The organism is Photorhabdus khanii NC19 (genome assembly GCF_000517265.1).
GTDB classification, from domain to species: Bacteria; Pseudomonadota; Gammaproteobacteria; order Enterobacterales; family Enterobacteriaceae; genus Photorhabdus; species Photorhabdus khanii.
This window is the reverse complement of sequence record NZ_AYSJ01000013.1, coordinates 315,429-418,239: the sequence shown is the minus strand read 5'-3', so window position 1 is coordinate 418,239 and position 102,811 is coordinate 315,429. Positions and strand designations below refer to the sequence as shown.

Annotated in this window: 98 protein-coding genes and 8 pseudogenes (1 of these 106 running past the window's edge); 63 read left to right on the top strand and 43 right to left on the bottom strand. The window is 42.0% G+C overall.

Annotated features, from left to right (window positions below):
• Both PTE_RS13880 and PTE_RS13875 read left to right on the top strand, forming a co-directional pair.
• Positions 1-530 (top strand): cytochrome b (locus tag PTE_RS13880; RefSeq protein ID WP_036847551.1); only part of this gene is annotated, 530 nt, incomplete at its 5' end.
• A gap of 24 nt (positions 531-554) precedes the next feature.
• On the top strand, positions 555-1,133 hold the full coding sequence (locus PTE_RS13875; protein WP_036847548.1) for a YceI family protein: 579 nt from the start codon (positions 555-557) through the stop codon (positions 1,131-1,133).
• A gap of 798 nt (positions 1,134-1,931) precedes the next feature.
• Here the strand turns inward: PTE_RS13875 and PTE_RS26555 are convergent.
• Positions 1,932-2,048, bottom strand: a pseudogene (locus PTE_RS26555) (helix-turn-helix domain-containing protein); the annotation flags it as partial.
• Positions 2,049-2,117: 69 nt separating this feature from the next.
• Here PTE_RS26555 and PTE_RS13865 point away from each other — a divergent pair.
• Together PTE_RS13865 and cutC are read left to right on the top strand one after the other, a co-directional pair.
• The gene (locus PTE_RS13865; RefSeq protein ID WP_036848368.1) at positions 2,118-2,720 is read left to right on the top strand and encodes a VOC family protein; all 603 of its coding nucleotides are present in this window, start codon (positions 2,118-2,120) and stop codon (positions 2,718-2,720) included.
• Positions 2,721-2,857: 137 nt separating this feature from the next.
• A complete protein-coding gene (cutC, locus tag PTE_RS13860) occupies positions 2,858-3,604 on the top strand; it encodes a copper homeostasis protein CutC (protein ID WP_036847542.1) in 747 nt (248 codons plus the stop codon).
• Positions 3,605-3,658: 54 nt separating this feature from the next.
• Here the strand turns inward: cutC and cmoB are convergent, their stop codons facing one another.
• Together cmoB and cmoA are read right to left on the bottom strand one after the other, a co-directional pair.
• Positions 3,659-4,630, bottom strand: a complete 972-nt coding sequence (cmoB, locus tag PTE_RS13855; protein ID WP_036847539.1) for a tRNA 5-methoxyuridine(34)/uridine 5-oxyacetic acid(34) synthase CmoB — start codon at positions 4,628-4,630, stop codon at positions 3,659-3,661.
• Entirely contained in the window at positions 4,627-5,385 is a 759-nt protein-coding gene (cmoA, locus tag PTE_RS13850) for a carboxy-S-adenosyl-L-methionine synthase CmoA (RefSeq protein WP_036848367.1), read from the bottom strand. The genes cmoB and cmoA overlap by 4 nt, the downstream gene beginning before the upstream one ends.
• A 137-nt stretch (positions 5,386-5,522) precedes the next feature.
• Here cmoA and PTE_RS13845 point away from each other — a divergent pair.
• Both PTE_RS13845 and PTE_RS23815 read left to right on the top strand, forming a co-directional pair.
• Positions 5,523-5,774, top strand: a pseudogene (locus PTE_RS13845) (type II toxin-antitoxin system Phd/YefM family antitoxin).
• A pseudogene (locus PTE_RS23815) lies at positions 5,764-5,952 on the top strand (type II toxin-antitoxin system RelE family toxin); the annotation flags it as partial. The pseudogenes PTE_RS13845 and PTE_RS23815, both read left to right, overlap by 11 nt.
• 117 nt (positions 5,953-6,069) lie before the next feature.
• Here PTE_RS23815 and PTE_RS13840 read toward each other — a convergent pair.
• Positions 6,070-6,468, bottom strand: a complete 399-nt coding sequence (locus tag PTE_RS13840) for an MAPEG family protein (protein ID WP_036847536.1) — start codon at positions 6,466-6,468, stop codon at positions 6,070-6,072.
• Between the two features lie 285 nt (positions 6,469-6,753).
• Here PTE_RS13840 and aspS point away from each other — a divergent pair, with 285 nt between their 5' ends.
• The 6 genes from aspS to ruvB all read left to right on the top strand — a co-directional run bounded on the left by aspS (position 6,754) and on the right by ruvB (position 12,080).
• Positions 6,754-8,526 carry an aspartate--tRNA ligase gene (gene aspS, locus PTE_RS13835; protein WP_036847535.1) on the top strand — a complete coding sequence of 591 codons (1,773 nt, stop codon included), beginning with the start codon at positions 6,754-6,756 and terminating at the stop codon, positions 8,524-8,526.
• Positions 8,526-8,963, top strand: coding sequence for a dihydroneopterin triphosphate diphosphatase (gene nudB / locus PTE_RS13830; protein ID WP_036847532.1), 438 nt, complete (start codon positions 8,526-8,528; stop codon positions 8,961-8,963). The genes aspS and nudB overlap by 1 nt, the downstream gene beginning before the upstream one ends.
• Positions 8,964-8,992: 29 nt before the next feature.
• Positions 8,993-9,736 (top strand): YebC/PmpR family DNA-binding transcriptional regulator, encoded by a 744-nt coding sequence (locus tag PTE_RS13825; RefSeq protein WP_036847529.1) that lies wholly within the window; start codon positions 8,993-8,995, stop codon positions 9,734-9,736.
• 109 nt (positions 9,737-9,845) lie between these two features.
• The gene (gene ruvC / locus PTE_RS13820) at positions 9,846-10,367 is read left to right on the top strand and encodes a crossover junction endodeoxyribonuclease RuvC (protein WP_036847527.1); all 522 of its coding nucleotides are present in this window, start codon (positions 9,846-9,848) and stop codon (positions 10,365-10,367) included.
• 78 nt (positions 10,368-10,445) lie between these two features.
• Positions 10,446-11,063 carry a Holliday junction branch migration protein RuvA gene (ruvA, locus tag PTE_RS13815; protein WP_036847524.1) on the top strand — a complete coding sequence of 206 codons (618 nt, stop codon included), beginning with the start codon at positions 10,446-10,448 and terminating at the stop codon, positions 11,061-11,063.
• 15 nt (positions 11,064-11,078) lie between these two features.
• Positions 11,079-12,080 (top strand): Holliday junction branch migration DNA helicase RuvB, encoded by a 1,002-nt coding sequence (ruvB, locus tag PTE_RS13810; protein WP_036847521.1) that lies wholly within the window; start codon positions 11,079-11,081, stop codon positions 12,078-12,080.
• A 102-nt stretch (positions 12,081-12,182) separates the two neighbouring features.
• Here ruvB and znuB read toward each other — a convergent pair whose 3' ends face one another.
• Both znuB and znuC read right to left on the bottom strand, forming a co-directional pair.
• Positions 12,183-12,968, bottom strand: coding sequence for a zinc ABC transporter permease subunit ZnuB (gene znuB, locus PTE_RS13805; RefSeq protein ID WP_036847518.1), 786 nt, complete (start codon positions 12,966-12,968; stop codon positions 12,183-12,185).
• A complete protein-coding gene (gene znuC / locus PTE_RS13800) occupies positions 12,968-13,723 on the bottom strand; it encodes a zinc ABC transporter ATP-binding protein ZnuC (RefSeq protein ID WP_036847515.1) in 756 nt (251 codons plus the stop codon). The genes znuB and znuC overlap by 1 nt, the downstream gene beginning before the upstream one ends.
• 76 nt (positions 13,724-13,799) lie before the next feature.
• Between znuC and znuA the strand changes: the two genes are divergently transcribed.
• The 3 genes from znuA (at position 13,800) to lpxM (ending at position 17,195) form a co-directional block, all read left to right on the top strand.
• Positions 13,800-14,747, top strand: a complete 948-nt coding sequence (gene znuA, locus PTE_RS13795) for a zinc ABC transporter substrate-binding protein ZnuA (RefSeq protein WP_036847512.1) — start codon at positions 13,800-13,802, stop codon at positions 14,745-14,747.
• Positions 14,748-14,767: 20 nt separating this feature from the next.
• Positions 14,768-16,075, top strand: a complete 1,308-nt coding sequence (gene mepM / locus PTE_RS13790; protein WP_036847510.1) for a murein DD-endopeptidase MepM — start codon at positions 14,768-14,770, stop codon at positions 16,073-16,075.
• 151 nt (positions 16,076-16,226) lie between these two features.
• Entirely contained in the window at positions 16,227-17,195 is a 969-nt protein-coding gene (gene lpxM, locus PTE_RS13785) for a lauroyl-Kdo(2)-lipid IV(A) myristoyltransferase (protein ID WP_036847508.1), read from the top strand.
• Positions 17,196-17,444: 249 nt separating this feature from the next.
• Here the strand turns inward: lpxM and darE are convergent, their stop codons facing one another.
• The 8 genes from darE to PTE_RS13750 all read right to left on the bottom strand — a co-directional run bounded on the left by darE (position 17,445) and on the right by PTE_RS13750 (position 28,514).
• On the bottom strand, positions 17,445-18,734 hold the full coding sequence (darE, locus tag PTE_RS13780; RefSeq protein ID WP_036847505.1) for a darobactin maturation radical SAM/SPASM protein DarE: 1,290 nt from the start codon (positions 18,732-18,734) through the stop codon (positions 17,445-17,447).
• 29 nt (positions 18,735-18,763) lie between these two features.
• A complete protein-coding gene (locus tag PTE_RS13775) occupies positions 18,764-19,426 on the bottom strand; it encodes an ATP-binding cassette domain-containing protein (RefSeq protein WP_036847503.1) in 663 nt (220 codons plus the stop codon).
• Position 19,427: 1 nt separating this feature from the next.
• Entirely contained in the window at positions 19,428-20,681 is a 1,254-nt protein-coding gene (gene darC, locus PTE_RS13770) for a darobactin export ABC transporter periplasmic adaptor subunit (protein ID WP_036847500.1), read from the bottom strand.
• Positions 20,682-20,689: 8 nt separating this feature from the next.
• A complete protein-coding gene (gene darB / locus PTE_RS13765) occupies positions 20,690-23,059 on the bottom strand; it encodes a darobactin export ABC transporter permease subunit (RefSeq protein WP_036847498.1) in 2,370 nt (789 codons plus the stop codon).
• Between the two features lie 533 nt (positions 23,060-23,592).
• A complete protein-coding gene (gene darA-a / locus PTE_RS25760) occupies positions 23,593-23,769 on the bottom strand; it encodes a peptide antibiotic darobactin A (protein WP_152962143.1) in 177 nt (58 codons plus the stop codon).
• 605 nt (positions 23,770-24,374) lie between these two features.
• A complete protein-coding gene (pyk, locus tag PTE_RS13760) occupies positions 24,375-25,817 on the bottom strand; it encodes a pyruvate kinase (RefSeq protein ID WP_036847495.1) in 1,443 nt (480 codons plus the stop codon).
• Between the two features lie 417 nt (positions 25,818-26,234).
• Positions 26,235-27,248, bottom strand: a complete 1,014-nt coding sequence (locus PTE_RS13755; RefSeq protein WP_036847492.1) for a tail fiber protein — start codon at positions 27,246-27,248, stop codon at positions 26,235-26,237.
• Between the two features lie 405 nt (positions 27,249-27,653).
• Positions 27,654-28,514 (bottom strand): MurR/RpiR family transcriptional regulator, encoded by an 861-nt coding sequence (locus PTE_RS13750; protein WP_036847490.1) that lies wholly within the window; start codon positions 28,512-28,514, stop codon positions 27,654-27,656.
• A gap of 346 nt (positions 28,515-28,860) precedes the next feature.
• On the opposite strand from PTE_RS13750, the gene zwf reads away from it, so the two are divergent.
• The 4 genes from zwf to PTE_RS13730 all read left to right on the top strand — a co-directional run bounded on the left by zwf (position 28,861) and on the right by PTE_RS13730 (position 32,254).
• The gene (zwf, locus tag PTE_RS13745; RefSeq protein ID WP_036847487.1) at positions 28,861-30,336 is read left to right on the top strand and encodes a glucose-6-phosphate dehydrogenase; all 1,476 of its coding nucleotides are present in this window, start codon (positions 28,861-28,863) and stop codon (positions 30,334-30,336) included.
• Positions 30,337-30,842: 506 nt separating this feature from the next.
• A complete protein-coding gene (gene mdtJ / locus PTE_RS13740) occupies positions 30,843-31,259 on the top strand; it encodes a multidrug/spermidine efflux SMR transporter subunit MdtJ (protein ID WP_036847484.1) in 417 nt (138 codons plus the stop codon).
• A 1-nt stretch (position 31,260) separates the two neighbouring features.
• Entirely contained in the window at positions 31,261-31,593 is a 333-nt protein-coding gene (gene mdtI / locus PTE_RS13735; protein ID WP_036847482.1) for a multidrug/spermidine efflux SMR transporter subunit MdtI, read from the top strand.
• Positions 31,594-31,867: 274 nt separating this feature from the next.
• Positions 31,868-32,254 carry an aspartate-semialdehyde dehydrogenase family protein gene (locus tag PTE_RS13730; protein ID WP_036847480.1) on the top strand — a complete coding sequence of 129 codons (387 nt, stop codon included), beginning with the start codon at positions 31,868-31,870 and terminating at the stop codon, positions 32,252-32,254.
• A 117-nt stretch (positions 32,255-32,371) separates the two neighbouring features.
• Here the strand turns inward: PTE_RS13730 and PTE_RS27290 are convergent, their stop codons facing one another.
• The gene (locus PTE_RS27290) at positions 32,372-32,443 is read right to left on the bottom strand and encodes a hypothetical protein (RefSeq protein WP_071992993.1); all 72 of its coding nucleotides are present in this window, start codon (positions 32,441-32,443) and stop codon (positions 32,372-32,374) included.
• A 153-nt stretch (positions 32,444-32,596) separates the two neighbouring features.
• Positions 32,597-34,528 carry a DNA repair helicase YoaA gene (gene yoaA / locus PTE_RS13720; protein WP_036847477.1) on the bottom strand — a complete coding sequence of 644 codons (1,932 nt, stop codon included), beginning with the start codon at positions 34,526-34,528 and terminating at the stop codon, positions 32,597-32,599.
• A 100-nt stretch (positions 34,529-34,628) separates the two neighbouring features.
• Here yoaA and PTE_RS13715 point away from each other — a divergent pair, with 100 nt between their 5' ends.
• The 3 genes and pseudogenes from PTE_RS13715 to PTE_RS13710 form a co-directional block, all read left to right on the top strand.
• The gene (locus PTE_RS13715; RefSeq protein ID WP_036847475.1) at positions 34,629-34,973 is read left to right on the top strand and encodes a RidA family protein; all 345 of its coding nucleotides are present in this window, start codon (positions 34,629-34,631) and stop codon (positions 34,971-34,973) included.
• A 178-nt stretch (positions 34,974-35,151) separates the two neighbouring features.
• Entirely contained in the window at positions 35,152-35,286 is a 135-nt protein-coding gene (locus PTE_RS26855) for a hypothetical protein (protein WP_269149737.1), read from the top strand.
• A gap of 135 nt (positions 35,287-35,421) precedes the next feature.
• A pseudogene (locus PTE_RS13710) lies at positions 35,422-35,661 on the top strand (transposase); the annotation flags it as partial.
• A 168-nt stretch (positions 35,662-35,829) separates the two neighbouring features.
• Here PTE_RS13710 and PTE_RS13705 read toward each other — a convergent pair.
• Genes PTE_RS13705 through PTE_RS13695 form a run of 3 tightly spaced genes read right to left on the bottom strand, consistent with a single transcriptional unit; the run spans position 35,830 to position 37,148 of the window.
• Positions 35,830-36,630: an aspartate/ornithine carbamoyltransferase family protein gene (locus tag PTE_RS13705; protein ID WP_245219057.1), complete on the bottom strand. Its 801-nt coding sequence runs from the start codon at positions 36,628-36,630 to the stop codon at positions 35,830-35,832.
• Positions 36,540-36,776 (bottom strand): hypothetical protein, encoded by a 237-nt coding sequence (locus PTE_RS13700; RefSeq protein ID WP_036847470.1) that lies wholly within the window; start codon positions 36,774-36,776, stop codon positions 36,540-36,542. The genes PTE_RS13705 and PTE_RS13700 overlap by 91 nt, the downstream gene beginning before the upstream one ends.
• A 3-nt stretch (positions 36,777-36,779) precedes the next feature.
• Entirely contained in the window at positions 36,780-37,148 is a 369-nt protein-coding gene (locus tag PTE_RS13695; RefSeq protein ID WP_036847467.1) for a hypothetical protein, read from the bottom strand.
• Positions 37,149-37,238: 90 nt separating this feature from the next.
• On the opposite strand from PTE_RS13695, the pseudogene PTE_RS26550 reads away from it, so the two are divergent.
• The 3 genes and pseudogenes from PTE_RS26550 to PTE_RS13685 all read left to right on the top strand — a co-directional run.
• A pseudogene (locus PTE_RS26550) lies at positions 37,239-37,455 on the top strand (Tn3 family transposase); the annotation flags it as partial.
• A gap of 289 nt (positions 37,456-37,744) precedes the next feature.
• Positions 37,745-38,440 carry a tRNA (adenosine(37)-N6)-threonylcarbamoyltransferase complex dimerization subunit type 1 TsaB gene (tsaB, locus tag PTE_RS13690; RefSeq protein ID WP_036847464.1) on the top strand — a complete coding sequence of 232 codons (696 nt, stop codon included), beginning with the start codon at positions 37,745-37,747 and terminating at the stop codon, positions 38,438-38,440.
• A gap of 112 nt (positions 38,441-38,552) precedes the next feature.
• Positions 38,553-39,134 (top strand): Slp family lipoprotein, encoded by a 582-nt coding sequence (locus PTE_RS13685; protein ID WP_036847462.1) that lies wholly within the window; start codon positions 38,553-38,555, stop codon positions 39,132-39,134.
• Positions 39,135-39,219: 85 nt separating this feature from the next.
• Here PTE_RS13685 and PTE_RS13680 read toward each other — a convergent pair whose 3' ends face one another.
• Positions 39,220-39,525: a hypothetical protein gene (locus PTE_RS13680; protein WP_036847460.1), complete on the bottom strand. Its 306-nt coding sequence runs from the start codon at positions 39,523-39,525 to the stop codon at positions 39,220-39,222.
• Positions 39,526-39,879: 354 nt separating this feature from the next.
• Between PTE_RS13680 and fadD the strand changes: the two genes are divergently transcribed.
• Positions 39,880-41,568, top strand: a complete 1,689-nt coding sequence (gene fadD / locus PTE_RS13675; protein WP_036847457.1) for a long-chain-fatty-acid--CoA ligase FadD — start codon at positions 39,880-39,882, stop codon at positions 41,566-41,568.
• Positions 41,569-41,657: 89 nt separating this feature from the next.
• Positions 41,658-42,785: a ribonuclease D gene (gene rnd / locus PTE_RS13670; RefSeq protein ID WP_036847454.1), complete on the top strand. Its 1,128-nt coding sequence runs from the start codon at positions 41,658-41,660 to the stop codon at positions 42,783-42,785.
• 158 nt (positions 42,786-42,943) lie between these two features.
• On the opposite strand, the gene minE is transcribed toward rnd, so the two are convergent.
• Genes minE through minC form a run of 3 tightly spaced genes read right to left on the bottom strand, consistent with a single transcriptional unit; the run spans position 42,944 to position 44,736 of the window.
• The gene (gene minE, locus PTE_RS13665) at positions 42,944-43,213 is read right to left on the bottom strand and encodes a cell division topological specificity factor MinE (protein ID WP_023045613.1); all 270 of its coding nucleotides are present in this window, start codon (positions 43,211-43,213) and stop codon (positions 42,944-42,946) included.
• A 3-nt stretch (positions 43,214-43,216) separates the two neighbouring features.
• Positions 43,217-44,029: a septum site-determining protein MinD gene (minD, locus tag PTE_RS13660; RefSeq protein WP_036847452.1), complete on the bottom strand. Its 813-nt coding sequence runs from the start codon at positions 44,027-44,029 to the stop codon at positions 43,217-43,219.
• A 23-nt stretch (positions 44,030-44,052) separates the two neighbouring features.
• Complete coding sequence (gene minC / locus PTE_RS13655) at positions 44,053-44,736, bottom strand: septum site-determining protein MinC (RefSeq protein ID WP_036847449.1); 684 nt, start codon at positions 44,734-44,736, stop codon at positions 44,053-44,055.
• 139 nt (positions 44,737-44,875) lie between these two features.
• Between minC and PTE_RS13650 the strand changes: the two genes are divergently transcribed.
• From PTE_RS13650 to PTE_RS13635, 4 genes are all read left to right on the top strand, one after another.
• Entirely contained in the window at positions 44,876-45,148 is a 273-nt protein-coding gene (locus tag PTE_RS13650; RefSeq protein ID WP_036847446.1) for a YcgL domain-containing protein, read from the top strand.
• 174 nt (positions 45,149-45,322) lie between these two features.
• Positions 45,323-45,979: a fumarylacetoacetate hydrolase family protein gene (locus tag PTE_RS13645; RefSeq protein WP_036847443.1), complete on the top strand. Its 657-nt coding sequence runs from the start codon at positions 45,323-45,325 to the stop codon at positions 45,977-45,979.
• Positions 45,980-46,000: 21 nt separating this feature from the next.
• Positions 46,001-46,435 (top strand): YcgN family cysteine cluster protein, encoded by a 435-nt coding sequence (locus tag PTE_RS13640; protein ID WP_036847441.1) that lies wholly within the window; start codon positions 46,001-46,003, stop codon positions 46,433-46,435.
• A gap of 201 nt (positions 46,436-46,636) precedes the next feature.
• Positions 46,637-47,275: a hypothetical protein gene (locus tag PTE_RS13635; protein ID WP_036847440.1), complete on the top strand. Its 639-nt coding sequence runs from the start codon at positions 46,637-46,639 to the stop codon at positions 47,273-47,275.
• A 184-nt stretch (positions 47,276-47,459) separates the two neighbouring features.
• Here PTE_RS13635 and hslJ read toward each other — a convergent pair whose 3' ends face one another.
• Positions 47,460-47,885 (bottom strand): heat shock protein HslJ, encoded by a 426-nt coding sequence (gene hslJ, locus PTE_RS13630; protein WP_036847438.1) that lies wholly within the window; start codon positions 47,883-47,885, stop codon positions 47,460-47,462.
• Positions 47,886-47,907: 22 nt separating this feature from the next.
• Positions 47,908-48,912 carry a 2-hydroxyacid dehydrogenase gene (locus tag PTE_RS13625; protein ID WP_036847436.1) on the bottom strand — a complete coding sequence of 335 codons (1,005 nt, stop codon included), beginning with the start codon at positions 48,910-48,912 and terminating at the stop codon, positions 47,908-47,910.
• A gap of 241 nt (positions 48,913-49,153) precedes the next feature.
• On the opposite strand from PTE_RS13625, the gene PTE_RS25755 reads away from it, so the two are divergent.
• Positions 49,154-49,315, top strand: coding sequence for a hypothetical protein (locus PTE_RS25755; protein WP_152962137.1), 162 nt, complete (start codon positions 49,154-49,156; stop codon positions 49,313-49,315).
• Positions 49,316-49,340: 25 nt separating this feature from the next.
• Here the strand turns inward: PTE_RS25755 and PTE_RS13620 are convergent, their stop codons facing one another.
• Positions 49,341-49,943, bottom strand: coding sequence for an FMN-dependent NADH-azoreductase (locus tag PTE_RS13620; RefSeq protein ID WP_036847435.1), 603 nt, complete (start codon positions 49,941-49,943; stop codon positions 49,341-49,343).
• Positions 49,944-50,208: 265 nt separating this feature from the next.
• Between PTE_RS13620 and hrpA the strand changes: the two are divergent.
• Positions 50,209-53,940: pseudogene (gene hrpA, locus PTE_RS13615) on the top strand (ATP-dependent RNA helicase HrpA); the annotation flags it as partial.
• A gap of 162 nt (positions 53,941-54,102) precedes the next feature.
• Here hrpA and PTE_RS13610 read toward each other — a convergent pair.
• Positions 54,103-54,300, bottom strand: coding sequence for a nucleotidyltransferase family protein (locus tag PTE_RS13610; protein WP_425339431.1), 198 nt, complete (start codon positions 54,298-54,300; stop codon positions 54,103-54,105).
• 416 nt (positions 54,301-54,716) lie between these two features.
• Between PTE_RS13610 and PTE_RS27285 the strand changes: the two are divergent.
• Positions 54,717-54,803, top strand: a pseudogene (locus PTE_RS27285) (hypothetical protein); the annotation flags it as partial.
• A 59-nt stretch (positions 54,804-54,862) separates the two neighbouring features.
• Here PTE_RS27285 and PTE_RS13605 read toward each other — a convergent pair.
• The 4 genes from PTE_RS13605 to PTE_RS13590 form a co-directional block, all read right to left on the bottom strand.
• A complete protein-coding gene (locus PTE_RS13605; RefSeq protein WP_036847432.1) occupies positions 54,863-55,855 on the bottom strand; it encodes a fimbrial protein in 993 nt (330 codons plus the stop codon).
• Positions 55,856-55,874: 19 nt separating this feature from the next.
• Positions 55,875-58,415 (bottom strand): fimbria/pilus outer membrane usher protein, encoded by a 2,541-nt coding sequence (locus PTE_RS13600; RefSeq protein WP_036847430.1) that lies wholly within the window; start codon positions 58,413-58,415, stop codon positions 55,875-55,877.
• A 42-nt stretch (positions 58,416-58,457) separates the two neighbouring features.
• A complete protein-coding gene (locus PTE_RS13595; protein ID WP_051477405.1) occupies positions 58,458-59,132 on the bottom strand; it encodes a fimbrial biogenesis chaperone in 675 nt (224 codons plus the stop codon).
• A gap of 123 nt (positions 59,133-59,255) precedes the next feature.
• On the bottom strand, positions 59,256-59,786 hold the full coding sequence (locus PTE_RS13590) for a fimbrial protein (RefSeq protein WP_036847424.1): 531 nt from the start codon (positions 59,784-59,786) through the stop codon (positions 59,256-59,258).
• A 571-nt stretch (positions 59,787-60,357) separates the two neighbouring features.
• On the opposite strand from PTE_RS13590, the gene PTE_RS13585 reads away from it, so the two are divergent.
• Complete coding sequence (locus tag PTE_RS13585; protein WP_036847421.1) at positions 60,358-61,197, top strand: alpha/beta fold hydrolase; 840 nt, start codon at positions 60,358-60,360, stop codon at positions 61,195-61,197.
• Positions 61,198-61,427: 230 nt separating this feature from the next.
• Here the strand turns inward: PTE_RS13585 and PTE_RS13580 are convergent, their stop codons facing one another.
• Complete coding sequence (locus tag PTE_RS13580) at positions 61,428-62,819, bottom strand: amino acid permease (protein ID WP_036847418.1); 1,392 nt, start codon at positions 62,817-62,819, stop codon at positions 61,428-61,430.
• Positions 62,820-63,759: 940 nt separating this feature from the next.
• On the opposite strand from PTE_RS13580, the pseudogene stlC reads away from it, so the two are divergent.
• From stlC to stlE, 3 genes and pseudogenes are all read left to right on the top strand, one after another.
• Positions 63,760-64,708: pseudogene (gene stlC, locus PTE_RS13575) on the top strand (stilbene biosynthesis aromatase StlC).
• A complete protein-coding gene (stlD, locus tag PTE_RS13570; protein WP_036847412.1) occupies positions 64,709-65,857 on the top strand; it encodes a beta-ketosynthase StlD in 1,149 nt (382 codons plus the stop codon).
• A 76-nt stretch (positions 65,858-65,933) separates the two neighbouring features.
• Positions 65,934-66,176 (top strand): stilbene biosynthesis acyl carrier protein StlE, encoded by a 243-nt coding sequence (gene stlE / locus PTE_RS13565; RefSeq protein WP_036847409.1) that lies wholly within the window; start codon positions 65,934-65,936, stop codon positions 66,174-66,176.
• 78 nt (positions 66,177-66,254) lie between these two features.
• On the opposite strand, the gene ydgH is transcribed toward stlE, so the two are convergent.
• The gene (gene ydgH, locus PTE_RS13560) at positions 66,255-67,208 is read right to left on the bottom strand and encodes a DUF1471 family protein YdgH (RefSeq protein ID WP_036847406.1); all 954 of its coding nucleotides are present in this window, start codon (positions 67,206-67,208) and stop codon (positions 66,255-66,257) included.
• Between the two features lie 415 nt (positions 67,209-67,623).
• Here ydgH and pntA point away from each other — a divergent pair, with 415 nt between their 5' ends.
• Positions 67,624-69,153 carry a Re/Si-specific NAD(P)(+) transhydrogenase subunit alpha gene (gene pntA / locus PTE_RS13555; RefSeq protein ID WP_036847402.1) on the top strand — a complete coding sequence of 510 codons (1,530 nt, stop codon included), beginning with the start codon at positions 67,624-67,626 and terminating at the stop codon, positions 69,151-69,153.
• Between the two features lie 10 nt (positions 69,154-69,163).
• Entirely contained in the window at positions 69,164-70,552 is a 1,389-nt protein-coding gene (gene pntB / locus PTE_RS13550) for a Re/Si-specific NAD(P)(+) transhydrogenase subunit beta (RefSeq protein ID WP_036847399.1), read from the top strand.
• Between the two features lie 145 nt (positions 70,553-70,697).
• Here the strand turns inward: pntB and PTE_RS13545 are convergent, their stop codons facing one another.
• The 3 genes from PTE_RS13545 to PTE_RS13535 all read right to left on the bottom strand — a co-directional run bounded on the left by PTE_RS13545 (position 70,698) and on the right by PTE_RS13535 (position 72,379).
• Positions 70,698-70,994, bottom strand: coding sequence for a type II toxin-antitoxin system RelE/ParE family toxin (locus PTE_RS13545; protein WP_036847396.1), 297 nt, complete (start codon positions 70,992-70,994; stop codon positions 70,698-70,700).
• On the bottom strand, positions 70,982-71,266 hold the full coding sequence (locus PTE_RS13540) for a hypothetical protein (protein ID WP_036847393.1): 285 nt from the start codon (positions 71,264-71,266) through the stop codon (positions 70,982-70,984). Before PTE_RS13540 ends, PTE_RS13545 begins: the two co-directional genes overlap by 13 nt.
• A 99-nt stretch (positions 71,267-71,365) precedes the next feature.
• Positions 71,366-72,379: a HoxN/HupN/NixA family nickel/cobalt transporter gene (locus PTE_RS13535; protein ID WP_036847390.1), complete on the bottom strand. Its 1,014-nt coding sequence runs from the start codon at positions 72,377-72,379 to the stop codon at positions 71,366-71,368.
• A gap of 362 nt (positions 72,380-72,741) precedes the next feature.
• Between PTE_RS13535 and PTE_RS13530 the strand changes: the two genes are divergently transcribed.
• The 7 genes from PTE_RS13530 (at position 72,742) to PTE_RS13500 (ending at position 78,311) form a co-directional block, all read left to right on the top strand.
• Positions 72,742-73,044, top strand: a complete 303-nt coding sequence (locus tag PTE_RS13530) for an urease subunit gamma (RefSeq protein WP_011146425.1) — start codon at positions 72,742-72,744, stop codon at positions 73,042-73,044.
• Positions 73,045-73,136: 92 nt separating this feature from the next.
• A complete protein-coding gene (locus tag PTE_RS13525; RefSeq protein WP_036847387.1) occupies positions 73,137-73,526 on the top strand; it encodes an urease subunit beta in 390 nt (129 codons plus the stop codon).
• Positions 73,527-73,610: 84 nt separating this feature from the next.
• Positions 73,611-75,326 carry an urease subunit alpha gene (locus PTE_RS13520; protein WP_036847384.1) on the top strand — a complete coding sequence of 572 codons (1,716 nt, stop codon included), beginning with the start codon at positions 73,611-73,613 and terminating at the stop codon, positions 75,324-75,326.
• A 75-nt stretch (positions 75,327-75,401) separates the two neighbouring features.
• Positions 75,402-75,998, top strand: a complete 597-nt coding sequence (locus tag PTE_RS13515; RefSeq protein ID WP_036847382.1) for an urease accessory protein UreE — start codon at positions 75,402-75,404, stop codon at positions 75,996-75,998.
• A complete protein-coding gene (locus PTE_RS13510; protein WP_036847379.1) occupies positions 75,995-76,681 on the top strand; it encodes an urease accessory protein UreF in 687 nt (228 codons plus the stop codon). Before PTE_RS13515 ends, PTE_RS13510 begins: the two co-directional genes overlap by 4 nt.
• A 32-nt stretch (positions 76,682-76,713) precedes the next feature.
• Entirely contained in the window at positions 76,714-77,349 is a 636-nt protein-coding gene (ureG, locus tag PTE_RS13505) for an urease accessory protein UreG (RefSeq protein WP_036847376.1), read from the top strand.
• Complete coding sequence (locus tag PTE_RS13500) at positions 77,346-78,311, top strand: urease accessory protein UreD (RefSeq protein ID WP_036847373.1); 966 nt, start codon at positions 77,346-77,348, stop codon at positions 78,309-78,311. Before ureG ends, PTE_RS13500 begins: the two co-directional genes overlap by 4 nt.
• A 78-nt stretch (positions 78,312-78,389) precedes the next feature.
• On the opposite strand, the gene uspE is transcribed toward PTE_RS13500, so the two are convergent.
• Both uspE and PTE_RS24580 read right to left on the bottom strand, forming a co-directional pair.
• On the bottom strand, positions 78,390-79,334 hold the full coding sequence (gene uspE / locus PTE_RS13495; RefSeq protein WP_036847369.1) for a universal stress protein UspE: 945 nt from the start codon (positions 79,332-79,334) through the stop codon (positions 78,390-78,392).
• 327 nt (positions 79,335-79,661) lie between these two features.
• Complete coding sequence (locus PTE_RS24580) at positions 79,662-80,330, bottom strand: KilA-N domain-containing protein (RefSeq protein WP_110742908.1); 669 nt, start codon at positions 80,328-80,330, stop codon at positions 79,662-79,664.
• A gap of 183 nt (positions 80,331-80,513) precedes the next feature.
• Between PTE_RS24580 and PTE_RS13485 the strand changes: the two genes are divergently transcribed.
• Together PTE_RS13485 and PTE_RS13480 are read left to right on the top strand one after the other, a co-directional pair.
• Entirely contained in the window at positions 80,514-80,879 is a 366-nt protein-coding gene (locus PTE_RS13485; protein ID WP_036847366.1) for a DUF4158 domain-containing protein, read from the top strand.
• 123 nt (positions 80,880-81,002) lie between these two features.
• Positions 81,003-82,961 (top strand): Tn3 family transposase, encoded by a 1,959-nt coding sequence (locus tag PTE_RS13480; RefSeq protein WP_051477404.1) that lies wholly within the window; start codon positions 81,003-81,005, stop codon positions 82,959-82,961.
• A 206-nt stretch (positions 82,962-83,167) separates the two neighbouring features.
• Here the strand turns inward: PTE_RS13480 and PTE_RS13475 are convergent, their stop codons facing one another.
• Positions 83,168-83,923, bottom strand: coding sequence for a fumarate/nitrate reduction transcriptional regulator Fnr (locus tag PTE_RS13475; protein ID WP_036847363.1), 756 nt, complete (start codon positions 83,921-83,923; stop codon positions 83,168-83,170).
• Positions 83,924-84,536: 613 nt separating this feature from the next.
• On the opposite strand from PTE_RS13475, the gene upp reads away from it, so the two are divergent.
• The 8 genes from upp (at position 84,537) to PTE_RS13435 (ending at position 93,839) form a co-directional block, all read left to right on the top strand.
• A complete protein-coding gene (gene upp, locus PTE_RS13470; RefSeq protein WP_036847360.1) occupies positions 84,537-85,193 on the top strand; it encodes a uracil phosphoribosyltransferase in 657 nt (218 codons plus the stop codon).
• A 53-nt stretch (positions 85,194-85,246) separates the two neighbouring features.
• Entirely contained in the window at positions 85,247-85,471 is a 225-nt protein-coding gene (gene pptA, locus PTE_RS13465; protein WP_036847357.1) for a tautomerase PptA, read from the top strand.
• Positions 85,472-85,510: 39 nt separating this feature from the next.
• Positions 85,511-86,179, top strand: coding sequence for an HAD family hydrolase (locus PTE_RS13460; RefSeq protein WP_036847354.1), 669 nt, complete (start codon positions 85,511-85,513; stop codon positions 86,177-86,179).
• Positions 86,176-86,652 carry a DMT family transporter gene (locus tag PTE_RS13455; RefSeq protein ID WP_036847350.1) on the top strand — a complete coding sequence of 159 codons (477 nt, stop codon included), beginning with the start codon at positions 86,176-86,178 and terminating at the stop codon, positions 86,650-86,652. The genes PTE_RS13460 and PTE_RS13455 overlap by 4 nt, the downstream gene beginning before the upstream one ends.
• The gene (locus PTE_RS13450; protein WP_036847347.1) at positions 86,652-87,089 is read left to right on the top strand and encodes a DMT family transporter; all 438 of its coding nucleotides are present in this window, start codon (positions 86,652-86,654) and stop codon (positions 87,087-87,089) included. Before PTE_RS13455 ends, PTE_RS13450 begins: the two co-directional genes overlap by 1 nt.
• 27 nt (positions 87,090-87,116) lie before the next feature.
• On the top strand, positions 87,117-88,295 hold the full coding sequence (locus tag PTE_RS13445) for a questin oxidase family protein (RefSeq protein ID WP_036847344.1): 1,179 nt from the start codon (positions 87,117-87,119) through the stop codon (positions 88,293-88,295).
• A gap of 604 nt (positions 88,296-88,899) precedes the next feature.
• Positions 88,900-92,772: an amino acid adenylation domain-containing protein gene (locus PTE_RS13440; RefSeq protein WP_036847341.1), complete on the top strand. Its 3,873-nt coding sequence runs from the start codon at positions 88,900-88,902 to the stop codon at positions 92,770-92,772.
• A 101-nt stretch (positions 92,773-92,873) separates the two neighbouring features.
• Positions 92,874-93,839, top strand: coding sequence for a pseudouridine-5'-phosphate glycosidase (locus PTE_RS13435; RefSeq protein ID WP_036847339.1), 966 nt, complete (start codon positions 92,874-92,876; stop codon positions 93,837-93,839).
• Here PTE_RS13435 and PTE_RS13430 read toward each other — a convergent pair.
• The 3 genes from PTE_RS13430 to hcaR all read right to left on the bottom strand — a co-directional run bounded on the left by PTE_RS13430 (position 93,801) and on the right by hcaR (position 96,548).
• Positions 93,801-94,583 (bottom strand): fumarylacetoacetate hydrolase family protein, encoded by a 783-nt coding sequence (locus PTE_RS13430; RefSeq protein ID WP_036847336.1) that lies wholly within the window; start codon positions 94,581-94,583, stop codon positions 93,801-93,803. The genes PTE_RS13435 and PTE_RS13430 overlap by 39 nt on opposite strands.
• A gap of 69 nt (positions 94,584-94,652) precedes the next feature.
• Positions 94,653-95,552, bottom strand: a complete 900-nt coding sequence (locus PTE_RS13425) for an alpha/beta fold hydrolase (protein ID WP_036847333.1) — start codon at positions 95,550-95,552, stop codon at positions 94,653-94,655.
• A 117-nt stretch (positions 95,553-95,669) separates the two neighbouring features.
• Positions 95,670-96,548: a DNA-binding transcriptional regulator HcaR gene (hcaR, locus tag PTE_RS13420; RefSeq protein ID WP_036847330.1), complete on the bottom strand. Its 879-nt coding sequence runs from the start codon at positions 96,546-96,548 to the stop codon at positions 95,670-95,672.
• A gap of 136 nt (positions 96,549-96,684) precedes the next feature.
• Here hcaR and hcaE point away from each other — a divergent pair, with 136 nt between their 5' ends.
• From hcaE to hcaD, 6 genes are read left to right on the top strand one after another with little or no spacing between them, the layout of a single operon-like run.
• The gene (hcaE, locus tag PTE_RS13415; RefSeq protein WP_036847326.1) at positions 96,685-98,046 is read left to right on the top strand and encodes a 3-phenylpropionate/cinnamic acid dioxygenase subunit alpha; all 1,362 of its coding nucleotides are present in this window, start codon (positions 96,685-96,687) and stop codon (positions 98,044-98,046) included.
• Entirely contained in the window at positions 98,043-98,585 is a 543-nt protein-coding gene (gene hcaF / locus PTE_RS13410) for a 3-phenylpropionate/cinnamic acid dioxygenase subunit beta (RefSeq protein WP_036847323.1), read from the top strand. The genes hcaE and hcaF overlap by 4 nt, the downstream gene beginning before the upstream one ends.
• On the top strand, positions 98,585-98,902 hold the full coding sequence (gene hcaC, locus PTE_RS13405; protein WP_036847320.1) for a 3-phenylpropionate/cinnamic acid dioxygenase ferredoxin subunit: 318 nt from the start codon (positions 98,585-98,587) through the stop codon (positions 98,900-98,902). Before hcaF ends, hcaC begins: the two co-directional genes overlap by 1 nt.
• Positions 98,902-99,744: a 3-phenylpropionate-dihydrodiol/cinnamic acid-dihydrodiol dehydrogenase gene (gene hcaB, locus PTE_RS13400; RefSeq protein ID WP_036847317.1), complete on the top strand. Its 843-nt coding sequence runs from the start codon at positions 98,902-98,904 to the stop codon at positions 99,742-99,744. The genes hcaC and hcaB overlap by 1 nt, the downstream gene beginning before the upstream one ends.
• On the top strand, positions 99,734-100,675 hold the full coding sequence (locus tag PTE_RS13395; protein WP_036847314.1) for a 3-carboxyethylcatechol 2,3-dioxygenase: 942 nt from the start codon (positions 99,734-99,736) through the stop codon (positions 100,673-100,675). The genes hcaB and PTE_RS13395 overlap by 11 nt, the downstream gene beginning before the upstream one ends.
• Before the next feature lie 13 nt (positions 100,676-100,688).
• Positions 100,689-101,858: a phenylpropionate dioxygenase ferredoxin reductase subunit gene (gene hcaD / locus PTE_RS13390; RefSeq protein WP_036847311.1), complete on the top strand. Its 1,170-nt coding sequence runs from the start codon at positions 100,689-100,691 to the stop codon at positions 101,856-101,858.
• A gap of 346 nt (positions 101,859-102,204) precedes the next feature.
• Here hcaD and PTE_RS13385 read toward each other — a convergent pair whose 3' ends face one another.
• Positions 102,205-102,811, bottom strand: partial view of an ABC transporter substrate-binding protein gene (locus PTE_RS13385; RefSeq protein WP_081738227.1) — the 3' end only. Its footprint extends 1,001 nt past the window's final position; only the last 607 of its 1,608 coding nucleotides appear in the window; its start codon lies beyond the right edge, outside the window — the gene reads right to left on this strand; the stop codon is at positions 102,205-102,207.

Here is a 102,811-nt window from a genome sequence, read left to right as displayed (position 1 = left end):
AATTTGGGCATTTATCTGTCCTTTTACACTGGCTGGTTGCACTGACCGTGTATGGCATGTTTGCACTGGGGCTGTGGATGGTGACGTTGGGGTATTATGATACGTGGTATCACGGTGCACCTGAAATTCATAAAAGTATCGGGATCATACTGCTGATAGCGATGGTGGTACGAGTTATCTGGCGCTTTGTTTCTCCACCACCAAAACCCTTAGCCAGTTATAGTCGCCTGACCAAAATCAGCGCTGTTTTAGTGCATATTCTGTTGTATATTTTACTGTTTAGCATTCTGATTAGTGGTTATTTAATTTCGACTGCTGATGGGCAGCCAATTTCTGTCTTTGACTGGTTTACTGTGCCAGCCACATTAACCGGTCAGGGGAAACAGGCAGATACTGCTGGAATGATCCATCTTTACCTTGCCTGGACAGTGGTGATTTTATCGTTATTACATGCTGTTGCTGCGTTAAAACACCATTTTATTGACCGTGATGCAACCCTGAAGCGTATGCTGGGTTTCCGTCCTGAATAATACAAAACGATTATGGAGAATAATATGTTGAAGAAGACGTTACTTGGCCTGACTGCGGGTGCATTGTTACTGAATGCAAGTTCTGCATTAGCAGCCAATTATAAAATTGATATACCGGGTCAGCATGCCTTTATTGAATTCCGTATTCAGCATTTGGGTTATAGCTGGTTATATGGATCATTTAAAGATTTTGATGGTTCTTTCACCTTTGATGAGAAAAACCCGGCGGCGGATAAAGTTGATGTCACAATTAAAATAGCCAGTTTGGATACTAACCATGCCGAACGTGATAAACACTTGCGCAGTAAAGATTACTTTAATACAGAGAAATACCCTGAAGCAAAATTCGCTTCAACCGATGTGAAAAAAGAGGGGAGTAAATATACTATTACAGGTGATCTGACTTTAAATGGTGTGACAAAGCCCGTGGTATTGAATGCAGTATTGATGGGAGAAGGTAAAGACCCATGGGGTGGTTACCGCGCAGGTTTTGAAGCTTACAGTAAAATCAACCTGAAAGACTTTAATTTCAAAGCAGATTTAGGCCCTAAATCACAGGAAGCGGATTTACTGATTTCTGTCGAAGGTGTTAGGGAAAAGTAATATCCTGATTACTTAACGTAAACTGAATAAATAAAAACCTGGCTAATGCCAGGTTTCAGGCTGCTGACTAACCCATTAATCCTTTTTTTTATTGCATTATTTTTGTTAGTGTTTTTTCCGTTTCCTAACCCGTATTTAAATTTCCCGATTTTCATTAAATTGATATTCAAGTTTTACCGTTTTTCCTTTTCCTGCATTTGATTTTTCAGGTTTAAAACCAGAGAGAGTAATTTACTAATTTAGTTTTCGTAAATTAAAAAATGAGAATTTTTCTTGCTCAAGTTCTGTCATATGAGCAATATGAGGCAAATTTCGAATTCCGTTCCCCTTATTTAAAGGGATTAATCGATTGAGATACATTTTTGTCTTCCTAAATGTGATGAATAGAAGAGAGTCTTTTTTCCAATGGATAACATGTTCTCCTAATCAACGGAGATGAGCTATAAATGAAGTGATAATTCGATTTACTTCAAATACTGTTCCTTGTGTCCACGGGGATGAGAATTCATTGGCATCCGTTTTTGCTTTATCTATGCCTTTCTTAATGAAGACGGTTGCATTCGTGTCCATTTTCACTGGGATCGTTATGATAAGGCCGATGAAAACGCGTCTTGTTGGGTACGGTTCGCACAAGGCCTGGAATGGCAGGGTCAGGAAGTGATTGTGTCTTATCTGAACGGCGATAAAACTGAATGAGTCAGAGGGGCGCTCACTGAGCAATATCAGACCACTAAATCGCATGATAGCTAGCATCTTGCGAATTTTTGACAGCTGTTTAGGGCGGTTCTTTAGCTATTGCTATGCGAGGCTGGCAAGAAATTCCAGTGCCTGTGGGTGGCGATCCACCATTTTAATCAGTAACATAGCTTGTTTATTCGGTTTAGCCCGCCCTTGTTCCCAGTTCTGATAGCTTGAAACGGCGGAGGCTCCTCGGCGTTCAGGTCTGGAGGAGATACCAATTTATTGCATGTTAACCAGGATGATATGACACATTTTTCTTTTGTTGTTGAATTACAGAATATTGCTGAATTACAGGATTTAGCTGCTGATCTGGCAATGTTCACACATAAACTAGCGCAATTCAGGCAGCGACTTAATCTGGATTTTGATAAATATCAGGCCGATCATATCTCTTTACGCTGTCATGATATGGACGTAGCGGAGCGCTGGCGTAAAGGTTTTTTACAGTGTGGAAGTTTGATGTCGGAAAGTATGATTAATGGGCGTCCAATCTGTTTGTTTGATTTGGCACAGCCAATAACGGTGCTTAACTGGCAGATTGATTGTGTTGAATTGCCATACCCCGGCAAGAAAACCTATGCACATCAGGGATGGGAGCATGTGGAGCTGGTGCTGCCCGTGGCGCCGGAAATGTTATCGGCAGCAGCAAGGGCATTATTACCGCAGCCTTTGCCGGCCGGTTTTTCTGTTAAAGAGAGTCAGCCCAAAGGGGAGCAGGAGCGGCTGCCTAATCCTACCTTAGCAATCACTGATGGTGAGATCACAGTCAAATTTCACCCATTTACATTGCGTGACATTGTTAAAAGTGAGCACCAGTCAGCAAAATTAACTTTTCCATCCCTGTGATCCAGATAAAAATTCTGACCTTGTGATTTCCTACAAATCATTGAGAATAATTAAATGTCATAGTTAGTGAGTTGAGTTACTGAATCGTTTAGGTTCATTAATTACTCGTTATTGACTGGGTGTTCAAGGAACTTCTGATGACAAAGTTAGAAATTTGTTGTTTTAGCGTAGGTTGCGCATTAATCGCACAACAGGCTGGGGCTGACCGGATAGAGTTGTGTGCCAGTCCGACGGAAGGGGGATTAACACCGAGTTTTGGTACATTGAAGCAGGCTATTGAGCAATTAACTATTCCTGTACATCCAATTGTACGTCCAAGAGGCGGTGATTTTTGCTACAGCCATTCAGATTTTGAGGTGATGAAAAATGATATTGCCCAGATCCGTGATATGGGATTTATGGGCGTCGTTTTTGGTGTATTGGATGAAGAAGGACATATTGATTTGCCGCGGATGCAACAATTGATGGCGTTGTCCGGCGATATGGCTGTCACTTTTCACCGTGCGTTTGATATGTGTTTTAATCCTAACGTGGCATTGGATCAACTGACTCAGCTTGATGTTAAGCGAATATTGACTTCCGGCCAGCAACAGAATGCTGAATTGGGGTTACCCTTATTGAAAGAGCTTCATCAGGCCAGTCAGGGGCCAATTATTATGGCGGGCGCGGGTGTTCGCCTGAGTAATATCCATAAATTTATGGATATAGGGCTAACGGAAGTTCACAGTTCTGCCAGCCGGGTGATGCCTTCCACCATGACCTACCGCAAAGCGGGGGTGACGATGAGTTCTGACAATGAAGTGGATGAGTTTTCACATTACTGCGTTGATGGTGGTGCGGTAGAGGTTATGAAAGGGATGCTGAGTCTGACTTTGTTTGAATAAATCCTACTCTGTTAAGCAAATTTCGCACTGGCCCTGTTGGGCCAGCTCTCAAACTCAGGGTTTACGGGCAATCAGTAACGCACGCAGCGGAGCGGGATAACCCTCAATGGTTTTACTGCTATCTTCAGGATTAAGAAAATCAGATAACGACTCTGTTTTCATCCAGTCTGTACGACGTTGTTCTGCCATGGTAGTTACCGCGTGATCGACAATCCTCACATCAACAAAACCGCATTTTTCCAGCCAGACTTTCAGCATTTTCGCTGATGGGATGAAATAAACATTACGCATCTGGGCATAGCGTTCTCCAGGGATTAGGCAGGTGTATTCATCACCTTCAACAACCAAACTTTCCAGCACCAATTCGCCATCGGACACCAGTTGGTTTTTTAACTGCCAAAGATGGTCGAGTGGGGAACGGCGGTGATAGAGGACGCCCATTGAAAAAACGGTATCAAAAGCGGCCAGTGCCGGTAATTGTTCGATGCCCAGAGGTAAAAGATGAGCACGTTGATCGCTGCCAAGCAACTTTCTGACGGCTTCAAACTGGCAGAGAAAAAGCTGAGTCGGATCGATACCAACCGCAAGTTCAGCTCCTTCACCGACCATCCGCCACAGGTGATAGCCGCTGCCACAGCCAACATCAAGAATTGTTCTGCCCGCTAAGGGAGAAATGTGGGGCAGTACCCGATCCCATTTCCAATCTGAACGCCATTCAGTGTCGATATTCACACCGTAAAGAGAGAATGGCCCTTTGCGCCACGGCATAAATATTCTCAATATATTGGTAATACAGACTTTTTCACTGGCGGATAGGGGGGGATCCCGCTCTGCGATCACGCCATTTTTTAGATCTAATTTGGTCGGCGAAATGTTGGGCAGGTTTTCCAGGGTTTTGACCCACGATTTAAAATTGCCATGCAGGGCGGCTTTTTGCCATTCATCCAGTTGGGCCGGAAGACAATGAAGCCAGTGTTGGAGGTTGCTCCTGGCGATAAGCTGATAAAAATTACCGAAATCTATCATTTGTCAGAGCCTTTTATCGCCAGTAATGAGCCGAAATTGAAACACTGAAACCAGACTTCAACATGTTCAAAACCAGACTGATGGAGGCGGGATTTATGTGTTTCGACAGAATCAGTCAGCATTACATTTTCAAGCATGCTGCGTTTCTGGCTGATCTCCAGTTCGCTGTAGCCGTTAGCACGCTTAAAATCGTGGTGCATATTAAACAGCAACTCACCAATCTGTTGATCTTCAAAACTGAATTTCTCGGATAAAACTAACACACCGCCCGGACGTAATCCCTGATAAATCCGGTTAAGCAAACCTTGTCGATCTTGCGGGTCGATAAATTGTAAAGTGAAATTCAACACAACCATTGAGGCATTTTGAATATCAATATTGAGAATATCGGCTTCAATAACGTCAACCGGTGCGCGCGCCCGGAAAGCATCAATATGGCGACGACAGCGTTCTACCATAGCCGAAGAATTATCAACCGCAATGATCTTGCAATTTTCCGCGGTAATATTGCGGCGCATTGCCAGGGTTGATGCGCCAAGGGAACAACCCAGGTCATAAATCTGGCTGTTTGATGTCACGAAACGACTGGCCAGCATACCAATCATGGAAACGATATTTGAATAACCTGGCACAGAGCGTTGGATCATATCAGGGAAAACTTCTGCAACCCGTTCATCGAAACGCCAGTCACCCAGATTGGCAATGGGGGCGGCAAACAGGCTATCCCTTTGATTGTGAGGATCTTGATTTGACATAACAGCATTGATTATTAGAAAAAATAGAAGGCGGCATTCTAACAGATGTAAAGCTTGACCTTGAACCAATTTTCTCTGTATTAAAAAGCACCTTTAAATGACCTATTGTTTGCTTACATAAAAGAGTGGGGTGGTGTATGGCATATCAGATCTTAACAAATGTCGCGGCAAGTATTACCGATTTGAAACGTAACCCAATGGGGACATATTTGCAGGGGGAAGGTGAAGCTATTGCAATCCTGAATCGGAATGAACCTGCGTTTTATTGTGTGCCACCTGAATTATTTTCTTACTATTAGGAACTGGCCGAGGATGCCGTACTAAACAAAATTGCGGATGACCGCTTAAAAGATGCTGAATTTGTCAGTGTGAATCTAGATGATCTATAGTCTGCAATTTGAAAAGCGGGCCTTAAAAGAGTGGAAGAAGCTAGGTCATCCAGTTAAGGACCAGCTAAAGAAAAAACTGGTTGAACGCTTAGAAAACCCTCATGTGCCGTCTGCAAGATTAAGTGGGCGAGCTAACCGATATAAAATTAAATTGCGGTCTTCTGGCTATCGTTTGGTTTAAACACTTGCCCGTTTTGCATATCAACCCCGGGAAGTCTTCCTCATAAATGGAACAGCTATGATTAGAATAATAGGCAGCAGAACTCGCTGCCTGTTTGTTTCAGTGGCGGCAATATCAGACATAAAGAGAAAATATCTGTTCCCAGGGCAGGTAGTAAATATTGGCAATTACCATCAATACCATGGAGAGATAGGTTGCTACCATGCCTGAACGTCGCCAGCGGAACTCACGGTGGTACAGGCCATAATAATGTAACAACCTGCCAGTGAGCAGGATCAAACCACAGACATGTATCATCCAGACATTCGAGCCGTTCATCTCCATCATCACCAGTAATAACATAGAGATGGGAATATATTCCACAGCATTGCCGTGAATACGGATAGCGGTTTGCAATTCGTAAAAACCACCATCTCCATATGAAACCCGATATTGCGTTCTTAGTTTAACCACATCAAAAGACAGCTTAATCAATAATAGTGCGCCCAACACAACATAAAGCGAGCTAACCATTTTTAACTCCATTGCCTAACCGAAATTGGCCAATTAGGTTATGATAAACCTCAAAAATAAAACTGTCGCTATAAAAAACAGGAATTGAAAATAAATTTGTCTGATTATCAGACATCAAGGCAATTGTATTATCCAGGATATTGCCTGCCCTTATCTCTGAGCAGAATTTCTATTATAATGGCGGCCTTTTTTGACAGTTCTTGAACTTTTCGTATTTAAAAAAGTTCAAGAACGATGCCAAAATTTCCGCAGCGAAAGCACAACAGCCGAATAAAAGGATATTGTATGCGTACTGATTATTGTGGGCAGTTGAATCTGACCCATGAAGGCCAGAAAGTGACTCTTTGTGGTTGGGTAAATCGCCGCCGTGATCTGGGTGGCCTGATTTTTATTGATATGCGTGATCGTGAAGGTATCGTTCAGGTATTTTTTGATCCGGATCAGCAAGCAGCGTTTTCTTTGGCTTCTGAGCTGCGTAATGAATTCTGTATTCAAATCACCGGTACTGTACGCGCGCGTCCTGACAGTCAAATCAATAAAGATATGACTACCGGTGAAATCGAGGTTTTTGCGGAAAGCCTGAATATTATCAACCGTTCCGAACCTCTGCCTTTGGATAGCAATCAGACGAACAGTGAAGAGCAGCGTCTGAAATATCGCTATATTGATCTGCGCCGTCCTGAAATGGCAAATCGCCTGAAAACACGCGCTAAAATTACCAGCTTTGTCCGCCGTTTTATGGATGGTGAGGATTTCCTGGATATTGAAACGCCGATGCTGACTAAAGCGACACCAGAAGGCGCTCGTGATTATTTAGTGCCGAGCCGCGTTCATAAAGGCAAATTTTATGCATTGCCTCAATCCCCGCAGTTATTTAAGCAATTGCTGATGATGTCCGGTTTTGATCGTTATTATCAGATTGTGAAATGCTTTCGTGATGAAGATTTGCGTGCGGACCGCCAGCCGGAATTTACTCAGATCGACGTGGAAACGTCCTTTATGACTGCCGAGCAGGTAAGGGGAATGATGGAACAAATGATCCGCGAATTGTGGCTGGAAATTAAAGGTGTTGATCTCGGGCATTTCCCGGTCATGACTTTTGCTGAAGCCATGCGCCGTTTCGGTTCTGATAAACCTGATTTGCGTAACCCACTGGAACTGGTCGATGTCGCTGATCTGGTCAAAAATGTGGAGTTCAGCGTTTTTGCTGAACCGGCGAATGACAGTAAAGGCCGCGTAGCGGTTATCCGCGTTCCGGGTGGGGCTGAACTGAGCCGTAAACAAATTGATGAATATGGCAAATTTGTTGGGATTTATGGCGCCAAAGGGTTGGCGTGGATAAAAGTCAATAATCGTGGCGCGGGTCTGGAAGGGGTACAAAGCCCGGTGGCGAAGTTCCTGAATGCAGAAGTGATTGAAGGTCTGCTTTCCCGTACCGGTGCGCAGGATGGCGATATTCTGTTCTTCGGTGCCGGCAGTATCAAAGTGGTCACTGATGCTTTGGGAGCACTTCGTCTGAAATTAGGTCGCGATTTGAACCTGACGCAACTGAATAGTTGGCAACCGCTGTGGGTTATCGATTTCCCAATGTTCGAAAATGATGATGAAGGCGGTTTGAGTGCAATGCACCATCCGTTTACTTCACCACGTGATATGTCCGCGGAAGAGTTGGCGCAAAACCCGCTTTCAGCCATTGCCAATGCTTACGATATGGTGATTAATGGCTATGAAGTGGGTGGGGGATCAGTGCGTATTCACCGTAACGACATGCAACAAGCGGTGTTCCGCATTTTGGGAATTAATGAGCAGGAGCAGCAGGAAAAATTTGGTTTCTTGCTGGATGCTTTGAAGTTTGGGACGCCACCGCATGCAGGTCTGGCATTCGGCCTTGACCGTCTGGTAATGTTGCTGACAGGGACCGATAACATCCGTGATGTTATCGCGTTCCCTAAAACAACCGCTGCTGCTTGTCTGATGACCGAAGCGCCAAGTTATGCAAATCTGGCCGCGCTTGAAGATCTGTCAATTTCGGTTGTGGCCCGGAAAGAGAGTGAATAATGGCTTATAAGCGCCCTGAATCTGTTCTGGTTGTTATTTATGCGTTTTCCAGCAGACGGGTGCTGATGCTACAGCGGCGGGATGATCCTGATTTTTGGCAATCTGTGACGGGTAGCCTTGACGGGGACGAAACGCCGCGTGAGACAGCATTGCGTGAAGTGCAAGAAGAAGTCGGTATTGATATCATCGGTGAAAATCTTGAACTGATAAATTGCCGGCGCTCGCTTTATTATGAGATTTTTACCCATTTGCGTCATCGTTATGCTCCGGGAGTAACCCGTAATAAAGAGTACTGGTTCTGTCTGGCATTGCCTCAAGAGCGAGAACTCCTGTTGACTGAACACCAGGCTTACCAGTGGCTGGATGCGGATAAAGCGGCAAAGCTCACTAAGTCATGGAGTAATCGGCAGGCAATTGAAGAATTTGTGATTAATTAAGTTAATTAGATGTTTTATCGGAGAACCTTATGGCAGGTCATAGTAAATGGGCCAATACCAAGCACCGCAAAGCGGCACAGGATGCGAAACGCGGTAAAATTTTCACCAAAATTATTCGGGAGCTGGTAACGGCTGCCCGTTTGGGTGGTGGTGATCCGGCAGCTAACCCACGTCTGCGGGCGGCGGTTGATAAAGCGCTGTCCAACAACATGACCCGCGATACCTTGAACCGGGCTATTGCCCGTGGTGTTGGCAACGATGATGCTGACAACATGGAAACCATCATTTATGAAGGTTATGGTCCGGGGGGTACCGCGGTAATGGTTGAATGTCTGAGTGATAACCGTAACCGTACGGTTTCTGATGTTCGTCATGCTTTCACTAAAACCGGCGGTAATCTGGGTACGGATGGCTCTGTTGCTTATCTGTTCACCAAGAAAGGCGTAATTTCTTATGCGCCAGGATTGGATGAAGATGCTGTTATGGAAGCGGCGTTGGAAGCAGGGGCTGATGATGTGGAAACCTATGATGATGGCGCTATCGATGTTTACACCTCACCAGAAACGTTTGGTGACGTGAAAGACGCGTTGGATGCCGCCGGTTTTGTTGCCGAATCAGCAGAAGTTTCGATGATCCCTTCCACTAAAGCTGAATTGGATGCGGAAACCGCACCTAAGTTACTCCGTCTGATCGATATGCTGGAAGATTCAGACGACGTACAAGAGGTTTACCATAACGGTGAAATCTCTGATGAAGTTGCCGCTTTGCTGTAATTTCAATTGGGTTGTACAGCGTAGAGAAAGTGCACTGGGGGTTCAGGGCACTTTCTCTAACGTTTTTATCCCCCTTATTAAAGATGATCGTAAAGGCGAATAAACAGATATGGCGATTATCTTAGGTATCGACCCAGGTTCCCGTGTCACCGGTTATGGTGTGATCCGCCAGCAAGGGCGCCATTTGATCTATCTTGGCAGTGGTTGCATCCGGACAAAAGTTGATGATCTGCCTAACCGGTTACAGCGCATTTATGCCGGTATCCTTGAAATTATTACGCAATTCCAACCGGATGCCTTTGCTATTGAGCAGGTATTTATGGCGAAAAACCCGGATTCAGCGCTGAAATTAGGGCAAGCGCGTGGTGTTGCTATTCTGGCTGCGGTAAATCAATCTGTGCCGGTTTTTGAATATGCCGCCCGGCAGGTTAAACAGACAGTTGTCGGCACTGGGGCGGCTGAAAAAAGTCAGGTTCAGCATATGGTGCGTTCTATGCTGAAATTGTCTGCTAATCCGCAAGCCGATGCAGCAGATGCGTTGGCAATTGCGATAACTCATTGCCACTTTAATCAGAATCTTTTGCGTGTTGGTGATCCCAGATTAATGCTGGCGCGAGGACGTTTAAAGTAACGGCTGGATATGCATCCAGCTTTTTTTATGTTATAAGCATTAGCAGAATAATCAGTTTTATTTGCAGGGGGTAAACAAGTGATAGGGCGTCTCAGAGGAATTGTGCTGGAAAAACAACCACCGTTGGTTTTGCTGGAAACGAATGGCGTGGGTTATGAAGTTTATATGCCAATGACCTGTTTTTATGAATTGCCTGAGACCGGACAGGAAACTGTTCTGTTTACTCACTTTGTGGTGCGTGAAGATGCGCAATTACTTTATGGTTTTAATGATAAACAGGAGCGGGCGCTGTTCCGTGAACTGATTAAAGTGAATGGCGTCGGCCCTAAACTAGCGCTGGCTATTCTTTCGGGTATGTCTGCGCAGCAATTTGTTTCTGCGATTGAGAAAGAGGCGATTGCTTCTCTGGTTAAATTGCCGGGTGTGGGTAAAAAAACGGCTGAACGGCTGGTGGTTGAAATGAAAGATCGTTTTAAAGGGCTTAATGGCGATCTGTTTAATCAGAGCAGTGATATTAATCTGCCGGCAACCGCCAAACAGACAACTTCTGATGCTGATATCGAAGCGGAAGCCGCCGCCGCGTTAGTCTCTCTGGGTTATAAGCTGCAAGAGGCCAGCCGAATGATCAGTAAAGTCGCTAAACCGGGAGCTGATTGTGAAACACTTATCCGCGAAGCACTTCGCGCCGCTCTTTAATCACAGGGGTATACCATGATTGAAGCTGACCGTCTGGTTTCCGCGGAAGTTTTACAAGACGATGAAGCCATTGACCGCGCAATCAGACCCAAATTACTGTCTGAATATGTCGGGCAGCCGCAGGTCTGTGAGCAGATGGAGATTTTTATTCAGGCGGCCAGACAGCGTGGTGATGCCCTTGACCATCTGCTGATTTTTGGCCCGCCCGGGTTGGGGAAAACAACCCTGGCGAATATTGTTGCCAATGAGATGGGGGTAAATCTTCGCACAACGTCTGGCCCGGTCTTGGAAAAGGCGGGGGATTTGGCGGCAATGCTGACAAATCTTGAACCGCACGATGTTTTGTTTATCGACGAAATTCACCGTTTATCGCCGGTGGTGGAAGAGATTCTCTATCCGGCAATGGAAGACTATCAGCTGGATATTATGATTGGCGAGGGGCCGGCAGCCCGTTCGATCAAAATTGATTTGCCGCCTTTTACCCTGATTGGCGCTACCACGCGTGCAGGCTCCCTGACTTCTCCACTGCGTGATCGTTTCGGTATTGTGCAGCGCCTTGAATTTTACAACGTGGATGATTTGCAAAGTATTGTCTCCCGCAGTGCCCGTTATATGGGGGTGGATATTACTGATGATGGTGCGCGGCAGATTGCCATGCGTTCCCGTGGAACGCCGCGTATTACCAACCGTTTACTGCGTCGGGTGCGTGATTTTGCTCAGGTGAAAGGGAATGGTGGGATTGATAGTGAAATTGCTACCAAGGCGCTGGATATGCTGAGTGTGGATTCTGCCGGTTTTGATTATCTGGATCGTAAGTTATTGATTGCCATCATTGATAAATTTATGGGCGGGCCTGTGGGGGTGGATAACCTTGCCGCCGCCATCGGTGAGGAGCGGGAAACGATTGAGGATGTGCTGGAGCCATTCCTGATCCAGCAAGGTTTTATTCAACGGACTTCCCGTGGACGAATCGCCACCGATCATGCTTATCGCCATTTTGGTATGGTCAGAGATTAGGCACAATCAGTTTGCAGTGTGAGCTAATTGGGATGGGGATCCGTCAAGGGAACCCTATCCCGGGTTTTCTCCATTGGTAATTGAGCGTAGCAACTCAGTGAATCAACTTCTTGCCTTACTGAGTAGGCTGATAATAAATAGCACCGCAGCGCACAGAACAACAGAAGGCCCGGCTGGCGTGTCATAAAAGGCGGAAAAAGCTAATCCGCCGGTGACAGCGAGCATACCAACGATAATGGCAATACCGGCCATTTGTTCCGGTGTACGGGCAAAACGGCGCGCGGTGGCAGCGGGAATAATCAGCAGAGAAGTGATAATCAGAGCGCCGACAAACTTCATTGCCAGGCCAATTGTCAAGGCTGTTACCAGCATTAACAGCACTCTCAACCGCTGGATTTTAATGCCATCCACAAACGCCATTTCTTGGCTGACTGTCATAGAAAGCAGGGCGTTCCATTGCCGGAACAGCAGTGTAGTAACAATAGCGACACCGATTGCAATCAGCCAGATATCTTCATAAGTGACTGACAGTAAGTCACCAAACAGATAAGCCATTAAATCAACCCGCACATTGGACATTAAACTGACAACCACCAAGCCTAATGATAAGGCGCTGTGAGCCATAATCCCCAATAAAGTATCAATGGCCAGTTGCGGTCGTTTTTCCAGCCAGACCAGCATGATTGCCAATATCAACGTGACCGCGATAACCGCGTAAAAAGGGCTGATATTGAGTAATAATCCGAAAGCGACGCCCAATAATGACGCATGAGCCAGAGTATCGCCAAAATAGGACATTCTGCGCCAGACAACAAATGATCCTAATGGTCCGGCAGCAATCGCCAATAATATGCCGGCCAACCAACCGGGGAGTAATAATTCAATCATCACTGGCATTCCCTGTTATTTTTCAAGATAATTTTTCCTTTCAGATCATGATGGTGATTATGTTGATGCCGATATATTGCTAATTGCCCGGTGCCATGATGACCAAACATAGCGATAAATTCAGGGTGAGTTGAAACAACTTCCGGTGTACCGGAACAGCAAATATGTTGATTAAGGCATAAAACTTCGTCTGTTTTCGCCATCACCAAATGCAAATCATGGGATACCATCAGTACAGCACAATGTAATTCAGTTCTGATTTGATTAATTAAATCATACAGTGCTAACTGACCATTAACATCAACGCCTTGTGTCGGTTCATCAAGCACCAGCAATTGGGGTTGATTTAATAGCGCTCTGGCTAATAAAACCCGTTGGTTTTCTCCGCCGGATAATTTTTGCATCGGTTGCTGCAAGAGATGAGCCGCGTTAACCCGTTCAAGCGTCGGCAATATATCGGCGGATTTTACGCCAGGTTTCAGCATCATAAAGCGTTTGACTGTCAGTGGCAGGGTAGGATCAAGATGCAACTTCTGTGGAACATAGCCGATTCTCAGTCCATCGGTATGCTCAATCGTGCCGGATGACGGCGCAATAAGCCCCAAAACAACACGGACTAATGTTGACTTACCGGCACCATTGGGACCCAGCAACGTCAGGATATTCCCTTGTTGCAAGCTAAGAGAAATATTGTTTAATACCTGACGGTTGCCGAAGGTAACTGCAACATTTTTTAAAGTGATGAGTGTCGACATGCTAAATATATCTTGCGTGAACATTGAGATGTTATAATATAACAATTCTTGCTTCTGTCCACGAGATATTTACATTATGTTGCACAAATCATATAAATTGGCGCAGAAATTTTTCTGCAAAGCTGCAATTGCCACTGTTTTTATGTCAGGAACAATACCATCGGCTAATGCTGATGTGGTGACATCAATTCGTCCATTGGGTTTTATTGCTGCGGCAATAACTGAGGGTGTTACTGATACGCAGGTATTGTTGCCTGATGGCGCTTCACCACATGATTATGCATTGAAACCGTCTGATCTTAAGAAGATTAATCAGGCAGATTTATTTGTGTGGGTTGGTCCTGATATGGAAATCTTTTTGTCTAAACCGTTAACCAAAGTGCCACAAGATAAACAGCTGGTATTAGCGCAATTGCCGGCGATTAAACCACTATTGCTAAAGAATGATGAAGATTTACAGGAATCGAATCATCATAACCATGAAGAGAACCATGAACATCATTCTCATGGTGAATATAATATGCACATTTGGTTGTCGCCAGAAATAGCGAAACAGGCTGCTCAGGGGATCCATGACCAATTATTAGCGCGTTATCCGCAGAAAAAAGCGGCACTGGACGTAAACCTACGTAAATTCAACGTTCATCTTGCGCAAACTGACAAAAATATTGCTAATATTCTTAAGCTGGCGCGCGGTAGGGGGTATTTTGTTTTTCACGACGCCTATGGCTATTTCGAACAGCATTATGGCTTGACCCCGTTAGGGCATTTTACGATTAACCCTGAAATACAGCCCGGCGCGCAAAAATTACATCATATACGAACACAATTGGTTGAGCAGCAGGCAACCTGCATTTTTGCTGAACCGCAATTCAGGCCGACCGTTATTAATGCGGTAGCGAAGAATACGGGGGTGCGTATGGGCACTTTAGACCCGTTAGGAGGCCGCATCGTATTGGATAAGGACAGCTATATGAAATTTATAACTCAGTTGTCGGAACAATACGCGAGTTGCCTGAATTAAAGTAATAAGGAATTCGATTAGTGCAGCAGATAGTTAAAACTATCGTTCTGGTGTATAGGGAGTTACCGCGACCGCATAAGATTATGCTGGGTTCGCTGACTTTGGCGACATTGGTTGTCACGATGTGGCAGCCAATTGCTTATCATCATGAACAGGAAGAAATAAGCACCGACAGTATTGCAATCAGTGCCCCGGCAAATACTGATGAGATTATTGCGGATAGTAGTGAGCAATTACCGGATGAGGGCATTCCCGATGAAGAGACGAATTCGGAAGCGACGGCTCAAACTCCGCATGAATATATTGTCTCTGACGGTGATACCCTCAGTAGCATTTTGACGCAATTTGGTATTGATGCTTCTGACGTGGCGTTACTGGCAAGTCAGCATAAAGTGTTACGGGGGCTGAACATTGGTCAGCCATTATCATGGACGGTAAATGAAGCGGGTGATCTGCAAAGTCTGACTTGGGGTGTTTCCCGTCGTGAAAGCCGTATTTATACCCGTGAAGGTGATGTCTTTAAAGAAACGAAATCATTTCAGAAAGGTGAGTGGAAAAACAGCGCGATTATAGGTGTGGTTGATAGTAACTTTACCAGCAGTGCTTTAAACGCGGGATTAACCAGCAGTGAAGCACGTGAAGTCACCAAGGCACTGCAATGGCAAATTGATTTGCGCAAATTACATAAAGGTGATCGCTTCTCTGTATTACTTTCCCGTGAAATGCTGGATGGTCACAGTGAACAGAGCCAATTACTGGGTGTTCGCCTGAACAGTAGCGGTAAAGATTATTATGCTATCCGTGCGGAAGATGGGCGTTTTTATGATCGTGAAGGTTCCGGTCTTGAACGCGGCTTTTTACGTTTTCCAACAACGAAACAATTCCGTGTATCTTCTCACTTTAATCCCCGGCGTGTGAATCCGGTAACAGGGCGTGTCGCACCACACAAAGGGGTGGATTTTGCTATGCCGGTGGGAAGCCCAGTTTTGGCGGTAGGTGACGGTGAGGTTATTGTCTCCAAATATAATGGGGCGGCAGGGAACTTCATCGCTATTCGTCATGGCCGCCAATATACCACCCGTTATATGCACCTGAGAAAACTGTTGGTGAAACCAGGGCAGAAGGTAAAACGTGGTGATCGTATCGCGTTGTCCGGTAGTACCGGTCGTTCTACGGGGCCTCATTTGCACTATGAATTCTGGATCAATCAGCAGGCGGTAAATCCATTAACTGCGAAATTGCCGCGTTCTGGTGGTCTGAGTGGTAAAGATCGCACAGAATTTCTGGCAACGGTAAAAGAGGTAACACCTCAGCTTTTGCTGGATTAGCTTAATTGAACATTAATGACAGACTTTAAGGTGGATGATTGATATCATCCGCCGTTGTTTTGTCTATGCCAGAAAAAGATGGGTTGATATCCACTGATATAAATCTCTGTACTAAAATGGCAGACATCGTTTTGTTCTAAAGAGTTAGCTCATGCATAAAGAGACAGATACAGACAGTAAAGTGGGTTATGTGCCGACATTTCATAAATCCTACCTGCATCCTCGCTATTGGGGATTATGGTTGGGAGTAGGTGTATTGGCTGGGCTGACTTACTTCCCGGTTAAAATGCGTGATCCTTTGTTGGCTAAAATAGGCTGGCTGGCTGGCAGGCTGGCAAAAGGGGCGCGCCGCAGAGCGAGGATCAATCTGTGCTACTGTATGCCGGAACTGACAGAGCAGCAGCGCGAGGCGTTGATTGATGAGATGTTTTCTACTGCGCCTCAACCTTTTGTTATGCTGGCTGAGATTTGTTTACGTGGCACAAAATCAGCTTTAAGCCGGACGCATTGGCATGGTGAAGAGATTACTCGCCAACTGAAAGCGCAGGGAAAAAACATTATTTTTATGGTTCCTCATGGCTGGGCGGTGGATCTTCCGGCGATATTATTGACAGCCAATGGACAGAAAGCAGCGGCGATGTTTCATCATCAGAAGAACCCTGTAGCAGATTATCTGTGGAATAAAGTCCGGGGTCGCTTTGGTGGTCGCTTACATTCCCGTGATGCTGGCATTAAACCTTTTATTGCTACCGTTCGCCAGGGTTACTGGGGATATTATCTTCCTGATCAAGATCATGGCGAGGAGCACAGTGAATTTGTCGATTTCTTCGCAACGTATAAGGCAACATTACCGGCCATTGGGAGGCTGATGAAGATTTGTCGTGCGGCGATTGTGCCATTGTTTCCGGTTTATAATTACCGTACTCATCAGCTTGATATTTATATTCGCCCTCCAATGGATGATATTGAAGGCAAGGATGATGCTTTTATTGCCCGCCGGATGAATGAAGAGTTGGAACAATTAGTGCGGCCAAATCCTGAGCAATACACTTGGATCCTTAAATTGCTTAAGACCCGCAAAGAAGGGGATATTGAGCCGTATAATAGAGAAGATCTTTAATTCTAATATACCCTTCATCTTTCAAGTTGCTGCTTTGTTGGCTGCTTTCACTCACCCCAGTCACATAGTTATCTATGCTCCTGGGGGTTCGTTCACTTGCCGCCGCGCTGCAACTCGAAATCTATTCGGTATATATATGAAGTCATTATCACAGTTTGAACTTAACCCCTAATATTGGACATCATATCTAATGATTAGGGGTTATTATGATGAAACATTTTACTTGCACTTGAAATATCAGGATAGCATTTACGCCGCGATGGTTTGTTTTATTGTCTCCAACAAACCGCCGGTTCCACAACATGAACCATCATAATTTGGATTGTGCTTCCTGTTGGTCACTCGATCGTGTGGGCATCCACCATTACACAAATGAAACCATTTACATTGATGCATTTTTTCATATGATTCCATTTCCTCTTTAAGATGATCCTTATTTGTATTTGATTTAGATAGTAAATTCCCAAGATCATTATCAATAATCGAACCATAATTATTCCCTTCAGCACCAACATATTTATCACATGCTGATACCGTACCATTAGGTTCTAATGTGATTATTTCCTGAGAACAGTTACCCGCCCAATAACAATCTGACATTTTCTTTTGGGACGATTTGATACTGTCAATAAATCCGTCAAACAAGCGAATATTGATTTTGCCTTGATAACCATTCCACCAGACACGGAAAACCTTAGAAAGGAAATTAATATAGTTATGGTAAGTTATATAACTTCCTCCAGGATCATCACCCGGCTGGCATCGGTTATCTGGGACAATATTCAGAAATTCAATATCCATCAAACCGATTTCGTAAAAATAAGAGAGCATTTTTTCTATATTTGATTCATAAACATCGCGGTCGACGACGATAAGCGCACCGTAAGGTATGCCATAACTTCTTAACTTTTTCATACCTGCCGCGACTTTATGGGATGTTGGCCTTCCTCTGTAATCTAATCTCCTGCTATCGTGTATTTCCGGAATACCATCAACGCTTATTCCTACCCCCATTCCAATACCTTTGAGGAACACTAACCAATCTTCAGGAATATTGACGGCATTTGTCTGTACCGAATTGGTGATAACTTGATCCGGTTTTTTAAATTGTTCCTGTAACCAGATGAGTTTCTTAAAGTAATTAACATTCAACAACGTTACTTCGCCACCATGCCAGACGAATTCAAATCGCTTGATATTCGGTAGGGATAAGAAACGGTGGATGGAACGCATTAAATTGAAGAATGTTAAGGTATTTCCTTTTCCTTCTGCCCAGGAGTGACAATAAGTGCATCTTAAATTGCAAAGCCTGGTGGCTTTCACAACCACAACTAATTTATTAGCATTAATAATTTCAGGGCTGAAATGTATACTGATTTCTTTATTATATAAAGCCAGTTCATCATCATCTAATATCTTTTCGGCGGAGATTTCACCGATAATTCTGCAAGCTAATTGCCTGTAGTTAATTTTAGATGATTTCTTAAGAATCGATGATTCGTCTGAATCTAAATATTTTATGGGGATTATTGTGTCCATAAAGAACTCCTTTATTATGTTATTTATGCTCAAACAAGCAAGTGGCCATCCCTCATCGTTAATATTCTGTCAGAAAACGCTGCCGCTTCTACGGAATGGGTTACCATAACAATCGTCGTACCGTTTTCATTCAGCTCCTTAAGTGAAGATAAAATATTCTGACCATTTACGCTATCCAGGTTCCCCGTTGGTTCATCAGCTAATAAAATGGTGGGGTTTGCTATCATTGCTCTGGCGATAGCAACACGTTGCTGTTGTCCACCAGATAATTGTATCGGTTTATGATTTTCCCGATTTTCTAATCCAAAACTATTTATTGCATTAAATACTTTGCTTTTCCGCTGTTTTTTAGGAAAACCTCTGTATTTTAACGGTAACTCTATATTTTCAGATACCGTCAAATTGGGTAACAGATTGAATGATTGAAAAATATAACCAATAAATTCTCGTCTGAATGATATTTTTTCAGAATATTTCATTGTTAAAATATTGCTATTGTTCAGTGTTAATTGACCGCTATCGATTGTTTCAAACATGCCAATGACATTCAGTAATGTTGATTTCCCTGACCCTGACGCTCCCATTATAGAAATAAATTCGCCTTTATCTATATTGAGATTTATGTCATTCAAAACATTTGTTTGAATGAATTTAGTTTTATATGATTTACAGACATTCATCATGCTAATCATTTTATTCAATCCTTACTGTATCATTATTAACTAATTTATTCTTACCAAAGCTAACGAGCGTTTGTCCTTCAGTAACACCACTTTTGATCTCAATATCAGAACCATTATCTTGGCCGGTGGAAACTTGAATACGTCGGGCAATTTTTTTATCTGGATGGTAAACAAACACATAGTTTTTATTGTCAATAGAAAACACCATAGATGAAGGTACGGAGAATATTTTCCGATCTTCATCAAGTTTAATCATGACATCAACGGATTGCCCCCGTTTGAAGTTAATTGTTTTTTTATCTTCCAATTCAAATCTGACTTTGAATGTTCCATTATTCACTTCAGATGAAATTAATTTCACCAGTAAAGGTATTTTTCCATTGTTATAGATTAAACTGGCAGATGAATGGTATGTTATTTTGTTTAAATAGTATTCGTTGATTTCTGATTCAAAATAAAAGTTTGATAAATCATCAACAATAGCTATTTTGTCGCCAGGTTTTAACCGTTGTCCTAAAATTAAATCTAATGAACTGATATTACCGGCGATAGGGGATTTTATTGAAAGCTGCTCGAAACCATTTTCGATGATGTCAGCGAGTTTTCTCTGTTTTTCGACAAACTCGTCGATTTCCTTTAACTGTTTTGATATATTACGATCTTTATCATTTTTTAATTTTTTGTAGAATAGATAAATATCGTGCCAATAATCTCTTTTAATCCTTAAATCGGACATAGTTTCTTTAGAAATATAATTTTTATGTACAAGATCGTGATATCGCTTTAATTTATCTTCTACTTCTTTTAGTTCTTTGGCGGCTTCTAAGAATCGGTTATTGATATCCCGATAGTCAGATTGCAAGTTTATTCTTATGTTTATTAAATTATTGAGTTTATCTGTCACGTCCGCTAACATCGAAGAATTATTCAATGTGAAATTAAAATTAGATAATTTCACGATTTCTTCATTCTTTAAAACATCTTGTGATGGTTTTTTCATTATATCGGTAACGATTCCCCCTATCTCGGTTGAGATAGAGACACTTTTATCAGGAACCACAACTGCCCTGGTTTTCAGAATATCACTATCTACTTTGCTGCTGACCTGAAACTGGGTAACTTCATTTTCATTCACGAAAGCGTCTTTAGCCGAAACGACATAATAGATAATAAATACAACAAATGAAATAAAAGCGATAAAGAAAATGAGAATGAGTAATTTCTCTCTGTTATGTATGCCTTTTTTTCTGATTTCTATATCCATAATTAATCTCACAAAAATTTAGTGGCGGATAATTTTCTATAATTCACCAAATAGGTAGTCATCATTATAATAACGGTGAATATCATTGTAGCAGATAGGGCGATAGCACTGTATACAAAAGAATCGGTGTAAATCACACTATATTCATCAAGCAGATAAACTAAAATAGTTCTTCCTGATATATATGCCACGAAAATTGATGCGATTATCGGGATGACACTTTTCGATAAAAAGTGAATGAGATTGGTGTAAATAGAACCACCAATAGATTCCATTATACTTAATTCCCTTTTCATCGCGTTAAAGTCAGTCATGCTGGTAGTAAAGCAGGCGATGACTAATAATAGAACCGAGAAAATAGCGACGGCAGATGATAATTTTATTACTTTTAAATAATTATCATAATAAGAGTTAAATAAGTGACTGGTTAAATCAATTTCATTATTATCAAAACCCTGTTTTGATAGTTCATTAAGTACCGGAGAAAGGTTTTTCATATTGTTTAAATTCAGCGAAGCATATTTTCCATGATCTTTTTTGATGAAAACAACTATTGGCCTGAATGGTTCATCTACAGCACCTAAATTGAAATCATCTATAATCTGAATAAATCTGATTTGGATCTTTTTATCCTCCATTGTGTACCAATAGTAGTTGTTAAAAATATCATCATATTTGAGAATTCCATTCTGTTTTAAAAATTCTTTTGTCACTAATGCATGGACTACATCAGCATTATCACTCTGATATACTCGTTTATCACCACCGGCTAATATCTTCATTCTCCACACATCAGTGAAATTTTCATCCGCAGTAATAACATTTGAAGAGATATAGTTATTCCTGTTTTGTTGGCCGGAATAATTAATAGTGATATTTTCTCTTGACATATCAAATGGTCGCCAATTACTGAGGGTTATTTTTGAAGTATTGTATTTTCTGATAAACTCATAGCTTAATTCATCAATAGTTGATTTTTTATTATTATCGTTATTAATTGCTATTGATATTGTCTTGGCATTATCATATGGAGTATGTAAATCAACAAGGTGAATATATTGATTGGTTAATCCGGTGACTAAATAAATAGATATTCCGGAAACAAGTAATTGAATAGCCAATGATGATTTCCTAAACCAAGAGGCAAGGGTTGATTCATATCTCATATCCATTTTTCTGTTTCTTTGATAAATATAAAAACGTAATGAGAATGAAAAATGTATTGATGAAATAAAGATAAAGGAAATAACAACTGAAAATATCCCTAGATATATTAAACTGTCTGCTTCTAATAGGGTAAATATATTATTTATATAGAGAGAGACATTGAATATAGTTATGATAAGTAACAAAAAGATAAGGGTGGAAAGGATTATTTTGATCAGCATGGCCGGCAGTGAATCGCAAATAATATTGAAAGTTGAAGCGCCTAGCGCTTTCTTTAACTGATAAATATCCCTTTTTTCTGCTGAATCAGCAGAAGTTAAATTATAATAGTTGGTTAATGCGGAAAATAAGATAAATGCGAACGCGATATATGAGCTATAAATTATCTCCTTTGATAAACCAATAGAAATTTCATCAGGCAATCCATCTTGGTAATGAATATCTTTTAATTTTTTTAATGATAGGTGAATAAATTCACTGGCAGTAAATGGAGCGCCTGGAAGATTGGGGGCTTTGGTTGCAATAATATGATTAAGAAGCGCATCGCGATTGGATATTGGTTTTTCATCAGAGAATTTTATAAAAATATAAGCATGTGTATCATACCAATTGAATATTTCTTTATTGTAGTTTTTGATAAGTGTTGGCTTAAATGAAATAATAGCATTCATATTAAGACTCGAATCATGACGTTTTTCTACGATATCCTTGATGATATAGGTTTCGTTATCCAGAACAATAGATTTTCCTTTGGGATTTTCCAGGCCGAGATAGCGATTATTGAACTTTTTTGTGATGTAAATCTCATTTGCTCCCAAGATATTATCGATTTTCTTAAAGGGAGACAGGGTATTCAGGAATTGATGACTGACTGCAAACACGGGAACTTTGGTGATCTTTTTTCCTTGTAACTCAATCGTCGTGTTAAGTTTGAAAAAGTAGTCTGCACGATTTATCCTTTTATCTTTTTCTAGCTCGTCTATGAGTGGCAATGGCGATTTTGCCGATCTCACTTTTTCTCCATTGGGCAAATTAAAGGTGGTTTCCACCCGGTAAATGTTGCCATTATCTTGATAATAGTTATCAACTCGAGCATCTGAATAGAAGGCAGTAGAAAGTAAATAAATTGCTAATATTGCTATTGATACTGAGAGTATCGATACCAATATATTGAAACGTTTCATGGATTCTGAGATGTTAATAGCATTCATTTATGGCTACCGTTCCTTACTTAAAGCCCATCCTATTAGGGCTATTTTATTTGCCTGCATCAGTAACACCTGCTGGGACAGGCTGGCTATTAGCGGGGCGAATTTTTAAATTAATTTTTGGGTATGGATTTTTTAACCCTTGCCTCTGAGTATTCTACATAACATATATGAAGATCCAACGAAAATGTTTTTTTCTGCCAATATTGATTTTTTATCGTATTTTTACCCTTTTTAGTTACTGAAATCTATTATATTTTCATCTTGAAATGAAAAAATCCAATAATATTAGTGGTAAAAGGTGGTTGTGTTTAATGATAAAATACAAACCTTCCATTCAGGTTAAAAAAACTTATCTGTATTATTCAAATTTTTATATTTACTTTATGAAAGTATTTAGGGTAATCCCGGATAATACATAGGATTACCCTATGATTAAGGTTCAAAAAATTATTTATTTTAACTGAACAACTTGATTGTTTATCCCAATGGACATTGTTTTTTCAGGAAAATAAAATAACCTGATGGGATAAGCTTTAAATTTCCTGGAAGCTTTTTGACCAGTTCCAGGCCGTGATCTCAGGGATCTTAGGTTTATTGCTTAATTCGTTTAGTGCTTTATCAGTAATTGAGAGTTCAGTCTCTTTGAATGATGCAGCAAGAGAATTGAGTGCTTCTTGAGTTTTAACGGTTTCATTTAAGGTATTATGCATGATAATCTCCACTTTATTTCTTATACCGGTTATCTTTCAAGTTACCTCTTTGTTGGCTGCGCTCGCTCACCCCGGTCACATAGTTCGCTATGCTCCCGGGGATTCGCTCCCTTGCCGTCGCGATGCATCTTGAAATCTATAAGGTATAGATGATTAATTAGTTAGCTCATTATTTCCTTCTAATAAAAGTATATCATCGGGAAATTTGGTATTTCCACATGGAAAATGCTGATATCAACGCCTAATTACTAATGTTATGTTGAATGATTGTCAATATAATTTTCTGCCTTTTATGATGTAACTCAGAAGATATAAACTGGATTTTTAGATATATCAGACAGGTAGCGCTTTGATGGAGATTAATTTTTAGCTAATGAGAATCTACTTAAATTATTATTATTTATATTATTTAGGGTGAAGATATTTACTCTAAGTTTAATATTGTATTGAAAACAGAATGACGGATAAAAAACAGCATTTTGTCAACAATCTGAGACGGTAAAAACTTTTTTACCGTCGGTTGTATTGGATAAGCGAAGTGCGCCAGTCTTCCCGATTTAATCTGTGTCCTCCCCGAAAGCCCGACGCTAAAATGTAGTGAGTTTTTATTCCACTTCAAGAATACGGCAGGTGTTAGTACTGCCAATGGTTCCCATTTGGTCGCCCTGAGTCACCAGAACAAGGTCGCCGGATATTAGATAACCTTTATCTCGCAGGCGGTTAACGGCTTCATTCGCTGCTGTGATGCCGTCAGTATGACTGCTGCAATAAACCGGTGTAACGCCCCGGTAAAGTGCTGTCTGGTTCAGGGTTTTCTCATGGCGGGACATAGAGAAAATAGGCAGACCAGAACTGATGCGGGACATTATTCGTGTAGTGCGGCCTGATTCGGTCATTGCGATAATTGCTTTAACACCGTTTAGATGGTTTGCCGCGTACATGGTGGACATGGCAATCGCCTCTTCGGTACTGTCGAAAGTCGTGTCTAGCCGATGTTTGGATACACTGAGCCCTGGCATCTTTTCCGCTCCCAGACAGACCCGCGCCATCGCGGCAACGGTTTCGGCAGGGTATTGGCCCGCTGCGGTTTCAGCGGAGAGCATCACCGCGTCAGTACCGTCAAGAACCGCGTTTGCCACGTCCATAACTTCTGCACGGGTCGGCATTGGGTTGGTGATCATGGATTCCATCATCTGTGTTGCGGTAATCACTACACGATTCAGTTGGCGGGCGCGGCGGATCAATTTTTTCTGCACACCAACCAGTTCCGGATCACCGATTTCTACGCCGAGGTCACCACGGGCAACCATCACGACATCGGAAGCCAGAATGATTTCATCAATGATTTCATCACTGCTAACGGCTTCTGCACGTTCAACTTTTGCCACGATCTGTGTTTCGCAACCGGCATCCCGCGCCAGACGGCGGGCATAATTGAGATCTTCACCGGTGCGGGGAAAAGAAACAGCGAGGTAATCAACACCGATTCTAGCGGCAGTGATAATGTCTTCTTTATCTTTTTCGGTCAGGGCTTCAGCGGATAAACCCCCGCCCAGTTTGTTGATACCCTTATTGTTGGATAGCGGGCCACCCACGGTCACTTCCGTAAATACTTTCATTCCCTGAACTGCTAATACTTTCAGTTGAACACGGCCATCATCCAGTAGGAGAATATCGCCCGGGACAACATCAGCGGGTAATCCTTTGTAATCAATACCGACTTTCTCCTTATCGCCTTCGCCTTTACTAAGGTTGGCATCAAGCAGAAATTTATCTCCGATATTCAGGAAAATTTTGCCCTCTTTAAACGTTGATACGCGGATTTTAGGTCCCTGAAGATCGCCAAGAATAGCGACATGACGCCCCAGGCGGGCGGCGATCTCGCGGACTTTATTGGCACGCTGGATGTGATCTTCTGCGGTGCCGTGGGAAAAGTTGAGGCGGACTACGTTTGCACCCGCAGTAATAATCTTTTCAAGGTTATTATCGCGGTCGGTAGCCGGACCAAGTGTAGTAACAATCTTAGTTCTTCTGAGCCGTCTAGACATGCATTACTCCGTTGACCTGTTAGTATGCCCACCGCAAAGTCGCAAGCGACTATCGTAGGGCTTTTTGTGACCCGTATCAGCTTATACCGATACTTTTCGCTGTAGTGCTTGTGCTGACAGTTGTCTCTGTAGGGGAACTACAGGGGGAACGTTTTACACAATCACTATGCCCTGGCGAATCAGCTAGCCCTTCTATGGCGGGGATATTTATTGCCGCGTTTCTATCCTATCATGATTTGTTCCCGGTTTATCAACAATCTAATGGTCTTGAAGGGTTTTGGTATTGAAAAGCGGTAAGCGGTATTTTCAATGATGAAGGATAAATTCCACTATGTGAGCTGTCTCTTAAGTTAGATTTGTGATCAAGAGACAGCTATTTACGTGAGGTTTGTCAACGTTCAGGAGGATGCAGTGGCCTTATGCTTTTCGATACCATCCCATCAATTTGACATATGAATTTGTAATTGAAATCGCAGCATTGGCGCCCGTGTCTCCCGTATTACCTGAAATTGTATGGTTATGTGATCCTATTGATACAATATGAGAATGGGCGCCATTAGTGCTGGTGTTGAATTTGTAATTGTCTGAATCTATAGAGCTTGACCCTGTATTGTTTCTAGTGTTGTCATAATAGCCATAACGCCCACCGAAAGCTTCACCCCAACCGCTATCATGATAGTGATCTCCGGCGATACTGGTGGTTTTGGTGCCATAATCAAATGTGCTCGTTGTCCCAAAAAATGTATGATTGTGCGCTGGTATTTGTGCCGTCGTCAGATTTACCGAATCATTACCACCGGTTGATAAAATATCGGCACCATCGGCTTTGGCTAATCGAACGGTTTTATTTTCACCGATATATTCCCATTTAGTGCCCGGAAATAGCTCATTTGGGTTTTTATTTTGGGCAAACCAAACCACAATTCCTACAGGATATTGTGTGTTAATAATGGTTTCTATTAAGCCGAGATTTTTCAAAAATGCATTTTTATCAGGAATGTCTGCGCCGTTTTGGTTTTTTTCTAGTCGGTTATTAGCATTATCGTTTACATCAGAAACAAGTTTCTGAGTGGCTGCCAGTGTATTACTATCGCCTGTTTTTTCTGTGAGTTGAATAACGCCTTTTCGTGTTAATGAGGCGTTCGGAACTTCTGTTGTGATTTTTTGTTTTAATGCTTCATCTAATTGGGTCGTGAGTTTAGCTATATCACCATCATCCAGCACATCATTGCCAGATTGTGTCGCGATAAAATCAGCTATGACAGATGATATTGTTGATGATTGACGTAATACCTTATTTAGCAATTGAGTAGTAATATTTTCTGTCGGAAATCCTGTCTTTATATTTTGATTTTCTTCATATTTTTCTTGGTTAATTACATTAGCGTTATCACTAATGGAAAAAGCTTTAAAATCATTTTTCGGACTCATATGCTCTCCTGGAATTAAATAATATTGATTTATAATCAATTGGTTAAATTATTTTTAAGATGATTTTTGCGACTTATGTCAATGATAGTTTAGTCTAGGGAAAATAGGATAAAATATCCTTATCACTTAGAAGGATAACTTTTTTTATATAATTGTTGGTAATGAAGATCCTGAGGCTGGGTGGCCGGATAAATATTTGAAAATTATTTCTCACACTATTCATTTTGGTGCTTTTTTCAGGGTGATTATTATTTTATTAGATTAACCCGGTGATATACATTTTTCCTCCCATGACTTTATAATTTCTCTTTTAGGTGATCGTATTAAACAACGTTTCAAAAATAGTAGCTCACTTGAGGTGAGCTCAGTCCAATTTTTGCGATTTATTCAATAGCTATAGGGCTTTCAGATTGGGGGAAAGTCAATTTTATCAAAACGTGAATCTCGCAGCGCTTCTTTAACTCTTTTTAAGTTATCTCTAAACTTTGCGCCACGGCGCAGGGTAAAACCGGTAGCCAGAACATCTATGACGGTTAATTGGGCAATTCTTGATACCATTGGCATGTAAATGTCCGTATCTTCCGGTGCATCCAGAAGTATCGCCAGGGTTGCTTCGCGGGCGAGAGGGGAATTGTGAGAGGTAATGGCGATGACTGCCGCGTCATTTTCCCGCGCAAGCTGCGCCGCTTCAACCAGGCTTTTGGTTCTGCCAGTATGGGATATCAGCACGACCACATCACCTTCGGCACTGTTAATACAGCTCATTCGCTGCATTACGATATCGTCAAAATAGATAACCGGAATGTTGAATCGGAAGAATTTATTCATCGCGTCATGAGCAACGGCGGCAGAAGCCCCTAAACCAAAAAATGAAATTTTCCGCGCCTGAGTCAATAAATCGACAGCTCGGTTAACGGCTGCGATGTCCAAATTGTTTTTTACCGTGTCCAGCGTCGCCATGGCCGATTCAAAGATCTTATTGGTATAGGCACTGACTGTATCGCTCTCTTCAACATTACGGTTTACATAAGGCGTGCCATTGGCAAGGCTTTGGGCCAGGTGGAGTTTGAAGTCAGGAAAACCTTTGGTATCCAGACGGCGGCAAAAACGGTTAACGGTGGGTTCACTGACTTCCGCCATTTTTGCCAGTGTTGCGATACTGGAATGAATGGCAGTTTGTGGTGAAGCCAGGATTATTTGCGCCACTTTTTTTTCTGACTTGCTCAAGTATTCAATACTGTTTTGGACTCGTTCCAGTGTATTCATAAAACGCAGTGACCTGTGATTTTAGCGATTTCATTCAGAGGAGAAATCTATGTAAGTTTTATGAAAATATATTACTAGCAATAAATTGAAGCTGGCAGCGGGAAGTCACAATAATCCAATATTTTTCATAAAAGTATGACAAGTGTCTAATTTTCATATTGGTAACTATATTTCATGTAAGTTGGAAAATTACATAAAACTATCACTAGTTTAGCTGCGGTGGTACAGGTCGCTAACATGAAGGCGAGGGTTATTTGCTATAGCTGTTTACGCGATATAGCCAAAAGGGTACATTATCGGTTAAGGCTGTAACAAAATTACAATATCCCGCAATGAGGAGATACATATGGCGGTTACTTCTACGGCTCAGGCTTGTGATTTAGTTATTTTTGGCGCTAAAGGGGATTTGGCTCGCCGGAAATTATTACCCTCCCTTTATCAGCTTGAGAAAGCGGGTTATATCCACCCAGAAACCCGGATTATTGGTGTTGGCCGGGCTGATTGGGATAAAAAAGCTTATACCCAGGTTGTTGAAGAAGCTCTGAATACATTTTTGCCGGAAAAACTCGATCCAGAATTATGGAAGGCATTGAGCGCGCGTCTGAATTTCTGCAATCTGGATGTTAACCAAAAGGAAGATTTCACCAGACTGAAAAAAATTCTTAAGCAAGATAACCGGCCTGCAATCCACTATTTTGCCATGCCACCGAGTACTTTTGGTTCTGTCTGCCACGGATTGGGGCTGGCGGGGCTGAATAAAGAGCCAAACCGGGTTGTCATGGAAAAGCCTTTAGGTACCGATCTTGAATCATCCAGGGCCATTAATGATGAAGTTGCCAAATATTTTAATGAGTGTCAGGTCTATCGTATTGACCATTATCTGGGTAAAGAAACCGTATTGAATTTGCTGGCACTGCGTTTCGCCAATTCATTGTTTGTGAATAACTGGGATAACCGGACCATTGATCATGTTCAAATTACGGTAGCGGAAGAAGTCGGTATTGAGGGCCGTTGGGGTTATTTTGATCAAGCCGGGCAGATGCGCGATATGATTCAGAATCATCTGTTGCAAATCCTGACGATGATTGCCATGTCTCCTCCGGCAGATCTGACTACGGACCATATCCGTGATGAAAAAGTGAAAGTATTGCGTTCCTTGCGCCGTATTGATCACACCAACGTGAGGGAGAAAACAGTACGTGGTCAATATACTGCCGGTTTTGTTCAGGGGAATAAGGTTCCAGGTTATCTGGAGGAAGAGGGGGCGAACCAATCCAGTAGGACAGAAACTTTTGTCTCTATCCGGGTCGATATTGATGATTGGCGTTGGGCTGGGGTTCCTTTCTATCTGAGAACCGGCAAACGTTTGCCAACTAAATGTTCTGAAGTGGTGGTTTATTTTAAAAAACCAGCGTTGAACCTGTTCTCTGAATCCTATCAGCAACTGCCGCAGAACAAGTTGACGATTCGTCTGCAACCGGATGAAGGTATTGATATTGAAGTGTTGAACAAAGCACCGGGGCTTGAGCATAAACATCGTTTGCAAACAACCAAACTGGATCTGAGTTTCTCTGAAACGTTCAACCATATTCTGCTGGCGGATGCTTATGAGAGATTGTTGCTGGAAGCAATGCGAGGTATTCAGGCGCTGTTTGTTCGTCGTGATGAGGTAGAAGAAGCCTGGAAGTGGGTTGATTCCATTATGAATGCATGGGCTGCGGATAATGATGCGCCTAAGCCTTATCAGGCGGGGACATGGGGGCCGGTTGCTTCTGTTGCCATGATCACCCGTGATGGCCGCTCGTGGAATGAGTTTGAATAACGGGTAATGAGCGTGGGATTGTAAGAGTCCTTATATTGAGGCCCAAGCTGCGTTGTGAGCGGCTTGGGTTGGTGTCATCAAGATATAGAATACCCCAATTTTTTCGCTTATTTGTGCCTTCAGTCAAGAAAAGAATAAAATTGAGCAGTTGCTTTCTATTATTCTATATGGTAGAAGTAATAGGCTAAATAACACTATAACTATGAGGATTCTTAGTATATCGTGCGGAATATCAGTGCGATGAAAGAATGAGATATCATGAACAGCGCCAAAAGCGTCCGGTTTCAAAGATCTACCCACATGCTTTTCCTTTCTGCCATTTTATCCAGTGAGCACTACTGGTGCGGTGCGTTATAGCGTCTTACTCCTGTTAACCGGTTTTCAACCGGCATTTCTATTTCGTCAAAACGTCAGGTTATTTATTTCTCATCTCATTTGCTGATGAGTTCAGTGTTTTTACTGGCTTGCGTCTTGACGTGCGTATTTGCGTGTTCAGGAGAAAGAAAATGATTTACTGGTTATTCCTTGCAATGGCAATCGTCACCGAAGTTATCGGTACTTTATCGATGAAACATGCCAGCGTTTCAGGTGGGATGGGGGGCATGGCAGTGATGTACATTATGATCGCTACATCCTATATTTTGCTGGCAATGGCGGTGAAAAAAGTTGCGCTGGGTGTTGCGTATGCGTTGTGGGAAGGGATTGGTATCCTGTTTATTACTGTTTTTAGTGTGATGTGGTTTGATGAATCACTGTCGTTGATGAAAGTGGGCGGTCTGGCTCTGCTGGTGACAGGGATTATGTTGATTAAATCCGGGACTAAAAAAGTGGCAGTTAAGAAATCGGCTGAGGCGGTGAAAAAGATGGCAGATAAAGCTGTCAATGCCGCCGTAACTAAAAACAGTAAAATTAAGGAGGCATAACATGTTGCAACAATTTGAATGGTGGCATGCTGCGTTCCTGTTTCTTGCTGTCGTGTTGGAGATTTTAGCGAATATTTTATTGAAATTGTCTGATGGTTTCAGACGCCATTGGATGGGGGTTTTCTCACTGGTTGCTGTTCTTGGGGCGTTTAGTGCGCTTGCCCAGGCAGTGGAGGGAATCGAACTTTCCATCGCTTATGCTTTGTGGGGCGCTTTCGGCATTATCGCCACGATTGCTGCCGGCTGGGTTATGTTTAATCAACGTCTGAATTGTAAAGGTTGGGGCGGTATTGTTTTGTTGTTGCTCGGGATGGTGATGATTAAGATGGCGTAGCCGTAAGAGTGACTTGGATTCTAATTGATTGATTAACTTATAATAATCTGAGCTTTGTTTAAGCGATGTCATTTGCGGACATATCACCCATCGAGCGGATGCCACCTGTATGATTTGCTGATGAGGTTAGCGTTGTTAATCATCTTTTATGTCGGTGAGGAGATTTATCTATAACTTATCAAACAGTTGTAATCCTTAATGACATTAATCTATCACTGATGTATAACAAAATGCTTAACAATTTTATAAATTCATACAGGTAAAATATATATAGATGAAAAAGGTCGGTTTAATCGGTTGGCGGGGAATGGTGGGCTCTGTTTTGTTGCAGCGTATGCTGGAAGAAAATGATTTTCGAGGTATTGCCCCGCACTTTTATAGTACATCAAGTGCCGGTTCCGCTGGTCCTGTCATTGATGGCATTACTTATCAACTTAAAGACGCCAATTCGGTCAATGCGTTGGCAGAAATGGACATAATCATTACCTGTCAAGGCGGCGATTACACCAAGGCCATTTATCCAGCGTTATCAGTGGCTCTTTGTGCGTGGGTGTCGGCCGTTATAAGAAAATGTCACTTAATGATGAACCAATCTATTCTGTCCTCACCGTCGGTGATCAACTGCTGTGGGGTGCAGCCGAACCGTTGCGCCGTATGTTGAATATTCTGCTTAACCGAGCGTAATCAACAGATAAAAAATGATGCATTGCGGATACAGCCAGGTATTGTTAGGTCACTCAGTGGGACAATAATACCTGATTTTAATGGTAATTCTGGCTCATAAACAGCCCATATCTCCTTTTTCAATTTTTTGCAGTGTAGTTCTGGATATACCCGCACGTTCTGCCAAATTCTTTTCTGACCACCGAGTTGTTTTCTGCCTAGCTTGATTTGTTCTCCGAGTAGCATGGCTGCTTCTTGGGAGAATTTGGGTTGGCTAATTTTCCATCAGACAACCCTAGAATCATAGTTTCATAATTGTTCGCTCAATCAGCAGATATAATTAATCTTTCCTACCGGAGCTTTTCAGAGATTGCCGGGCTTGCAGAAAGGCAACAGCTTTTGCTAAATCGCGGGTGCGTGGTGAAGGCGGCAAACTGTTAAGAAATACTTCGCCATAAGGACGCATCACCAGTCGGTTATCACAAATCACAACCACACCATAATCATCAACATCACGAATAAGCCGCCCGACACCCTGTTTCAGGCTAATAACCGCATCTGGCAACTGAACTTCATTAAATGCATCACCGCCTTTAAGCTGGCAATCTTCAATGCGGGCTTTTAACAGCGGATCATCCGGCGCTGTAAAAGGCAGTTTATCGATAATGACACAGGAAAGCGCATCACCCCGCACATCCACACCCTCCCAAAAACTGCTGGTTGCCACCAATAACGCGTTCCCGGCAGAAATAAACTGAGAAAGTAACTGACCTTTACTGGTTTCACCCTGAACCAAAACCGGTAACGTCATGCTGGCCCGGAACTCTTCGGCCAAACTGCGCATCATCTGGTGTGACGTGCATAAAAAGAAACAACGGCCTTTATTAGTTTCAATCAGCGGCTTAAGCATTCTCGCCAGCCATTTTGCACCACCGGGCTGATTCGGTGACGGTAAATGACGAGGAACACAAAGCAGCGTCTGACGTTGATAATCAAATGGACTTGGCAACAGTAAAGTTTTCGCTTCTTTTAGCCCAAGCCGTTCGGTGAAATGTGAAAGCTGTTCGTTGACGGATAATGTAGCTGACGTGAAAACCCAACAACCTGATTGCTCATTAATAATTTCGCTGAATTTGTCGGAGACAGACAGAGGTGTTAACGCCAAAAGAAAATGGCGACCATAACTTTCAAACCAATAACTGTAACCGGGGATAGTCACATCTTTCAGGCGCTTAAGACGGTTACGGTAAATTGTCGCCCGTTCAAAGGCCGCATCCAGCATAACTGAACGCCCCAGCGACAATTTCACCACGTCATAACAAAGCTCAAGTGCGTCATCAAGAAATACCAGCGCCCGTTGCACCTGCGGATTTTGCAACAACTCCCGCAAATTCCCCCGATAGCCATTCTTCCCCAATGCCAGCCGGAAATCCTGAGTACTTTGACTCAGACGATCCGCGCTCTTCTGTAACTGAGCTTGATCCCGCACTTCCGTGCGGTACGCCATAATAATGTCTCTGGCGAGATCCATCAGCTGGCGACTACTTAACTGCTGACCAAAATATTGGCTGGCAATATCGGGGATCTGGTGCGCTTCATCAAATATCTTCACTTCCGTTTGTGGGATCAACTCACCAAATCCGGTCTCTTTCACGACCATATCCGCCATAAACAGATGATGGTTGACGACAATAACATCTGCATCCATTGCCCGGCGACGCGCTTTCAAAACAAAGCACTCCTGATAGCGCGGACAATCACTGCCAAGGCAATTATCGTTAGTACTGGTGACCAACGGCCAAACCTGGCTGTCTTCCGCTATCTGATGACAGGAGCTGATATCACCCTCTTCAGTTTGTGAAGACCAGTTTCTCAACCGGACGATATCAGACAGAATGTCTGCTTCCAGCTGTCCCCCACCAAAAGAGTTCTGTTCCAGCCGTTCCAGGCAAAGATAATTCGAACGCCCCTTTAACAGCGCCAGTTTACCGGTGAAATTAATTGCTTCAGCGACAGTCGGCAAATCACGATTATAAAGCTGATCCTGCAATGCCTTAGAACCTGTAGAAATAATCACTTTTTGCCCAGAGCGCAATGCAGGTGCCAGATAGGCAAATGTCTTACCTGTTCCTGTGCCTGCTTCTACAACCAATTGTTGATGGTTTTTAATCGCACACTCAATAGCAGTTGCCATTTCTCTTTGAGCATCGCGGGGTTTGAAACCTTTTATTGCTTTGGCAAGGGAACCATTTTTCGCAAAATCGTCTGACACAAACTGTCTCTTTCAATAGAATGGATGGAGATTATGCCAATACTGTGTTCTGATCACCACCCAAAATCAGGCATATGGCAGTTAACATTAAGGAGTATCCATGACAATTGAGCGTATTGATTCACAGGATCGTTGGTCTGAAGCGGTGGTTTACAATAAGACAATTTATTACACCAGCGTACCGGAGAATCTGGATGGTGATATTACTGAGCAGACGGCAGATACACTGGCCGCGATTGATATCATGCTACAACGCCTCGGGTCTGATAAAAGCAAAATTATCGATGCCACTATTTTTCTGGCCGATGGAGAAGACTTTGCCGGAATGAATGCCGCCTGGGATGCATGGGTTGTGGCAGGAAGTGCACCTGTACGCTGCACAGTTGCAGCTAAGTTAATGAACCCAAAATACAAAGTCGAGATAAAAGTTATCGCAGGCATTTAACATTCATTCGGGATATTCTTCTGCTTTTTATAAGTTGAGCACATAGAGGCCATTAAGAACATCCATTGAATTTTTCTCCCATATCTTGCATTTTTAATGACCATGATAATGGTCATTAAAACCATTAAAGACCAAATTAAAACTAATTGAAAAAGGTCATTTTTCGGAGGGATTGAATATGATTAAAAAGTATCGTAGTAATGCGTTTGCTGCAATTCACGAAACGATGGAGGAACTGAGCGAAATAGGGGTTGTCAATGAGAGCATGAAATTGTGTGGGGCACCACATTGGTGTTTATGCTGCTATAGCTAATGTAGAACCATCAACCTTACTCTGGTTAGCTCATTAATTCTGATGCCGGGATACCAACGCTCAAATTGTGCCTTTAGCTCGCCATTTAGAACGGCTGTCCGAGGGATGCACTTAAATGATTGCCCCATGTTTTTTTATGCTCTCGACATCAGCAAGGTGATCTACACCACCAACGCCATCGAATCGCTGAACAGCGTGATCCGGCATGCCATCAAAAAGCGCAAAGTGTTCCCGTCAGACGACTCGGTGAAAAAGGTGGTGTGGCTGGCCATCCTGGCAGCATCGCAGATATGGACGATGCCGCTGAAAGACTGGCGGATGGCGATGAGCCGCTTTATCATTGAGTTCGGTGATCGCCTTGACGGTCACTTCTGAGAAAAGGCGTTTACACAAAATCGTAAATAGGCTCGGATTATTGATTGCAAGCCTCTACATGTACCCTTGCCCTTGCAGCCATCACTAATGCTGCCTGAGTCATCGCCGCCACTGTGAACATCACCTGACCAACTACCACCAAACCCCTTCCTGTTTACGCACGAATCCTTACCGTCCCCCAATAACGTTGAAGTAACCTTGAAGAATTGCCATTCTAACAAAAACTCCGTTCTCAGCCTGAGAAAAATAAGCACAATGTACTGAATTATCTAACTCATAAGGAAGCTCATAACCTCGCGGAAGAGGATGCATAATTATGGCGCGGGGATGTAAGTATGAAAGTAGATCAGGAGTGAGCATCAAATTGGAATCGGGTAAATGATTTGCTGTTTCTTTATAACCCGCTATATAAATAACATCCGCACTATACAACCCCTCTTTTATGTTACGGAGATATTCGTAGGTGACACCAGTTTGACGAAGGTACGCTTCGTCTTCTGGTAAAAGCTTACAATTTTCTTCAGTGCAAAGTAATAATTTTATATTGTGAAACAGGGCTATACAAAAGAGAAGGGAGCGCGCTGATCGGGAAGATGGGTGACAGCATAATAATAAAGTTAATGATTTATGAAGAGGGAAAGATTGATGAATGGTAAAAATATCAAGTAAAGCCTGCGTTGGATGCTCTGCATTTAATCCTTCACCATTTCCCGCATTTATAACGGGAAGGCGGCTTTTTATACAATAGTTATGCACAGGCTCAACTTTGGCATGGCGCATAACGGCAATATCGGCATACGCATTGATCATTTGTGCAGTATCCGTAAATTTTTCATTCCAGCTTGAACCAGAACGGCTTGACTCACCATCAGCAAAACCTATAATTTTTGCACCAAGACGGTTGGCTGCGCTTTCAAAGCTGAGGCGAGTTCTTGTACTGGGCTGAAAAAAAAGTGAAGCAACAAGGATATCTTCATTTCTTTTTTTATTTTTTTATCAGGTTTTGATACTTTAAAATTCTGAGCCAGCTCTATGATATTCATTATAGTGTCTAAGTCTAATGATTTAATAGAGAGAAGGTTATCTTTTAGAAAAAAATTTTGCACTGATATCATAACTCACCTCCGGACTTTCATATTAATGATAGATATAAAAAGAACGATAATGAAAAAACCACCAAGCAAAATAGTGTAGGCAGAGTGTTGATAGTCCATAGCTGCACTTATAATCGGAACAGTAATAAAACTACCAATCCGCCAAAATAGACCGACATCCTCATTTGCTGTAAGAAGCATGCTATTGTGAAAGTTATTGCTAATATTACAGTTGAACTGAGGTACATTTTTATCAAAAAAACCAACCTTTTTAAGCTCATTTAGAAGGACAAGAGATAAAAAAGAAGACTCCTTATGCTCAATTAATTTTTTTAAATAATCATTATTATCCCAATGAATAGGAGCAATTTCATTAAATGCCTTTCGCGCCAAGTCGGTATATGATTATAGTCACAAAACCCAGCGAGTCAAATCTTCAATGAGGGGGTACTGTTTTGAGTATACCTTCGTATTATTGAACTATTATTCAGTCATTTTATATCCTGTGGAGTCTGGGAGACTGTTTATATTCTTGATGCTTTATTACTTAACAAATCCGTCTATCAACCTGATATATTACATGCGGGATACTCAGGGGCAGAGTGAGCCTGTTTTTGCTTTGGCATATCTGCTCGGAATAAAACTTTTTCCCCGAATGAGAAACTGGAGCGATGTAGTATTTTATTGCCCTTCAAAGGAGCATTTTAGTGATTCAGCGAGTATGTCCCGAAGCCGGTCAGGCGAGTTCATTGTCGTGGTATGATAATTAAGGATGTTCCATATTGAGGCAGTAGAATTACGTTAAGAAGTGATGGAGGACAGGCAAATTTACTTCTCTTCTGTCTGATAACTCATAAAGACACCGCTACCCTGTGTGTACATGTGGCAAGGAGTAATAGCCTTCTTATGGTTGCCAATTGGGTAAAACAGGCCAGGCTATGATAAGATAGCGCCTTATTTCGAATCATATTTCTTGCCGAGGTTAAGGCATGTCCACACGAATTCTGGCTATTGATACTGCAACGGAAGCCTGTTCTGTTGCTCTTTGGAATAATGGCGCCGTTCTGGCACAGTTTGAAATTTCTCCACGTGAACACACACAACGTATTTTACCTATGGTTCAGTCTGTTTTGGCTGAATCGGGTATCAGCTTACAGCAACTTGATGCTTTGGCTTTTGGCCGTGGGCCAGGTAGTTTTACCGGTGTACGTATTGGTGTTGGTATTGCTCAGGGTTTAGCTCTGGGGGCTGAACTGCCGGTTATTGGGGTTTCAACGCTTAATACAATGGCTCAAGGTGTTTTTCGTCTGACAGGGGTAACTCAGGTATTAACTGCTATTGATGCCCGGATGGGCGAAGTTTACTGGGGACAATATACCTGTGATCAGAAAGGTGAATGGCAAGGGAGTGAAACGGAAGCTGTGCTGAAACCGGAACAGGTTCAGGCGATCATGGCTCCGTTAAATGGTGGGTGGATGATCGCCGGAACCGGTTGGCAGGCTTATCCTCAGTTGATGGAAAGTCACTTAACGCTGACTGACAGCGGGATCATATTACCTCATGCTGAAGATATGTTACCTCTGGCTGTACAGATGTGGCAAAACGGTGAGATGACAGCCGTAGAACATGCTGAACCGATCTATTTGCGTAATGAAGTGACTTGGAAAAAATTACCGGGTCGTTAAGTATCGGTTGATGAAACTTGTAGTAAAAGAAAGTATCAAATAGACATAATTATTTTAAACATATGGTTATTTCAAACATCGTTGTTGGGCCAATTTTCAGGAGAAGGTGGTTATGTTAAGAGTAATAAACTGCCGGACTGGTTTTAAAGCGGCAATTTTGTTAGGTGTTGTTATGCTTACAGGTTGTATCACTATTCCTGATTCGGTCAAGGGAACATCACCAACGCCAGTTCAGGATCTGCTTTCTGTTAAGAATACGCCTGATCTGTTTATCGGCCAGGAAGGGAGATTTGGTGGTAAGGTGCTTGATGTGGTGAATGAAAATAACCGTACCCGCCTGGAAATATCGTCATTACCATTAGCATCTGATGCCAGTCCGAGATTGCATGAGCCTTCCATCGGTCGTATTTATGCTTATGTTAATAATTTCCTTGATCCGAATGACTTTAAAGGAAATTACATTACTGTCGTTGGCTCGGTCATGGGCGTAGAAAAGGGGAAAATTGGCAAGGCGGATTACGCTTATGTTGTGATTAATGTCACGGGTTATCAGCGTTGGAGGATTGCTCAACGGGTATTAATGCCTTCTGGCCCAGGGCCATGGAACTATTACGGTTATCCCTATTATTCAGGTTGGGGATGGGATGGGTATTATCCCGGCCTGGCACCTGTTGAGACTATTTTGATTGAGTAAGGTCATTTCAATACCGAGAGCTGTTGTTTTGTTAATGTGTGGCTTGTGACATTGTAACTTTATTTCTTAGTCGGAGCCGCCGCATTTATGTGGCGGTGATCCATGTAACTATTTCTTTGGTTCTAACGTTAATTTCATCGCAATTCTTGCACCTAAACCCGCAGTAATTTCTTTTTAGGGCAAATCCGACCTGTTTTTGATCAATTTCAGCGATCCAAAGCTGTTGTTCCTGGATGGCTGATTCAATTTCATACAGGGACAGGGTTTTATCATAGAGTGCTTTTGGCAGTAATTCGTCTGGAAAAAGAGAAGCAGCTTGTAGTTCTATATTGTTAATAACAGTACTATCTTCATGGTTTCCCATTCTAACCGTTATGTTGTTTATAGTCATATTTTATTATCCTTAGTTTTTTAATAATGTATTGGAATAGATGAAAGCAATAAATGCTATTCCAAAAATGCTATCTTAAACGAAAAATAAGTAGGTCAATGTATAATCAATAGCAACTAAGTTAAATGTTAACTATGGCAATAATATACTGATTATAAAAAATAATTTACAGACGACACAGTTCTCTTTGTTTTTTGTATGTAAGGATTAACATGAAATTAGTGATGTGTATCTCAACCTGAACAATGTTTCTTTTTTACACTGGTACGCTGAGTTAATAATTTGTTAAAACAAAGCGTGCGTTATTTATTAGGCGAGTGATAACATAGCAATTGAAATTTCAGGAGTACTACCTTGGAGAAAGTCTGGCTAAAACACTATCCGGCGGATGTCCCTGCGGAAATTGACCCGGATCGTTATGCATCATTGGTTGAGATGTTTGAAAATGCTGTAGCGCACTATGCAGATCAGCCTGCGTACATCAACATGGGTGAGGTTATGACCTTCCGTAAGCTGGAAGAGCGTAGTCGGGCGTTTGCTGCTTATTTGCAAAATGGTTTGGGATTAAGTAAAGGGGATCGTGTTGCACTGATGATGCCAAACTTGTTGCAATATCCTGTTGCACTGTTTGGTGTTCTGCGTGCAGGTATGGTTGTCGTAAATGTAAACCCGATGTATACGCCACGCGAACTTGAACATCAGCTTAATGACAGCGGCACTTCAGCTATTGTGATTGTGTCCAACTTTGCCCATACACTGGAAAAGATCGTTTTTAATACCAAAGTTAAGCATGTTATTTTGACGCGTCTGGGCGATCAGCTATCCCGTCCTAAAGGTACGTTGGTTGATTTTGCTGTGAAATATATCAAACGACTGGTACCGAAGTATAATCTGCCTGATGCCATCTCATTCCGTAGTGCGATACACAAAGGCTATCGTATGCAATATGTAAAACCGGATATTAACGGCGCTGATTTGGCCTTTCTGCAATATACTGGCGGCACGACTGGCGTAGCTAAAGGTGCTATGTTGACGCACCGTAATATTCTGGCAAATCTTGAACAGTCAAAAGCGGTTTATTCACCATTACTGCATTCTGGTCAGGAACTGATAGTCACTGCGTTGCCTCTCTATCACATATTTGCATTATTGGTAAACTGTTTGCTACTTATTTACCTAGGGGGATGCAATCTTCTGATCACTAACCCGCGTGATATTGCCGGTACAGCTAAAGAGTTGAGCCGCTACCCGTTCACTTCTGTCACTGGGGTGAATACGTTGTTTAACGCTTGGTTGAATAATGAAGAATTTAGGAAGCTTGATTTCTCCTCATTACGTCTCGTTGTTGGCGGTGGTATGCCAGTACAGAAGGCGGTTGCTGAGAAATGGGCAGAAGTGACAGGAAGGCCTCTGCTAGAAGGCTATGGCCTGACAGAATGTTCACCATTAGTTTCCTGTAATCCTTATAACTCGAAACATTACACTGGCAGTATTGGTTTTCCAGTATCTTCAACTGAAATCAAACTCGTAGATGATGACGGTAATGAGATGCCGATAGGTCAGCAGGGGGAATTGTGGGTCCGTGGCCCACAGGTTATGGTTGGTTACTGGAATCGCCATGATGCGACAGAAGAAGTGTTGAAAGATGGCTGGGTAGCGACAGGTGATATTGCTAATGTTAATGAACAGGGTTTTATTCATATCGTAGACCGCAAAAAAGATATGATTTTGGTTTCTGGTTTCAATGTATATCCTAATGAAGTTGAAGATGTTGTATCAGCTCACCCGAAAGTGCTAGAGTCAGCAGCAGTTGGCATATCAAGTGAAAGTTCCGGTGAAACTGTCAAAGTGTTTGTGGTTCGAAGAGATCCCAGTTTGACCGAGGATGAGCTTAAAACGCATTGCCGTCGTTATCTGACAGGGTATAAAGTACCTAAGATCATTGAGTTCCGGGATGAATTGCCTAAATCTAATGTAGGTAAAATTCTCCGCAGAGAACTGCGCGATGAAGAGAAAAAGGTTAGGAATGCAGCTATAGCCTAACTCTCTTCATAATACTTATAAGTACGACAACGCCGGTTTCAGCCGGCGTTGTCGTGCTTATTACCATGAATGGCTAAGAGAACTATGTTTTGAATTATCAGTTGATCACCACAGATGCTCAGTTGCAACAAGTCTGCGAAAGAGCAAAACAATACTCAAAAGTAGCATTGGATACTGAATTTGTACGCACACGGACGTATTACCCACAATTAGGTTTGATACAACTGTATGATGGCGAACAACTTTCTCTGATAGATCCACTTAATATCACCAACTGGCAACCTTTTCGTGAATTAATTACTCATCCTCAGATATTGAAGCTGTTACATGCTGGCAGTGAGGATTTGGAAGTCTTTCTGAATGCTTTTCAATGCTTGCCGGAACCCATGATTGATACCCAGGTCCTGGCTGCGTTTATCGGACACCCTCTGTCATGTGGTTTTGCCGCGCTGGTGGCTGAATATATCCATGTTGAGTTGGATAAAAGCGAATCTCGCACTGACTGGCTTGCCCGCCCGTTAAGTGAAAAGCAGTGTGAATATGCAGCGGCGGATGTTTATTATCTGCTACCTTTGGCTGATATTCTGATGACTGCGACGGAGCAAGCTGGGTATATGAAGGCTGCGATGGGTGAGTGTGAGCTTATCAGCCGACGTCGCAAAGAGATATTGACACCGGAATGTGCTTATAAACAGATAGGCAATATCTGTCAATTACGTCCTCAACAGCTTGCGTGTTTGAAAAAACTGGCAGCATGGCGTTTGAATCAGGCCAGAGAGCGTGATTTAGCTGTGAACTTTGTTATTCGTGAAGAAAATTTGTGGCAGGTGGCGCGTTATATGCCAACCTCTTTGGCAGAATTGGATGCGCTGGGGTTAAGCGGGCAGGAGATTCGTTGTCATGGACGTCGCCTGTTGGCAATGGTTGCTGAAAGTGGAAATATCCCAGAAAGCGAATGTCCTCCGTTGGTGACAAACCTGATTGACCAACCTGGTTATCGTAAGGCGTTTAAGGATATTAAGGCGCTGATTAATCAGGTAAGTGAACAGCATCGGTTTAATTCTGAATTGCTGGCATCTCGTCGTCAGATTAATCAGTTACTCAGTGTTCACTGGAAATTGAAGCAATTAAATGGCAAATCTGAACTGCTTAGTGGATGGCGGGGAGAATTGCTGGCTGGGCCAGTTGCAGAAATTCTGGCGAACTATCCTGATTAACTAAATATCAGATGAGAGCAACTGCTTTAGTCCGATGCCAGACTAAAGTGCGAGAGAGAGTGGGGTTCCCGTTTAGGGTTACCCCATCTCAGACAGTCACATAATGAGCTTGGTTACTTTGATGGTGATTAATGATAAAACAGCACGGTTTACCCACATTACTTTTGAGCTTCTTCTGTCTCAGGTAGTGTTATATTAAGTTCCAGCACAGAAATATCATCACCTTTCTGCTCAAATTGTACAGAGAGCATCTCAGGATCTACCTGTATATACTTACAGATTACCGCTAGGATATCCCGTTTCATGTCAGGCAGGTAAGCTGGTTCAGAATCACCACGGCGACGCTCTGCCACGATGATTTGCAGACGTTCTTTAGCGATATTTGCTGTCGTTTTTTTTCTCGACAGAAAGAAATCTAGCAAGGCCATGTTTTATCCCCCAAATAGGCGTTTTAAGAAGCCCTTCTTCTCTTCTTCAATAAAACGGAAAGGACGTTCTTCCCCCAATAAACGCTCAACAGTATCTGTATACGCTTTTCCTGCATCGGATTCCGTATCCAGAATGACGGGTTCCCCTTGGTTGGATGAACGCAGTACCGATTGATCTTCAGGAATAACACCAAGTAAAGGAATACATAAAATCTCCAGAACATCTTCCATACTGAGCATATCGCCACGGCTTACTCGGCCTGGATTATAGCGAGTCAGTAACAGATGTTCTTTAATGGAATCTTCACCGCGTTCAGCACGTCGTGATTTAGAGGCCAGAATGCCCAGAATACGATCTGAATCACGTACAGAAGAGACTTCAGGGTTCGTTGTGATAATCGCTTCATCAGCAAAGTAGAGTGCTATCAACGCACCACTTTCAATCCCTGCCGGGGAATCACAGATAATAAAATCAAAACATTGTTTATCCAGATCGACTAAAACTTTCTCAACACCTTCAGGAGTGAGCGCGTCTTTATCGCGGGTTTGCGATGCCGGTAAGATGTAAAGGTTTTCGGTACGTTTATCTTTGATTAATGCCTGATTAAGCGAGACGTCACCTTGGATAACGTTCACGAAGTCATAAACTACGCGGCGTTCACATCCCATAATCAGATCGAGGTTACGCAGACCGATATCAAAATCGATGACAACGGTTTTTTTACCTCTTTGGGCAAGGCCGGTAGCAATGGCCGCGCTTGAAGTGGTTTTGCCAACGCCACCTTTACCTGATGTAACAACAATAATGCGTGCCATGAAGCGATTCCTTATTAAAAGGGCTAGATTAAAGGTTCAATAGTTAATTCATTATTTACCAGGCTAAGTTTTGCGGCTTTTCCTGCTAATTCAGTCGGGATTTTATCGCCGAGCCAATATTGCCCAGCTATAGAGATGAGCTCAGCGTTTAAATGGGTGCAAAAAACCAAACATTCCTGATCACCAGATGCGCCGGCTAATGCCCGGCCTCGCATCATGCCGTAGATATGAATATTGCCGTCCGCAATCAATTCAGCACCAGCACTAACATTACTGGTGACAATAAGATCACTGCCTTGGGCATAAATTCTTTGTCCTGAGCGAACAGGTAAATTAATTATGCGGGTTTTTTTAACAGTAGGCTCTGTTGGTTTATTTTCCTGTACCGAAGTTTTTTGTTTTTTGCCTTCATTTAGCAATGGTAAGGCGGCTTTTATTACCGCCCTGCGTTGCTGCTCATCACGGCAACCGCTAATTCCAACAACCCGGAATCCTGCTGAATCAATAGCGTGATGCAGTGCTTTCAGATCAGCGCCTGCCGGCAGAGCGGAGATATTAATGACAACAGGCGCATTTTTCAGGAAATCCGGTGCTTGTTCCACTTTTTCCTGTAGGGCCTGTAGAATAATTTCCGGTTGGTCATTGTGTAAATGAACAACTGAAAGCGTAAAATTACTGCCTTTTAGCTCAATTGGCGACTGTGACATCTATCCTGACTCAGATTCAGCAAATTTGAGATCCCCCAGAACAACATCTGGGATACGATATTTCGAAATACAATAAGCATGTTATAATTACTAAATTATTCAAGCAAGTCGTGGCCTTAATTTAAAAGAGTTTATTATAATGATTTGTGTGATCTACAGCAGCCCGAAACGGGAGCAAACATATCTTTATGTTGAAAAAAGAGATAATTTTTCTCGTGTTCCTGAGGAGTTACTAAAAAGTTTTGGTCAGCCTCAATACGCAATGATGATCTCCCTGGCAGACAGAAAGAAACTGGCGGGTGCTGATATAGAAAAAGTAAAAATATCGTTAATTGAACAGGGTTTTTACCTGCAAATCCCACCCCCGGCCGAAAATTTAATGAATGCACATCTGGAACAGATGAAAAAATAAGAAAAATCCGAGGATTTGGTGAGTGGAATTAACCGTTATTGCAGTTTTATTAACCACTGCAATATTAACGGGCGTGGTGTTTTTTTCCCATTGATGTTGAGTTATGGCTGATAGGGTAGTGCAATAAATGCTATAATCAGGGGTATGCCTGATAAACCAGAGTAAGGAATGAGTATGTATCAGCATAGAGACTGGCAGGGCGCATTACTGGATCTTCCCGTCAATAAAGTTGTTTGCGTTGGCAGTAATTACGCTAAACATATTAAAGAAATGGGTTCTCAGCCAGCGGAAGAACCCATTGTTTTTATTAAACCGGAAACTGCATTGTGTGATATACATCAGCCGATTGCGATTCCAAAAGATTTGGGTGCTGTTCATCACGAAGTTGAACTGGCTGTGTTGATTGGTACACAGCTGAAACAAGCAAATCAAGAGCGTGTTGGCATTGCGATCGCCGGTTTTGCTGTTGCATTGGATCTTACTTTGCGTGATTTACAGTCCAAATTCAAGAAAGCAGGTCAGCCGTGGGAAAAAAGTAAGGCGTTTGATGGTTCTTGTCCGATATCTGGGTTCATTCGGATGAGCAGTTTTGGTGATCCACAAAATACCCGGCTCTCATTGACGGTCAATGATGAATTACGGCAGAACGGTGATACCAATGACATGTTGACACCCATCATTCCTCTGATCAGCCATATGTCTCACTTTTTCACTTTGCGGCCGGGAGATGTGATTCTTACCGGGACACCGGAAGGTGTTGGAGTTCTGGAATCCGGTGATGTGTTAAAGATCACTTTGAATGATAATGCGCTCACTACAAGAGTGATTTGAATATAAGGAATAGCAGAAGTTATGTCTCAACCTTTCTGGCAGGTAAAAACCCTGGATCAGATGACGGATAAAGAATGGGAATCGCTATGTGATGGTTGTGGGCAATGCTGTCTACATAAATTAATGGATGATGATACCGATGAAATTTATTTTACTAACGTTGCCTGTAATCAACTTAATATAAAAACTTGTCAATGCAAAAATTACGAAGATCGTTTCAGATACGAACCGGATTGTATCAAACTGACTCGCTACAATTTGCCAACGTTTGAATGGTTGCCAATGACTTGTGCATATCGTTTGCTTGCAGAAGGGAAGACATTGTTACCCTGGCATCCACTGATTAGAGGGTCTAAATCAGCAATGCATAGCGAAAGAATCTCTGTCAGGCATATCGCTGTACGAGAAATTGATGTTGTGGAATGGGAAGACCATATTATTAATAAACCTGAATAATGATTTAACTAACTGTAATTTAATAAATTATTTTTCTATTACTCTTATTATGTCTTCTCCCAAATGGGATCTGGCCCTAAAACTCAGTTATTCAGTACATGTATCCACCAAAAATGAACTAAAGGTTGATTGTATATAATTGCATCTATACTATTACCTAAAGGTAATTAAACCTGTGGTTTATTAGAGGAAGCATAAAATATGCCAAGACATTCGGAAAACATAGAAAAAATTACCAATGATTTCAGCCACCTGAATGAGCCAGAGCTCAATCGTACCCTGTATGATGTTTTTGATTCCTCTGGTACTGATATTGTGAATGATGTGGATGAACTCATTCTTCCACCAGGCTACCGATTGGTCAGAGTTGATAGTCGGTTAGATTTGGATATAGATGAGCCCCATTTTGAATTGGCGTTACTCAGTGATGACGCTAAGGAAGTTGTTTATTACAACAAAGTTATTGTGATGAATGACTTGGTGCTTAACTGTCGTCCTGCATCTCAGACGCTTGTGTGGAGAACGAAGAAACCAAAACATAAAGCGGCATTAAGTGATTTAGCAGCTAAAATCTTTTTTCACTATCTGATTAGAACACATGATGTCGCTGCTTCAAACGTCAATCAAATAATAGACGATATCTCTTTCTGGCAAGCTCGAATGTATGAAGCATTACAGTTTGGGCTTTATGTTTATGGTTATGATGTTATGACTTGTGAACTGAGAAATATCTTAACTGAGGATGATGTTGGTAAAGAGCAGAGTTGGTTGTGGGGCGATGCAGAATATTATATGGATAGGTTAGCCATTATTTCCAAGATTAAGCTTCCTAATAAATAGTGAATTAATAGAAAACAATTCTAACTTTTTATGGGTTTTGCCACACACGCCGCTTAGTTGCGGCTTTTTTTATTAAATTGACGACATATTGCTGTAGAACAGTTCAGATGGCGAGGTTAATCCAACTGTAGGCTTAAAATGCCGGAAAGCGCTTTCCGGCACCTGAAACTAACTTACTTTCTGATTACTGGACATAATCCTTTAGTTTATAAACCAGTTTATTGCCATGGTTGGACAGGGTCAGCTTTTGATCTTTCAGTGTGACTCTGACGCCATCTTCTAATACCTTACCAATCAAGTGATCCCATCTGTTCAATTTATCATCTGAGCAAAGCATCTGAGTGCTGGCCAGATTTTTAACTGTCAGTACACCATTTTTCAGCTTACCCTGACCCATAAAGTTATTACACATGGAGCCGGAGATATGCAGTTTTTCACCGAATTCAATGGATGGTACGCGACCATCTTGATTTTTCGCGACTTCGCCATTAACGCTCACCAGAACAAATCTGTGATGTAGTAAATCATCGACTGACACGTTTTCTGTCGCTGAAGCCTGAAATGTGGCTAACAATAAAGTGGCTGTTGCCAAAGGTAGTATTTTTTTCATATTTATCTCCTAATATATTATTTTAAGGGTACTTACTAACAATGTTCGGGCAATTTTTCCCGTTGATTAATTGCTGGATATTTCTCAGCGTAGTTTCACTGATACTGGTCAAGGCTTCTTCTGTCAGAAATGCCTGATGACCGGTAAACAGCACGTTATGACATGAAGACAAGCGACGAAAAATATCATCCTGAATCACGTCATTAGATTTGTCTTCAAAGAAGAGGTCGCGTTCATTTTCATAAACGTCCATACCCAGAGCGCCAATTTTTTGCTGTTTTAATGCGTTAATAGCGGCTACGGAATCAATCAGAGCGCCACGGCTGGTATTAACGATCATGACGCCGTTTTTCATTTTGCTGAAAGCAAGTTCATTCAGCAGATGATAGTTTTCTGATGTCAGCGGACAATGAAGGGATATCACATCGGATTGCGCATACAGTGTATCCAGATCGACATATTCAGCACCGAGATCCAAAACAGCTTGATTAGGGTATGGATCACAGGCTAACAGGCGCATGCCGAACCCTTTGAGGATACGTAGAGTTGCGACACCAATCTTACCTGTTCCAATAATTCCCGCTGTACGGTTGTGCATATTGAAACCAATCAGGCCATCAAGAGAAAAATTGGCGTCACGGGTGCGTTGATAAGCCCGATGAATACGGCGGTTTAAACACAGGATTAATCCAATGGTATGTTCAGCAACTGCCTCAGGAGAATAGGCCGGAACCCGAACAACCTGAATGCCCAATTCTTTAGCTGCGTCCAAATCGACATTATTAAAACCTGCACAACGCAGTGCGAGGATTTTTATATTCATTCCAGCCAATTCTTCAAGTACTTCACGATCAGCATTATCGTTAACGAAAATACAAACAGCATCTGCACCGATAGCATTTTTGGCAGTTTTTGAACTGAGAGGAAAATCGAAAAACTCAAAATCATAATCAAACCCGAGCTTTTGATTAACCAGCTCCAGATGTTTATAGTCATACTGTTTGGTACTGTAAACGACTAATTTCATGGAATTATCTCCGTCATAATTTAAGTAGCTAATAAATTGTTTAGGACTTAAATTATTGCTGACGTAAAGGATTAAATAAACCGATAAATTAAGTAACGCTATAAGGGTATTGCTTGTTGTTTTCCTACATGTTCAACAAAATTTACTTAATAATCAATATCTTAGTTTGAGATGTGTCTACTAAATTATGGAATAACAATAGAAGTAACCGATCTAAGGCTTAATAAGGAGAGGCAATAATTTGATAATCAAAAGAGGCATTGTACTGATGCCATTGGTGGTGCTGATGGTATGGTTTTCTATTCCCCATTGGTTATTCAAGGTTTCTGGTTACCTCAGGGAAATGGTTGAAGAAATAAAAGCGCACCGGGAGGTGCGCAAAATGCAGCAATATAATATATAGGTAATGTATGAATAGAGTGTAATTATCAGGCAGTCATTTTTTCCAGAACTTCACGTGCAGTTTGTTGCGCTTGATTTGCGGCATCAGGGCTTAATCCTACACCTTCAGCAAACACAAACTCCACATCAGTAAGACCAATGAATCCGAGGAAAAGGCGCAAATAAGGCACTAACAGATCACTGGGACCGTCTTTATGAATTCCTCCTCGGCTAGTCAGGATAATTGCGCGTTTGCTTTTTACCAGACCTTCAGGGCCATTCTCGGTATAACGGAAGGTGACGCCAGCACGGGCTATCAGGTCAAAATAGTTTTTCAGTTGGGTTGGAATGTGAAAATTGTACATAGGTGCAGTCATAACAATGATGTCATGATCCTGCAATTCCGCAATAAGTTCATCAGATAACGCCAATACCTCTTTCTGACGGGTAGTCATTTCATTACCTTTTGGACGTAATGCATGAACCAGTTCGTTATCCAGAACAGGAATAGGTTGTGCAGCCAGATCACGTATTGTGATACTGTCGTCAGCATGGTTGGCTTGCCATTTTTCAATAAAGAAATCTGCCATTTGGTTAGTGTGTGAATGCTGCGCCATAATGCTGGATTTCAGAACCAGAACTTTACTCATTTTTATTCCTTAAATTAACTTTTGTTCGTTCACTTGTTAATCACGATACAGTTATTCTATGAGTTATTATCTTCTGGTAATAGATCAATATTTAGAGATTAGCATTCAAATTTATTGAATAACATTTATCTGTGTTGACTATAGCAGCAGGAATACTCGCTGAAATTATTGCCAATAAATAGGATATGCTACTATGTCATCAGCAAAAACTGGCTAATCAGCAAAGTAAAAAGTCACTAAGGACTAAAATAAGGTGAAAGAGTCTCAGAAAATCATTAATCGTCAGGCCGTTTGTCCAACAATCAAATATCCAGAAAACCTGCCAGTCAGCCAGAAGAAAGATGATATCTACAAAGCTATTCGTGATCATCAGGTTGTGATTATTGCTGGCGAAACCGGTTCGGGTAAAACAACGCAGATCCCCAAAATTTGCCTCGAATTGGGCAGGGGAATAAAAGGATTGATTGGTCATACTCAACCCCGTCGGCTGGCTGCTCGCGCGGTTGCCAATCGCCTGGCGGAAGAGTTGGAAACCTCAGTGGGTTCAGCTGTAGGTTATAAAGTCCGTTTCAGTGATCATGTCAGTGATAATACGCTGGTTAAACTGATGACAGATGGTATTTTGCTGGCGGAACTGCAAAATGACAGACTGCTTAAACAGTATGACACGCTCATTATTGATGAGGCACATGAACGTAGTTTGAATATTGATTTTATTCTGGGCTACTTGCGTCAGTTATTGCCAAAACGTCCTGATCTGAAAGTAATCATCACTTCAGCGACTATCGATCCTGAACGTTTTTCTCGTCATTTTCATCATGCACCCATTATTGAAGTTTCTGGCCGAACTTATCCGGTAGAGGTGCGTTATCGGCCTGTAATAGCTGAAGACAGTGATGGAGAGCGGGATCAGCTTGAAGCAATTATTGATGCTGTTGATGAACTGGGCCGTGAAGGGCCTGGGGATATCCTGGTCTTTATGAGTGGTGAGCGGGAAATTCGTGATACAGCCGATGCTTTGAATAAATTGAATTTGCGTCATACCGAAGTATTGCCGCTGTTTGCACGTCTTTCTAATAGTGATCAGAACCGGATTTTTCAATCGCATGCCGGCCGAAGAATTGTGCTGGCCACTAACGTGGCAGAAACGTCTTTGACTGTACCGGGAATTAAATATGTGATTGATACCGGATATGCACGTATCAGTCGTTACAGTTATCGGACGAAAGTCCAGCGATTGCCGATTGAGCCAATATCTCAGGCATCGGCTAATCAGCGGAAAGGACGTTGTGGGCGTGTATCTGACGGGATTTGTATTCGCCTGTATTCAGAAGATGATTTCCTTTCACGGCCAGAGTTTACTGATCCAGAAATTTTGCGGACTAATTTGGCATCGGTCATTTTGCAAATGACATCCATTGGCCTTGGGGATATCGGCGCATTTCCATTTGTGCAACCGCCTGATAAACGTAATATTCAGGATGGTGTCCGGCTTCTGGAAGAGCTTGGGGCGATTGACCAGCACGCAACGGTGAAGGGTAATTACCGTCTGACATTAATAGGGCAGCAACTTGCTCAACTTCCGGTTGATCCCCGGTTGGCACGTATGGTACTGGAAGCCCGTCATCACGGTTGTGTGCGTGAAGTGATGGTAATTACTTCTGCGCTGTCTATTCAGGATCCAAGAGAGAGGCCACTGGAGAAACAGCAGGTTTCTGATGAGAAACATCGTCGGTTTGCCGACAAAGATTCTGACTTTATTGCATTTCTGAAATTATGGGATTTTCTGAAAGAGCAGCAAAAGGAGCTTTCTTCTTCGCAATTCCGCAAGCTTTGCCGTCAGGATTATCTTAACTATCTGAGAGTCAGAGAATGGCAGGACGTATATACCCAGTTACGACAAGTTGTAAAAGAAGTCGGTCTGCCGGTAAATAGTCAGGATGCAGATTATCGCAGTATTCATGTTTCGTTACTTTCTGGGCTGTTATCGCATATCGGCCAAAAAGATACAGATAAGCAGGAATATACTGGTGCGCGCAATGCTCGTTTTTCTATTTTTCCTGGCTCCGGCTTATTCAAAAAGCCACCTAAATGGGCAATGGTTGCGGAACTGGTTGAAACCAATCGTTTGTGGGGGCGTATTGCTGCGCGGATAGAACCTGAGTGGATTGAACCGTTAGCCACACATCTAGTGAAGCACCATTATAGCGAACCGCATTGGCAAAAATCGCAGGGTGCGACAATGGCTAAGGAGAAAGTCACTTTATATGGACTGCCAATTGTGGCGAGTCGTTTGATTAATTACAGTAAAATTGATCCAATGCTTTGCCGTGAATTGTTTATCCGCCATGCGCTGGTGGAAGGCGACTGGCAAACCCGGCATGCATTTTTCCGGGCGAATCTGAAATTACGTGAGGAAATTGAGGAGCTGGAACATAAATCCCGCCGTCGTGACATTCTGGTGGATGATGAAATCCTGTTCAGTTTCTATGATCAACGTATACCTCAGAGTGTGGTTTCTACGGGTCATTTCGATCGCTGGTGGTTGAAGACGAATAGAGCGCAACCGGACCTGCTCAACTTTGAAAAAAATATGTTGATCAAAGGTGATGCGGATAAAATCAGCGCGTTGGATTACCCTAATTATTGGTATCAAGATGCACTGAAATTACGGCTTAGTTATCAGTTTGAGCCGGGCACAGAAGCCGATGGTGTGACGGTTCATATTCCACTGCCGGTACTGAATCAGGTTAAAGATGCAGGGTTTGATTGGCAGATCCCAGGTATTCGCTATGATCTTGTCGTCGCTCTGATTAAATCATTGCCGAAACCGGTGCGGCGTAATTTTGTGCCGGCGCCAAACTATGCTCAGGCATTTATGGAGCGGGTGCCTCAACCCCAATCCACTTTGTTGGATAGTCTTGAGAAAGAATTACGGCGTATGACTGGTGTGACAGTGTCACGTGATGATTGGCAGTTAGCACAAGTGCCCGATCACCTCAAAATGACATTCCGGGTGGCAGGAGAAAAGAACCGGGCTATCGCTGAAGGCAAAGATTTAGCAGCGCTGAAATTACGATTGAAAGAGAAAGTTCAGGAGACGCTTTCAGCTGTTGCCGATGATGGTATTGAACAGAGTGGACTGCATATTTGGAGCTTCGGTGAATTACCGGAACGATATGAGCAAAAACGTGGAGGTTACTCTGTTAAAGCATTTCCGGCGCTGGTGGATGAAAAAGAGAGCATCGGTATCAGATTGTTTGAAACTGAACTGGAACAACAGACTGCCATGTGGGAAGGCACCCGTCGTCTGTTATTGCTAAATATTCCTTCACCCATTAAATATTTACATGAGAAATTGCCGAACAAATCCAAATTGGGGCTTTATTTTAATCCTTATGGCAAGGTATTGGATTTAATTGACGATTGTATCTCTTGTGGCGTTGATAAATTAATAGCGGGGAATGGTGGACCGGCTTGGAATGAACAGACTTTTATTCAACTACAGAATAAGGTTCGGGCTGAGTTGAATGATACCGTTGTGGAAATAGCCAGGCAGGTGGAACAGATACTCACCACTGTTTTTGCGATTAATAAGCGTCTTAAGGGTAGGGTTGATATTTCGCTGGCTCTGGCGTTATCTGATATCAAAGCACAGCTTTCTGGTTTAGTTTTCAGAGGATTTGTCACCGCTAATAGCTGGAAACGTTTACCGGATGTTTTGCGTTATTTGCACGGTATTGACCGTCGCCTTGAAAAATTGGCGATTGACCCACATAGGGATCGGACGCAAATGGGGCGAGTCGAGAATGTTCAGCAGCAGTGGCAACTATGGTTGGCGAAATTATCACTGCAACAGAAGCAGTTACCTGAGGTGCAAGAGATTCGTTGGATGATAGAAGAATTACGGATCAGTTTGTTTGCTCAGCAACTGGGTACGCCATATCCGATCTCTGATAAACGAATTTTGCAGAATATGGAACAGATTGCTTCCTAATTAAGGAGAGCGGTAAAGGCAGTTTACATTTCAGCAATATTGTTTTTTATAAGCCAGTAAAGCCACTTCTGAAAAAGAGGTGGCTAATAGCTGACACGAAGTTGCACGCATCCGTTGTAGCTTGTCGCATATGTTCGAAGTAGTCAGGGAGACAGTTCCCGTTCATATCGGCTGTGCCTCCGTAAGCACCTTAGCCCGGAATTTAGGTGGCAAGTCGGCAGGGGTCAACAGATCGACGTGTACGCCGAGCAGCGATTCTAGTTCGACTTGCAGACCACCTAAATCGAACAGTGTTGTACCGGGCAACGCATCGACTAACAGATCGAGGTCACTACCATCTTGGTCGGTGCCATGGAGCACTGAGCCAAAGATGCGCGGGTTTGCTGTGCGAAAGCGACTAGTAGCTTTCGCACCGCATTTCGTTTGAGCTCAAGAATAACGGATGGTTTCATGGGTACCTTTCCTTAATCGAAGTTCAACTCGTTGTAAAGAATACCTTTCTGGACATACCATTTCAAGAATGATATTCGTAAATTCTAATATTTTGATTTCCCGTATCGTACAAGAGTGCAGGATAGATTTATCTAAAATCTATATATTAAGAAATTTATTTTTAAATCTAACAAACGGTTTTAAAAGCATAATTTTATAATAAAAAGAAATTTTTTATAAATTAATTGATAAAATAAATAACTTAAGAATGGATAGTGGTTACAAAAAGGATAAGGTAAAAATAATATGGTTGAAGAAAAAATCATTTTAAGAAGACCCTTACAACTGATCTGGTAGACGCCGCCCGTAGCCTGAATATGAACTTATCGGCTACGCTGGATGAACTAATTCCCAAGATAGAAATAAAATAATTAAACAATAACACATCAGCTAAAAAATAAAATTTCTATAGCTGATGCAGGTTAATTTATCACTGATAAGTTAATGTCATTGTTGCGGTTGCATTTGCTTGACCGGGGGTAACATTGCGGTCTGTCTGGAAATAACGGGCTCGTAAAGGAATAGAATACTTCCCACCTGAATAGCTGTTACCGATATTGATTTGTGAGTGAATAATGACTGGTTGGTTGTTATAAAGGATTTGCATACCAACACCGGAAGCCGTTGTGCGATTATAATTCTGATCAAGTGCCCATACATGATTTAAGCTATTCTTTGCTTCTTTGCCATCAAGCATTAATTGAATTTGAACATTATCATCACAATCTAAAATAACCTCGAAATCTTTTCCTCCTGCGGTGCTGTTAACACCAGAAAAATCGCTTTTTTTGATATCGCCCATAGGAACAGTAATATTGGTATCTTTCAGCGAACAGCTTTTGGTAATAATCCGGGTGTTGCCTAAACGATAAGTATGAACGATGCGATCATTTACTCGTGCCTGAATTAATTGATCACTTTTGACCAAACCGGAGCCTGTTGTTGGTGCTATTTTTATCAACTGAATAGTCAGATAACCCCATGTATTACCGCAATACCAACGGTTTGAATGGTCACAACTTACAGGGTTATGAGTAATACGGGGTAGCCAATCCATGCCATAGCCAGGACCCCAGGTATTTATTCTGATACCCACACCGGGAACACCAGATTCGTAAATAGCATCCTTATTGTAATCTGCACTTTTATAGGCTGTATATCCCCATGATGTATTTATTCTTTTATCGCAATAGAAAACATTGCCTTTATTGTCTAATTCATCTGCACGATATTCGTAAATGGTTGTGCCAATAGGTTTATCTCTTGGAACATACAAGGTTCCAAAAGACAAATTAGTGATTTCTGGTTTAAATCCTTTATCAAATTGGCAATTAGTGGCAAAACTATAAGGGATAATTGCCAGACCAGAAAATAAGATGACGGCAACTAACAAACATTTAAACCTATTGTAATTACTGAGCATAGTGTTTTCCTGAAAATCGTTATTTGCAGTGTGCTTCTATTGTATAAATGCCAGATAAAGGGCTTTTTTCTGGCAGTTTGTAATGAGCTAAGCATTCCTGAATATCTTTATAACCCCATTTAACCAGTAACCGTCCACTATCGGGTAAACCAGTGAGATAAACTTGCCCTTCATGGCTGACCATAGCACTGTTTGCTTCATTAATCTCATGCTGTTTTTCTAACGTGACAATAGCACCAAAAGGAATCGGATTTTCTTGATAGTAAATATTTATCAACACCCTGTGGCCTATTCGGGTTTTGAAATTGGCCAGGACCAATGCCCCCTGAGTGGGAATGACTGTTTGGGCATTAGCGTCAATATCGACATTATCAGCTAATGAGTGGGTATCCAGCGCAATTCGGTTTTTACGGTAGCTGCTGACATAAGGAATAACGGCATACCCATTCCGGTCAGTGGTAATACCTACATTATTCTGGATCTTTATTCCTTGAGCGCCATCAGCCCGGACTAATGCCAGTGTATCTCCTAAATGTTGCGAAAGAGTAATGCCATATGGGTGAGCAACAATTCCTCCTTGAAGGCCATAATTCAGCTGGCGGGAATGATTATCATAGCTATAGCCGGCACTAAGCTGACCATAAGATCCTTTATATTCTGTGTGTATATGGCCGCCAGCTCCAGTACCGTGATTAGCATAACTCTGTTGTAAACTATAAATTAAATTATTATCCTCCAGTGCCGTACCACTTAAACCCACTTGGTGGGAAATATCCTTGTTTTTATTCGTATTCAAATTGTAACTGGCCCAGCTATTTTTTAGCCAGCGATCTAATGGAACCTGTATGCTGAATGAGAAAAGCTGTTCATTTTTATTCGTATCGGGGAGTTGATTATAGGTATAATTTAAACTGTAATTAATATTGTTATAATTGATGTTATAGCCTGCGTTGATATTACGTTCATAGCCATGTTGCTGCCAGTAATTTTGTTGAAAAGCAGATAGATATAAACTACCAAAATCCCCAATGGACTGATTAATATGCAATTGCAGTTTGCTTCTTTTATTGGTGCGATAGCGCCAGTCATTTTTATTGGGATTGTCTATATCATTAGCTTCTTTAAAGTCATAAAAGCCACGTGTCGAATAGCGATAACCTGCCAGAGTAAAATTAGTTCCGGTTAATGGAAGATCTTTTGCATATTGAAAGCGGTAAGATTGCCCTTTGGTACTTATATTTGATGGCAAATTGGTATTCGCATGTGTTATGTCAAAAGAGAGAGAACCAAATATACCAAAATTATAACCTGAGCCTAAAGCAACCGATTGATAATCTTTTGAAAAAATAGCCCCTCCATAGGTAGTGATATTATTGGAAAGGCCGTAGATTAGTGCTGCTTGGGAAAAATTAGGTTTTCGCCCACGATTATTTGATGATTGGTACTGACCCAGAGTGACTGAATATTGAATACCTCCTTCTCGTAACATGATAGGTATTGTGGAAAAAGATTGGATAGAGCGATGTTCCTGACCATCGGCTTCTTTAATAATAACTTCCAGGTTTCCACTTGTTGTCGTTGGGAAAAGGTCATTAATGACAAATGGACCCGGTGAAACATAAGTTTGATAAATGATATAACCGCTTTGTCTGATTGTGACCTGTGCATTACTTTGAGCAATTCCCCGGATAGTAGGGGCAAAACCTTTTAAGCTGTCTGGTAACATATTATCGTCAGAAGCTAATTGTAAGCCACGAAATTGGACGCCATCAAAAATATAGGAAGATGTAAAGCTGTCACCCAGCGTTAACTGTCCTTTTAGTGAATGGATATCCCGTTGTAAGTAGGTATTAATACTTTTCCAACTCTTATCGCGGCTGGTATAGGTGGAATAATTGCGCAGACGCCATGCTTGCCAATTAGCACCTGTTCGAAGATTCAGATAGTTGGTTTGTGTAGAGCCAGATGGATTGTCTTGCCAGGTATTGGAACCACTGTAATTGTAGTTAATTAATAATGAAGTTAACCCTTGCTGCCATAATTCAGGTGAAACATAACCTCTTGCCTGATTATTTAACATTGCTTGTGGAATACTGATATCTAACCTTTGTTGACCAAAATTAAAGACAGTGCTTGCTGATGGAATATATTGACCTAAATCAGACAGCTCTGTTTCTGGTGGTAAACTGATTAATTCTGGGAATGTGTCAATTTTTACCCCCATGTTCTGTAATTGCTGAATGGTTAGTTTAGGAAGTAATTTATTATTTACCATAGTAAAGTTCACGTTTCTGGTCTCTATTTTATCTTTATTAAGATAAATATCTACCCAGTAAATGCCAGGGGGTTGGTCATCCTGTGTAAAAATAGAGAGATCAATATCTTTAGGGGAACCAAAATGAGTTCCCACTTCTAACGCATGGATGTTGAAATAATCTTCAGAATAAGTTTTGGCAGAGTAAAAAAGTACTCCAACTGTCATAAATAATGGTAATGAGAGCCATGAATGTTCAATATCATATGATTTCTTATTAGTTTTATGCTGTGAGTACTTTTCCATAATTAACTTTCTAGCATAGAATAAATTTATGTGACTATTTTGTTAAATGATTATTTTTTCTTCGGCAGTGACGCCCCCAAAATCATTAATAACTTTCCAACTTACCTGCTTTATGTTATTTGCAGGCAGAGTCCAGCTTAGTTGACTAAAAGGTCTAATCATTCCCGCAGGTTTTATTTCATGTTGATCTATTTTAAGGTGAGAGAATGAGACAAAGTAAGGGGTAGGGTTTTCTGCGATTAACAAATTATTTTCCATTCTGAATTTGAGTTCTTTGTATGCAGTACTTGATTTTTCTGCCAAATTTGCAGGGCGGTAAAACAATTTAAATTTTGACTTAACTGTAATCTGTAATTGATTTTGATCTGATTTCACCGAGGTAGGAATAGACTTTACATTCAACCAAAAAAGTGATTCCCGATCTTCGGGTAGATTACTCCCTGTTTTTACAATCCGAAGAATATTTTCTTGACCTGCTGCGAGTTTAAATATTGGGGGAGTAACGATAAATGGGGTTTTCATATTATCGCTTTCATCTTGGATCCAAGACTGAATCAGATAAGGTGCATCTTTTTCCGGGTTGTTTATAGAAATGGATGCTTCCTTTTTATCACTTATGTAAATAACACGGGTTCCGCCAATGACGACACCTGCGATAGAAAAATTTATGCTGATAATATATAGAAATATCATAGTTAGTAGGCGTTGGAATTGCACGGTAATCTCTCCATTTTATCGTATTTTTATACGCTATCCTGTGGGATTTATGGGCATCCATGCCTCATACTGCTTTATTAGAAACAAAACGTGAAGGAGTTTTTGTTCTAAGTTTGTTCTGTCTTAGTTATAAACAACAGTAAAGTTAGCGACTGCATCCCCAGATCCTGGGCTAATTGTTTGAGCTGTAGCAATATATTTTGCAATGAATTTCAATTCTGCGGTTTTTTGATCAGTAAAAGCCTGAAGTTTGGAGGCTTTTGCCAAAGGGATCAGGGTTGAATTATCTTCTTCATAGATACCAATAGCAACACCATTGGCGACTGCCTGGCCTTTATCATTGGATAAAGCGAGAAGATTGCTATTTTTATTATCTATTTGCCCATCAAATTTAACTTGTGCATGAGTATATTCTGGTGGGCAATCACTCATCTTAATGCTAAAAGGTGTTGCAGCAGCGGCACTATCTACACCACTAAATGCATTTGAGCTAATTGTCCCCATGTTCACATTTTGATTTGCAGAATCTGTATCGATTTTACAAGCATTAGCGATGATGTTACCTGTAAAATTGATCTTTCCATCTGCCGCGTTTGCTACAGAGATAAACACAGAAGATACAAGTAAGGATGAAATAATCAGTTTAGTGTTCATTGTAAATAGATCCTAACCCTGATGAGTATTACGGCAGGGAAACAGAAACATTGATTGAACTGAGACTGTATAAATGTCAATACAGCATGTAAGTATCTAAAGCTCTTATCCGATAATCAGAAGCATAGGTCAAACGGTGTTTTGTTTGGTATTTCTTATTTAGGATAAAGTGTGGATGATAATAGCGATTAATTCGGAAGAATCCAAAGAATGACTCGGTAATATTCTGCATTTAAGATTTTTATCTATAATTAATGACTAGACAGGATTTTTTTCAAAGTTTATTGTAATTTATCATATGGAATAAACTATTATGCTAACGGATAAGAATATTTATTAATTAATAATTAGTTATAAAATAAATTGTGATTTATATCACGGTTAGTGTATCGCACTGAAAAATTTATTCTTTTTTTCTATACTGTCGCAGGAAAAAATAGCCTGATGAGATAATCATTTTTAATCGATACTTGGTAAGCTACACCACGCTCTGCCATCTATTCTGGAATGAAACTCTTTTGAACGAAGATAATATGACCCTCAACGTAATCAACATTGTAAGAGAGGAAAAATGAAACAGTTCGTCTTTGGCTTATTGGCCCTTGTGCTCGCAGGCGCGCAGCCCGTTTTGGCCATGGAATCAGAGCAGAAAACCGTCACCAATGGTGTAGCTCAGATCGAATATTCGGTACGCGGGGAGGGGCCGCTGATCATGATACTCGCCTCAACCGGACGGGGAACGGCGGAATTTGCGCCGCTCGCGGACCGACTGGCGGAGCGTGGCTATCGCGTCGCTCTGCCTGAGCCACGTGGAATCTCGGGGTCGACTGGCCCGATGGAGAACGTGACCTTCCACGACTTTGCCGACGATTTTGCGGCGGTGATTGCAGCGGAAGGCAGTAAGGCAATCGTAGTGGGTCACGCTTATGGTCACTGGATCGCCAAGACAATCTCCTCGGATTATCCCGAAATGACGCGTGGCATAGTGCTTTTGGCAGGGGCTGCGAAATCTTGGCCTGCGGAGCTTTCGGATGCGATCACTGTGATCAATGATCCGAAATCCACCCGCGAGGAGCGACTGGCACGGCTTCGGCTTGCCTTCTTCGCGGAAGGTAATGATCCGACACCTTGGCTTGAGGGTTGGCATTCTGATGTCGTAAAAAGCCAGTCCGCGGCGCGTAAGCTGACTAATCGTAAGGATTGGTGGGCTGGTGGGACGGCACCGATCCTCGATCTACAAGCGGGGTCTGACCCGTTCCGACCTAAAGAGTCGCGGATGGAAGCAAAGGACGAGTTCGGCAACCGTGTTACTGTCGCTGTGATCGAAGGGGCCAGCCATGCGTTGCCCGCTGTGAAACCGATTGATACAGCGGATGCGATTGCGGATTGGGCCGACAAACTGAATAACTAAAGAGCGATATCTAGTCTCTGTCAGGGAGGTGCGGATTTTCCAGACAGGGACAGTTCCGATGACCGGCTTTGAGCGGTGGCGACCTAGATCGGCTTTAACGAAGTTAGTTACAACATACTTTGAAAGATAACAACTAAAAAATATGCCAGAACAGTGCAAAAATTAAACAAATTGAAATATAAAAATACAGCAAGCCATTACAGGAGAGTAATGGCCTAGATTTGACGGGATTATTTGATTAACAACCAAGTTGCAGGGATTGTTGCTATCAACAATGTAGCCATAGCGAGCTTTTCAGCCAGATAAAGGTTATTTTTTTGTGGGTTTTGACTGCGAGCATACAGGAAAACAATAACACCCGGAGCATAGAGAACGACAGACAATAACAAATTCATCAAACCGGATGCATAAAGCAGCCATAGGCCATAAGTACAAGCCCCAACAGCAATCAGCAATAATCCTTTGTTACTACGATCAAAAGCGACCTTCAACAGAAATGCGCCAACAAGAAAATAGGGCATTAAAATCATCTCTGATGCAATTGCCAGTAATGAATTGTAATTGCTCCCACTTAACCAAATCAAAACGAGAGAGAGTTGTACGGCCCCATTAGTCAACCACAATGAGGATGAGGGTGCGTTGTTACAGTTTTGTAGGCCAAAAATTTTCGGGAAAGAGCCGTGTTGGGAAGCGATGAATGGAACTTCCGCCGCCATGATTGTCCAGCTTAGATAAGCGCCGCAAACGGAAATAATTAATCCGGCGGCAATAATGATTTCACCTGCCGAACCAATAAGCCCTACCATCAGGTTTGCCATAGATGGATTGCGTATTTCAGCTAACTCAGGCCGCGGAACTAACCCAAGGGAGAGCAGGGTAACTAATATGTATATTCCTAATGCGACGACGACCGCTAGCATAGTCGCAATCCCAACATCTTTACGTTTTTTTGCCCTGGCTGAAACCACAACGGCACCTTCGATACCAATGAAGACCCAAAGGGTGATCAGCATCGTGTCTTTTACTTGTTGCCAGACAGGAACACCCAAGTCGATGCCTGTAAAGTCAAGATCAAAGATATCCATTTTAAATGCGATTGTGGCAAGAATAATGAAAGCGCCTAAAGGCAGCAATTTTGCCATTGTTGCCAGTTTGTTGATTCCAGCTGCGGTTTGAACGCCACGGAGTACCAACCAGTGTACTAACCAGAGTAAAACAGATTCTCCCAATAGGGACTGCCAGGTATTGCCGTCACCAAAGATGACGATGCCTTCTTTATCAGTAAAGAAACTCAGGGCGGCAAAAACGATAACCAGATAAGAAACATTGGCAACTACCGCACATAACCAATATCCCCAGGCAGAACAGAAGCCTATTAGTTCACCAAAGCCTTCTTTAGCATAAGTGAAAATGCCTCCATCAAGATCCGGGCGAAGGCGAGAGAGAAATAGCAGGGCGGTAGCCAGAAACAGGATACCGACACCTGTTATTCCCCAACCAATCATTAACGCAGCCGGGCTGGCAATTTCAGCCATATTTTGCGGTAAGCTGAAAACACCCGCGCCGACCATAGAGCTGAGTACCAGAGCAGTAAGAGCTGTAAGACCTAGTTTTTTTTCCAAAGATATGTTCCTAATATGACATAAACTGCATTGTTAGCCAGTTCATTACCCCGATCACAAAAATGAATTGGGCATTGGGTTTTTGTCGCTTCCAAGCTGTATAGAACGGAAAAACAGACTGGTTAAACCTAGAAATAGAGGGGGATTCTACGGAGGGTATGGACTGGATGCAATGGTTTTCTATGCAGATAACTATAAAATTTATGCATTGTTAGAGTGATGGTTAAGATGTCATTTCATACAATTTATTTTTATAAACTTATATGGGTTATTTTTATAATGCCATTTATTATGCTAAGAGGAGTAAATGATAAATATAAAGCATTGTGATGTTATTACTAATTAAGTAATTTTTATTTTAATTTATCCAATCAATATCAAAGTTTAATGAAAATAATTACAAAAGGTAAATGGGGTGTCTTTAATATTTATTTTCCTATGTAATATTATTACTTGGAAATAATAATCATTTGTTTCCATATCAGACAGTTAAGTCATTCTTTTTAGTACGCTGATTTATAATGTTATGAATGTATTATTAAATTAAAATTTCCATATTTATTTTTTTAATTAATTGATTTTGTTTGATTATTTTTTGTATTTTAATTTGTTTTGTTAATTTTAGCTTTGAGTTAATATATTTTTCATCAACTATTTTCACCAGTAACAAATTAATGTTCGTTAATGTGACATAAAACTATTCTTATATAAAAATAAAAAAATCATGTTGACAACGACCACTTTGATTTATATTGTTTGTGAAAATATTAACCTGTTATCTATTAATTCATATTCTTGTCGATGCTTTTAGTTTTCAGGAATGATTATATGTATATATGCTAAAAAATTTAGATAGTTAGGCGATAGTTGTTATTCGAATTATTATCTTTTAGGCGCCGACGAATGGCTTAGTATTAAATATTCATAAAGGTTAGAACATATGAAGCGTGTTCTGGTGATATCGTATTCCCAAAGTGGCCAATTGATCGAGGTGGTAAAAAGTTTAATCTCACCTTTGCATGAGTCTGATGAGATATACATTCGTGAAGTGGTTCTGAAACCCATTCCAGAGTATCCATTTCCTTGGTCATTTTCTAAATTTGTTGATGCTTTTCCGGAAACGGTGCAGTTACATCCACCTGAATTAGCACCTTTGCATCTGGAGGATGAAGCACCTTTTGACTTGGTCATATTAGGCTATCAAGTTTGGTATTTGTCACCATCTCCTCCGATAACCGCATTTCTTAAGAGTAAAGAAGGAAAACGATTACTCAATGGTCGACCCGTGGTAACGGTTATTGCTTGTCGAAATATGTGGCTGATGGCCCAGGAAACCGTCAAAAAGCTTTTACATGAAAGTGGGGCGTCCCTGCGCGATAACGTGGTTTTTATTGATAAAGCAAACTTTTTTGCAACATTGTTTACAACCCCGTTGTGGTTAATGACAGGAAAAAAACAACCCATTGCCAGTTTACCGCCGGCCGGGGTATCGAAGGAAGATGTTCAGGGAGCTAAACGTTTCGGGGATGCATTAGTAACAGCGCTTAAAGCGGATAAAGAGAAAGTTGATGACCCGATGTTGAAAGGGTTAGGAGCCGTATTTGTTGATCAATCTTTTATTTTCGGTGAACGTGCTATACATCGGGGATTTAGATTGTGGTCTGGATTTATTTATCGTGTAGGTAAACGGGGAAAATGGGTAAGGCGTTCTCTATTAACCATGTTTGTGATCTATTTGATACTCATGGCACTGGTTGTCTTACCTATTTCAGTGGTTATTCGCCGTTTGCTGACCGTATTACTGAAAGAACGTCTTAATGAGTTACAAAAATACTATGAACAACCATCTGGTTCTGCCCGCTATGATGATAAAGGAGATAAATAAGTAAATGAGTAACAACGTTTATATCACTAAAGTTTCCGCCTTTATGCCGGGAAACCCAATAGATAATGAGACAATAGAATCTGTTCTTGGTTTTGTTGGTGATCGTCCATCAAGATCTCGTCATATCGTGCTCCGTAATAATGGTATTAAATATCGCCATTATGCGCTGGATCCGGAAACAGGAGAGACAACTTATTCATGTGCTCAATTGGCGGCCGAAGCAGTAAAAGGTTTGGTTGATGAACACTTTTCTTTAGATGATATGCAAAGTCTGGCAGCAAGCAGTGGTATTCCTGATCAAATTATACCGGGTCATGGTGTCATGGTTCATGGAGAGCTCAAGAATAAACCTTGTGAGGTTATCTCAACTTCAGGTGCTTGTGCTGCGGGTATGACAGCGATGAAATATGCTTATCTGTCCGTTCTCTCGGGAACGACAAGTAATGCGGTTTCAACAACGTCGGAAACACCTTCAACGGTACTGCATGCTCGCAATTTCCAGAGTGAAAACGAAGCTCGGGTTGCAGAACTGGAACGACGCCCTGAAATCGCTTTTGAAAAAGATTTTCTGCGTTGGATGCTTTCTGATGGTGCCGGCGCTGCTTTACTTGAAAATAAACCTCGACCTGATGGTGTTTCATTACGAATTGATTGGATAGATATTTACTCTTTTGCTAATGAGCAAGAGACATGTATGTACTCAGGTGGAGAAAAGTTAGCAGATGGCAGTTTGAAAAGCTGGACACAAATGAGTCAGGCTGATTGGCTTGCATATTCTGTTTTCTGCATCAAACAAGATGTCAGATATTTAAATGAGAGGGTCGTTAAATTCACACTTACCGAACCATTGAGGCGGATAGTTGCTGATCGTAACTTATCGGCAGAATCTATTGATTGGTTCTTGCCTCATTATTCATCTGAATATTTCCGCATGAAATTTTCCGAGGGTCTTGAAGATATTAATTTTGGTATTAAACAAGAGCGTTGGTTTACTAACTTAACAATGAAAGGAAATACCGGATCGGCTTCTATTTATATCATGTTGGATGAGCTTATGAAGTCGGGTAAATTGAAGAAAGATCAGCGTCTGTTATGTTTTATCCCTGAAAGTGCCAGATTCACAGGGGCATTCATGCACTTGACTGTTGTGTAAATATTTAACTTCAATTAATGAAAAAGGGGGAAACGACGAGTTTCCCCGAATGTGAGTACATTAGGAAGATAATAGCGTGGAAAATTTAGAGAATCATGTCAAAAATGTTGTTGCAGAACAACTTGGAATACCTGAAACCCAGATTCTTACCACACAGACATTCGAGGAATTGGGTGCCGATTCGTTAGATAGTGTCGAGTTGATTATGGCTTTGGAAGAACGTTTCGAGATAACTATTGACGATACAGAGGCGGAAAAAATGGTGACGGTACAAAACGCCATTGATTGTATCCGTTTGAAGTTAGAATCAGCCGGCTGATTTGAAGAATTTTATTATCCTTGCAGTAAAAAAGGCACATATGGTTACCATATGTGCCTTTTTCTTAAATTAAACAGATTATTTGAACAGGTCTGCACTGATAGTAGAGGAGCCACCACTGGATTGCCATTCACGGGTGATATGGTAGTACTTAGCGCCTTTAGCCGCTGCGCGTTTAGCGACTTCATAGGCAACATCAGGCATGCTGTTGTAGTAACCTGAAAAGGTGATGGAATCAAAAGGTACCATCTGGGCAGCACTGATTTTATTTAATTCTTGGATTTTCGTACCATCAGGAAGAGTGACAGTGTAACGCTCACCTTTAGAATATTGGGTTTCAAAGAAGCGGCCAATAGCATTGCTGGTTGAAGTTGAAGAGGCTAAACCAGGAATTTCTACTTTCTTAGCTGCTGTGCCACCTTCTGCTAATGCAGCGCGTCCTGAATCCGAATCAGCAGGGATTACGGCTTCGTTAGCCTGAATTTGGCGTTTTGGCGCATCATCTTTGTAAACATAAGCGGTAACGGTTTGATTACCGCCATCGTTGGTTGAAACCTGACGGACAATAAAGAAAGATGCTGCACCTTTTTTCTTAGCTGCTTTTGCGATTGCCTCATTCAAATCTGGCTCATTAGTGTAAAAACCACTGATGGTTACCGTATCAAATGGTTCCAGTGTCACAGCTTCTGTTTTGGGTAATTCTTTGATACCGCGGAACATACGATATTTAATTGAATTGTCAATTTTCTCTGCATCTTTGTGATACAGATCAGCTACAACGCGCAGGTTGCCACTATTATTCAGATCATCAAGGCTTTGGATATAAAATCCATCTGCGCCCATTTTATCTGCCCGACGGGAAACGGCGTCGGCAGCTTCATAAATAGCATTAAAAGGGCCTGTAACCGTAATACGTTTAAAGGGTTTCAGTTCTGCTGCTTTCTCCGGGGATAATTCCTGAGCTGCCTGAGCAGCGGTAATACCAGTTAATGAGAGCATCGCAGCTGCGATGATCGTTGTTTTCAGCCTCATAAAAAATCCTTCCGCCTTGCGCATTAATTACTTATAACTTGCTGAACATCGTTATGTATCACATAGCCGACGATTATTACATGTAATAATAGCTAATGTCCCACGAATTTATGCTATCAGTATGAATGAATACAAGTTCATAGAAATGGCACCATAAGTTTTCATCAACACGTTTTTATCGACATCGCGTTTTTATCAACATCATAGTAACTGGCACTGAAAAGTGTGAGCCGGTAATACTACTTAGCTATTTTTCTTACTCATTAGTGATGGATCACCAATAATATTTTCGGTCGGTTATCAAAATATTCGTTGATAGATTTTGCTGATAGCAGTAATAAAGTTAATTGAATCGCTAAACTGACCTCAGCAAGTAATAATCATCATTAATCTTAAGCTTTAGGAAGGGAACATTATGCGTATTGGTGTACCGAGAGAACGACTTGCCAATGAAGCACGTGTTGCAGCCACGCCGAGTACTGTGGAACAACTGTTGAAATTGGGATTCGATGTCGTTGTTGAGAATGGAGCAGGGCATTTAGCCAGCTTTGGGGATAGTGCTTACCAACAGGTCGGAGCTGAAATGACCGATCGTAATGATATTTGGGGTTCAGATATCATTCTCAAGGTGAATGCTCCTGAGGATGACGAGATTGCGTTAATGAAGGAAGGGAGTACGTTGGTTAGTTTTGTCTGGCCGGCACAACACCCTGAGTTAATGCAGAAATTATCAAACCGTAAAGTCACTGTGTTGGCGATGGATTCAGTACCGCGTATTTCCCGTGCACAGTCGTTGGATGCACTGAGCTCTATGGCGAATATTGCAGGTTACCGGGCGATAGTGGAAGCTGCTCATGAATTTGGCCGCTTCTTTACTGGTCAGATTACAGCCGCAGGTAAGGTTCCACCAGCCAAAGTGATGATTATTGGTGCCGGTGTTGCTGGCCTGGCTGCTGTTGGTGCAGCGGGCAGTTTAGGCGCTATTGTCCGTGCGTTTGATACCCGGCCTGAAGTTAAAGAGCAGGTTCAGAGCATGGGAGCGGAGTTTCTCGAACTGGATTTTGAAGAAGAGGCCGGTAGTGGTGACGGATATGCAAAAGTCATGTCCGAAGCTTTCATTAAAGCAGAGATGACGCTTTTTGCAGCACAGGCGAAAGAAGTTGACATTATTGTGACAACTGCGCTTATTCCAGGGAAACCCGCACCGCGTCTTATCACCAAAGAGATGGTTGAATCAATGAAACCGGGCAGTGTGATTGTTGACCTGGCGGCTCAAACGGGGGGGAACTGTGCATTAACGCAAGCAGACAAATTAGTTGTGACAGAAAATGGCGTGAAGATTATCGGTTACACCGATTTACCAAGCCGTTTACCAACGCAATCTTCACAACTGTACGGGACTAATTTGGTTAATCTGCTCAAGCTATTGTGCAAAGAGAAAAATGGCGAAATCAATATTGATTTTGATGATGTTGTTATTCGTGGCGTGACCGTCGTAAAAGAGGGGGAAATGACGTGGCCGGCGCCGCCAATTCAAGTTTCTGCTCAACAGACAACAAAACCGGCACCAGTCAAAGCAGAAAAGCCAGAGACTAAATCTACTTCACCTTGGTTGAAATATGGCTTGCTGGCACTGGCTGTTATTTTGTTCAGCGGGTTAGCCAATGTCGCCCCAAAAGAGTTTTTATCCCACTTTACTGTTTTTGCATTGGCTTGTGTGGTGGGTTACTACGTGGTCTGGAATGTCAGCCATGCTTTACATACACCGCTAATGTCAGTAACTAATGCCATTTCGGGAATTATCGTTGTTGGGGCGTTATTGCAAATTGGTGATGGTGGATGGGTAAGCTTCTTCTCATTTATCGCTATTTTAATTGCCAGCATTAATATCTTCGGTGGCTTTACTGTCACTCAACGTATGCTGAAAATGTTTCGTAAGGACTAAGGGGTAATTGATGTCGAGTGGAGTCGTTATAGCGGCATATATTGTTGCTGCCATCTTATTTATTTTCAGCCTTGCGGGTTTGTCTCGTCACGAAAGCGCCAAACGCGGGAATATTTTGGGTGTCACCGGGATGGCAATCGCATTGATTGCGACTATCTTCGGGCCTGATACCGGAAATGTTGTTTGGGTTATTCTGGCGATGATGATCGGTGCGGTTATTGGTATTCGTCTGGCAAACAAAGTTGAAATGACTGAAATGCCGGAATTGGTCGCCATATTGCACAGTTTCGTCGGTTTGGCTGCGGTGCTGGTTGGTTTTAACAGCTTTATTGCTCACGATAGTTTCGCGGAACCTGTGATGGAGAATATCCATCTGACAGAAGTATTCCTGGGTGTTTTCATCGGTGCGGTCACTTTCACCGGTTCTGTTGTGGCATTTGGTAAATTATGCGGAAAGATTTCTTCCAAACCGCTGATGTTGCCGAATCGGCATAAATTAAACCTTGCAGCGCTGGTTATCTCCTTTGTCCTGTTAATTACTTTTGTAAAAACGGAAAGTACGGGCCTGCAAATCTCCACCCTGTTGATCATGACGGCAATCGCATTGGTGTTTGGCTGGCATTTAGTTGCTTCTATCGGTGGCGCGGATATGCCGGTGGTGGTTTCGATGCTGAACTCCTATTCTGGTTGGGCTGCCGCGGCCGCTGGATTCATGCTGAGTAATGATTTGTTGATTGTCACGGGAGCGCTGGTCGGTTCTTCGGGGGCTATTCTGTCTTACATCATGTGTAAGGCAATGAACCGTTCTTTTATCAGTGTGATTGCAGGCGGATTTGGGACGGATGGTTCCTCGACCGGTGATGATCAGGATATGGGCGAATATCGCGAAACCACAGCGGAAGAGGTTGCTGAACTGCTGAAAAACTCAACGTCTGTCATCATCACACCGGGATACGGTATGGCGGTTGCACAGGCGCAGTATCCAGTACATGACATTACTGCCAAACTGCGTGAAAAGGGGATTAAGGTTCGCTTTGGTATCCATCCGGTTGCAGGGCGTCTGCCTGGGCATATGAATGTGCTGTTGGCGGAAGCTAAAGTTCCTTATGACGTTGTTCTGGAAATGGATGAAATCAATGATGATTTCTCTGATACAGACACTGTACTGGTCATCGGTGCCAACGACACCGTTAACCCGGCTGCACAGGAAGATCCAAACAGCCCAATTGCCGGTATGCCAGTACTGGAAGTGTGGAAATCACAGAGTGTTATTGTGTTTAAACGCTCCATGAACACAGGTTACGCTGGTGTACAAAACCCGCTGTTCTTTAAAGACAATAGCCAGATGTTGTTTGGTGATGCGAAAGCGAGTGTCGAAGCAATCCTTCGTGCACTGTAATTCCTTATCGCTATAACTTACAAATCATGATTGGGTTTCTGTCTCTTAGTTATATATCCTGATTAAGAGACAGAACAAGTTTGTAGCTCTTTCAGCTCGGTAAACCAGTCTTCCCACTTTTCCGTTAGGTGTTTATACTTTGGGGTTAATGCTTATAGTCGGTTTCGCGCTGATGGCGGATAGCCAAAACGTAACGTGTATTACTTCCGGGAGACTCTCTGTATAGCAATACATATCCTGTGCCACCAAAAGGGATGACTAACTCAAAAAGTGGATAAACTTCTGTTGGTCGTCCGACTAATACGTTAGATTTCAGCGCCCGGATGTGCTTACTAATGACACTAGATGCTGATTTTGCAGCAATTGCATCACGTTGACGCAAAAAATCAACAAGGCGTTTTATGTCCCTTACAACTGCTGAAGTGACGACTACAGATGGCATTCGGGTAAATCCTTATCTTCTCCGCGTGCAATAGCGTCCAACCAGTCAGAAAGTTCATCGCCAGTCAAATGTAAGCCGGTAGCTTCATATTCTAACCAGGCATTTTCAGCATCACGTAAAAATTTTTGTCTGGCCTCCAGAGCATCAATTTCGTTTTCAATTGAACGTACCATGAGTGAATGGGCAGAAATGCCTTGCACGTCAGCCAAAGATTTGATGCGTGATTTTAACCCTTCATTTAAGCGAAGGGTTATTGTTTGTTTTTTCTGCATAGTCTTCCTCATGATGATATCACTAGTAACGCAAATGATATCATTGAGTAGTAAGAATGACAATATGTAGCGTTAATTGCAGAAAACAGACTGTTTTTACTACTTAATTTCCAATGTGTGGTATCCCTGCCAGCGATAATTCATCACTGATAATGTCCAGAACAGAATAAAAATCCCGACAACCCAAAAACCAACATTGCCCATATTGTCGTTTAATGCCCCGATGGTGCTCCAGAAAGTACCATGCAAATCCCACTGCTCAGCGATAAGGCCGAGCGCTTCCAGCCCACCAATGAACAGCGCCACGGCAACAGAAGCCGCAGTAATGGTCATGTTGTAGTAGAGTTTGCGTGTTGGTTGGGAAAAAGCCCAGCCATAGGCACCTACCATCACAAAATTATCCAGTGAATCGATTAGCGCCATGCCGCTGGCAAATAGCGCCGGGAATACCATCAGCGACCATAAAGGCAGTCCACTAAGAGAGCCGGCGGCAGATATACTCAACAGCCCAACTTCGGTCGCGGTGTCGAAACCCAGTCCAAACAGGAAACCGACCAGATACATATGCCAGCTTTTGCTGACCAGCCGGAAGACCGAGTGAAACAGGCGGGTCATGACTCCACCCGGTGTTGTTTCCAGCACGGTTAACTCACTGTTCGCCAACTCTTTTCCACGTTTGATCTCCTGAAACTTCTGATAAACGCTTTTCAGTATTAGCAAATTAATCAGCGCTATTGCCAATAGAAAGCAGGCAGAAACGAGAGTGCCAATAATGCCGCCATAGTCATGAACCCAGCCCATTTGATCTTTAAAAGCCATTGAAGTCAGGACAATAGCGAGGCAGGCCAAAATGACAATGGTAGAGTGTCCCAGAGAAAAGAAAGCGCCGACGGCAATAGGTGATTTACCCTGTTGCATCAGTTTGCGGGTGACGTTATCAATTGCTGCGATATGATCGGCATCGACCGCATGGCGTAGCCCATAACCGTATGCCAGCAGAGCCGCCCCCATCATGATTGCATGATGGCGGAAAGCGATAAATGCCCAAATCCAGGCAAGTAAGTTGGCGGCAATCAGAACAACAAGAAGCGAAAGTGCGTGTTTTTTATTCATATAAGAAACCTGTCAATGTTAAACCCGTTTGCGGATGATTTCTGAAAGACAAAAACGGTAAGCAGCCTCTGTACGCAATAATGTACGGTCTTTTGCTAAATCATAATACTAATTAACTTGTAATATTAACTTAGATAAACTTAAATAAAAGGTAAGAGGACTAACCTGTTGTAAGGGGAGTTACTTAATTGACATATTATAATTCTGGTGTCAAAACTTTTTTACCAAAGGATATATTTTCCAATATTTAAATTGGTAAAAGAGCAAATTTTGAATAAAGTCTGTTGGGAAAAGCGTATTAAGTTATAGCTTATTGGCATGACAGTGCGACCGTATGGAATAACCAATTATTAGGGGGTTTTATGCAATTAACGCCAAGGGAAATTGAGAAACTCATGGTATATACACTGGCTGATGTCGCATTAAAGCGTAAGTCCCGCGGCTTAAAACTCAATTACCCTGAAGCCGTTGCTATTATTACCGCGGCTGCGCTGGAAGGGGCCAGAGAAGGGAAAACGCTGGAAGAAGTCATGGATGATTCAAGGCACGTTCTGACTAAAGAAGATGTGATGGATGGAGTAGCTGATCTCATTCCACATGTGCAGGTTGAAGCCATATTTACGGATGGCAGTCGTTTGGTGACTGTGCATGATCCCATCCAATAATTGCTGAAACAAATTATAAATAGCAGGAAAAGTTATCTGGGCAAAATATTAATTTATAGTCTTGGTTCACGTATTAGCGTGGAGATTTTCCGATGAAAGAAAATAATAAAGAAGATATTACTCCGTTGGGGGGATATATTCTTGCTGAAGGCCCGATATCCTTTAATGAAGATTGTCCGGCTATTCAATTAAGGGTTCGCAATTCAGGTGATCGTCCTATCCAGGTGGGATCTCATTTCCATTTTTTTGAGGTGAACAAAGCCCTGCAATTTGATCGTGCGGCTGCGTTTGGCAAACGACTCAATATCACGTCAACAACCGCAATCCGTTTTGAACCCGGTGATGAAATTGAGGTGTCATTAATCCCTGTGGGTGGGAAACAAAACGTTTATGGATTTAATAACTTAGTCGATGGTTGGGCGGGTAAAATCCCGGTTGCCACTGAGGAATATGTAGAAAAGACATGGCTGCACGCCGGGTAATAAAACTAGGGTTATAAAACCATCAAATAAATTCAAGGTAAAGTTAACGAACGTCGGAAAACTATTCGAACAAAGGAATAAACTATGCCAACCATTTCCCGGCAGGAATATGTCGGTCTTTTTGGTCCGACTATCGGTGATAAGATTCGCCTGGCTGATACCAATCTGTTTATTGAAATTGAGAAAGATCTGCGCGGTTATGGTGATGAATCGGTCTATGGCGGAGGTAAATCGCTGCGCGATGGCATGGGTGCCGATAACCGTATGACCAGTGAAAATGTATTGGATTTGGTGATCACCAACGTCACGATTTTGGATGCACGTCAAGGCGTCATTAAAGCCGATGTCGGCATAAAAGAGGGGCGCATCGTCGGGATAGGTAAAAGTGGCAACCCCAGTATGATGAATGGCGTTACACCTGGCATGGTGGTTGGTGTCAGTACTGATGCGATATCTGGTGAGCATCTGATCCTCACGGCTGCCGGCATTGATACCCATATTCATTTTATCTCTCCCCAACAGGCTGAACACGCTTTGTCCAATGGTGTGACGACTTTCTTTGGTGGTGGTGTTGGTCCCACTGACGGAACTAACGGCACAACGGTTACCGCTGGTCCTTGGCATATCCATCGTATGTTGCGTGCTTTTGAAGGTTTACCGGTTAACGTCGGTATTTTGGGAAAAGGCCATGCTGCGGTGGCTATGCCGCTGGTAGAGCAGATCAAAGCGGGTGTGGCCGGGCTGAAAGTGCATGAGGACTGGGGTGCAACCAATTCTGCATTGCGTCATGCCTTACGTGTAGCGGATGAAATGGATATTCAGGTAGCGGTTCATACCGACAGTTTGAATGAAGGTGGTTATGTTGAAGACACCATTGACGCTTTCGAAGGCCGTACCATTCATACCTTTCATACCGAAGGGGCTGGTGGCGGACATGCGCCAGATATCATCAAAGTTGCCAGCCAGATGAACGTGTTACCCAGTTCAACTAATCCCACGCTGCCTTATGGTATTAATAGCCAAGCGGAACTGTTTGATATGATTATGGTTTGCCATAACCTTAATCCCAAAGTACCGGCTGATGTTGCATTTTCGGAAAGCCGTGTACGCCCGGAGACCATTGCCGCGGAAAATGTTTTGCACGATATGGGAGTGCTATCAATGTTTTCCAGTGACTCCCAGGCTATGGGGCGGGTAGGCGAAAACTGGCTGCGGGTGATGCAAACAGCTCATGCCATGAAAGCAGCGCGAGGCAAGTTGCCGGAAGATGCAGTACATAACGATAATTTCCGTGTCTTACGTTATGTCGCCAAAATTACAATTAACCCGGCGATCGCACAGGGGATAAGCCACGTTCTGGGCTCAGTTGAAGTGGGAAAAATGGCCGATCTTGTATTGTGGGAACCCCGTTTCTTTGGCGCAAAACCTAAGCTGGTCATCAAAGGCGGTATGATTAACTGGGCGGTGATGGGTGATCCGAATGCCTCATTGCCGACACCACAGCCGACATTTTATCGTCCGATGTTTGGCGCGTTGGGCAAAACCCTTCAGGAAACCTGTGTGACTTTTGTCTCCCAAGCCGCGATGGAACAAGAGGTAAAAGAGAGGCTTGGTTTGGAACGCCAGGTTATGGCGGTGCGCAACTGCCGGGCTATCTCCAAGAAAGATATGGTGCGTAATGCTGAAACGCCAACCATTGAAGTGGATGCCGAAACCTTTGCCGTCAAGGTGAATGGTGAATATGCCACGGTAAAACCCGTCAGGACAGTAGCACTTAATCAGCGTTATTTCTTTAGTTGACCTATTTTTTGCTGCCCGGTCAGAGAATATTTTTCTGGCCGGATTAACCGATCCATGCATTCAGAGGATTATCTTATGATTGTTATTGAACAGATTCTTGGTAATGCCAAAAAAGATGCTTTCTGGCGAGATCGCTTGCAAGGCATCTCGCCGGATATTTTAGTGCTTTCGCAATGGGAAGCGCAAAAAAGCCGTTGCCGCAAATCCACGCTTAACGGGTTGGATTTGGGGATTTCTCTTGACCGCAATCAGGTATTGTCGGACGGCGATATTTTGTTGTGGGATGAAACTAAAGGGCTGGCCGTTATTGTCCAGATGAGCCTGCGTGATGTGATGGTTATTCATTTGAAGTCATTACTGTCGTTGGATGCAGAGACAGTGATGAAAACCAGTTTCGAACTTGGTCATGCTTTAGGTAACCAGCATTGGAAGTCAGTGATTAAAAATAATCAGATTTATATTCCGCTGACAGTATCAACTAAAGTGATGGATTCGGTAATGAAAACGCATGGTTTTCATGCGCTGCCTTATTCCTTTATCAAAGGCGAAGAGATCTTGCCTTACCTTAACAATTCCGAGGCACGCTTATTATTTGGTGGTGCAGAGGATTCCGCAACACATGTCCATGTCGATAACACGTTTCTGAATCAGCATGTGATCAAATTAAAATGAATGCACTCCGCTTAATCAGAATCATGCAATTTGCTGATTCCGTGTTGCCTGTTGGCGCGTTTTCTTTCTCAAACGGCCTGGAATCAGCCATTCAGAGTAAAATCGTGTATGACGTGGCAACATTAAGCGATTTTACCCGGACGGCGTTGTTACAGGCGGTTAGCGGTGATGGCCGGGCGGTGATTGCTGCTTGTCAGGCACTGAATAATGGGCAGCGTGACGCCGCCATCTCCCATGATTGGGCAGTATTTAACCGCAAATTAAATGAAGAAAGTCGCACTATGGTGACGCGGATGGGGAAAAAGTTAGCGGAAATGGCGGTTGAGGTAACCGGTGAGTCGTTGATTGCATGGTGGCTGACTCAAATAAAGAGTGATATTGCCGCAGGGACTTATCCGATTACCCTGGCAGTCGTCATGAGTGCATTAGGTGCTGTTCCGCGTGAAGTCATTGTTATGCATCAATATGGTGTCGCAATGACAATACTCAGTGCAGCCATACGTCTGATGCGCATCACCCATATTGAAGTTCAGCGTATCTTGTTCTCACTGAATCAGGATATTGAGCTATTTTGTGATGAGGCGGAAAAGGGTGGAATTGAGCAGATGGCATCTTATGCACCCGTGACCGATGTATTGGCTGCACTGCACGTCGGTGCGTTTACCCGGTTGTTTAGTAATTAACAACTACGTCTTAATCGAGTGAGGAAATTTCTGTGAAAAAAATTACCCGAATTGGTATTGGCGGCCCGGTAGGTTCAGGTAAGACGGCGGTTATTGAAGTGATCACGCCTATTTTGATTCAGCGCGGAATAAAACCCCTGATTATCACCAATGATATTGTTACCACTGAGGATGCTAAACAGGTCAAACGGACACTGAAAGGTATTTTGGATGAGGAGAAGATACTCGGGGTGGAAACCGGCGCTTGTCCGCACACAGCAGTGCGCGAAGATCCCAGTATGAATATTTCCGCTGTCGAGGAAATGGAGGCTCGTTTTCCTGACACGGATGTCGTGTTAATTGAAAGTGGTGGGGATAACCTGACACTCACGTTTAGCCCGGCATTGGCGGACTTTTATATTTATGTGATTGATGTGGCTGACGGGGAAAAAATTCCGCGCAAGAACGGGCCTGGACTGGTACAGGCGGATATTCTGGTGATCAATAAAATCGATTTGGCGCCTTATGTTGGTGCCAGTCTGGCAGTAATGGAGAGTGACACTCAAGTCGTGCGTGGTCAGCGTCCTTATATCCTCACCAACTGCAAGACGGGTGAAGGCGTTGAAACGCTGGTAAATATGATCATGCGAGATTTCTTATTTACTCACTCGCTACAGGCGACACAATGACCTCTACCGGCTCGCAGAGAATCATTGGTGAAGCACATAAACGGGTTAGCGAGCTTGGTTTCAACGCGCCGGAACTTGCCCTGTTTCAGGATGAACCTCCCCAGATGGCAAGCGGTGATATCGGTAAAAGCGGCTATCTGCGATTGGGGTTTGCCCGGCGTGGCGACCACAGTATTCTGGCCCGCATGGAACGCCGGGTTCCTTATTTGGTGCAACGGGCGCTGTATTGGGATGAGGCACTGCCGCAGATGCCGTGTGTATTTATGATCTCCACGTCGGGATGTATATTGCAGGGGGACAGGCTGGCGCTCGACATTCATGTTGCTCAAGATGCATTTGGTCATGTCACCACCCAATCGGCGACAAAGATTCATTCAATGGTGAATAACTATGCGGCGCAGGTACAAACTATTCAGATAGCGCAGGGAGGCTATTTGGAAATGATGCCCGATCCGGTCATACCTCATAGTGGCTCCCGGTTTATTACTGATACCCAGATAACCATTCACCCAACTGCTACGTTAATTTATTCCGAGATAATCATGTCTGGTCGTAAATACCATCCCGCCGATCAGGGGTTTAAATTTGATGTTTACTCATCACGGATTACGGCAATGGATTTCGAAGACAAAATATTGTTTGCTGAACGTTATGTATTGGAGCCTAAAAAACAACCGTTGAACAGTGTCGGGGTGATGGGGCCATTTCATGTGTTCGGTAATGTGATCTTACTGACACCTTCGGTTCACCATGATCGCATTCTGGCGCGCATCATACCTCAATACAATGCTGAAACCGGCATAGCCAGCGGTGCCAGTCGCTTACCTAATCAATGCGGTCTAATCTTCAAAGTGTTGGGGAAAGAAACTCATCAAGTTAAAGCAGGTATTCGTCTTTTCTGGCGCATAGCACGCGAGGAGATCCTTGGCGTTACATTGCCTGAACCGTTTATCTGGCGTTAAAACTCTTGTCAATAAACCCGGGACATAAAATCTGTTCCGGGTTTTAGCACCAAATGGATACTTATCATTTTGTTACTGTTACTCTTTGGCTGCTTTGACAGGACATGTAAAGCCATCAGGTTTGATAGCCAGCAGGTCACATTTTAGATGGTCGATCACATGTTCTGCGGTGTTTCCCAGAAAAGCAGCAGACAGCCCTGTTCTGCCCAGAATACCAAAAACGACAATACCCGCATTCATCTCATCACACATTTCAGGAATAACATTCTCCGGTAACCCTTCATGGATATGAGTGTATTTCTCATCAATGCAGAATTTCTGGCGAAGCTCTTTCATTGAGATAAGATGTTGACCACGCAGCGCATGGTTATAAATGCTTGGGTCGAAATCCGGTAGTTCAATAGCAATATTCAGCGGTGCGACAGGATAAGCGCTGACCAAATGAATTTCGGGATCTGGCATTATCTGGCGTGCCAGTTCCTGGGTTTCACTGACCAGTTTTAGGTTCAGTTCATGATGGTACGATTCTTCATTAGATAAATTAACCGCAACCAGAACAGAGCCCTGATCCGGCCATATCTGATCTTTTACCATCCATACCGGACATGGGCATTTGCGCAGTAACTGCCAGTCAAGTGGGGTAAAAATCAAGGACCCCAGCTTGTCATGCTTATGCGTCATTTTCAGAAGCAAATCGTGTTCACCCGTAATGACCTCCTGGATAATGGCTTCATGAGGCCGATTGTGCCATACCACTTTTATGTCAATATCAATACCGGCTTTCAGATAGTAGTGCGCTTGTTGTTTAAGCCAGGCAGTGCGCTGGCTGGTAACACCTTTACGCATAGCACTGGCTTCTTCGGGGGAGAGCAAGGTTGTCATCTCATAGGAGAGATCATAAATAGGTAAGAAAGCTTTAATCCGGCCACCGCTACGTTGCACGATATAAACTGCCCGTCTTAATGCCGGCTGATCGTCCTGACTTGGATCAATTGCAACTAAAAGGTTTTGATAGTTTGCCATACATAGTACCCTCACAGAGGCTAGACAAAATACGTTTCAATACTAAAGATAAACCAATATAGGCAAACCGGACAGGTCAGAGGAGGAGCAGATCGACAAATTAAATTGACTCTCCGGTTTCAGCAGCGTGTCTGAGCTTGGCTTCGAGTAGAAGTGGAAACGGTATCCCCCCTTTTAGTGGGTGATACAGATCTGATCCTGGCACATCTCCTGAAGCCGCCTTGTCACTAACTCCTGTCAATCGCGCTATCAATGCAAGATAATCAGCCGATGAGGCGTCTGCAGCATCAGGATTCAGACCATTGTTCAATTCTGAAAGCGCGAATGTCACGCACTGAGGGAGGAAACCACGATTGGTCCTTGAGGGATTGGATCGCTACAAAAAGCTGGGCCATGTTGTTGTTCAGTGTCAGCGACAACTAAATCAAAGGCAATAGCGTAAGCAAAGTTTCTTGCTTTTGGGTTAAGCTCCAGGGCGGGAATAATGTTCGTTTTTATTGACTCTGTATGAATATGATAGTTGACCTTGGCCAGAGTGCGCGAAACATTCCATTCCAGATTTTTCTGTTCATTTTCTGCTTGTTTGAGCCGCTGGAATTCTTTTAATAGATAGAGCTTAAACTCCGCGCTGATCCAGGAAGCAAACTCAAAAGCAATATCCCGATGCGCATAGGTTCCGCCATATCTGCCCGCTTTCGATATGATCCCGATTGCATTGGTGGTTGTGATCCAGCGTTTTGGCGTGAGAGAGAAACTGTTTGCGCCCGCTTCATGTTTAAATCCATCGAATTCGATGGAATTAAAATCGGGATTATGGAGTTGTTCCCACAAACCGATAAACTCAATGGTACTGCGGTTTCTCATCCAGTTTTGCAGAATGTAATCACTGCGGTCGCCATCTTTGTACTTAGCGATGTCAGATAGCGATATATAGTCATCTTGTTTGTCGGAAAAGACAGAGACTTTTATACCCCGGACATCAATTTTTTGCGCCATAAAGCTTTCTTCTCACTTTTGATGTGTCAGTTAAACGAAGGTTTAATTGACAGCCTTGTTCTAGCCTAAGTACGGATGGAAAGATGTAATATAAACTGTATATAAATCTATGTCTATTAAAGGTAGCAGGAAAAAGATAAAGTGACATACTCAATGTAGCCCTGCCATATTAAGAATAAAAAAATGAATACCAATAAAAAGCGCCTGACTATACTGACTCTGCCTGAAATTCAGGACTATTTTGGCCTGCCTCGATTTACTTTGGAGGAACGAGAATATTACTTCACCTTATCCGACACGGAGCATCAGATAATACCGCAAGGCTGGTCTGTTAACTCCAGGGTGAACTTCATTCTTATGCTTGGGTATTTTAAATCCAGGCAAATGTTCTTTACCTACACGCTGGAAGATGTCATCACGGATATCTCTTATATTCTGGCTTGCCATTTCCCTGATCATTCTGCCGCCAATATAAAAGTTCCAGGGCAAGACGACCCGGATACAACTGCAAAGACTTATTTGCCTGCATCTGAATTACCAACGCTATAACAGTATCATGGCAGAACAAGTAGCTGAGCTGGCCGCACGGGTTGTTAAAAGATCAGCTAAGCCTGTGTTTATCTTGCGGGCATTGTTAAGTCACCTCAATAAAAATCAGATCTTAATCCTGACATGGAAGAGGCACTCACAAATTTATTATCTGAAGAATCAGAGGGTCTGCACTGGATAACCCAACTAAAAAAGGCACTAAGGGACTTTAGTTATACCGAAATTGTCAGAGAATCCGCCTGGGTAAAACAACTTAGTCCCCTTTATGAATTTGCCTGTCAGTGGTTACCCTCACTTTGCATATCAAATGAAAGCATCCGCTATTACGCAACACGGGTTGAATATTATTCAGTTTATAAGCTTCGGCGATTTGATCCTTTGATCGCTTATTTTTATCTTCTTTGCTACACCTACCATCGAACGCATGTCATCAATGACAATCTGGTCGAAGCCTTTATTTGCCATGTCCGCCAGTATGAAGAAGCCGCTAAGCTGTTTGCTAAGGATATGGTGTATAAAAGGAAGTCTCAAGCGAATGAAGATATCAAGGCCACGGGCAAAATATTGGTTTTTTTCTTGAACCCTGACATCACTGACAATGTCTCTTTTGGTGAGATACGAACCAAAGCATTTCAATTGTTGAACAGGGAAAAAATGGAGATAGTGACCATCTTTATCGGATCATCAGGCTTTGGTGAAGAGGAGTTTCATTGGCAACACCTGGATACCTTATCGGCCGCCTTTAAAAAGAATCTGCGTCAAATTATCCGGGTACTGGACTTTAGTAGCCATACCGATGAGTCAGGACTTCTTGAAGCCGCAATCTTTGTCCTGACTTGTCTTAGGGACGGAAAAATTTTGCGGCGAATACCCGACAAAGATTTCCCTGTTAATTTTTTAACTAAATCACTTCAAAAATACCTTTACAGCTGGATTATTGCCCTTGGCACCAATATGAGCCTGGGCAGGATGGGAGAGATTTCTGACATAAGTCGTCAGGTGCTACAAACGACATATCAAAACTTCTTCCGAATGGAAACGTTAAAGGAGTCCAAGGATATTGTCGCTAATGCGACCGCCAAATTATCTATTTTCCGACACTACGATATTGAGTCGGATGTGATCCACTCCAGCAGTGATGGGCAACGGTTTGAGACCCAAAGAAATACAGCCAACGCAAGATATGCATCAAAATACTTCGGTCTTAAAAAAGGAATTTCAGCGTTAACACTGGTCGGTAATCATGTGCCAATCAATGCAAAAGTAATAGGTACCCACGAGCACGAGAGTTATTTTGTTTTCGACCTCCTTTACAATAATACGACAGAGATAGCTCCCGATCGCCATTCTGTAGATACCCACGGCACTAATCAGGTTAATTTTTGGATTTTATACGCGTTTGGCTGGCAGTTTGCCCCACGTTACAAAAATTTTCCAACAAAAACAGAGGGTATCATTGGGTTTGAGCCGCCCGGGAAATACAGTGAAGAGTTCCTTATTAAGCCTATTCGTAAAGTGAATGAAGAACTGATTATCGAAGAGTGGCCAAATATTCAACATATAATGGCTTCTCTTGGTCAGAAGGAAACGACGCAATCATCCATTGTTAGGAAATTAAGCTCTTATGCCCGACAAAATAAAACAAAAAAAGCGTTGTGGGAGCTGGATAATATTATAAGAAGCATCTATATGCTTGACTATATTGATAATAAATCCCTGCGCCAATATGTTGCCAAAGCATTAAACCGTGGTGAAGCTTACCACCGATTGAAAAAAGCGATAGCGCATGTCAACGGGGGCAAAATGAATGTAAAAAGTGAAAATGAACAACATATTATCCACGAATGTACCAGACTCATAGCCAATGCAGTTATTTATTTCAACGCAGAACTCTTGTCCAGTTTGTTTGAAAGAGGTGATCCTGACGGTTTATTTGAGATGGGACAGCTGGTGAAAATATCGCCAGTGGCGTGGCAACACATTAATTTCTACGGTCGATTTGAGTTTAATGACATAGCAACAACATTTAGCGTTGATGAGTTCGTCAAGTCGGTTGACCTGGCGACATTATTTACAGATTAAAGTCATAAACAGTGGAAGGGCCTGAAAAGCAACTTTGAACCCTATCGGGGGATGGGCAAAAATAGCCTAAACCCTCATTTTCAAGAACAAGCAGGTCATATGCCACGCCATTCAATGTTGTCCGCCGCCGAGCGGGAAAACTGCCTCCTTTCCATCCTCCTCAAGACGAGGTAGAAAGGAGATTGACGGATAATCTGGTTTTAACATCAGGTAATTGAAACAGATTTTTTCCCGACTAAGTCGGCCAGTTTATCCATATCTTCAATAGTGATGTATTTACCTTTTACGCCGAGAGTATTGTTTTTCTGGAAGCGTCCAAGCAGACGACTAATGGTTTCAACAGTCAGACCAAGGTAATTACCAATATCACTACGAGTCATGGTTAAACGGAATTCTCTTGGTGAGAAACCCCGTTGAGCGAAACGACGGGAGAGGTTATAAATAAATGCGGCTAATCGCTCTTCCGCGTTTTTCTTGGATAACAACAATATCATTTCTTGGTCGCCTTTAATTTCCCCACTCATCAAACGCATCATTTGCTGGCGAAGATTAGGCATTTTACCGGACAGGTCATCCAGTGTTTCAAACGGAATTTCACAAACCATCGATGTTTCCAAGGCTTGAGCAAAACTTGGATGCTGAGTATTAAGGATGGCGTCAAAACCCACTAAATCCCCTGCGAGATGGAAACCTGTGATCTGTTCATCACCTTCTTCGGTGATGGTGTAGCTTTTAATCGTGCCAGAACGGATAGCATAAAGAGATTTCAACTCATCTCCTGCTTTAAACAAAGTTTGCCCTTTCTGGATAGGTTTCTTACGCTCAATGATATTATCGAGCTGGTCAAGCTCGTGTTCATTCAGGGTGAAAGGGATGCACAGCTGGCTAATACTGCAATCCTGGCAGTGGATCGCACAACCACCAGACTGGATTCGACGAATAACACGTTTTTCCTGGATCATATGGCATGCTCATTAGAAATTAGGAATATTGATATAGTTCAACTTTAGCATCTGTTGATGATTCTGGTAAGAGCTATAATAGTTTTCTGCGATTTATTCGGGAAAATGTACTATCTTAATATATTGACTATAAGAAATTATTACATTGCGTAAAGTTGATGTTCGGTCATTGCCATAGCAAGACTGTATTCAATATCAGCGGCTTGAATTGAATTTGGCAAAGGGGTTCTCGCTTTATCCACCTATGCCAAGCTCTATTTTTCCGTTCTCCATAGCAATTATCTTTTAAAATCTATCCATTTTTTATTTTTCTGACAAGTCAGATTATGGTTCCATATAAAGGTTTATAGAGAAATAAGACAAGTCTGAAAATAAGGCTTGAATTTAAGAGCCTATTTTTGATTTTATTGCTAAATACAACTATTTAAATAATAAAGTAGTAGTATATAAAATATTCTGTAGATTCGGCCTATTGCATTAAGAGAATGGATATGAGAGTTTATCTTTTAATCGATATGTGGATGATCTCAATAGACACATTGATTATCACCAGTTTATTTTAGATCAAACACAACTGAATAACATTTATCTATAAATATTAGTTGGAGTTATAATGGATAATTATAATAACGTACATGTTTTACCGAAAAGTCAGTATTTGACTTCTTTGCATACAAAAGCGCGTAATCGTAATGCCGAACAATCGGAGTTTGTGTTTTACTCTGATCGTATTATTCGATTATTATTAGAGGCAGCATCTGAATTGCTACCCTATACCTCTCATCATATTCAAACCCCCATTGGGGATATTTATAATGGAACTGTTTTAAATACTAAACTTTGTGGTGTTTCGATAATACGTGCCGGAGAAAGCATAGAAGGCGAATATAGAAAAATGTATCCTGATTCCCCAGCGGGAAAAATTCTTATTCAAAGAGATAAATTGACAAAACTGCCTCATTATTATTATTCGAACTTACCTGATGATATTGCAGAGAGAGCTATTTTACTTTTTGAGCCTATGTTGGCGACGGGCGGATCATTAGCTAAGGCTATCGATTTATTAAAAGAAAAAGGCGTACCTGAAGAGAATATTATTGTTGTTAATTTTCTTTCTTCTCCTGTTGGTCTTCATAGAATCATGACATCATATCCTAAAATTCAACTGGTTACTTCTTCAATTGAAAATGGACTTAATGAAGATGCTTTTATGAATCCAGGCATTGGTGATTTTGGTGATCGATATTTCGGAACTTATAAACCATCTTGAATGCGATATAACAAAATTAGAGTAATTCTCTTTTAGAATTGAAAGGAGGACATATGCCACATATTAATATAAAACATTTTCCTGCTCACCTCTCACAAGAAGATAAAGATATCTTATCTTTAGAATTGACAAAGGTGGTAACAAAGATGTTTGGTTGTAGAGAAGAGGTTATTTCCATTTCATTAGAGCCGATCGAACAAGAAAAATGGAATGAAGAGGTTTATTTCCCTGAAATTAAACTCAAAGAAACCTTGTTGATTAAATTGCCAAATTATTAATTTATTTTTATAACTGAGGATCTTTTAAAGATATTTTTAATGAATAAAATACTCATTTTCGATTTAGACGGTACATTGTTTGATACTTCTCGAGCAATAATAGAAACGTTCAATGCTGTTTTTAAGGTATTTAACATTCCATTAGTAGGAGATGAAAACATTCGCGCTACAATTGGTCTGCCTTTAGAGAAAGCATTTGCAACGCTCTTAAATATATCTGTTGAAAAGGCGTTAATCTCTAAAGCTGTTGAACAATATCAATTGCAGTATCGTCGGTGTATTCTGCCAAAAGCAAAGGAATTGTTATTTCCTGGTGTTGAAGATGGATTAATCGCTTTAAATAAAAAAGATATAAAACTATCGGTAGCGACCAGCAAATTTACCGCAAGTGCGACAGCATTACTTGAGGCTGCGGGAATAGACGCTGTGTTTGACCGGATAATTGGTGCTGATCACGTTTCAAAACCTAAACCTGATCCAGAATCAGGAAGGAAAATTTTGGAATATTACGGTGCTGTACCAGAGATGGCTGTTATGGTAGGTGATACCACTCACGATATTTATATGGCAAGGGCAGCTGGCATGCGATCAATAGCAGTGACATATGGTATACATAGTGTCGGTATGTTGGAAGAAGCCAGGCCAACTTGGATTGCTAATTGTTTTTATGACGTATGCCATATTATTGAGGAGAATATACTTAAGTGATTAATACGATAAGAAATATCTTATTGGCAATTATTGGTGGAAGTCTACTGACATTGATGATTTACACCAATAGTATATTGTCGGAAAGTACAACACCCTTTTTTGCATCATGGGTAGCTCATGGTATTGGTACGATTGTTGCTTTGATATTATTTATTATTGTGGCTAAGTGCTTTTCTAAAAAAGAAACAGACGAAAAGAAACATAAGAAATCGAATATTCCTATATGGTTTTATCTTGGTGGTATTCCTGGTGCGCTTACCGTTGTGTTAGCGGCTGTTGCTATTAATGGTGGGCTACCATTATCTAGTACAATTTCATTAGGGTTAGTTGGGCAAATACTTTTTGGTCTGGTTGCTGATCATTTCGGGTTTTTAAGAACAAAAAAAAGAAAGATAGTGATACAAGATTTATATGTTATTTTCTTTGTTCTATTTGGCAGTATGTTAATTCTGTTTGGGGGAAGCAACTAATGTTGAGTTTGATTTTTGTTGCCTTTTTAAATGGCATATTTATAGCGGCAACAAGGACGATTAATGGGCAATTAAGTGTCTCGATAGGTTCTTTTGGTGCTTCACTTTGGAATCATATCGGTGGTTTTTTTCTCTTAACAGTGGTATTAACGCTTTTATCGAGTTGGCAATGGAATGAATGGGATTTTGACTCTATTCCAGCAGCGGCTTATATGGGTGGGGTGTTTGGCGCTCTGTTTGTAGCAGTCAGTAGCTATATTTTCCCTAAACTAGGGGCGATGAATGCCGCCATCCTTGTTATTGCCGGGCAAATGTTATCAGCGGTACTGCTTGATTGGTTATATCAGGGGATTACTCCTGGGTTAGTGAAGATTGTTGGAGTATTGTTTGTGTTAGTAGGAATTTACTTAACTAGAAAAACAACTGAGTCAAAATAAGAATAGCATCAACAATAAGGTAAAAAAATGATTAACAAACTACTTAATGATCGTTCATATCATATTGAATTTAACGGTCACCTGACTAACCACGTTAAACATGCTGTTATAGCGCTGCATGGCTTGGGCATCAGTGCGGATAGAATTAAAGACTATTATGATAATTATGCTAAATTGACGCCCTATGGTATGGGGCTTGAACCCCCTAAAACATTAAAGCATGTGATAGACAGTGCGAATTGGAAATATTTCTTAGGCAAAAGAACAAGTTATTCTTCTTACTGTGATTATTTTGAAGAGGAAATTAAAAAGAAAGGGATTGAACAGGTATTGCAAGAATATATGCCGACGCTTTTGTCTGGATGGGCTGGTGCATTAACTCACGGTACCATTCATTTAGGTTGGGCATTGGATGTCGATCATCCTTGGATGATTATTGAAGGGCTTGCTTACATGGCATTCTCCTCTGTTCCTTGTCATTCAGAGAGAGCGTTTATTGATAATTCTCTAAACGACAAGAATGCTTTTGATTCTATATTGAGAATGTCAACGCTGTGGGAGGAAAGGAAAGTAGAATTGACCGATTGGGTGAATTCGTTGGTTAATAATGAAAATCTGGCCGATACCGATTTAATACATCCTGAATTAAAGAGATCGGGACTTCAATATCGTATTGCGCGTATCTTAATGCAAGGCCACCCAGAAATATATCGTTTGCCGGTTTGGATTGAGACACAAGATGTAGAAGAAAGTTGGGCTCAGTTATTCTATGTCATCACATTGATTTATCTCGCTAAACCCGGTGATTTTCTGTTTCTTCATTTGGTTACCTCATTGTTTGCAATGAAAAATATCGCTTCACGTTTACCTGTTGAAGAAAGTAAAAATATTATTAAATGTTACTGGGTTGGTATGTTGTGCATTCTGTTTTCAACAACTGATTTATCGAAGCCCGCTAAATTTTCTGCGCTTAATCAGGCTTATTCATTCAGGCAAGACGAAATGACTTATTCTGTCTGGGAACAGGAGTGGTCGCATATTATTGCCAGGGCATTAGAGGAAGAAGAAGAACATAACCCGAAACTGGTTTATGTTATGAATCAATTGTGGAAAAAATATGGTTTAACCCTTTATAGGGCAGCCGCAAATCAATTTACAAACACTCCTTTGCTTCCTCCTTCTTTCGAAGAAGCACCGATTGAATAATAAACTGGCTCTATTGTTTTATTAAAATATTATATTCCAGGGGGGTAAAAGGGACGTTGGGGAAGAAGATAAAAACGCTTTAGAGAGATAAGAGCGTCATCGGAGATTGAGAAAATAGTATGGATGAACTATGACGATAAGGAAAGGTGTTCTCTTGTCTCTCAATTAATATTGGAATATTTAAAGAACAATGAATTAATTAATTGATAATTCCGTATCGTGATGAGGTGCATTTTGATAGATGTATCTTATCACGAAATCACAAATAAATGATCCGGAATTACCGGGGATAATAATAACCGTTTTATTTGCGGAGAGTATTGAATAATCATAATTTAAATTTTTTGAATTCATCATCTAATAAATTAATTTTTTAGATAATCTTTAAGGTATTGTCTTATACGAATGCCAGATTACTTATAGTAATTGGCAAGGATATTTATTTGCCTCGAAGAGTGTGTCTTTGTTGAATTTAATTAATTGAATGATTTTAATAAAATATAAGTCATCAATCATGATCAAAAAGACACTTATAATTTCGTAGATAAAATGTCATTTTTAACTACGGCGATATTTACTTCATTATTATATAAAGTAACTGAAAATGTTAGAAAATAATATTAAACAATGTGATTTAATCACTGATGTTTGCCTTAAAGAAGACGCAATAACATTGATGGATATGCTTGAAAGTCAACTAAAGTACCAGGCAGATGGATATGTTGTTATTGATAAAGAACAATCGCTTAATTACGCTGATTTCTATTTGAAAGTGAAAGAGATTGGATATTGTCTATCAGAAATGAGCTCAAAAAATTCAGTGAGTATTGGGCTTTTTTGTGACCCTTCTATAGATTTAATTTGTGGTGCGTGGGGTATTTTATCAGCGAATAAAGCCTATTTGCCTTTATCGCCTGACTATCCAGCTGAGCGCCTCAAATATATGATAGAAGATTCTGGCATTGATGTGATTTTTACCCAATCGCATTTAAAAGAACAGTTGCAGGACATTGCACCAAAATCAGTATTAATTATCACACCGGAAGATGTCGCTCTGACGATAAAAACACGAACAATAGAAGATATTCTCAATACGGCTCGAGTTCCCAACCCAACCAGCCTGGCTTATATTATTTATACTTCTGGTAGTACGGGTAAACCAAAGGGAGTTATGATTGAGCATCACAGTATTGTGAATCAAATGAGATTTCTTGCAAAAGCGTTCAGCTTAGGCAAGCACTCTCGAATTTTGCAGAAAACGCCAATGAGTTTTGATGCTGCTCAATGGGAAATTTTAGCGCCTGCAATAGGTGTCCAAGTGATTATTGGCCCTGTAGGATGCTATCGCGATCCGGATGCGATTATTAAAACAATTCTTCAACATCAAGTGACAACTTTGCAATGTGTTCCTACTTTACTGCAAGCGTTACTAGATAATCCCAATTTTTTGGATTGCTTATCACTGACTCAAGTATTCAGTGGAGGAGAGGCGCTGACAACCAAATTATCCGCTCAATTTTTGAATAGCTTTACTCACTGTGAATTGATCAATTTATATGGTCCAACAGAATGTACGATTAATTCATCGTATTTCCGGGTGACAAATGAAACTTTGCCAAATTATCAAACATCTATTTCAATTGGTATACCTGTAGATAATACAGAATACTACGTTCTTGATGAGAATAGATTACCTGTGGTGGTGGGTGAAATTGGCGAGCTTTATATTTCGGGTGTTCAGTTAGCACGTGGCTATTTGCATAAGCCAGAAATGACAAAAGATAAATTTATTTATAATCATCTTGCATCCGAAACTAAATACCCGTGGTTATATCGAACGGGAGATCTCGTGACCAGAGGGGCCGATGGTAATACTTATTTTGTTGGTCGGGTTGATAGCCAGGTCAAGTTACGAGGTTATCGTATTGAGCTTGATGAAATACGTCATGCGATTGAAGAACATAGCTGGATAAAAACAGCGGCAATGTTAATTAAGAAAGATGCCAGAACGGGTTTCCAAAATCTCATAGCATGTGTGGAATTGGATGAAAAAGAAGCCGCGCTGATGGATCAAGGTAATAGTAGCTCACATCACAAATCAAAAACCAATAAACTCCAGGTGAAAGCTCAACTTTCTAATTCTGGTTGTCGGAGTGAAGAATTGTGTGAGAATCGTCCTGTAATCTTACTGCCTTATAAAGAAGGAGAGATAAAACAAAGAGAATATGTCTTTGGGCGCAAGACATATCGCTATTTTGAGGGGACAGAAATAACGGTAGAGAAACTAAAAACATTGCTGACAACCACTCAGCAGCGTGAAATTTGCTCTTTGCCACTGAATCATTTAACACTTAAAGATTTCGGCTATGTGTTGCGTTATTTTGGTCAGTTTACCAGTCATCAACGTTTATTGCCAAAATATGCCTATGCTTCACCGGGTGCTCTCTATGCGACTCAAATGTATTTTGAATTGCATCATGTTCTCGGTTTGGATGCGGGGATTTACTATTATCATCCTGTGACTCATGAGTTAATAAAAATTTCAACATTGAGTCGTCGGCAAAAGCCAATGATAAAAGTACATTTTATTGGAAAGCGTGAAGCTATTGAGCCCGTTTATAAGAACAACATACAAGAAGTTCTGAAAATGGAAGCGGGTCATATGATGGGGCTCTTTGACGATATATTACCGGAAATCGGCTTGGGTATTGGTGAAAGTGAATATCAAGCTGCCTGTCCTGATTGGTATGATGGTAATATTCAGGATTATTACCTTGGTGCATTTGAAATATGTCGCTATGAAAATAGATTACCACCATTTGATACCGATCTTTATTTGCAAACACATGCTAATAAAATACCTGAGATGCCATGTGGTTTATATCACTTTTCTAACGGGGAATTTGTGCGAGTAAGTGATGATATTGTTCGGAAAAAGGATGTTATCGCGATTAATCAGCAAGTTTATGATCGTTCCAGTTTTGGTGTGTCAATTATTCCACGTTGTGTCCCTGAATGGCATTATTATATTACATTGGGTCGTCGATTACATGCGTTGCAAAGTAATCAATTGTGTATTGGATTAATGTCATCTGGTTACAGCTCAGAGAGCAATAACGATTTACCTTCGGCGAAAAGGATGCGATCTATTCTGAATGCGCTTGATAAACCTATGGCGGCATTTTATTTCTGTATAGGCGGGAGTGTTAGCCAAGAGCAATACACTTGTGAAGGTATGAAAGAAGATGTTGTTCATATGAAAGGGCCAGTTGAGATCATTAAAGATGATCTTCATCAGCAACTCCCTCAATATATGATCCCAAATAAGGTATTAGTTTTCGATAAATTACCTTTGACGGCCAATGGAAAAGTAGATTACCCGTCTTTGTCAAAATCTAAAGCAGTGGAGGATATCTCAACACAGAGACCATTAGTGCCATTACGGACAGAGACTGAATTGAGGCTTGGAAAAATTTGGATGGAAGTGATGAAATGGGATTCAGTATCTGCACACGATGATTTTTTCGAGAGTGGAGGTAATTCTTTGATGGCCGTTGCTATGGTTAATAAGATCAATGAGGCCTTTAATATTCGTTTTCCGCTACAGATACTTTTTCAATCTCCCAATATAGAAGAGTTGGCTAAGTGGATTGAGCAAGCCGATGCTAAAACAATATCAAGATTAATCTTATTGAATCAGGCAAGTAAGGATCCAATTTACTGTTGGCCGGGTTTGGGTGGATATCCTATGAGTTTGAGGTTGCTGGCTAATAAAGTGGTTCCCGACAGGGCATTTTATGGAATACAGGCATATGGGATAAACGAGAGTGAAATACCGTTTTCTTCTATCCAGAGAATGGCAGAGGAAGATATTAAAGAGATAAAGAAAATACAGCCAGAAGGGCCCTATACATTATGGGGATATTCATTTGGCGCCCGGGTAGCATTTGAGGCTGCGTACCAGCTTGAACAAGCCGGAGAAGAAGTTAAGGCATTAAACTTGTTAGCACCGGGATCGCCTCATCTTCACATGAAGCAAGAGAAATATCACGATAAAGGCGCTGAATTTACTAATCCGGCTTTTGTTCAAATACTTTTTTCTGTATTTGCTCGTTCAATCAGTAGCCCAATGGTTAAAACTTGCTTAGAACAGGTGAATAGTGAAGCGACATTTATTAACTTTATATGTAGTCGTTTTAAAAACTTGGAGCCATCATTAGTAAAACGTATCGTTAGGATTGTGACTTTGACTTATGATTTCAAGTACAGTATTGATGAGCTTTATCACAGATATCTAAAGGCACCTATAACTATTCTCAAGGCGAATAAAGATAATGATTCATTTATCGAAAAATCTGGCGTGTTTTCATCAACACCACCTAAAATAATTGAATTGATATCGGATCACTATCAACTGTTGGAAAATGAAGGTGTGACTGAGATTGAGAAAATAATCTCGCTTTTAAATTACCAGTAATAAATACAATCCGTAAGATTCAATAAGTAGATATTAATAGATATATTATCTCTAATGTTATATTTAGTAGATAATATCAAGAGAATGAAAAGGTATATAACATGAATATCAGTCATAGCGTTCCACTTAAATTCAGCTGTGAAGTAAAAGACGCGCTTGAATCAGGAAAACCTGTTGTTGCTCTGGAATCCAATGTGATTACACATGGCTTGGATTACCCTGATAATGTCATAACAGCTAAGCATGTTGAGCAGGCTGTTCGTGAAAGTGGGGCAATTCCCGCAACGATAGGAATAGATAATGGTGAATTTCTGATTGGGATGTCAGATGAACAAATTGAGAAATTTGCTACTGCATCTCATGTTCCAAAAGTCACGAGTCGGGATATTCCGGTCGTGTTAGCGAGTGGCGGTATGGGGGCGACAACAGTGGCATCGTCAATACTTGCAGCAGAAATAGCGGGTATTAAATTCTTCTGTTCTGCGGGGATTGGTGGGGTACATCGAGGTGCAGAGACGAGTATGGATATATCCGCAGACTTGACTCAGTTAACGCGTTCCCGTGTTGCTGTGGTCTGCGCTGGCGCAAAAAATATCCTCGATATTGGATTAACATTGGAATTCCTGGAGACATGGAATGTGCCAATCATATCCTATCAGTCGGATGATTTTCCTGCATTTTACTGTCGTTCCAGCGGATTCAAAAGTCCACAACGTCTTGATGATCCCGCCGTAATTGCCAAAGCGATTGAGATAAATTGGATGTTGCCGGGGGGAAAGGGGATATTAATTACGACACCAACCAAGCCAGAGGATGCGATAGAGAGTCAAAAGATTGATATGATTATACAAGATGCGGTATTAGAGGCTAAGAAGAATAATATTGTTGGTAATTCGTTGACAAAGTATCTGATGAGAATGATTGACCGAGAAACCAATGGGATCTCGGCGAAAGCTAATATGGCTGTATTAGTTAATACAGCAAATGTTGCTGGAAAGTTGGCGGTGGCCCACACCATTCATAAATTTTCAGGCGAAATTTATTCTGGCAGATCCCAGGCCCAATAAGTTGATTTTCAATTGATCACCGGCATTAACTGGTACCATTGTGGCAAGGGAACCGGAAAGAATAATTTCTCCCTGGCGTAGCGTCGTATCCAGCGTTCCCAGCCTATTCGCCAACCAGGCAACGGCGTTGGCAGGGTGCCCAAATGCGGCGGCACCTATGCCGGTATCAATCAGTTTGCCGTTCTTTTCCAGTGTCATGGTAACGGCAGCCAAATCAATTTCTGATGGCAGACGGGTACCGTTACCAATAACAAATAAACCTGATGAGGCATTATCAGCAACCGTATCCGTGATTTTTATTTTCCAATCACGGATACGGGAATCGACGATTTCGATACAGGGTACAACATAAGCTGTTGCTTGCAATACATCTTCCGCAGTAATACCTGGACCACGCAAATTGTGTTTCAGGATAAAGCCAATTTCACCTTCAGCCTTCGGCGCAATTAATTGTTCAATGGGCACAGTGGCATTATTTTCGTAATACATATCTGAGGTGAGAATGCCAAAGTCTGGCTGATCTACGTCCAATATATCCATCACTGCCTGGCTGGTGATACCAATTTTCTTACCGATAATTCGTTCATCGGTTGTTTCCAGACGGCGGGCAATAACTTTTTGCTGGATGAGATAAGCATCGTGTAATGTCAGTTTTGGATATTCATCAGAAATCGGGTTGATGGCTTGATGACTCCGCCATGATTGAAACAATTTTTCGCCAAGATGGTTTATCACGTTATTCATTGGTTGTTGCTCCTGATCAGGCGACAAAAGTGATATTCCGGGGGGAATATCACCCATTTGCAAGCGACATTATTTGTTGCCGTTTAGCAGAAAATCGATATGAATTCGATTGAAGGTGTCTGGATCCTCATATTGAGGCCAGTGACCACATTTTTCCATTACGACAAAACGGCTGTTTTTGATAAGCGCGGCAAGGTGCTGACCCACGGAAACCGCGGCAGTTGGATCGTGAGTTGTCCATAGCACCAGAGTTTCGGCCTGAATTTTTGCCAGCTCATCTTCGGTCAGAAGATTACGCAGGCGGGTATCCATGTCTTGCAGGCACATAATGTTTTCCATTGCAGATAACATATCTGGCTGACGATAAATCGCAAAACGGGATTCAACCAGGTCTTCTGTCACCATAGCAGGATCTTCCATCAGGAATTCAAGACGCTTGCGGGTGGCTTCCAGATCCGGGTTTTTCACTGCATTCAGGCTCAGAGTGCGCAAGCGTTCCATCACATTTGGATCGGCAATCATACCTCCCGCTGTATTCAGCACCAGACGGCGAATATATCGTGGATATTTTGCCGCAAAGCGGGCGGCGACCCATCCACCTAAAGATTCACCGGAAAGGTGAATTTTTTTCAGATTTAATGTTTCGACAAAATCCCGCAAGTGTTCTACATAATCGATAATTTCATAAGAGCGGACAGGTTTATCAGTGAAACCATGTCCTAACATATCAATTGCCAATACGCGAAAATGTGCAGCATGAGGCAGAACATTACGCATATAGGCTTCCAGATGACCACCAATACCGTGCAAGAAAATCAGGGTTTCAGGGCCGCTGCCAGCTTCAAGTACGCGGGTTTTTATCCCTTTTACATTAATATGGTGCAAATGAACTTCACCACCAGCAATTGCTGACCAAAGCGATCGTAACTCAGGTTGTACAAGCTTATGTTGACGGTTTGTCGTTGACATAACAATATTTCCCTTATTTTTTTCAGGTTAATTTAATGTTAATATAACGACATCAAGCAATATTAACTAATACTTAATATGTCTAATCTGAAATGTAAAAACGATTATACTTAATTTCTATAGATATTTATTTTCAACAATATCTATTAAATGTGATAATAATTCTGATGTGTTGTCTTTTCGCCATGCCATTATTAACTCTATTGTTGGTGAGTATCCTGACAATGGCCGGCAAACAACAGCATCGGTCATGATGCTAGTAATATAGAATGGCACTATTGCACATCCTAAATTCAGGCTGACCATGTTTAAAATTAACAACATATTGTTAGCTGTTTGAATAATATTCGGGGAGACATTATGTTCAGCAAAATAATTTTCTATAATCTGTTGTAATATACCGGATTGTGTTGGATCAGGAATAATAAAGTTTTCACCATGTAGGTCTTCGACTGAAATTTTCTCACAATATCTTAGCCTATGATTAGCAGGCATAAGTACTACCAATGGTTCATTAAGAATAACTTTAAAATCAATATAATCGCTCTTTATCGGCGGACGCATAAAAGCGACATCAATATCACCTTGTAATAATTCTTCTTCTTGTCCTGGATTAAATAAACTAATAAGTTCTACTTTTGCTTCAGGATGAGAAAGACGAAACACCGGGATAACTTCAGGTAGAACTTTAACTTCTGCTGATGGAACGAACCCAATGGTCAGCACAATTTGTTCTTGTGCTGCTTTGCGTGCCATTTTTTTTGCTTTCTCTGCATTGTCAAGAATAATCCTGGCCTGTTGGAGAAAAACTTCCCCGGCTTTGGTTAAAGAAACTCTGCGTTTATTTCTTTCTAATAATGTAGATCCAATATAGTCTTCTAAATCTTTTATTTGCTGGCTTAATGAAGGTTGTGCGGTATGCAATTTTCTTGCGGCTTTAGTAAAGTTTAATTCTTCTGCTACTGCAATAAAGTATCGTAAGTGTCTTAATTCCATTGCCGTTTCCTCTACATATCGAAAAAAAGTCTCAATTTAAACAAACAATGTATTTCACAAATTATTAATCTATTAATAGCATTCATTTTGCATGTTGGCAAAAAGTCAACTTTTCATTTACATGAGGATCAATAATATGACATTGAGCAAAAACTCAGATATTTACCGCCTGATTGATGCCCGAGCCGGTCGTGTAACTCCTCAGATTTATATTGACCCTGAGCTCTATCAGTTAGAACTCGAAAGAATATTTGGTCGTTGTTGGCTCTTTTTGGCTCATCATAGCCAAATCCCACGTCCGGGAGATTTTTTTAATACTTATATGGGAGAGGACAGTGTTGTTGTTGTCCGGCAGAAAGAGGGTTCCGTTAAAGCTTTTCTAAATCAATGTCGTCACCGCTCAATGCGGGTTTGTTACGCGGATAGTGGTAATACCCGTGCGTTTACTTGTCCTTATCACGGTTGGTCATACGGTGTTGATGGGCGATTAGTTGACGTTCCATTGGAATCGTGCGCCTATCCACATGGGCTTTGCAAAGAGAAATGGGGACTTCAGGAAGTTCCGTGTGTGGAGAGTTATAAGGGTTTGATTTTCGGTAATTGGGATACGACAGCTCCCTCCTTGATTGATTATCTTGGTGATATGGCCTGGTATCTTGATGGTGTGCTTGACCGTCGCGAGGGAGGAACAGAAGTTATCGGCGGTGTGCAAAAGTGGGTCATCAACTGTAACTGGAAATTACCTGCTGAACAGTTTGCCGGCGATCAATACCACGCTTTATTTAGTCATGCCTCTGCTGTACAGGTTTTAGCTGTAAAAGAGGGCGATAATGAAAAAGCGTTAGGCGCTGGTCAGACTTCCCGGCCGGTCTGGGAAACGGCAAAAGATGCAGTGCAATTTGCTCAGAACGGTCACGGTAGTGGATTTTTCCTGACTGAAAAACCTGATGCCAACGTTTGGGTTGATGGTGCCGTCGCCCGTTACTACCGTGAAACCTACGCCGAAGCAGAACAGCGCCTGGGGAAAGTCAGGGCACTGCGTCTTGCGGGCCACAACAATATTTTTCCAACACTCTCCTGGCTTAACGGTACAGCGACGATGCGGGTATGGCATCCACGCGGACCAGACCAGGTGGAAGTATGGGCATTTTGCATTGCAGACAAAGCGGCTTCTCCAGAGGTAAAAGAGGCTTTTGAAAATAGTGCAACCCGTGCATTTGGTCCGGCAGGTTTTCTCGAACAGGATGATTCAGAAAATTGGGTGGAAATCCAGAAGGTACTCAGAGGCTACAAAGCCCGTAACAGCCCGTTGTGTATGGAAATGAGGCTGGGACAAGAAAGAGTGCGGGACGATGGTATTCCAGGCGTGACCAACTATGTTTTTTCCGAAACTGTCGCCCGTGGCATGTATCAACGCTGGGCTGATTTACTGACCAGTGAAACCTGGGATGAGATAGAGGAAAAAAGCCGGGCTTATCAGCAGGAGTTGGTCAAATGAAAGAGTTAATCGTCAATCAAGAAAAACGGGTATCGGTAGAGCTGCATTATGAAATAAGTCAGTTCTTGTACTACGAAATAGCGTTACTGGATGAGTGGAAATTTCGTGACTGGCTTGAACTGTTATCAGAAGATCTTAGTTATACCATGCGCACCATTGTTAACGCCCAAACCCGCGACCGCCGCAAAAGTATCCAGCCGCCAACCACTTGGTTATTCAATGATAATAAATTTCAGCTTGAACGCCGGATTGCCCGGTTAGAAACGGGTATGGCATGGGCAGAGGAACCGCCATCCCGTACTCGTCATCTACTGACAAACCTGGTGATTACTGAAACAGGTTTGCCAGACCAATTTCATGTTCAGTCCAATTATCTGCTGTATCGTTCACAAAAAGAGAAAGATGAAGCTTTTTATGTCGGTAAGCGGTTGGATTATGTTCGCCGCAATCTGAATACGGGTAGCTGGCTGGTTTGCAGACGTGAAATTACTCTGGATCAAGCCGTCTTAACTTTCCATAACCTGAGTGTCTTATTCTGATGAGCCAGTTATTTGCATGTACTGTTGAAGAATTGCCCGATGGGGAAGCGCGTAAGGTGGAATACACACCGGATATTGCGCTGTTTCACTATAACGGCGAATTCTTTGCTGTTGATGACCGGTGCAGCCACGGTAATGCCTCTATATCCGAAGGGTATCTGGAAGACAATGCGACAGTTGAGTGCCCACTGCATACGGCCAGTTTTTGTCTTAGAACCGGGAGGGCGCTTTGTCTTCCTGCGACAGATCCATTGAAGACGTACCCTGTTGTTGTCGAAGGTGGAAAAATTTACATCACTGTTTCGGAGGAGCAATAATGAGTTGGATGAAAGATCAAGTCATTTTATTAACAGGTGGTGGCTCCGGTTTAGGTTTGGCTTTAGTGGAACGTTTTATTGCGGAAGGTGCCAAAGTTGGCGTATTGGAGTTATCTGCGGAAAAAGTGACAGCGCTGGTGCACTGTTTTGGCAAAGATATCTGTGTTATTCAGGGGAATGTCACCTCTTTTGCAGACAATGAACGGGCAGTTGCAGAAACTGTTCGATGTTTTGGTAAGTTGGATTGCTTTATCGGTAATGCCGGGCTCTGGGATCACAAAACCAGCCTGCTTGATGCGTCAGCAGAACAGATTGACAAAGGATTTGATGAACTGATGGGGGTTAACCTGAAAGGGTACATTCTGGGGGCCAAAGCGGCATTACCTGCGCTAACAGCATCAGAAGGTAGTATGATTTTTACGTTGTCGAGTTCATCATGGTTTTCTGGTGGTGGCGGTGTGTTGTATACCGCCAGCAAGCATGGCGCAGTCGGGATGATCCGCCAGTTAGCGTATGAACTGGCACCGGTTATCAGAGTTAATGGTGTCGCGCCGTGTGGCATGCCAAGTGATCTCCGTGGCCCGGCTACATTATCCCAGCAGGATAAATGCATCACAGACAGTCTGCCGCTGGAAAGTATTGGTGCAGCATTACCTTTGCAATTCACGCCTCAGCCGGAAGACTTCACCGGCCCATATGTCATGCTCGCTTCTCGTGCAAACAACCGTACCTTAACCGGTGTCATGATAACGGCTGATGCCGGGTTAAGTATTCGCGGGGTTCGCCGGATCACTGCGGGGATCATGTCACCGGATAAAAAGGGGAATTCAGATGACCATTAAATTGATCTGTACTTCACACACGCCTTTGATGGATTTTTGTTCTCCACCTGGAACGACAGAAAAGCATGTTCGGCAGGTTTTTCAACAATTGGCTGAACAGGTGAAAGCATATGATCCAGAATTGATAGTGATTTTCGCCCCTGACCATTTCAATGGTTTTTTTTATGACCTGATGCCGGCATTTTGTGTTGGGGTCAGAGCGAATGCTGTGGGGGACTGGGATATTGGCAAAGGTCCACTCAATGTGCCTGAAAACACCGCGAAGGATCTCATTTCTGCTTTATATGACACCGGTATTGATGTTGCACAATCCTGGCGTATGCAGGCTGATCATGGTTTTGTTCAACCTTTGATGTTGCTTTGCCAGGATTTACAGCGCTATCCGACTCTCCCAGTCTTTATTAACTGTGCCGCCAGTCCATTACCGACATGCCGCCGTACCGTTGCGCTTGGTCGTGCGATTGGACAATTCTTGTTTAAAACAGATCAGCGGGTATTGTTGTTGGGTTCTGGTGGTTTATCACATGATCCACCAATATCGCAGATTGGACAGGTACCGCCGGAAGTTGAAGAGGGCTTGATTGCCGGGAGAAATCCGACAAAAGAAGCGCGTCAAAGACGGCAAGGCCGGGTGATTGCGGTTGGAGAATCGTTGGCGCGTGGTGAAAATGTTGTTGCGCCGTTGAATCCTCAGTGGGATGAAGAACTGTTGAGTATTTTTTGCAGTGGCGATATACGGCGCCTTGCTTCATTAACGAATGGCGGGATCGCTATTCAGGGCGGTAAGGGAGGACAGGAAATCCGCTGTTGGATTGCCGCTTTTGCAGCACTTTCTGTTTATGGCGAATATAAAGCCCAACGTCATTATTACCAACCTATTAAGGAATGGCTGGCTGGAATGGCAATGGTCAGTGCTCAACCTGTGAATTAGATGGGGGCATAATATGCGAGATCAGACTTTTATTATTGTCGGAGCAGGGCAAGCGGGGGCGATGGCCGCCGCAACCTTAAGGCAGCAACAGTTTGATGGCGATATTATTTTAATTGGTAAAGAATATCATGCACCTTATGAGCGGCCTATTTTATCAAAAGAGTATTTAATGAACCCGGAGGAAGAACCGAAATATTTGTTCTCCGAAGATTTCTATCTGAAAAATCGGATAGATTTACGCATGGGTCAGCCGGTCAGTCGTATTATTCCCGCGGAACATTGCGTCGTTTTGGAAGATGGCAACAAGCTCAGGTATGACAAACTCCTGCTCGCGATGGGGGCAAGAGCCAAGCGGTTTCCGTTACTTGATCAACTCGGTGAGAATGTTTATACCCTGAGAACACTGGATGATGCGCAACGCTTACGCCAGGCGGTGAAAGAAGGTAAACGGGTTTTGATTGTCGGTGGAGGTGTTATTGGTCTGGAACTGGCGGCAACCTCCTGTGAAATGGGCGCGAATGTGACGGTTATCGAACAGGCGGATAACATCATGGGGCGTTGTGCACCTCCGTTGTTGCAGGATTATCTTTTAAATCGCCATCAGGAAAAAGGGGTGCAATTCTTCCTTGATATCAATATTGTTTCCGCACAAAGGCAGGAGAATGAATTAGTGCTTATACTGAACACCGGAGAAGAGGTGATCGGAGATATTATTATTTATGGTATCGGTGCGGAATTCAGGGACAAGCTCGCTGCTGATGCCGGATTGGTTACTAATGGTGGCATAGTCATTGACAGCTGTTGCCAGACGTCTGAACCGGATATTTTTGCTGCCGGGGATGTTTGCCTTCAGAAAGAGCCAATAACTGGGGATCTCCAACGTCGTGAAACCTGGGAAAATGCTAACCGTCAGGCAACTATCGCCGCACATGCAATGATGGGACTGAAGCCTCCACAGCCAAGTGTTCCGTGGTTTTGGACAGATCAATGGGGCATTAACATTCAGATGGTTGGCAAAATGCAGGCTGAGGAGTGGCATATCCAAGGTGATCTGCAATCAGATAAAGCCATTTTATTGGGTACAGAGAATGAAGTTTTAGTGGGTGCTGTCGCGATTAATCAGGGAAGAGAAATGCGGAATTTACGGAAATTACTCTCTAATCCTATGGCGATTGAGGTGTAGCGTTTGAACACGTTAATTTTATAGAGATAGACGGGTGATGAACTGTTTTATTATCGAATATCGGTGGCTGTCCAAGTGGTCACCGATAGTCATTACATGGAATCTATTTGCCATAAACTAAGCCCACTGTTCACCAGAGAAATGATCAACGGAATGATTGATGAAACCATAGAAAACGTCTCTATCTGGAGGAAGCTTGCCGTTGAAGTTGGTGTACCAGGTTCATTGATTAAGGAAGTCGACTCAAATTTGAGATTAAATATCTAATATTACGGTTCAAAACGAATCAAACTGTTTTAAACCGTAATATTTATTTAAGTAATGCAATAAGTTAAATACTATCTTATTAATGTTCAATAATATAAAGATCTTTCAATGATATAAAACCAAGCGGGCTGATATAATATCCGCCAATATAAGGTTTTACTAGTCTGGCACTAACATAGTAATAAATAGGAATTGACGGTACATCTCTTGTAAGAATATCTTGTGCTTGCTGGAAATATTTCATATCGTTTGTTGTTTTGGCTTTTTTCATCAGATCATCGTAAATATTATTACTATATAATGATGTATTATTAGAGCTGTTGGTTACAAAATTATTTAAAAATGAGGCGGGATGATCATAATCAGCTGTCCATGCATATCTCACCACATCAAAATTACTTTGATGCATTGTGTCTAGCATTGTTTTCCATTCTTGATTCTGTAAGATAGCATCTACGCCCAGATTTTTCTTCCACATTGAAGATACGGCAATAGCAATCCTTGTATGACCTTCTGATGTATTATAAAGAAGATTAAATTTTAGAGGATTATTTCTGTTATAACCCGCTTCATTCAATAATTTCCTGGCTTTTTCAATTCTTTTCGCCAGTGTCCATGATGCATAATCTGGTTGTTTTAAATTCATTCCTCCGGTATTCGGTGGGGTATTATTATAAGCGGCTTTT

Coding starts and splice junctions, on each gene's coding strand:
- PTE_RS13875 (WP_036847548.1), top strand. CDS start 555: ATGTTGAAGAAGACGTTACTTGGCCTGACTGCGGGTGCATTGTTACTG.
- PTE_RS13865 (WP_036848368.1), top strand. CDS start 2,118: ATGACACATTTTTCTTTTGTTGTTGAATTACAGAATATTGCTGAATTA.
- cutC (WP_036847542.1), top strand. CDS start 2,858: ATGACAAAGTTAGAAATTTGTTGTTTTAGCGTAGGTTGCGCATTAATC.
- cmoB (WP_036847539.1), bottom strand. CDS start 4,630: ATGATAGATTTCGGTAATTTTTATCAGCTTATCGCCAGGAGCAACCTC.
- cmoA (WP_036848367.1), bottom strand. CDS start 5,385: ATGTCAAATCAAGATCCTCACAATCAAAGGGATAGCCTGTTTGCCGCC.
- PTE_RS13840 (WP_036847536.1), bottom strand. CDS start 6,468: ATGGTTAGCTCGCTTTATGTTGTGTTGGGCGCACTATTATTGATTAAG.
- aspS (WP_036847535.1), top strand. CDS start 6,754: ATGCGTACTGATTATTGTGGGCAGTTGAATCTGACCCATGAAGGCCAG.
- nudB (WP_036847532.1), top strand. CDS start 8,526: ATGGCTTATAAGCGCCCTGAATCTGTTCTGGTTGTTATTTATGCGTTT.
- PTE_RS13825 (WP_036847529.1), top strand. CDS start 8,993: ATGGCAGGTCATAGTAAATGGGCCAATACCAAGCACCGCAAAGCGGCA.
- ruvC (WP_036847527.1), top strand. CDS start 9,846: ATGGCGATTATCTTAGGTATCGACCCAGGTTCCCGTGTCACCGGTTAT.
- ruvB (WP_036847521.1), top strand. CDS start 11,079: ATGATTGAAGCTGACCGTCTGGTTTCCGCGGAAGTTTTACAAGACGAT.
- znuB (WP_036847518.1), bottom strand. CDS start 12,968: ATGATTGAATTATTACTCCCCGGTTGGTTGGCCGGCATATTATTGGCG.
- znuC (WP_036847515.1), bottom strand. CDS start 13,723: ATGTCGACACTCATCACTTTAAAAAATGTTGCAGTTACCTTCGGCAAC.
- znuA (WP_036847512.1), top strand. CDS start 13,800: ATGTTGCACAAATCATATAAATTGGCGCAGAAATTTTTCTGCAAAGCT.
- lpxM (WP_036847508.1), top strand. CDS start 16,227: ATGCATAAAGAGACAGATACAGACAGTAAAGTGGGTTATGTGCCGACA.
- darE (WP_036847505.1), bottom strand. CDS start 18,734: ATGGACACAATAATCCCCATAAAATATTTAGATTCAGACGAATCATCG.
- PTE_RS13775 (WP_036847503.1), bottom strand. CDS start 19,426: ATGATTAGCATGATGAATGTCTGTAAATCATATAAAACTAAATTCATT.
- darC (WP_036847500.1), bottom strand. CDS start 20,681: ATGGATATAGAAATCAGAAAAAAAGGCATACATAACAGAGAGAAATTA.
- darB (WP_036847498.1), bottom strand. CDS start 23,059: ATGAATGCTATTAACATCTCAGAATCCATGAAACGTTTCAATATATTG.
- darA-a (WP_152962143.1), bottom strand. CDS start 23,769: ATGCATAATACCTTAAATGAAACCGTTAAAACTCAAGAAGCACTCAAT.
- pyk (WP_036847495.1), bottom strand. CDS start 25,817: ATGTCTAGACGGCTCAGAAGAACTAAGATTGTTACTACACTTGGTCCG.
- PTE_RS13755 (WP_036847492.1), bottom strand. CDS start 27,248: ATGAGTCCGAAAAATGATTTTAAAGCTTTTTCCATTAGTGATAACGCT.
- PTE_RS13750 (WP_036847490.1), bottom strand. CDS start 28,514: ATGAATACACTGGAACGAGTCCAAAACAGTATTGAATACTTGAGCAAG.
- zwf (WP_036847487.1), top strand. CDS start 28,861: ATGGCGGTTACTTCTACGGCTCAGGCTTGTGATTTAGTTATTTTTGGC.
- mdtJ (WP_036847484.1), top strand. CDS start 30,843: ATGATTTACTGGTTATTCCTTGCAATGGCAATCGTCACCGAAGTTATC.
- mdtI (WP_036847482.1), top strand. CDS start 31,261: ATGTTGCAACAATTTGAATGGTGGCATGCTGCGTTCCTGTTTCTTGCT.
- PTE_RS13730 (WP_036847480.1), top strand. CDS start 31,868: ATGAAAAAGGTCGGTTTAATCGGTTGGCGGGGAATGGTGGGCTCTGTT.
- PTE_RS13715 (WP_036847475.1), top strand. CDS start 34,629: ATGACAATTGAGCGTATTGATTCACAGGATCGTTGGTCTGAAGCGGTG.
- PTE_RS26855 (WP_269149737.1), top strand. CDS start 35,152: ATGATTAAAAAGTATCGTAGTAATGCGTTTGCTGCAATTCACGAAACG.
- PTE_RS13700 (WP_036847470.1), bottom strand. CDS start 36,776: ATGATATCAGTGCAAAATTTTTTTCTAAAAGATAACCTTCTCTCTATT.
- tsaB (WP_036847464.1), top strand. CDS start 37,745: ATGTCCACACGAATTCTGGCTATTGATACTGCAACGGAAGCCTGTTCT.
- PTE_RS13685 (WP_036847462.1), top strand. CDS start 38,553: ATGTTAAGAGTAATAAACTGCCGGACTGGTTTTAAAGCGGCAATTTTG.
- PTE_RS13680 (WP_036847460.1), bottom strand. CDS start 39,525: ATGACTATAAACAACATAACGGTTAGAATGGGAAACCATGAAGATAGT.
- minE (WP_023045613.1), bottom strand. CDS start 43,213: ATGGCCTTGCTAGATTTCTTTCTGTCGAGAAAAAAAACGACAGCAAAT.
- minD (WP_036847452.1), bottom strand. CDS start 44,029: ATGGCACGCATTATTGTTGTTACATCAGGTAAAGGTGGCGTTGGCAAA.
- minC (WP_036847449.1), bottom strand. CDS start 44,736: ATGTCACAGTCGCCAATTGAGCTAAAAGGCAGTAATTTTACGCTTTCA.
- PTE_RS13650 (WP_036847446.1), top strand. CDS start 44,876: ATGATTTGTGTGATCTACAGCAGCCCGAAACGGGAGCAAACATATCTT.
- PTE_RS13645 (WP_036847443.1), top strand. CDS start 45,323: ATGTATCAGCATAGAGACTGGCAGGGCGCATTACTGGATCTTCCCGTC.
- PTE_RS13640 (WP_036847441.1), top strand. CDS start 46,001: ATGTCTCAACCTTTCTGGCAGGTAAAAACCCTGGATCAGATGACGGAT.
- PTE_RS13635 (WP_036847440.1), top strand. CDS start 46,637: ATGCCAAGACATTCGGAAAACATAGAAAAAATTACCAATGATTTCAGC.
- hslJ (WP_036847438.1), bottom strand. CDS start 47,885: ATGAAAAAAATACTACCTTTGGCAACAGCCACTTTATTGTTAGCCACA.
- PTE_RS13625 (WP_036847436.1), bottom strand. CDS start 48,912: ATGAAATTAGTCGTTTACAGTACCAAACAGTATGACTATAAACATCTG.
- PTE_RS13620 (WP_036847435.1), bottom strand. CDS start 49,943: ATGAGTAAAGTTCTGGTTCTGAAATCCAGCATTATGGCGCAGCATTCA.
- PTE_RS13605 (WP_036847432.1), bottom strand. CDS start 55,855: ATGCTCAGTAATTACAATAGGTTTAAATGTTTGTTAGTTGCCGTCATC.
- PTE_RS13600 (WP_036847430.1), bottom strand. CDS start 58,415: ATGGAAAAGTACTCACAGCATAAAACTAATAAGAAATCATATGATATT.
- PTE_RS13590 (WP_036847424.1), bottom strand. CDS start 59,786: ATGAACACTAAACTGATTATTTCATCCTTACTTGTATCTTCTGTGTTT.
- PTE_RS13585 (WP_036847421.1), top strand. CDS start 60,358: ATGAAACAGTTCGTCTTTGGCTTATTGGCCCTTGTGCTCGCAGGCGCG.
- stlD (WP_036847412.1), top strand. CDS start 64,709: ATGAGTAACAACGTTTATATCACTAAAGTTTCCGCCTTTATGCCGGGA.
- ydgH (WP_036847406.1), bottom strand. CDS start 67,208: ATGAGGCTGAAAACAACGATCATCGCAGCTGCGATGCTCTCATTAACT.
- pntA (WP_036847402.1), top strand. CDS start 67,624: ATGCGTATTGGTGTACCGAGAGAACGACTTGCCAATGAAGCACGTGTT.
- pntB (WP_036847399.1), top strand. CDS start 69,164: ATGTCGAGTGGAGTCGTTATAGCGGCATATATTGTTGCTGCCATCTTA.
- PTE_RS13545 (WP_036847396.1), bottom strand. CDS start 70,994: ATGCCATCTGTAGTCGTCACTTCAGCAGTTGTAAGGGACATAAAACGC.
- PTE_RS13540 (WP_036847393.1), bottom strand. CDS start 71,266: ATGCAGAAAAAACAAACAATAACCCTTCGCTTAAATGAAGGGTTAAAA.
- PTE_RS13535 (WP_036847390.1), bottom strand. CDS start 72,379: ATGAATAAAAAACACGCACTTTCGCTTCTTGTTGTTCTGATTGCCGCC.
- PTE_RS13530 (WP_011146425.1), top strand. CDS start 72,742: ATGCAATTAACGCCAAGGGAAATTGAGAAACTCATGGTATATACACTG.
- PTE_RS13525 (WP_036847387.1), top strand. CDS start 73,137: ATGAAAGAAAATAATAAAGAAGATATTACTCCGTTGGGGGGATATATT.
- PTE_RS13520 (WP_036847384.1), top strand. CDS start 73,611: ATGCCAACCATTTCCCGGCAGGAATATGTCGGTCTTTTTGGTCCGACT.
- PTE_RS13515 (WP_036847382.1), top strand. CDS start 75,402: ATGATTGTTATTGAACAGATTCTTGGTAATGCCAAAAAAGATGCTTTC.
- PTE_RS13510 (WP_036847379.1), top strand. CDS start 75,995: ATGAATGCACTCCGCTTAATCAGAATCATGCAATTTGCTGATTCCGTG.
- PTE_RS13500 (WP_036847373.1), top strand. CDS start 77,346: ATGACCTCTACCGGCTCGCAGAGAATCATTGGTGAAGCACATAAACGG.
- uspE (WP_036847369.1), bottom strand. CDS start 79,334: ATGGCAAACTATCAAAACCTTTTAGTTGCAATTGATCCAAGTCAGGAC.
- PTE_RS24580 (WP_110742908.1), bottom strand. CDS start 80,330: ATGGCGCAAAAAATTGATGTCCGGGGTATAAAAGTCTCTGTCTTTTCC.
- PTE_RS13485 (WP_036847366.1), top strand. CDS start 80,514: ATGAATACCAATAAAAAGCGCCTGACTATACTGACTCTGCCTGAAATT.
- PTE_RS13480 (WP_051477404.1), top strand. CDS start 81,003: ATGGAAGAGGCACTCACAAATTTATTATCTGAAGAATCAGAGGGTCTG.
- PTE_RS13475 (WP_036847363.1), bottom strand. CDS start 83,923: ATGATCCAGGAAAAACGTGTTATTCGTCGAATCCAGTCTGGTGGTTGT.
- upp (WP_036847360.1), top strand. CDS start 84,537: ATGGATAATTATAATAACGTACATGTTTTACCGAAAAGTCAGTATTTG.
- pptA (WP_036847357.1), top strand. CDS start 85,247: ATGCCACATATTAATATAAAACATTTTCCTGCTCACCTCTCACAAGAA.
- PTE_RS13460 (WP_036847354.1), top strand. CDS start 85,511: ATGAATAAAATACTCATTTTCGATTTAGACGGTACATTGTTTGATACT.
- PTE_RS13450 (WP_036847347.1), top strand. CDS start 86,652: ATGTTGAGTTTGATTTTTGTTGCCTTTTTAAATGGCATATTTATAGCG.
- PTE_RS13445 (WP_036847344.1), top strand. CDS start 87,117: ATGATTAACAAACTACTTAATGATCGTTCATATCATATTGAATTTAAC.
- PTE_RS13440 (WP_036847341.1), top strand. CDS start 88,900: ATGTTAGAAAATAATATTAAACAATGTGATTTAATCACTGATGTTTGC.
- PTE_RS13435 (WP_036847339.1), top strand. CDS start 92,874: ATGAATATCAGTCATAGCGTTCCACTTAAATTCAGCTGTGAAGTAAAA.
- PTE_RS13430 (WP_036847336.1), bottom strand. CDS start 94,583: ATGAATAACGTGATAAACCATCTTGGCGAAAAATTGTTTCAATCATGG.
- PTE_RS13425 (WP_036847333.1), bottom strand. CDS start 95,552: ATGTCAACGACAAACCGTCAACATAAGCTTGTACAACCTGAGTTACGA.
- hcaR (WP_036847330.1), bottom strand. CDS start 96,548: ATGGAATTAAGACACTTACGATACTTTATTGCAGTAGCAGAAGAATTA.
- hcaE (WP_036847326.1), top strand. CDS start 96,685: ATGACATTGAGCAAAAACTCAGATATTTACCGCCTGATTGATGCCCGA.
- hcaF (WP_036847323.1), top strand. CDS start 98,043: ATGAAAGAGTTAATCGTCAATCAAGAAAAACGGGTATCGGTAGAGCTG.
- hcaC (WP_036847320.1), top strand. CDS start 98,585: ATGAGCCAGTTATTTGCATGTACTGTTGAAGAATTGCCCGATGGGGAA.
- hcaB (WP_036847317.1), top strand. CDS start 98,902: ATGAGTTGGATGAAAGATCAAGTCATTTTATTAACAGGTGGTGGCTCC.
- PTE_RS13395 (WP_036847314.1), top strand. CDS start 99,734: ATGACCATTAAATTGATCTGTACTTCACACACGCCTTTGATGGATTTT.
- hcaD (WP_036847311.1), top strand. CDS start 100,689: ATGCGAGATCAGACTTTTATTATTGTCGGAGCAGGGCAAGCGGGGGCG.